The sequence below is a fragment of the uncultured Microbacterium sp. genome, assembly GCF_947489255.1.
In the GTDB taxonomy this organism is placed as follows: domain Bacteria; phylum Actinomycetota; class Actinomycetes; order Actinomycetales; family Microbacteriaceae; genus Microbacterium; species Microbacterium phycohabitans.
In genome coordinates this window covers 1-115343 of record NZ_CANLCY010000004.1, presented here as the reverse complement: position 1 = coordinate 115343, position 115343 = coordinate 1, and the positions used below count along the sequence as shown (strand labels likewise).

The 115343-nt window shown below is 70.7% G+C and carries 94 protein-coding genes and 1 riboswitch (1 of these 95 running past the window's edge); of the genes, 52 read left to right on the top strand and 42 right to left on the bottom strand.

The genetic code is table 11. The features are described 5' to 3' along the window. Positions 1-445, bottom strand: partial view of a UDP-galactopyranose mutase gene (gene glf / locus Q0818_RS10960; RefSeq protein WP_298874508.1) — the start only. The gene continues 692 nt to the left of window position 1, outside the view; the window shows 445 of its 1137 coding nt (coding positions 1-445); its start codon is at positions 443-445; its stop codon lies beyond the left edge, outside the window. Between the two features lie 148 nt (positions 446-593). Here glf and Q0818_RS10955 point away from each other — a divergent pair, with 148 nt between their 5' ends. From Q0818_RS10955 to Q0818_RS10925, 7 genes are read left to right on the top strand one after another with little or no spacing between them, the layout of a single operon-like run. Next, a complete protein-coding gene (locus tag Q0818_RS10955; protein WP_298874505.1) occupies positions 594-2519 on the top strand; it encodes a DUF6541 family protein in 1926 nt (641 codons plus the stop codon). Position 2520: 1 nt separating this feature from the next. Then, a complete protein-coding gene (locus Q0818_RS10950) occupies positions 2521-3717 on the top strand; it encodes a glycosyltransferase (protein WP_298874502.1) in 1197 nt (398 codons plus the stop codon). Continuing rightward, positions 3714-4910, top strand: coding sequence for a glycosyltransferase family 2 protein (locus Q0818_RS10945; protein ID WP_298874499.1), 1197 nt, complete (start codon positions 3714-3716; stop codon positions 4908-4910). Before Q0818_RS10950 ends, Q0818_RS10945 begins: the two co-directional genes overlap by 4 nt. A 5-nt stretch (positions 4911-4915) precedes the next feature. Further along, positions 4916-6049: a glycosyltransferase family 1 protein gene (locus Q0818_RS10940; protein WP_298874498.1), complete on the top strand. Its 1134-nt coding sequence runs from the start codon at positions 4916-4918 to the stop codon at positions 6047-6049. Beyond that, positions 6042-7280 (top strand): hypothetical protein, encoded by a 1239-nt coding sequence (locus Q0818_RS10935; protein WP_298874497.1) that lies wholly within the window; start codon positions 6042-6044, stop codon positions 7278-7280. Before Q0818_RS10940 ends, Q0818_RS10935 begins: the two co-directional genes overlap by 8 nt. Positions 7281-7311: 31 nt before the next feature. Next, complete coding sequence (locus Q0818_RS10930) at positions 7312-8286, top strand: glycosyltransferase family 2 protein (RefSeq protein ID WP_298874495.1); 975 nt, start codon at positions 7312-7314, stop codon at positions 8284-8286. Between the two features lie 52 nt (positions 8287-8338). Then, a complete protein-coding gene (locus Q0818_RS10925; protein ID WP_298874493.1) occupies positions 8339-10543 on the top strand; it encodes a hypothetical protein in 2205 nt (734 codons plus the stop codon). A 45-nt stretch (positions 10544-10588) separates the two neighbouring features. Here Q0818_RS10925 and Q0818_RS10920 read toward each other — a convergent pair whose 3' ends face one another. The 5 genes from Q0818_RS10920 to rfbA form a co-directional block, all read right to left on the bottom strand. Continuing rightward, positions 10589-11797, bottom strand: a complete 1209-nt coding sequence (locus Q0818_RS10920; RefSeq protein ID WP_298874491.1) for an ABC transporter ATP-binding protein — start codon at positions 11795-11797, stop codon at positions 10589-10591. 5 nt (positions 11798-11802) lie between these two features. Beyond that, complete coding sequence (locus Q0818_RS10915; RefSeq protein WP_298874488.1) at positions 11803-12669, bottom strand: ABC transporter permease; 867 nt, start codon at positions 12667-12669, stop codon at positions 11803-11805. 96 nt (positions 12670-12765) lie between these two features. Then, complete coding sequence (locus Q0818_RS10910) at positions 12766-14697, bottom strand: rhamnan synthesis F family protein (RefSeq protein ID WP_298874485.1); 1932 nt, start codon at positions 14695-14697, stop codon at positions 12766-12768. Further along, entirely contained in the window at positions 14694-16661 is a 1968-nt protein-coding gene (locus Q0818_RS10905) for a rhamnan synthesis F family protein (RefSeq protein ID WP_298874482.1), read from the bottom strand. Before Q0818_RS10905 ends, Q0818_RS10910 begins: the two co-directional genes overlap by 4 nt. After that, complete coding sequence (gene rfbA, locus Q0818_RS10900) at positions 16645-17520, bottom strand: glucose-1-phosphate thymidylyltransferase RfbA (protein WP_298874479.1); 876 nt, start codon at positions 17518-17520, stop codon at positions 16645-16647. Before rfbA ends, Q0818_RS10905 begins: the two co-directional genes overlap by 17 nt. Before the next feature lie 83 nt (positions 17521-17603). On the opposite strand from rfbA, the gene rfbB reads away from it, so the two are divergent. The 3 genes from rfbB to Q0818_RS10885 are packed head-to-tail and all read left to right on the top strand — an operon-like array spanning position 17604 to position 20483. Further along, positions 17604-18602 carry a dTDP-glucose 4,6-dehydratase gene (gene rfbB, locus Q0818_RS10895; protein ID WP_298874476.1) on the top strand — a complete coding sequence of 333 codons (999 nt, stop codon included), beginning with the start codon at positions 17604-17606 and terminating at the stop codon, positions 18600-18602. A 4-nt stretch (positions 18603-18606) separates the two neighbouring features. Beyond that, a complete protein-coding gene (locus Q0818_RS10890; RefSeq protein WP_298874474.1) occupies positions 18607-20028 on the top strand; it encodes a bifunctional dTDP-4-dehydrorhamnose 3,5-epimerase family protein/NAD(P)-dependent oxidoreductase in 1422 nt (473 codons plus the stop codon). Beyond that, positions 20025-20483: a GtrA family protein gene (locus tag Q0818_RS10885; protein WP_298874471.1), complete on the top strand. Its 459-nt coding sequence runs from the start codon at positions 20025-20027 to the stop codon at positions 20481-20483. The genes Q0818_RS10890 and Q0818_RS10885 overlap by 4 nt, the downstream gene beginning before the upstream one ends. Before the next feature lie 40 nt (positions 20484-20523). On the opposite strand, the gene Q0818_RS10880 is transcribed toward Q0818_RS10885, so the two are convergent. Beyond that, the gene (locus Q0818_RS10880) at positions 20524-20928 is read right to left on the bottom strand and encodes a DUF2304 domain-containing protein (RefSeq protein WP_298874468.1); all 405 of its coding nucleotides are present in this window, start codon (positions 20926-20928) and stop codon (positions 20524-20526) included. After that, entirely contained in the window at positions 20925-21656 is a 732-nt protein-coding gene (locus Q0818_RS10875) for a glycosyltransferase family 2 protein (RefSeq protein WP_298874466.1), read from the bottom strand. The genes Q0818_RS10880 and Q0818_RS10875 overlap by 4 nt, the downstream gene beginning before the upstream one ends. Positions 21657-21811: 155 nt before the next feature. Between Q0818_RS10875 and Q0818_RS10870 the strand changes: the two genes are divergently transcribed. Beyond that, entirely contained in the window at positions 21812-23320 is a 1509-nt protein-coding gene (locus Q0818_RS10870; RefSeq protein WP_298874464.1) for a DUF2142 domain-containing protein, read from the top strand. Positions 23321-23469: 149 nt separating this feature from the next. Here Q0818_RS10870 and Q0818_RS10865 read toward each other — a convergent pair whose 3' ends face one another. From Q0818_RS10865 to Q0818_RS10825, 9 genes are all read right to left on the bottom strand, one after another. Next, positions 23470-26184 (bottom strand): hypothetical protein, encoded by a 2715-nt coding sequence (locus Q0818_RS10865; RefSeq protein WP_298875740.1) that lies wholly within the window; start codon positions 26182-26184, stop codon positions 23470-23472. Further along, positions 26184-26720 carry a hypothetical protein gene (locus tag Q0818_RS10860; protein WP_298874462.1) on the bottom strand — a complete coding sequence of 179 codons (537 nt, stop codon included), beginning with the start codon at positions 26718-26720 and terminating at the stop codon, positions 26184-26186. The genes Q0818_RS10865 and Q0818_RS10860 overlap by 1 nt, the downstream gene beginning before the upstream one ends. Positions 26721-26781: 61 nt before the next feature. Further along, positions 26782-27732 (bottom strand): glycosyltransferase, encoded by a 951-nt coding sequence (locus Q0818_RS10855; RefSeq protein ID WP_298874461.1) that lies wholly within the window; start codon positions 27730-27732, stop codon positions 26782-26784. A gap of 60 nt (positions 27733-27792) precedes the next feature. Then, positions 27793-28896 (bottom strand): glycosyltransferase, encoded by a 1104-nt coding sequence (locus Q0818_RS10850; protein ID WP_298874459.1) that lies wholly within the window; start codon positions 28894-28896, stop codon positions 27793-27795. Beyond that, complete coding sequence (locus Q0818_RS10845; protein WP_298874456.1) at positions 28893-30359, bottom strand: LCP family protein; 1467 nt, start codon at positions 30357-30359, stop codon at positions 28893-28895. Before Q0818_RS10845 ends, Q0818_RS10850 begins: the two co-directional genes overlap by 4 nt. Beyond that, positions 30356-30823: a 5-(carboxyamino)imidazole ribonucleotide mutase gene (gene purE / locus Q0818_RS10840; RefSeq protein ID WP_298875737.1), complete on the bottom strand. Its 468-nt coding sequence runs from the start codon at positions 30821-30823 to the stop codon at positions 30356-30358. Before purE ends, Q0818_RS10845 begins: the two co-directional genes overlap by 4 nt. 119 nt (positions 30824-30942) lie before the next feature. Continuing rightward, the gene (locus tag Q0818_RS10835) at positions 30943-32076 is read right to left on the bottom strand and encodes a 5-(carboxyamino)imidazole ribonucleotide synthase (protein WP_298874454.1); all 1134 of its coding nucleotides are present in this window, start codon (positions 32074-32076) and stop codon (positions 30943-30945) included. Positions 32077-32366: 290 nt separating this feature from the next. Then, positions 32367-32921 (bottom strand): PH domain-containing protein, encoded by a 555-nt coding sequence (locus Q0818_RS10830; protein ID WP_298874451.1) that lies wholly within the window; start codon positions 32919-32921, stop codon positions 32367-32369. A gap of 81 nt (positions 32922-33002) precedes the next feature. Continuing rightward, on the bottom strand, positions 33003-33785 hold the full coding sequence (locus Q0818_RS10825; protein WP_298874448.1) for a biotin--[acetyl-CoA-carboxylase] ligase: 783 nt from the start codon (positions 33783-33785) through the stop codon (positions 33003-33005). Between the two features lie 140 nt (positions 33786-33925). Here Q0818_RS10825 and Q0818_RS10820 point away from each other — a divergent pair, with 140 nt between their 5' ends. Next, a complete protein-coding gene (locus Q0818_RS10820; RefSeq protein WP_298874446.1) occupies positions 33926-35524 on the top strand; it encodes an acyl-CoA carboxylase subunit beta in 1599 nt (532 codons plus the stop codon). Then, positions 35521-35757 carry an acyl-CoA carboxylase subunit epsilon gene (locus Q0818_RS10815; protein WP_298874445.1) on the top strand — a complete coding sequence of 79 codons (237 nt, stop codon included), beginning with the start codon at positions 35521-35523 and terminating at the stop codon, positions 35755-35757. The genes Q0818_RS10820 and Q0818_RS10815 overlap by 4 nt, the downstream gene beginning before the upstream one ends. Before the next feature lie 280 nt (positions 35758-36037). On the opposite strand, the gene Q0818_RS10810 is transcribed toward Q0818_RS10815, so the two are convergent. From Q0818_RS10810 to Q0818_RS10795, 4 genes are all read right to left on the bottom strand, one after another. After that, on the bottom strand, positions 36038-37075 hold the full coding sequence (locus Q0818_RS10810; RefSeq protein ID WP_298874444.1) for a hypothetical protein: 1038 nt from the start codon (positions 37073-37075) through the stop codon (positions 36038-36040). Next, entirely contained in the window at positions 37072-38340 is a 1269-nt protein-coding gene (locus tag Q0818_RS10805) for an ATP-binding protein (RefSeq protein WP_298874442.1), read from the bottom strand. The genes Q0818_RS10810 and Q0818_RS10805 overlap by 4 nt, the downstream gene beginning before the upstream one ends. Then, the gene (locus Q0818_RS10800; RefSeq protein ID WP_298874440.1) at positions 38321-38986 is read right to left on the bottom strand and encodes a response regulator transcription factor; all 666 of its coding nucleotides are present in this window, start codon (positions 38984-38986) and stop codon (positions 38321-38323) included. The genes Q0818_RS10805 and Q0818_RS10800 overlap by 20 nt, the downstream gene beginning before the upstream one ends. A gap of 90 nt (positions 38987-39076) precedes the next feature. Then, positions 39077-40339, bottom strand: coding sequence for a class I SAM-dependent RNA methyltransferase (locus Q0818_RS10795; protein ID WP_298874438.1), 1263 nt, complete (start codon positions 40337-40339; stop codon positions 39077-39079). 302 nt (positions 40340-40641) lie between these two features. Here Q0818_RS10795 and Q0818_RS10790 point away from each other — a divergent pair, with 302 nt between their 5' ends. Beyond that, positions 40642-41289, top strand: coding sequence for a nucleoside triphosphate pyrophosphatase (locus tag Q0818_RS10790; RefSeq protein ID WP_298874435.1), 648 nt, complete (start codon positions 40642-40644; stop codon positions 41287-41289). Positions 41290-41366: 77 nt separating this feature from the next. After that, a complete protein-coding gene (locus Q0818_RS10785; RefSeq protein WP_298874432.1) occupies positions 41367-43133 on the top strand; it encodes a biotin carboxylase N-terminal domain-containing protein in 1767 nt (588 codons plus the stop codon). Positions 43134-43744: 611 nt separating this feature from the next. Here Q0818_RS10785 and Q0818_RS10780 read toward each other — a convergent pair. Continuing rightward, a complete protein-coding gene (locus Q0818_RS10780; protein WP_298874429.1) occupies positions 43745-45205 on the bottom strand; it encodes an NAD(P)H-quinone dehydrogenase in 1461 nt (486 codons plus the stop codon). A 108-nt stretch (positions 45206-45313) separates the two neighbouring features. On the opposite strand from Q0818_RS10780, the gene Q0818_RS10775 reads away from it, so the two are divergent. The 3 genes from Q0818_RS10775 (at position 45314) to Q0818_RS10765 (ending at position 49088) form a co-directional block, all read left to right on the top strand. After that, on the top strand, positions 45314-46147 hold the full coding sequence (locus Q0818_RS10775; protein WP_298874426.1) for a purine-nucleoside phosphorylase: 834 nt from the start codon (positions 45314-45316) through the stop codon (positions 46145-46147). Next, positions 46144-47913 (top strand): phospho-sugar mutase, encoded by a 1770-nt coding sequence (locus Q0818_RS10770; RefSeq protein WP_298874424.1) that lies wholly within the window; start codon positions 46144-46146, stop codon positions 47911-47913. Before Q0818_RS10775 ends, Q0818_RS10770 begins: the two co-directional genes overlap by 4 nt. 224 nt (positions 47914-48137) lie before the next feature. Next, a complete protein-coding gene (locus Q0818_RS10765) occupies positions 48138-49088 on the top strand; it encodes a hypothetical protein (RefSeq protein WP_298874423.1) in 951 nt (316 codons plus the stop codon). Positions 49089-49452: 364 nt separating this feature from the next. Here the strand turns inward: Q0818_RS10765 and Q0818_RS10760 are convergent, their stop codons facing one another. After that, the gene (locus tag Q0818_RS10760) at positions 49453-51381 is read right to left on the bottom strand and encodes a PTS sugar transporter subunit IIA (protein ID WP_298874422.1); all 1929 of its coding nucleotides are present in this window, start codon (positions 51379-51381) and stop codon (positions 49453-49455) included. 292 nt (positions 51382-51673) lie between these two features. Here Q0818_RS10760 and Q0818_RS10755 point away from each other — a divergent pair, with 292 nt between their 5' ends. The 7 genes from Q0818_RS10755 (at position 51674) to Q0818_RS10725 (ending at position 58301) form a co-directional block, all read left to right on the top strand. Beyond that, positions 51674-52000, top strand: a complete 327-nt coding sequence (locus Q0818_RS10755) for a PTS sugar transporter (protein WP_298874421.1) — start codon at positions 51674-51676, stop codon at positions 51998-52000. Between the two features lie 16 nt (positions 52001-52016). Beyond that, positions 52017-52292: an HPr family phosphocarrier protein gene (locus tag Q0818_RS10750; RefSeq protein ID WP_150952419.1), complete on the top strand. Its 276-nt coding sequence runs from the start codon at positions 52017-52019 to the stop codon at positions 52290-52292. A 14-nt stretch (positions 52293-52306) separates the two neighbouring features. Further along, positions 52307-53992 carry a phosphoenolpyruvate--protein phosphotransferase gene (gene ptsP / locus Q0818_RS10745; RefSeq protein ID WP_298874416.1) on the top strand — a complete coding sequence of 562 codons (1686 nt, stop codon included), beginning with the start codon at positions 52307-52309 and terminating at the stop codon, positions 53990-53992. 52 nt (positions 53993-54044) lie between these two features. Beyond that, complete coding sequence (locus Q0818_RS10740) at positions 54045-55709, top strand: PTS mannitol transporter subunit IICB (RefSeq protein ID WP_298874414.1); 1665 nt, start codon at positions 54045-54047, stop codon at positions 55707-55709. A 104-nt stretch (positions 55710-55813) separates the two neighbouring features. Next, positions 55814-56251, top strand: coding sequence for a PTS sugar transporter subunit IIA (locus Q0818_RS10735; RefSeq protein ID WP_298874411.1), 438 nt, complete (start codon positions 55814-55816; stop codon positions 56249-56251). Further along, a complete protein-coding gene (locus Q0818_RS10730; RefSeq protein ID WP_298874408.1) occupies positions 56248-57399 on the top strand; it encodes a mannitol-1-phosphate 5-dehydrogenase in 1152 nt (383 codons plus the stop codon). Before Q0818_RS10735 ends, Q0818_RS10730 begins: the two co-directional genes overlap by 4 nt. 119 nt (positions 57400-57518) lie before the next feature. Beyond that, the gene (locus Q0818_RS10725; protein ID WP_298874405.1) at positions 57519-58301 is read left to right on the top strand and encodes an alpha/beta hydrolase; all 783 of its coding nucleotides are present in this window, start codon (positions 57519-57521) and stop codon (positions 58299-58301) included. An 83-nt stretch (positions 58302-58384) separates the two neighbouring features. Here the strand turns inward: Q0818_RS10725 and Q0818_RS10720 are convergent, their stop codons facing one another. From Q0818_RS10720 to Q0818_RS10710, 3 genes are read right to left on the bottom strand one after another with little or no spacing between them, the layout of a single operon-like run. Then, on the bottom strand, positions 58385-60046 hold the full coding sequence (locus tag Q0818_RS10720) for a tripartite tricarboxylate transporter permease (protein ID WP_298874402.1): 1662 nt from the start codon (positions 60044-60046) through the stop codon (positions 58385-58387). A gap of 12 nt (positions 60047-60058) precedes the next feature. After that, positions 60059-60610, bottom strand: coding sequence for a tripartite tricarboxylate transporter TctB family protein (locus tag Q0818_RS10715; protein WP_298874399.1), 552 nt, complete (start codon positions 60608-60610; stop codon positions 60059-60061). After that, a complete protein-coding gene (locus Q0818_RS10710) occupies positions 60607-61623 on the bottom strand; it encodes a tripartite tricarboxylate transporter substrate binding protein (protein WP_298874396.1) in 1017 nt (338 codons plus the stop codon). The genes Q0818_RS10715 and Q0818_RS10710 overlap by 4 nt, the downstream gene beginning before the upstream one ends. A gap of 170 nt (positions 61624-61793) precedes the next feature. On the opposite strand from Q0818_RS10710, the gene Q0818_RS10705 reads away from it, so the two are divergent. Continuing rightward, a complete protein-coding gene (locus Q0818_RS10705; RefSeq protein WP_298874393.1) occupies positions 61794-63380 on the top strand; it encodes an ATP-binding protein in 1587 nt (528 codons plus the stop codon). Continuing rightward, positions 63380-64060 carry a response regulator gene (locus tag Q0818_RS10700; RefSeq protein ID WP_298874390.1) on the top strand — a complete coding sequence of 227 codons (681 nt, stop codon included), beginning with the start codon at positions 63380-63382 and terminating at the stop codon, positions 64058-64060. Before Q0818_RS10705 ends, Q0818_RS10700 begins: the two co-directional genes overlap by 1 nt. A gap of 193 nt (positions 64061-64253) precedes the next feature. Here the strand turns inward: Q0818_RS10700 and Q0818_RS10695 are convergent, their stop codons facing one another. The 8 genes from Q0818_RS10695 to Q0818_RS10660 all read right to left on the bottom strand — a co-directional run bounded on the left by Q0818_RS10695 (position 64254) and on the right by Q0818_RS10660 (position 73890). Then, the gene (locus Q0818_RS10695) at positions 64254-65384 is read right to left on the bottom strand and encodes an adenosine deaminase (protein WP_298874387.1); all 1131 of its coding nucleotides are present in this window, start codon (positions 65382-65384) and stop codon (positions 64254-64256) included. Beyond that, entirely contained in the window at positions 65384-66694 is a 1311-nt protein-coding gene (locus Q0818_RS10690; protein WP_298874384.1) for a thymidine phosphorylase, read from the bottom strand. The genes Q0818_RS10695 and Q0818_RS10690 overlap by 1 nt, the downstream gene beginning before the upstream one ends. Further along, a complete protein-coding gene (locus Q0818_RS10685; RefSeq protein WP_298874382.1) occupies positions 66691-67092 on the bottom strand; it encodes a cytidine deaminase in 402 nt (133 codons plus the stop codon). The genes Q0818_RS10690 and Q0818_RS10685 overlap by 4 nt, the downstream gene beginning before the upstream one ends. Positions 67093-67134: 42 nt before the next feature. Next, the gene (locus tag Q0818_RS10680) at positions 67135-68430 is read right to left on the bottom strand and encodes an ABC transporter permease (RefSeq protein WP_298874379.1); all 1296 of its coding nucleotides are present in this window, start codon (positions 68428-68430) and stop codon (positions 67135-67137) included. Further along, on the bottom strand, positions 68427-69791 hold the full coding sequence (locus tag Q0818_RS10675; protein WP_298874377.1) for an ABC transporter permease: 1365 nt from the start codon (positions 69789-69791) through the stop codon (positions 68427-68429). Before Q0818_RS10675 ends, Q0818_RS10680 begins: the two co-directional genes overlap by 4 nt. Next, positions 69788-71308 (bottom strand): ABC transporter ATP-binding protein, encoded by a 1521-nt coding sequence (locus Q0818_RS10670; protein ID WP_298874374.1) that lies wholly within the window; start codon positions 71306-71308, stop codon positions 69788-69790. Before Q0818_RS10670 ends, Q0818_RS10675 begins: the two co-directional genes overlap by 4 nt. A 162-nt stretch (positions 71309-71470) precedes the next feature. Continuing rightward, on the bottom strand, positions 71471-72577 hold the full coding sequence (locus tag Q0818_RS10665) for a BMP family ABC transporter substrate-binding protein (protein ID WP_298874371.1): 1107 nt from the start codon (positions 72575-72577) through the stop codon (positions 71471-71473). 194 nt (positions 72578-72771) lie between these two features. Next, entirely contained in the window at positions 72772-73890 is a 1119-nt protein-coding gene (locus Q0818_RS10660; RefSeq protein WP_298874368.1) for a mannose-1-phosphate guanylyltransferase, read from the bottom strand. Positions 73891-74102: 212 nt separating this feature from the next. Here Q0818_RS10660 and sdhC point away from each other — a divergent pair, with 212 nt between their 5' ends. The 7 genes from sdhC (at position 74103) to trpS (ending at position 81224) form a co-directional block, all read left to right on the top strand. After that, on the top strand, positions 74103-74537 hold the full coding sequence (gene sdhC / locus Q0818_RS10655) for a succinate dehydrogenase, cytochrome b556 subunit (RefSeq protein ID WP_013583715.1): 435 nt from the start codon (positions 74103-74105) through the stop codon (positions 74535-74537). Continuing rightward, a complete protein-coding gene (locus Q0818_RS10650) occupies positions 74537-74995 on the top strand; it encodes a succinate dehydrogenase hydrophobic membrane anchor subunit (RefSeq protein ID WP_298874364.1) in 459 nt (152 codons plus the stop codon). The genes sdhC and Q0818_RS10650 overlap by 1 nt, the downstream gene beginning before the upstream one ends. Positions 74996-75041: 46 nt before the next feature. After that, the gene (sdhA, locus tag Q0818_RS10645) at positions 75042-76871 is read left to right on the top strand and encodes a succinate dehydrogenase flavoprotein subunit (RefSeq protein ID WP_298874361.1); all 1830 of its coding nucleotides are present in this window, start codon (positions 75042-75044) and stop codon (positions 76869-76871) included. A gap of 1 nt (position 76872) precedes the next feature. Further along, complete coding sequence (locus Q0818_RS10640) at positions 76873-77658, top strand: succinate dehydrogenase iron-sulfur subunit (protein ID WP_058623471.1); 786 nt, start codon at positions 76873-76875, stop codon at positions 77656-77658. A 247-nt stretch (positions 77659-77905) separates the two neighbouring features. Further along, complete coding sequence (locus tag Q0818_RS10635; RefSeq protein WP_298874356.1) at positions 77906-79105, top strand: YihY/virulence factor BrkB family protein; 1200 nt, start codon at positions 77906-77908, stop codon at positions 79103-79105. 46 nt (positions 79106-79151) lie between these two features. Beyond that, a complete protein-coding gene (locus Q0818_RS10630; RefSeq protein ID WP_298874354.1) occupies positions 79152-80000 on the top strand; it encodes an exodeoxyribonuclease III in 849 nt (282 codons plus the stop codon). 219 nt (positions 80001-80219) lie between these two features. Continuing rightward, on the top strand, positions 80220-81224 hold the full coding sequence (trpS, locus tag Q0818_RS10625; protein ID WP_298874353.1) for a tryptophan--tRNA ligase: 1005 nt from the start codon (positions 80220-80222) through the stop codon (positions 81222-81224). Between the two features lie 503 nt (positions 81225-81727). On the opposite strand, the gene Q0818_RS10620 is transcribed toward trpS, so the two are convergent. Further along, on the bottom strand, positions 81728-82000 hold the full coding sequence (locus tag Q0818_RS10620; RefSeq protein WP_298874351.1) for a DUF559 domain-containing protein: 273 nt from the start codon (positions 81998-82000) through the stop codon (positions 81728-81730). A gap of 726 nt (positions 82001-82726) precedes the next feature. On the opposite strand from Q0818_RS10620, the gene Q0818_RS10615 reads away from it, so the two are divergent. From Q0818_RS10615 to Q0818_RS10575, 9 genes are all read left to right on the top strand, one after another. Continuing rightward, positions 82727-83287, top strand: coding sequence for a GNAT family N-acetyltransferase (locus tag Q0818_RS10615; RefSeq protein ID WP_298874348.1), 561 nt, complete (start codon positions 82727-82729; stop codon positions 83285-83287). A 48-nt stretch (positions 83288-83335) separates the two neighbouring features. Continuing rightward, the gene (locus tag Q0818_RS10610; RefSeq protein ID WP_298874346.1) at positions 83336-84199 is read left to right on the top strand and encodes a DNA-formamidopyrimidine glycosylase family protein; all 864 of its coding nucleotides are present in this window, start codon (positions 83336-83338) and stop codon (positions 84197-84199) included. 428 nt (positions 84200-84627) lie between these two features. Next, positions 84628-85701, top strand: coding sequence for a bifunctional diaminohydroxyphosphoribosylaminopyrimidine deaminase/5-amino-6-(5-phosphoribosylamino)uracil reductase RibD (ribD, locus tag Q0818_RS10605; RefSeq protein ID WP_298874345.1), 1074 nt, complete (start codon positions 84628-84630; stop codon positions 85699-85701). Further along, positions 85701-86357, top strand: a complete 657-nt coding sequence (locus Q0818_RS10600; RefSeq protein WP_298874343.1) for a riboflavin synthase — start codon at positions 85701-85703, stop codon at positions 86355-86357. The genes ribD and Q0818_RS10600 overlap by 1 nt, the downstream gene beginning before the upstream one ends. Next, positions 86354-87622 (top strand): GTP cyclohydrolase II, encoded by a 1269-nt coding sequence (gene ribA, locus Q0818_RS10595; RefSeq protein WP_298874341.1) that lies wholly within the window; start codon positions 86354-86356, stop codon positions 87620-87622. The genes Q0818_RS10600 and ribA overlap by 4 nt, the downstream gene beginning before the upstream one ends. Then, positions 87622-88095 carry a 6,7-dimethyl-8-ribityllumazine synthase gene (gene ribH, locus Q0818_RS10590; RefSeq protein ID WP_298874338.1) on the top strand — a complete coding sequence of 158 codons (474 nt, stop codon included), beginning with the start codon at positions 87622-87624 and terminating at the stop codon, positions 88093-88095. Before ribA ends, ribH begins: the two co-directional genes overlap by 1 nt. Positions 88096-88414: 319 nt before the next feature. After that, positions 88415-88768, top strand: coding sequence for a Fe-S protein (locus Q0818_RS10585; protein ID WP_298874335.1), 354 nt, complete (start codon positions 88415-88417; stop codon positions 88766-88768). Between the two features lie 248 nt (positions 88769-89016). Then, positions 89017-90471: an MFS transporter gene (locus Q0818_RS10580; protein WP_298874332.1), complete on the top strand. Its 1455-nt coding sequence runs from the start codon at positions 89017-89019 to the stop codon at positions 90469-90471. A 193-nt stretch (positions 90472-90664) separates the two neighbouring features. Next, complete coding sequence (locus Q0818_RS10575; RefSeq protein ID WP_298874330.1) at positions 90665-92539, top strand: ABC transporter ATP-binding protein; 1875 nt, start codon at positions 90665-90667, stop codon at positions 92537-92539. A gap of 460 nt (positions 92540-92999) precedes the next feature. Here the strand turns inward: Q0818_RS10575 and Q0818_RS10570 are convergent, their stop codons facing one another. Beyond that, positions 93000-94889 carry a phosphoenolpyruvate carboxykinase (GTP) gene (locus tag Q0818_RS10570; protein WP_298874327.1) on the bottom strand — a complete coding sequence of 630 codons (1890 nt, stop codon included), beginning with the start codon at positions 94887-94889 and terminating at the stop codon, positions 93000-93002. 117 nt (positions 94890-95006) lie between these two features. Here Q0818_RS10570 and Q0818_RS10565 point away from each other — a divergent pair, with 117 nt between their 5' ends. Further along, on the top strand, positions 95007-96446 hold the full coding sequence (locus Q0818_RS10565; protein WP_298874325.1) for an XRE family transcriptional regulator: 1440 nt from the start codon (positions 95007-95009) through the stop codon (positions 96444-96446). A 309-nt stretch (positions 96447-96755) separates the two neighbouring features. Here the strand turns inward: Q0818_RS10565 and Q0818_RS10560 are convergent, their stop codons facing one another. Together Q0818_RS10560 and Q0818_RS10555 are read right to left on the bottom strand one after the other, a co-directional pair. After that, a complete protein-coding gene (locus tag Q0818_RS10560) occupies positions 96756-98228 on the bottom strand; it encodes an NAD-dependent succinate-semialdehyde dehydrogenase (RefSeq protein ID WP_298874319.1) in 1473 nt (490 codons plus the stop codon). Between the two features lie 315 nt (positions 98229-98543). Next, the gene (locus tag Q0818_RS10555) at positions 98544-100388 is read right to left on the bottom strand and encodes an FAD-dependent monooxygenase (RefSeq protein ID WP_298874316.1); all 1845 of its coding nucleotides are present in this window, start codon (positions 100386-100388) and stop codon (positions 98544-98546) included. 97 nt (positions 100389-100485) lie between these two features. On the opposite strand from Q0818_RS10555, the gene Q0818_RS10550 reads away from it, so the two are divergent. Together Q0818_RS10550 and Q0818_RS10545 are read left to right on the top strand one after the other, a co-directional pair. After that, positions 100486-101190 carry a helix-turn-helix domain-containing protein gene (locus tag Q0818_RS10550; protein ID WP_298874313.1) on the top strand — a complete coding sequence of 235 codons (705 nt, stop codon included), beginning with the start codon at positions 100486-100488 and terminating at the stop codon, positions 101188-101190. A 203-nt stretch (positions 101191-101393) separates the two neighbouring features. Further along, positions 101394-103052 (top strand): thiamine pyrophosphate-binding protein, encoded by a 1659-nt coding sequence (locus Q0818_RS10545; RefSeq protein WP_298874310.1) that lies wholly within the window; start codon positions 101394-101396, stop codon positions 103050-103052. 68 nt (positions 103053-103120) lie between these two features. Here Q0818_RS10545 and Q0818_RS10540 read toward each other — a convergent pair whose 3' ends face one another. Beyond that, the gene (locus Q0818_RS10540) at positions 103121-104503 is read right to left on the bottom strand and encodes an MFS transporter (protein WP_298874307.1); all 1383 of its coding nucleotides are present in this window, start codon (positions 104501-104503) and stop codon (positions 103121-103123) included. A gap of 117 nt (positions 104504-104620) precedes the next feature. On the opposite strand from Q0818_RS10540, the gene Q0818_RS10535 reads away from it, so the two are divergent. The 6 genes from Q0818_RS10535 (at position 104621) to Q0818_RS10510 (ending at position 111586) form a co-directional block, all read left to right on the top strand. After that, on the top strand, positions 104621-106147 hold the full coding sequence (locus Q0818_RS10535) for a fumarylacetoacetate hydrolase family protein (protein WP_298874304.1): 1527 nt from the start codon (positions 104621-104623) through the stop codon (positions 106145-106147). Continuing rightward, entirely contained in the window at positions 106147-106884 is a 738-nt protein-coding gene (locus tag Q0818_RS10530; protein ID WP_298874302.1) for a GntR family transcriptional regulator, read from the top strand. The genes Q0818_RS10535 and Q0818_RS10530 overlap by 1 nt, the downstream gene beginning before the upstream one ends. Before the next feature lie 83 nt (positions 106885-106967). Next, a complete protein-coding gene (gene hpaE, locus Q0818_RS10525; protein ID WP_298874297.1) occupies positions 106968-108488 on the top strand; it encodes a 5-carboxymethyl-2-hydroxymuconate semialdehyde dehydrogenase in 1521 nt (506 codons plus the stop codon). A gap of 257 nt (positions 108489-108745) precedes the next feature. Further along, positions 108746-109900, top strand: a complete 1155-nt coding sequence (gene hpaD, locus Q0818_RS10520) for a 3,4-dihydroxyphenylacetate 2,3-dioxygenase (protein ID WP_298874293.1) — start codon at positions 108746-108748, stop codon at positions 109898-109900. A gap of 115 nt (positions 109901-110015) precedes the next feature. Then, complete coding sequence (locus Q0818_RS10515) at positions 110016-110801, top strand: fumarylacetoacetate hydrolase family protein (RefSeq protein WP_298874290.1); 786 nt, start codon at positions 110016-110018, stop codon at positions 110799-110801. Next, positions 110786-111586 (top strand): HpcH/HpaI aldolase/citrate lyase family protein, encoded by an 801-nt coding sequence (locus Q0818_RS10510; protein WP_298874288.1) that lies wholly within the window; start codon positions 110786-110788, stop codon positions 111584-111586. Before Q0818_RS10515 ends, Q0818_RS10510 begins: the two co-directional genes overlap by 16 nt. Before the next feature lie 191 nt (positions 111587-111777). On the opposite strand, the gene Q0818_RS10505 is transcribed toward Q0818_RS10510, so the two are convergent. From Q0818_RS10505 to glyA, 3 genes are all read right to left on the bottom strand, one after another. After that, entirely contained in the window at positions 111778-112263 is a 486-nt protein-coding gene (locus Q0818_RS10505) for a cytochrome C5 (protein WP_298874284.1), read from the bottom strand. Between the two features lie 234 nt (positions 112264-112497). Beyond that, complete coding sequence (locus Q0818_RS10500) at positions 112498-113379, bottom strand: bifunctional methylenetetrahydrofolate dehydrogenase/methenyltetrahydrofolate cyclohydrolase (RefSeq protein ID WP_298874281.1); 882 nt, start codon at positions 113377-113379, stop codon at positions 112498-112500. Between the two features lie 343 nt (positions 113380-113722). Beyond that, on the bottom strand, positions 113723-114997 hold the full coding sequence (gene glyA / locus Q0818_RS10495) for a serine hydroxymethyltransferase (RefSeq protein ID WP_298874278.1): 1275 nt from the start codon (positions 114995-114997) through the stop codon (positions 113723-113725). Between the two features lie 57 nt (positions 114998-115054). Beyond that, positions 115055-115140: riboswitch (ZMP/ZTP riboswitch) on the bottom strand. Positions 115141-115343: the final 203 nt, after the last annotated feature.

Below are 115343 nucleotides of genomic sequence, written 5' to 3'. Positions count from 1 at the left end.
ACGCCTCGTACAGCGGGCGCCCGATGAGGGCGATGCCCTTCTCCTCCAGGTTCGCGGCATCCTTCGCGTCGAACTCGCCGGCGAGCTCCTGCACGAGCGCCTTCGCCTGGTCGGGCGTGTACGCGGCCTGGAAGAACTGGTTGATGGTGCCGAGGTTGATCGGCAGCGGGAACACCACGCCCTTGTGCGTCGTGTAGACGCGGTGGACGTAGGAGGTGAAGTCGGTGAAGCGGTTGACGTACTCCCACACCGTCGGGTTCGAGGTGTGGAACAGGTGCGCGCCGTACTGGTGCACCTCGATGCCCGTCTCGGGCTCGTTCGCGGAATAGGCGTTGCCGCCGATGTGGTGGCGACGATCGATGACCGTCACCTTGCGGCCCGCGGCGGCCGCGCGCTCGGCGATGGTCAGACCGAAGAAGCCGGAGCCGACGATGAGGAGATCCATGAAGAGGTGCGTCTTTCGTGTCGCGGACACGCGGAGAGCGATCCCGCGCCCCTTCAGTCTAAAGGGGCACCCCGCCGGGGCCTTCAGGGGCGGGTCAGCGACCGTCCGTTAGCATGGCTGACTGTCGTCCAGCGAGAAATGGGAGTGCATGAGCGATTCCTGGTGGGTGATCGTGATGCCGCTGATCATCTCGATCGTCGCTCTCGTCGTCCCCGGAATCGCCGTTCTCGCAGCCGGATGGGGCGTGCGGCGCCTGAGCATCCTGACCCTGGCACCCGTCGTCTCGATCGCGATCCTCGCCGTCGCCGCGATCGCCGCGCCCCTCGCGGGACTGTCGTGGTCGATCGTCCCCGTCGCGATCGTCACTGTCGTCGCCGCCGCGGCCGCCTTCGGGCTGCGCCGCTGGGTCGGTCGCGAGACGGAGGCGCCGACCTCCGCCCGGACGGCGCTGTGGGGCAGCCTGTCGCTGATCGGCGCGGGCGTCGTCATCGCCCTCCAACTCGCCTGGGTCTTCGGCGGTCCCGCGCACATCTCGCAGACCTTCGACGCGATCGTCCATCTGAACACGGTGGCGTTCGCCGTCGACACGGGCGACGCGTCGGCCTTCCACATCGGTCTCACCTCCGACATCGGGTTCTATCCCAACGGCTGGCACACGGTGGCCGCGCTCGCCGCCCAGGTGACGGGCGCGTCCGTGCCGGTCGCCGTCAACGCCGCCAACATCGCGCTCGCGGCGGTCGCCTGGCCGATCTCGGTGGTGGCCCTCAGCACCGTGCTGCTATCCGAGCGCACGGCCGTCGTCGTCAGCGCCGCGGCCCTGTCGACCGGGTTCGGCGCATTCCCGCTGCTGCTGATGTTCTTCGGCGTCCTCTACCCGAACGCCATGGGCTACGCGGTGCTCCCGGGTGGCGTCGCCGTGGTGGTGCACCTCCTGCGAGCGACCGGGTCGGCCGCTCGGGTGCGCGCCGCCGTTCTGTTGCTCGTGGCGGCCGCGGGCGTGGGCCTGGCCCATCCGAACGCGTTCCTGTCGATGGCGGCCCTGGGCGCGGGCATCGCCGTCGTCGAGCTGGTCGGCCGTGCGGTGCGGCATCCTTCCCGCCGTCGGTGGATGTCGACCACGGCGATCCTGCTGGCGCTGCTCGTCGTGCTCGGCGTGCTGTGGCGGGTCATGCGCACCAACGCCGAGATGTCGATCTGGGCGCCGTGGCAGACCACGGCCCGCGCGGTCGGAGAGGCACTGCTCCTCTCGCCGGGCGGCTACACGATCACCCTCACGGTCTCGGTGATGATCGCGGTGGGCGTCTTCGCCATCGTGCGCCGACCGCGCCTCCTCGTCGTCGCGGCGCCGATGGCGGTCGCGACGGTGCTCTTCGTCGTGGCTTCGGGCACCGCCGGCGGCAATGCGCTCCGCGAGTTCCTGACGAACCCCTGGTACAACGACTCCTACCGCCTCGCGGCGCTCCTGCCGGCCGCCGGCATCCCGGTCGCCGTCCTCGGTGCGGTCACGATCGCCGACGCCGTCGCTCGCGTCCTCGCGCGCGCCCGCGCCGGGCGCGTGCTGCGTGCGGCGGTCGCCGGGGTCGGTGTTCTCGCTGTGTTCTCCGTCGGGGTCAGCCCGAACATCCTCCGCACGGCGGCCGACGCGCGCGGCGCGTACGCGCTCGATGCCACCTCACCGCTGCTCACGAGCAACGAGGAGGCGCTGCTGGAGCGTCTGCCCGAGACCACCCCCGCCGACGCGGTGATCGCCGGCAGCCCCTGGACAGGGGCGTCCCTGGCGTACGCGATCGGCGACCGCGAGGTGCTCCGTAAGCACGTCTTCGGCGCGATCGGGACTGACGAGGAGTACCTCGACAACCGCCTGAGCGCCATCGACTCCGACCCGCGCGTGTGCGAGGTCGTCGACCGTCTGGGCGTCGATTACGTGCTCGACTTCGGCGCGCAGAACGTCTGGAACAACCCCGGCGTCGGCCTCGAGCGCCAGGGTCTGTACAACCTCTCACCGTCGGAGCATCTCGTGCTGGTCGACTCCGAGGGGCCCTCGGCGCGCCTGTTCAAGATCGAGGGGTGCTGACGTGTCGCGCGAGAGCACCGTCGCCGTCGCCTACGACTGCCTCTTCCCCTATTCCACCGGAGGGGGCGAGCGGCAGTACCGCGCGCAAGCCGTCGAGCTCGGTCTGAAGGGTCTCGAGGTCGACTACATCACCGCGACACAGTGGGACGGTCCCGTGCCGGTCGAGGACGGGTTCCGCATCGTCCCCGTCACCGGGCGACTCTCGCTCTATTCGGATGACGGGGTGCGGCGCATCCCCGCGGCTCTCCGCTACGCCACGTCGCTGTTCGCCGCTCTCGTCCGCCGTCGTCGCCGCTACGGCGCGGTCATCGTCAGCGCTCTGCCGATCTTCAACGTCTTCGCCGCCCGACTCGCGCTCGTGGGCTCCGGCACGAAGCTCGTCGTCGACTATCTCGAGGTCTGGCATCGTCGGCAGTGGGTCGAGTACTCCGGCGCGGTGACCGGCACGATCGCGTGGATCCTGCAACGCGCCGCCATCGCGATCACGCCGCTCGCGACGTGCCACTCCCAGCTCTCGGCCACCCGCCTGCGCCGGGAGGGCCTGCGCACAGCCCCCCTGGTCAGTCCCGGACTCATCGACGGAGCCGTCGAGGTCCCGCAGCCGGGTCCGGCAGCCGCCCCGCCGTACGTGCTCTACGTCGGTCGCCACATCCCCGACAAGCGCGTCGAGGTCCTGCCCGCCGCCGTGGCCGCGGCCCGCGAGAGCATCCCCGACCTGCGGCTTGTCGTGTTGGGCACCGGCCCGAGTACGGATGCCGTGCGCGCCGAAGTCCGCCGCGTGGGCGGCGAGGCCTGGACGCGCTTCCCCGGCTTCGTCTCGGATGCCGAACTGAACGACCTGCTCCATGGCGCAGCCTGCCTGGCGAACCCCTCGCGCCGCGAGGGCTACGGACTCGTCGTCGTCGAGGCCAACGCCCACGGCGTTCCCGTCGTGCTCGTCGCCGACGAGGGCAACGCCTCCACCGAACTCATCGACGACGGCGTCAACGGCGTCGTCTCCCCGACCACCTCGCCCGCCGACCTCGCCCGGGCCATCCGGGTCGCCGTCGACGGCGGCGACGACCTGCGCCGCTCTTCGCGCGCCTGGTACGACGCCGCCGTCGGCACCCGCACCATCCGCCGCACCGTGGAAGGGATCCTGTCGGCACTGCCGCTGCCGACACCCTCCTCGGTGAAGACGAAAGAAGACAGCCCGTGACCACTCCCGCTTCCACGGACGTCGAACTGACGATCCTCATGCCCTGCCTCAACGAGGCCGAGACCCTCGAGGTCTGCATCCGCAAGGCGCAGGGCTTCCTGCAGCGCAGCGGAATCCGCGGTGAGGTCCTCATCTCCGACAACGGCAGCACCGACGGCTCCCAGGCGATCGCCGAGGGACTCGGCGCCCGGGTGTCGCACGCCCCGCGCCGAGGCTACGGCGCGGCCCTCATCAACGGCATCGAACAGGCGCGCGGAACCTACGTCATCATGGCTGACGCCGACGACAGCTACGACTTCGAGAACCTCGAGCCGTTCGTGGACCGTCTGCGCGCCGGAGCCGACCTCGTCATGGGCAACCGTTTCCGCGGCGGCATCGCCCCGGGCGCCATGCCCCCGCTGCACAAGTACCTCGGCAACCCTGTCCTGTCGTTCATCGGCGAATTGTTCTTCCGTCCCGGCATCCGCGACTTCCACTGCGGCCTGCGCGGCTTCAACCGGGCGCGCATCCGTCAGCTCGACCTGCAGACCACGGGCATGGAGTTCGCCTCCGAGATGGTCGTCCGCGCCTCCCTCAAGCGCTACCGCATCGAAGAGGTCCCGACGACCCTGAAGAAGGACGGGCGGTCGCGTCCGCCGCACCTGCGCAGCTGGCACGACGGGTGGCGCCACCTGCGCTTCCTGCTCCTGTTCGCCCCGCGGTGGCTGTTCGTCTACCCGGGCCTGGTGGCGTTCTTCCTCGGCGCGATCGCGGTGGGGGTCCTCGCCTTCGGCGGGATCAACGTCGGCGGCGTCGGGTTCGATGTGACCACGATGGTCTACGCGAGCGCCCTGTGCGTGATCGGATTCCAATCGCTGCTGTTCTTCTGGCTGACCAAGCTCTATGCCACCCAGGAGGGGTTCCTGCCGACCAGTGAGCGCTATCGCCGCATCGTGGCGAAGTGGTCGGCCGAACGCGGACTTCTGATCGGTGTGGGCCTGTTCCTGCTCGGCATCGTCATCGGCATCGTCCAGGTCGTCCTGTGGGGCAGTCTCGACTTCGGCCAGCAGAACGCCGCTCAAGCGGTGCGCATCGCGGTTCCGAGCGCGCTGCTGATCATCCTCGGATTCCAGACCGCGATGATGAGCTTCTTCTCGGGCGTGCTCACGACGCCCCGGCGCGAGCAGCGCCCCGAAGCCGTCATCGAGAGCTGATCGCCGTGCGGATCCTCGTCGATCTGCTGGGCTACACCGGCGGTCGCGGCGGCACCGAGACGTACGTGCGCGAGCTCCTGCCGCGCCTCGCCGAAGAGATGCCGGACGCCGACTTCGTGGCCCTCACGGGGGCGTCCGGCGCCGCCGGCGTGCGGAAGTTCTTCCCGGGTGAGGTGCGCGTCGTCGAGTGGGTGGGCGACGGCCGGGCGTCGTGGGCGGCGGGTGAGATCGTCGCGGTCGAGCGAACGGCGAAGGCGATGGATGCCGACCTGGTGTGGAGCCCCGCGAACTTCGGCCCTCTGAGCGAAGGTGTCGTCCCCCGCGTGGTCTCGGTGCACGACGTCATCTATCACGAGGTGCCCGGGGAGGGCCTCGAACGCCTCGCGCGTGCGGTGACCGCGTGGCTCATGACCCGCACGGCGCGGACGGCGCGGGCGGTCGTCACCGTCTCCGCCACCGCGGCGAGCGCGATCCACGAGCATCTCGGCGTCCCGCGCGAGCGCATCACGGTCGTGCACAACGGCGGGTCCGACATCCGCGGGGTCGACGATCCCTGGCGCCTGCTCGCCCCGCTCGGCATCCTTCCCGGCAGGCCGGTGCTCCTGTCGACGGGCAACCGGATGCCGCACAAGAACTTCGCGGGTCTTCTCGCCGCCGTGGCTCGGATCCCCGCCGATCAGCGGCCCCTCACGGTCATCGGGGGAGGCGGAGCCGACGATCCACTGCGCCAGACGGTCGAGCGGCTCGGTCTCGCGGCCGACGTCGTCCTCCCGGGATGGGTGAGCGACGACCAGCTGCGCGCGCTCTACCAGGTCGCCGACGTCTACGCCTGCCCGTCCCTCACCGAGGGGTTCGGCCTGCCCGTCGTCGACGCCCTCGGCGCGGGAGTACCGGTCGTGGCCCACGACACCGCGGTGCTGCGTGAAGTCGGCGGCGAGTGGGCGCGCTACGCCGACGCGACCGACCCCGCCGTGTTCGCCCGGGCGATCCTCGCCGTCATGTCCCTCGACGACGGCGAGCGCGCGGCGCTGCGCACGGGCGGGCGAGAGTGGGCGGGTCGCTTCAGCTGGTCGGCTGCCGCCATCGCCCTCTCGGTCGTGTTGCGTCGCACCGCCGCGCGGAGGAATAGCCGTGGCTGAACCGGCGTCCCTGCGGTCGCGCCTGTTCGGCTTCACGCTCATCCCCGCGGTCGCGGCGGTATCGCCCCTCGTGGTCCTGCCGGCTGTCTCCCGCGCGGCTCCCGACGGTTGGTCCAGCGCGATCGCGGGCGAGTCGATCGGCACGTTCGCCGCCATCGCCGTGGCCTACGGCTGGACGACGGTGGGACCGGCCCTCGTGTCGATCGCGGCCGACGACGTCCGCCGCGGTCGCCTGTACCGCGACGCGCTCGTCGTGCGGCTGGCGACCTCGATCGTCGCCCTCCCCGCCCTCGTCGTGGTCTGCGCCCTCGTCGCCAGTCCCGGCTACGGCCTGCTCGCCGCCCTCATGGGACTGCAGGGGGCCATGATCGCCCTGTCGTTCACGTGGTTCTCGGTGGGCGTGGGCGACCCGCGCTCGATCCTCTTCTACGACGCGATCCCGCGGCTCGTGGTCGCCGTGGGATCCATGCTCGCCATCGTCAACGGCGCGCCCGTCGAGGTCTATCCCCTCGCCGGCATCGCCGTGACGGTCGTCGGGACGACGCTCTTCTCGCTGCGCCTGCTCCGCCGCTACCCGTCGGCGTGGCCGCCCGCCCGCGAGATCCCGGGACTCTTCCGTGTCGGGGCGCCGGTCGCTCTGAACGACGCCGCCCTGGGGGCGTACTCCGCGGTACCCACGCCCCTCGTGAACGTGCTGTCGGCGGGGACGGCCGCCTCCGGCTTCGCCTCGGCCGACAAGATGGCCAAGCTCGGCCAGTTCCTTCCGCTCACCCTCGCCAACGCCCTGCAGTCGTGGTCCGCCGAGGTCACGGGTCCCGCGCGACGGTCGCGGCTGCGCCTGGCGCTGCTGATGCACGGCGGCTTCGGTGTCCTCGGCATGCTCGTGCTCGGCTTCGCCGGTCCCCCCGTCAGCGCCCTCATGTTCGGCGAGCCGGCGGCGGCGCCGTTCGCGGTCTGCCTCGCGCTCGGTGTCGCCTTCGCCCTGTTCTCGCTCCGCACGTCGATGACGCGTCATGTCCTGTTCCCGGCGGGCGAGCAGCACGCGGTGATGCGCGCCACCGTGACGGCGACCGTCATCGGCATCCCTCTCATGATCGGTGCGGGGCTGCTTCTGGGCCCCGTCGGCGTCGCGGCGGGACTGGCCGTCACCGAGGCGATCTCCACGCTCATCCTGATCGGTCGCACGCGCCGCCACGTCGACCTCGTCGCCGCCGAAGCACCCACCCCGTGATCGCACCGACCGCACGAAGGACAGGTCTCGCATGACCGGCTCACCCGACATCGACATCGTCATCCCCGTGTACGGCGGGTGGGATTTCGTGCGCACCTGCCTGCAGGCGGCCACCCAGCAGAGCGTCGCCGCTCGGGTGATCGTGGTCGACGACCGCTCGCCCGACGATACGGCCGACCGCGTCGCAGCGGAATTCCCCGACGTCACCCTCATCCGCAACGAACGCAACCTCGGTTTCGCGCGCGCCTGCAACGCCGGTCTCGCCGCGGGCACGGCGCGTCTGGTGATGCTGGTGAACAGCGACGTCGTCCTCGAACCGGATGCCGTGGAGCGGGTGCTCACGGCGATGCCCGACGAGGCATCGCGTCGGGTCGGCAGCGGAGCGACCCTGCTCCTCGCCCCCGACGGCACCGTCGACTCCTACGGCATCGTCGCCGACGTCACCGGCGCCGGTTTCGTGCGGTTCCACGGGGCCGCGCTGCCGGCCGCCGACCCCGTTGACCCTCCCGTCCTCGGGCCCTACGGAGCCGTCGCCGTCTACGTCCGAGCCGCCCTGGACGAGGTGGGCCTGTTCGACACCAACATCTTCATGTACGGCGAAGAGCTCGACCTCGCGTTCCGCCTGCGTGCGGCGACGTGGACGTGCGTCGCGATCGAAGGGCCCCTCGGCACGCACCTCGGCGGGGCCAGCGCCGGCCGGGAGTCGGCTCGACAACGCCGCCTCTCGGGCTTCGCGCGCGGATACCTCCTGCGCAAGTACGGCGTGCTGCGCTCGCGCTGGGCGCTGCGGGCCCTCGCCGTCGAGATCGTGGTCAGCGGCGCGCGACTCGTCCTGCGGCGCGACGTCCTGTCGCTCCGCGGTCGATGGGAGGGCTGGCGCCGCGGCGCCGACGCGCCCCGCACCGCACTCCCCCTCGATGCCGTCGACGAGAGCATCGATCTGCGACAGTCCATGCGCATGCGCGGCGACCGCTACTGGGCGGAGCGTCCCGCCGCATCGCGCTGACGGCATCCGGATGCCGTCGAGACGGGCTCGACGCCCTGCCTATAGTCGAAGAGTGCTGACCGCCCTCCGCTCGCGCGTGCGCGCCGCGCGCGATCTCCCTCTCCTGCGCCCGCTCGTCGCCCGCGCCGACCGGCTGTGGTGGGCGCGCGTCATCCGTCGCGCGGGCATCGTCGACCTCGATTACGTGCGCGCTCAGGTGGGACGCCCCCTGAGCGAGGCGGCCGCCGTCCGCCGCTACGTGAACGGGGGCTTCCGCGAGGGGCTGCGCCTGTCGCCCCTCTTCGTCGACACGGCGGTCGGCGACCATCTGCCCGAAGCATGGCGCGTCCCGGCCCTCTACGCCTACCTGGTGGCCGATCCGCGCGGGCTCCAGGTGAGCCCGCTCTGGGATGCGGTGGCCTACGGCGAGCGCCACCCGGACGCCTGGGACACTCCCGGCGGCCCCCTCGGCCACGCCTGGCGCCATCGTGGGACGCACTCGATCCCCCTCGGTCCGCGATCGGAACCCGCGGCGGCATCCTGGCCCGACGTATCGCGGGTGATCGTCGAGGCCGCGCGTCGCGCTCGCGTGGGAGGAGAGGTGAGCCCGGCACCGGGGAACGAGCCCCTCGGTCGCGAATTGATCCTCGCGATCGGCCCCGAGGAGTGGGACTTCGACGAATCGTTCGCCGAGGCGGTCGCCTTCTCGGACGCGCCCGGCCAGGGCGTCGCGATCGCCGTGCTCGACGACCGCGCCGAGGACTGGACGCTGGCGTCGATGCTGGCGGCAGGACGCCCCCGCGTCCGCGTCAGTCGCCGTCGTCACGACGACGCGACGCTCGCGCTCGACGAACTCCTCACCTCCTCGCGCGCCGAAGTCGTCGTCGTACGCGGTCCCAATCAGACCCTCACCGCCGCCGACGCCATGCGTCTGGCGGAGCGGGTCGAGGAGCGTCCCGTCGGCACGTTGCTCGCCCCCGTGTGGAGGGACGGCGACGGCACGATCGCCGCGGTGGGAGCGACCGCCGACGGACGCTTCCTCGCCGGCCACCCCATCGAGGATCTCGATTCCCTCGCTCCCGTGACCGACCTCGAGGTCCCCGCCCTGGCCGGGAGCACGTTCGCCGCCCGCCGCGCGGACGTCAGCGTCGCCCTCCAGGGTCCCGACGCCGCTGCCCGCCTGGACGGCCGTGCGATCGTCGCCCTGGACGTCGAGACGCGCACGCGCTCGCGTGCCGCGTCGGCAGACCTGCCCGCTGAGCTGCCCGGCGGCGATGCCCTGCTGCTCCGCGCCGGCTGGGAGCGTCACGATGACGGCCCGCTCCCCCGTGTGCGGCGCCCGCAGCGCCTCATCGAGCTGCCCGACGGCGAGCGGGTGCCCGCCCTGCGATGGGCACTGCGGACGGCTGCTCCCGTGGGTCCCCGCGCGGAGGGGTGGGGCGACACCCACTTCGCGCGCGCCCTGGCCGACGCCCTCCGGCGTCTCGGGCAAGAGGTGGTCATCGACTCCTACCCCGCCCGCACCCGCCCCACACGTCATCTCGACGACGTGACCGTGGCCCTGCGCGGCCCCGAACCGCTCGAGGCCTCCCCCACCGGCATCTCCCTGCTGTGGGTCATCAGCCATCCCGACCAGGTCGGTCACCGCGACGTGGCGGGATTCCACGAGGTCTTCGCCGCCTCCGCGCCGTGGGCTCAGGCGACCGGCCGCGAACTCGGCGTGTCCATCACCGCTCTGCTGCAGTGCACCGATGCCACGCGCTTCCACCCCGCAGGACGCCCGCGGGGCTCCGACATCCTCTTCGTCGGAACGGCGCGCGGCATCCTCCGCCCATCCGTCGTCGAGCCCATCCGAGCGGGCATCCCCGTCACCGTGATCGGCCCGGACTGGCGCGGATGGATCCCCGCCGAGCGCATCGCCGCCACGGGAGTGCGCAACGACGAGCTCCCCGCGCTCTACGAGAGCGCCGGCGTGGTGCTGAACGATCACTGGCCCGCGATGCAGGAGCGGGGGTTCATCGGCAACCGCCTCTTCGACGTCGTCGCCGCGGGTGGTCGCGCCATCAGCGATCAGGTCGAGGGGATCGAAGAGCTCTTCGGCGGCGCCGTGCACATCTGGGAGAACGTTCCCGAACTGATCGAGCTGCTCTCCGGCGATCTGGAGGACGTCTTCCCCTCTTCCGCGGACTTGGATGCCGTCTCGGCACGCATCCGCATCGAGCACTCCTTCGATGCCCGTGCGCGGACCCTGCTCGACGCAGCGTTACGGCACCGCTGACGCGTTCGCGCCGCCGGCGGTCCGCTGAGTACGGTCATCCCGCTCTCAGCGGAAACGCACCTCGGCGGGGACGGACCCGAGCGAGTCGGAACGCCCGTGCACGGTGAATTCCGCGCCCTGCATGAGCGCGTGCGAGGTGGACTCGCTGATGCCGTGCAGGTTGGCATTGATCCAATAGCTGCCGGGGTTGAAGTGGGCGCCGTCGACGTCGATCTCGATCGTCACCGTCTCGCCCGCGCTCAGAGCGGGGACCGACGCACCCAGCATGCTCGTGTTGGAGGCGAGAGCGAGCACGCCCGAGGACGTGTCGATGCTGAACCCGAGGGCCCATTCCGCGAGCGGCCTCAGGCCGCGCACGGCGATCGCCACGCGGAACGATTCGCCGCTCTGGAAGTCGTTCGAACGACGCCCGTCGGCGGCGCGGACGTCGACCGAGACGATCTCCGCGGCGCGGGTGATCTGGTCCGGGCGGGCCGAGACCTTGCCGGAGCCCTCCTCGAGCAGTTCGCGGAACCGTTCGACGGCGGCGTCGGCGAGTCCGTCGAACGCGACGCGACCCTTGTCCATCAGGATGACACGGTCGCAGAGTTCCTCGATCTGATCCAGCGCGTGCGAGACGATGATGATCGTCCGTCCCTCGCGCTGGAACTCCTTGATCTTGTCGAGACACTTTCGCTGGAACTGCTCGTCGCCGACAGCCAGAACCTCGTCGACGAGGAGGATGTCGGGATCCGTGTGCACCGCGATCGCGAATGCGAGGCGCACGAACATCCCCGAGGAGTAGAACTTCACCTGGGTGTCGATGAAGTCGCCGACGCCGGAGAAGTCCAGGATGTCGTCGAAGCTCGCCCGCGTCTCTTCACGGCTGAGCCCCAGCACGGAGGCGTTCAAGTAGACGTTCTCGCGACCGGTGAGATCGGGGTGGAAACCGGCGCCGAGCTCGATGAGCGCCGCCACGCGGCCGCGCTGACGCACATCTCCCGAAGTGGGCTGGATGATGCCGCCGATGACCTTCAGGAGCGTGCTCTTCCCGGAGCCGTTGTGCCCGATGAGGCCGATGGTGTTGCCCGCTCGGATGTCGAGGCTCACATCGCTCAGCGCCCAGAAGTTCTGGCGATGGCGACGCCCGGCGCGACCGAGCGTGACGATGCGCTCCTTGATCGAGGTGTCGCGGCGCACGACGAATCGCTTGGACACGTCGGTGAGCACCACGACCTCGGGGCGCACCGCAGGGACATTCACGTCGAACGACATATCGATCACAGTTCCTGAGCGAAGTTGCCCTGCAGGCGCACGAAGACCCGGTGGCTCAGGACGAGCAGGGCGAGACCGATGAGCAGAGCGACCGCCATGCGCAACACGAGGTGCGCAGGCCCCTCCAGACCGTAGCCTCCGAGCCAGAACGCCCGTTGGAAGCCGAGCACGGCGAGGGTGAGGGGGTTGTTGGTGTAGACCTCGAGCAGCGTGGGGCTCGTGATGATCTGCTTCGCGAGGTGCCAGGCGTAGAGCACGGGCGAAAGCCACATCAGCAGCATCGTGACGACCTCCACGAGGTACTGCACGTCGCGCAGGTACACGTTCACGGCCGCGAAGAACAGCGCGAAGGCCAGGCCGTACACGAGGATCAGAAGAAGCGAGGGGATCGCGTACACGATCTGCCAGTGCAGCGGCGGCTTGCCCGCGATCACGGTCGCCACCAGCAGCACGCCCAGCTGGATCATGAAGTTGAACAGGGCGGACCCCGTCGCGGCGAGCGGGAAGATCTCACGGGGCATGTAGACCTTCTTCACCACCCCGCCGTTGGCGATGATGGATCCCGTCCCACCGACCGCGATCTCCTGGAAGAGACTCATCGCAGTCAGGCCGGTGAAGATGAAGATCGCGAAGTCCGGGATGCCGCGCGCAGCGCCCAGGAACTGCCCGAGCACGACGAAATAGATGCCGAGGAGGATGAGCGGGCGGATGAGCGCCCAGACGAAACCGAGAGCCGAGTCCTTGTAGCGCGCCTTGATGTCGCGCTTGACGAGGAGGTCGAGCATCTCCCGCCGGGCGAAAATGTCTCGGAGAGTCGTCCACAACGAGGCGAACCCGAGCCCCGGGGTGACGCCGACCGTACGCATCGGCATCTCCGCGAGCCGAGCGAAGCGCGCGTTATCCCCGGAGGGTGAAGGACTAGGCATGGGGTCCGATTCTAGTGGGCTGTTCCTGCGGGACGTCTGTGCTCAGCGGCGGCGCAGCCGTTGACGTGCGCGCCACAGACGACCGCGCATGCCCTCGCTGCGCGCGAACAGCCGATCGATGCGCACTGCGGAATCGGGGCGATGCAGGCGCACCCACATGTCGATGAAATCGCGGAAGGTGCCCCACCCGATGTATCCCGCTCGACGCAGGAACTCGATCTGATGCTGGGTGTCTTCCGGCATGGTCGCCGACATCTGATCGAGGTTGTAGTCGAAGGCCGTGTAGCTCTTGGCCAGATAGTCGGGCGTCGCGATGGTCATCGAGTGGAAACCGAGCTCCCCCGCGGCGTACACCGGCATGCGTTCGAGAACGTGTGCAAGACCGCCGTCGACGTAGGCTTCCGCTCCCCCGAATTCGTCGTACGTCCATTCCCGTTCCACCAGGAGACGCAGGGCCTGCGGCCGTGCGAAGAACATCGAACCGAAAGGAGCGAGCGGCGAGACCTCGTCCAGGGGCACGCGGATGCCGAGTTCGCCACAGAGCTTCTCCACCCCCGGGCGGTTCGCCCACCACGCGTGACCCATCGTGGGGTGACCGAGGTGGACAGTCGGCGGGAAGGCGAGCCCGAGGCCGGGCTGCTGCTGGAACAGCGCGACGACGTTGGCCGCCTCGTGCGGACCGTGGAGCAGATTCTCGAACTGATGCCGGCGGAAGTGCCGGCCGACGTTCGCCCCGTCCTGCGGCGTCTTCTTCGAGTGGATCTTGACAACGAGGTCGTACTCGTCCGACAGCAGGATGTCGCGGCACCCGATCAGGAACGCGGCCTGATCGCGACCGTTGTTGGAGGCCACGACGCGCACCTCGGTCCGACCCTGCAGGTTGCGGGCGGCGATGATGTCCTCGATGGCGCGCGCGCGGTCGGCGTCCGGCGTGGTGACGATGAGATCGGTCACGCCGGGCAGGTACCCCGCTCGGTCGAGGATCTCGTCCGTCATCTCGACGTAGAAGATGTGCGCGAAGACCGCCGTCCGCAACGGTGCCGCTGGGTCGTAGTCGTCATCGGTCGACGAGAGGACGCGCAGCAGCGCGGCATCCGCGTTCAGCACGCGCGGTTCCACGTTGCGCGCGAGGTCGTCGAAGATGAGCTCCACCGGGTAGCCGCTGCGCTCCACCGCCTCGAGCGTCCACTTGCCGACGACGGCGACACGGTCGAGGAAGACCGGCCATTGGAAGAACGGGCGGCGCTTCAGGGTCGGGCATCCGGCGTCGATGAGCTGCTCGGCGTAGAGCACCGCGTGGTTCTCGATCTTGTCCGTCAAGGTGGGGAACGCCACCTCCCCGGAGAATCCCTGACGCGTGAAGTGCTGCGTGAAGATCCCCTCGTGCTTCGTGACGGCGTCCGAGTACGTCGTCATCGCCGGGAGGTCGCGCCAATAGGCCTGCCACTCGGGCGACGTGAACATGTGCCGACGCACCGCCACCCAGTACGACTGCAGGTGGTACGGGAGGTAGTCCTCATCGGCCGTGAAGGGATGCGGTTCCACTCGCAGATGGTCGGTCATCCCCCAGAAGTGCAGGGGATGGGCGTTCATCCGCTCGAAGATCGGCTCGAAGGGGCGGATGGGGCCGAACCACGTGTCGTTCACGAGCAGGAGCTCGTCGAACTCCTGCACGCGCTCCCCGACGGCGTCCAGGCCGTGCTTGTAGCCCCAGATGTCGTACCCCTCGTTCGGGCGCTCGAGGACCAGGTCGCCGACCGTCTCGAGCCGCTCGCGGCCCTGCGCGGTGAGGGGACCGTTGGAGACCACGACGATTTCGTCGCAGGAGGCGCGCAGGTGCTCGAGCGCGTACAGCACGAAATCCCCCACCTCGCCCCGTCGGTCGAAGACGACGTAGATGAGCAGGCGCTTCCCGTCCTCGGGGAAGGTGTCGGCGGGACGCGTCCAGTCACCGATCAACTCTGCGGTCTTCACGACGACACCTCTCGCTCGCTCTCGCCGCGCTCGCTGCGCAACCGTGACGCCACACGGCGCCCGGCCGACAGCACACGGTGCCCCCGCAGGGCGATCCGGTACACGGGGCGGAACGCGTCGGCCACGCGGGGATGGTTCGTGCGGACGTACATGCGCACCAGTGCAACGGTCCCGCCGTACCCGGTGTAGCCCGCCCTGTGCAGGAATCCGATCTGCTCGACGGGCCATCCGCGCGTCGTCGAGAACATCTGGTCGACCTTGTACTCCAGTGCCGTGTAGGCGATCTCGGCGTGGGCGTGGGTGAGGACCGTGCGGCAGTAGTAGCCGGACTCCCCCGCCGACGCGCTCACGAGCCGCTCCTGCAGGTGGGCGAGGTGACCGTAGCGACGCTCGCCCTTCCAGCCGTAGTCGGCGAAGGTCCACCGGCGTCGCGTGAGCGCACGGAACGCCGCGGGGCGTCCGACCCACATGCCGCCGTACGGGGCCAGCGGCGACACCGTGTCGAGCGGAACGCGGATTCCGAGCCGCGTCGCCAGGCGCTGCGCGTGCGGTTCGAGCAGCGCCCATCCCCGGCCCATGGTCGCGTAACCCACGTGGATCATCGGCGGGAAGACCACGCCCAGCCGCTCCTCCTTCTCGAAGAGGGAGAGCAGGTTGCGCACGTATCCGGGGCTGTCGAGCAGGTTGTCGAACTGGTAGCGACGGAAGTACCGCAACCGGTTCATCGTCTTCCACGGCGCCCGCCGCATGTGGAGCTTGAAGATGAGGTCGAACTGGTCGGACTGGATGACGTCTCGGCATCCGACGAAGTAGTCCGCCATGTCGCGACCCGGGCTCTGCGGAGTCACGCGCAGTTCGTAGGTGTGCGCATTCGTCGACGCCCAGGTCTCCAGCAGGCGTTCCAAGCGCGCCGCGGTGACGCCCTCCGTCGTGGTCACGAACACGGAGGCCCCCGGCGGGAGGAACTGCAGTCGTCGCAGCACCTCATCGATCTCGTCGAGGTCGCTGATGTGCACCACCGCTGCCAGCTTCAGCGACGACCCCGCCTCCGGATCGACCGCGCGACCCGACAGGACCGAGAGCAGCCCGAGGGTGGTGTTGAGAGCCTTCGGCGGCACGCAGCTCGCCAGGCTCGAGCGCAGGACGTCGACGGGGTAACCGGCCTCGCCCATCATCTGCTCGATCTCGCTGCCGATGATCGCGAAGCGATCCAGGAACGGGGGGTAGCTCGTGAACACCGCGCGATCGACGAACGGCACGCCCATGTCGAGCAGGTCCTCCGGGGCGAACAGCCCCGGATCGTGCGCGTGCAGATGAGCGGTGTCGTAGGCGCGCGCATGCCGGAAGCCCGCGCGCTCGATCACGCCGGTCAGGGCGCGCTCGCGCTCGCCGGCGGCGACGCCGTGCCCCCACCAGCGGTCCCATGCCGAGCTGTCGAGCACCGCGCGACGGACCACGGTCAGGAACCACGGTCGATCGGTCACGGCGGGGAAACCCTCGCCCGGGAACGCCTCTCTCGGAGCGGCGGGTGGCAACACCTCCCAGACGTCGGCCTCGACCGACGCCATCCGTTCGAACAGGGCGGCCACGTCGCCGACAGGGCCGAACCACGAGTCGCCGGTGAGCACGATCTCGTCGACCGTCGCGACACGCCGGCGCACACGATCGATCGCGACGGTGTAGTCGTCGGAGGAGAACTCTTCGGAGTCCGTCTCGATCACGTCGTCGACGAGCGCCGCGACGCGACCACGGACATCGGATGACAGAGCCCCGGGGTGCACGAGGACGATCGTCGACGCGACGCGACGCAGGGCACGAAGGGCGTGGACCGTCGTGTCCTCGACGCGCCCCGAGGCCCGGACCGCGAACACCACGGCACGCTCGATGGAGCCGCTGGCCGCAGGAGCGTCGGTCCGACCGGAGCTCAGGTGCGTCTCGGCGCCCGCCTCAGCGCTCGGCGCCATGCTCGAGGGCACTCAGGAGGTAGCGGCCGTAACCGCTCTTGACCAGGGGCTCGGCGCGCTCCCGGAGCTCGTCGTCGCTCAGGAAGCCCATGCGCCACGCGACCTCTTCGGGGCATCCGATCGACAGACCCTGACGCTTCTCGACGGTACGGATGAACTCGGTCGCCTCGCTGAGCGAGTCGAACGTCCCGGTGTCGAGCCACGCCGTGCCGCGCGGCAGCAACTCGACCCGCAGGCGTCCCTGTTCGAGGTACGCGCGGTTGACGTCGGTGATCTCGAGTTCCCCGCGCGGCGACGGGGTGAGCCCGCGGGCGATCTCGATCACGTCGTTGTCGTAGAAGTACAGACCGGGGACCGCGTAGTTGCTCTTCGGATGCTCGGGCTTCTCCTCCAGCGAGACCACGCGACCCGCGGCGTCGAACTCGACGACCCCGTATGCCGTCGGGTCGGCGACCCGGTAACCGAACACGACGCCGCCGTCGAGCTCGCTGTACTGGCGCAGACGCGTGCCCATGCCCTGGCCGTAGAAGATGTTGTCGCCGAGCACGAGAGCCGCCGAGTCGGATCCGATGTGCTCCTCGCCCAGCAGGAAGGCCTGCGCGAGACCGTCCGGCGAGGGCTGCACCTTGTACGTGAGCGAGATTCCGAAGCGGGAGCCGTCGCCGAGCAGCCGCTGGAACTGCTCGGAGTCCTGAGGCGTCGTGATGATCAGGATGTCGCGGATGCCCGCCAGGATCAGCGTCGACAGCGGGTAGTAGATCATCGGCTTGTCGTAGACGGGGACGAGCTGCTTCGAGATGCCCTGAGTGATGGGGTGCAACCGGGAGCCCGTGCCGCCCGCCAGAATGATTCCGCGCATGAGGACCAGTTTCCCCCATTCGCGGGCGGTGGCCAATCCAGCCCGCTCGGTGAGGCCTCCGACGCCCCGCTACCCTTGAGGCCATGAGTCGTCTTCTCGTGACCGGTGGTGCCGGTTTCATCGGTTCCAACTTCGTGCACCACGTCATCGCGCACACCGACCACACGGTTACCGTTCTCGACAAGCTCACCTACGCGGGCAACGAGGCGTCGCTGGCGGGTCTGCCGGAAGACCGCGTGCGTCTGGTCGTCGGCGACATCGCCGACGCCGCGGTCGTCGACCCCCTCGTCGCCGAGGCCGACGCGGTCGTGCACTACGCAGCGGAGTCGCACAACGACAACTCCCTGCACGACCCCCGCCCGTTCCTGGACACGAACATCATCGGCACGTACACGCTGCTCGAAGCCGCCCGCCGCTACGACGTGCGTTTCCATCACATCTCCACCGACGAGGTCTACGGCGACCTCGAGCTGGACGACCCGGCCCGCTTCACCGAGAGCACGCCCTACAACCCCTCTTCGCCCTACTCCTCGACCAAGGCCGGATCCGACCTGCTCGTCCGCGCCTGGGTGCGCTCGTTCGGCGTCCGCGCCACGATCAGCAACTGCTCGAACAACTACGGGCCGTACCAGCACGTCGAGAAGTTCATCCCCCGCCAGATCACCAACGTCCTCCGCGGTATTCGCCCGAAGCTCTACGGCACCGGCGAGAACGTGCGCGACTGGATCCACGCCGACGACCACTCCTCCGCCGTCCTGACGATCCTCGACAAGGGCGAGATCGGCGAGACATACCTCATCGGCGCCGACGGGGAGAAGGACAACAAGAGCGTCGTCGAGCTGATCCTGCAGATCACCGGGAACCCCACCGACGCGTACGACCTCGTCACCGACCGTCCCGGTCACGATCTCCGGTACGCCATCGACTCGACGAAGCTGCGCACCGAGCTCGGGTGGAAGCCGACCTATGGCGACTTCGAATCGGGCCTCGCCGCGACGATCGACTGGTACCGCGAGAACGAGGCCTGGTGGGCTCCCACCAAGGACGGCGTCGAGGCGTTCTACGCCAGCAAGGGGCAGTGAGCCGGTGTCGATCGACTTCGGGAAGGCGCTCTCCGCTCGAGAGACCAACATCCCCGGCCTGATCCTGCTCGACCTGCCCGTCCACGGCGACTCCCGCGGCTGGTTCAAGGAGAACTGGCAGCGCGAGAAGATGACGGCGTCGGCCGTCGATCTGCCCGATTTCGGGCCCGTGCAGAACAACATCTCCTTCAACGACGCCGTGGGCACCACCCGCGGCATCCACGCGGAACCGTGGGACAAGTACGTCTCCGTCGCCACGGGCCGCATCTTCGGAGCCTGGGTCGACCTGCGCGAGGGGGATTCCTTCGGTGCCGTCTTCACCGCCGAACTCGACCCCTCGACCGCCATCTTCGTGCCGCGCGGCGTCGGCAACTCCTATCAGACGCTCGAGGCGGATACCGCGTACACCTATTTGGTCAACGACCACTGGTCCCCCGACGCCACCTACACCTTCCTCAACCTCGCCGACGAGACCGCCGCGATCGAGTGGCCGATCCCCCTCGCGCAGGTCGAGATCAGCGCCAAAGACAAGGACCACCCGCGACTCGCCGACGTGGTCCCGATGCCGCCCAAGAAGATCCTCGTCACGGGCGCGAACGGCCAACTCGGCCGCGCACTGCGGGAGGAGTTCGGCGAGCACCCGTGGATCGAGTACACCACCCGCTCCGAGCTCGACCTCACCTCCCCGGACCTGGACACCGCGCGCCGCTGGCGCGATTACGGCGCCATCGTGAACGCCGCCGCCTACACCAAGGTCGACGCGGCCGAGACGCCCGAGGGCCGCACCGAGGCGTGGGCCGCGAACGTCACGGCGGTCGCCGCCCTGGCCCGCATCGCGACCGCCAACGGCCTGACCCTCGTCCACGTCTCGAGCGACTACGTCTTCGACGGTACGAAGAGCGAGGCCTACGGCACCGATGACGCCCTCTCGCCGCTGGGCGTCTACGGACAGACGAAGGCCGCGGGCGACGCGATCGTGCGGACGGTGCCGCGCCACTTCGTGCTGCGCACGAGCTGGGTCATCGGCGACGGCAACAACTTCGTGCGCACGATGGCATCGCTCGCCGGTCGCGGGATCGATCCGAGGGTGGTGGACGATCAGGTCGGTCGTCTGACGTTCACCTCCGATATCGCCCGCGCCATCCGCGTCGTCCTCGACGAAGACGTGCCCGTCGGCGTCTACAACGTCACCGGACAAGGCGAGCCCGCCTCGTGGTTCGACATCGCGCGTCGTGTCTTCGAACTGTCCGGCCACGACCCCGCACGCGTCACGGGCGTCAGCACTGACGAATACTTCGCCGGTGCCACTGCTCCCGTCGCTCCTCGTCCGCGCAACAGCGTGCTCGATCCCACGGGCACGATCGCCGTCGGCATCCCCCTCGGAGACGCCGACGCGCGGCTGCGCGACTACCTCGACCACGCGTGAGCGGCGACGAGCGCCGGGCGACGCAGCGCCCCGGCTTCGTCGCCCGGGCGGCACGTCGCGTGTGGTCGCACAGCGCGGTGCGCTACCTGATCGTGGGCGGCGGCGCGTTCCTCATCGACGTCGCTCTGCTCGCCCTACTCCATGACCTCATCGGCGTCCCGCTGGTCATCGCGACCCCGACGGCGTTCCTCCTGAGCTTCGCCGTCACCTATCTGCTGCAGCGCACTTTCACGTTCTCCTCCGACACCGGCGTGGCCTCGAGCGCGATCAAGTACACCGCGCTGGTGGCCTTCAATACCGTGGCGACCACCGGAATCGTCTCCGGTGTCGCTGCGCTGGGGCTCCCGTGGGTGGTCGGGAAGGTCGTCGCGGTCGGCTCGACGACCGTGTGGAACTACTTCGCCTACCGGTACTGGATCTTCCCCGCCCGCCGGTCCGACACAGACGCGTCCTGACCGCCTCGGGCGCGGCATCCTGTCGTCCGAGCGAGGGCGGTCAGGGGAGATCGGACTCGATGTGCGGGGAGTCGTCGGCGGCGCGCGCTGATTCGAGATGCGCGATCCGACGGGTCAGAGCCTCGAGGTCGGCGCGGTTGATGGCGGACTCCTCGGCCAGGCTGCGGATCTCCTCCTCCGCGCGCGAGAGCTCCCATGACAGGTGGAGGGCGACGCCGACGAGAAGGGCGATGGAGATCGCGAAGATGAGGTTGGCGGGCACCTCGACCCCGAGCAGATGCGTCAGCTGCACCAGGAGCCCGGGGAAGATCGAGATCACGAGCAGGGCCAGGCCGATGACGAGCCACAGCGTCGCGTACTTCTCGCGCAGCTGACGGCGGAGAAGCAGGACGACGATCAACCCCAGCACCACGACGGCGAAGGTGATCCCGGCGACGACGATCACGCGCGCACTCCCGTCTTCGAGGCCGCACCGCGCATGATCGCCAAGGACAGGGCGAACACCGAGCGCAGCAGATAGAGCGAGGCGCCCAGCGGATTCTGGCTGGGGCGCCCCGCGGCGCGCGGGCGCATCGCGACCGGCACCTGAACCACCGTCAGTCCCGCGTGCACGGCGTTCACGAGCGAGTCGACGGTGTCGCCGAGGTACTCGGCGGGGTAGTAGTCGACGTACTGATCGATTGCGCGAACGTTGGCCGCGCGGAATCCACTGGTCACATCGGTCAACCGGGTACCGGAGATGCGAGTGAGGACACCCGCCAGCATGCGCATCGCCCACCGCCTCGGCCCCCGCGCAGAGTAGTCGCCGACCTCCGCGAAGCGAGCGCCGATCGAGATGTCAGCCCTCTGCAGTCCGTCGAGCACCGCTGCGATGTCGCGCGGGTTGTGCTGACCGTCGGCGTCGACCTGGATCGCCCGGGTGTACCCGTGGCGCTGGGCGTAACGGAATCCCGCACGCATCGCCCCGCCGACACCGAGATTGAACGGGAGCGACAGGATCGTGGCCCCGGCCTCGCGAGCTCTGACGGCCGTATCGTCCTGGGAACCGTCGTCCACGACGAGGATGTCCCAGGCTTCGGGCTGGGCCAGGATCTCCCGGATCGTGGGGCCGACGCTCTCGCCCTCGTTCCAAGCCGGAACGATGACCAGAGTGCTCGATCGTGCCGCAGACATCGCCCTCATCGTAGCAGCGCCCTTCGCTCCGCCAGCAGGACTCCGCCGCACTCCGAGCGGGCCGGCCGGGTGGTGAAAGCGGCTGCTTGTAGGATCGCACGGGCCGTCACCGCCTCCACCACGTCGGCGGAGGGATGCCCAGAAGGAATCACCTCATGCCCGCACTCCTCGCCCGCCTCGCCCTCCCCCGGCGTCCCCTGGCGGACGTCGCCGTCGTCTTCGTCGCCCTGCTGGCGATCCTGCTCTCGGGCGCCGTGTTCCTCCCCATCGCCTCCGGCGCCGACGAGGCGGCTCACTACGTGTATGCGGCGGCCGTCGTACGCGGCCAGGCGGGGACGCTGGAGCCCACGCTGCCGGCCCGGTTCTCGAACATGGACGTGTTCGCCGGCTGCATCGCCTTCCACCCCGACGTGACGGCCGCCTGCCAGGGACCGCTCCGCATCAGCTCCACCGCCGAGGTGCTCTCGCAGACGAACGCCGGGCTGTACAACCCCGTCTTCTACCTGTGGACGGGTCTCGGCACCCTGGCCGTGCCCACCGAGTACGGGCTCTACCTCTCCCGCGCCCTCGCGGCCGTGGTGACGGCGCTCTTCCTGGCCTGGGGGCTCTCGCTGCTGCGGCGGTCCTCGCGATCCCCCCTACCCGTGATCGCGGCGACGCTGTTCCTGACGCCGATGACGCTCTATGTCGGGATGGTGCTCAACCCCAGCGCGTGGGAGATCGCCACGCTGTTCGCCGCCACGGTCGCCGGTTTCGCCGTCGCGTGCCGTCCTGCGACGACCGGATGGCGCGAGGAGCACTCACTGCTGCTCGCCGCCTCCTGCGTGCTCGTGGTCACACGCGGACTGTCGCCGATGTTCCTCGCGTTGACCGCTGTCGCGCTGCTCGTCGTGGCCGGATTCGAACGCACACGGCGCCTGCTGGCCGACCGTCGGGCGTGGATCCTGGCCGGCGGCATCGGCGCGGTCACCGCCTTCAGCGTCCTGTGGGTGCTCGTGCACGGGACGAACTACGTCGGGGTCGAGAAGCCGGCCTCACTCGCGGACGGGCTGACGGGCATCTCGGTGTTCTATTCGAACTACCACGAGCAGGTCACGCAGATGTACGGGAACCTCGGCTGGCTCGACCTGCGCAGCCCGAACATCTTGTCGACCTCGTGGGTGCTGCTTCTCGGCGGCGCCCTCGTGTTCTGCTTCGGTCTCGCGACGCGGCGCGCCCGCTGGGCCATCCTGCTCGCGTTCGGCTCCGCCACGCTCATCCCGGGGGTTCTGTCGGGCCTGCAGTGGTCGGGCTACGGCTGGCAGGGGCGCTACACCATGCCGCTCGTCGCCGCCCTCATCGTCATCGCCGCCCTGGCCGCGGATGCGGGCCCGGGCACGACACCGATGGATGCCGGAACCCGACGCGTCGTGGGGATGTTGCGCTGGCTGTTGCCGGCGTTCCTCGTCGTGGGGGTGACGATCACGGCGGTGCGCACCGGCCACCGTTACCTGGCCGGCGACACGAGCGCTCTGACGGCCGCCTGGCAGTGGACCCCTCCCCTCGCCGTCCCCGTGCTCGCCGTGGCGTTCTTCGGGGGACTGCTCGTGCTCACCGGCACCCTCGTGCGGCGCGGGGGCGCGGCCGTCGACCCGGCTCCCGCCTCGAGGATCGCCGCTCGGTGACCGACCGGCGCGACCCACCGAGGTGACGCACCGAGGTGACCCACCGAGGTGACCCATCGGCGTGAAAGGCCGGCGCCACCCGTGAGACGCCGTCCTGCGGGGGTGCCGCCTCACGAAGCGCGGGCGCCCCGGCTCGACGATCGGGCGACTCAGCGCACGGTGACAGAGAGACAGCCGAGCGACACCGTGAAGCCGCCCTTGTCGTCCACCACGCTCGCGCAGACCTGACGCGTGCCCTTCGTCGCGGTGTACCGCTGCTCGAAACCGTGTGCCGAACCCGCCGCGGGGAAGGCCGCGCCCACGTCAGGACGCGACCCGTCGGCACGCACCGTCCGGACCGACCCGTCGATCGATACGCGCACCGTCACCGGTCCCGAGACGTCGGGGTCGAAGGCCCATCCGCGCACCGTGAGCGCTCCGGTCGCGGCGCTGACCGCGTCGAGGCGCCCGATGGGTGCCCCGGCGACGCCGGTCACCGTGCGGCAGCCGAGCAGCGGATTCGCCCCCGAGGTGTTGATCGCGTAGATGCACAGGCGGGAGGTGCCCACCGGGATCGACACCGACGACTGATACCCGTGCGCGGAACCGTAGAGCGGATAGGCCGCGCCCACGTCGGGACGGCTGGTGTTCGCGGTGAGTACTGACGCCGATGCGCCCACGTAGACGTGCACGTCGATCGGTTTGGCCGTGTCGGGGTCGATCGCCCACCCCCGGACGCTCGCGGTCGTTCCGGACACGGTCACCTCGTCGACCGCGCCGATGGGCGTCTTGCCCTCGTCGGGCGTCGTGATCGATCGGCAGCCGAGATCGGTGTCGGGCCCACTCGTGTTGACGGCCGTCACGCACACCGTGGACGGGCCGATGGGAATGTCGACGGCGCGGGAGTAGCCGTGCGTCGCGCCGTACACCGGGTACGCGGCGGCTACGTCCGGCCGCGAGGTCTGCGCGGTGACGCGCGTGGACTTCCCGTCGACCGAGATGCGCACGGCGATGGGGCGGATCGTGTCCGGATCGATGGCCCAGCCCGTGACGGTCGCGCTGCGCCCGGAGACGCTGACCGACTCGAAGTTGCCGATGGGCGCGCGGCCCTGATCCCCTCCGGTGACCGAGCGGCAGCCCAGGGTGGTGTTGTCGCCCGAGGTGTTGATCGCGTAGACGCAGACGGTCGAGTTGCCCGCGGGGAGGTCGACGACCTCCGAGAAACCGTGACCGCTGCCGTACGCCGGATAGGCCTCACCGACGTCGCTCCGCTTGTCGTCCGCGGTGAAGGCGCGGCCGACGCCGCCGACGTAGATGTGCACTGGGATCGACTTCTTGGTGTCGGGATCGATCGCCCACCCGCTCACCCGAGCGGTCGTACCCGCGACGTCGATCCCGTCGATGTAGCCGAGGGGCGCCCGGCCGATGTCGCGCGCGGCGGGGGTCATGATGCTGCGGCATCCGAGGGTCGTGTTGTCGCCGCCCCCGGTGTCGATGCCGTAGACGCAGACCTGTCGAGCGTCCAGTGGCACCTTGAGGGTCGTGCTGTAACCGTGCGCCGTGCCGTGGGCGGGGTACGGCGTCGCAAGGTCGGCACGGCTCCGGTTGGCGGTGACGGCCGTGCCGACACCGTCCACGTAGACGTGCACGGGGATCGAGGCGGCGGTGTCCGGATCGATGGCCCAGCCCGTCACCGTGATCGACCCCGACGACACCGCGACGGAATCGACGGACCCGACGGGCGAACCGGTGTAGAACGGCATGTCGCGGCATCCGAGACCGACGTCGCTCCCCGAGCCGGTGTTCACCGCGGTCAGACACACTTGACCGCTGCCGCCCGACGTGACCGGGATGCGCGTGTCGAACCCGTGGCTGCTGCCGCTCCCGGGATAGGCGGCACCCACGTCGGGACGATCGGCGTCGGCCGTGAGGGTCGTGACGGCCCCCGCGAGCGAGACCCGCACCTGGATGGAGCCGGACGTGTCGGGGTCGATCGCCCACCCCCGCACGCGAATGCCACCCGGGTAGGCCTCGATCGCATCAACGGAGCCGAAGGGGCGTCCGCCGGCCTTGGTCGAGCCGAACCAGTCGGTGAAGGTGCGCCAGAAGTTGCGGTTGCCGTAGGCGCTGCATCCGTCGCCCTCGCCGTAGAGGTTGCGCAGCGCTGCCTGGTTGGGCACGTACGGGGTGTAGATGTACAGGCCCGCCGTCGCCTGATTCTCGATGTAGACGCGCTGCGTGCCGCAGCTGGCAGACGGGTTGTAGAGGATGTTGTTCCACCGGCCGGCCTGGTACCCCCACCAGCTCGGATTGAGGCGGTACACCTCGAACTGACGGGCACCGTAGTAGACCTGGTAGAAGAACCCCTGGGTCGAAGGATCGCACGGAGCGGTGTCGGGACAGCCCTGGCCCGTTGCCGCGGAGTAGTTCCATGCCGACGGAGCGGTCGAGGTGACCAGGCCCTGCTCCTTCTGGAGGAGCACGAGAAGGGCTTTCTGGCTGATGCCGCAGGAGAGGGCCACCTTGGCGATGATGGTGGCGGCGCTCTCGTTCGCTGCACCCGCGTAGCCGTTGCAGTACTTGTCGGCCGGGCGGTCATCGGTGCTCTGCCGATAGTCCTTCAGGCAGGTGTAGCCCGACCGACAGGAACGGACCTTCCCATCGAGGAAGGTCTGGATCTCCCCCGCCGACATCGCGGCGCCGTCGTAGAACACCGCATCGTCGATGATGCTGCCGGGGTTCCAATCCGAGGCATCCGCAGCCGCCGCGGCCGGTGCGGGCGCGACCGTGGCCGGGAGCGCGAGCGGCGCGGCGGCGAGCAGAGCGATGGCGCACGCCCAGGAGGCGATGACCGCCGCGACGCTGCGGCGGCGAGGATGACGCATCACGGCGCCGTCTCAATGGTGGTGATGGACGATTGCGCCCGGAGGTTCGCGGAGGTGTAGGAAACGGTGAAGGCGGCGTCCTCGCCGTCGGGCACCGGGATGGACATGAGACCGCAGTAGGTGACCTCTTTGCCCTCGTTGCCGGACACCGACACCGACCGCTGCGACTCCTCGAGGGTCAGGGTGCAGGTGCCCCCGGACTCGGACACCCCGGGCACCATCGCCGTGACCTCGAGCGACCCGTCGCGCACTTCGGAGGTGATCACGAGGATCTCGCCGTTGTAGGGCGAGTCGGCGGTCGCGCTCTCGCTCGGCGCAGGAGAGGGATCGGCGGTGATCGCCGGAGAAGCGGAAGCCGTGGCAGGCGCGGAGGGGGACGGGCTCGATGACGCCGCGTCGGACGAGATGGGCGCGGCCCCGGGGGTCGGTGTCGCGCACGCGGACAACGAGACCAGCGCGAGGACCAGGAGTGAGGTCGACGCGACACGCGCGCGCCTCGAGGGAGACGGGATGACGGTGCCGAGAAGGTGCTTCACGCGTTCATTATGCGTTGCGCAAGTGACGGATGGGAATATTGGGAAGGAAGGGACGCCGATGTCAGCGCCCCGGAAGACGCCGCCGCAGCCGCCGCAAACGCGACATCACCGGCTGATGCGCGTCGATCTCGCGCCGAACGTCGTCGCGGACGTCGGTGCGCAGTCGCTCCACGATCCGTTCCACGGCGCGGTCGATGGAGCGATCGACGTGTGCCGCCAGTTCGGCCTGCGACGCGGCGACGAACAGCGGAAGTCCGGCGCCCTCGCGACGCACCCATTCGGCGAGAGCCCGGTCGCGGACGACGGCGTCGTCGCGCGCGTGCTCGGCGGCGAGGCCGAACATGCTGTTGGCGTCGAGGCCCTCGGCACCCGGTCGCTGGGTCCAGTAGGCGAGAGCCTCGCCCGGGAGGAAGCCGATGTCGCCGTGCCGCAGGATGCGCAGGTAGAGGTCCCAGTCCTCGACGGCGTCGAGGGTCTCGTCGTACCACCCCACTTCGGCGTGCACGGCGCGGCGATAGAGGACCGCGATCGGCACCATCCGATTGATGCTCATCATCTCGGTGAGCGAGACCCGCTGCATCCCCGCCCAGAAAGGCGCACGACCGACTTCGACCCAGGCGCCGTCGCGATTCTCCTCGTAGACGATCTCGGTCGGGACCGCCACCGCCGCATCGTCGGGATGGGCGTCGAGCCAGGCGACGGTGCGGGAGAGGAACTCCGGATGCCACCGGTCGTCGTCGTCGTGCAGCACGACGTGATCGGTGTCGAGGGTGCGCACCCCGGTGTTCGCGGCGACGCAGCGACCGCCCTCGCCATCGGCGATGTGGACGACGTCCACGTCCGTCAGTCCCGACTCCGCGACGACGCGGTCGACCTCGGCGGCGTCTCCCCCGTCGTCGACGACCACGACCCGGCGGTCGGAGAAGGTCTGCGCGGCGATGTCGGCGAGCGCCCCCCGGAGGAATCCGGGGCGGTGGCGGGTGCGGACGACGATCCCGACGCGAGCAGGCATGCGTCGAAGCTTAGGGTCGACGCCTCGGCGTCCGTGGGAGCCTCGCGGGAGGTCCGCCGATCACAGCTCGGCGTGCAGAGCCCACACCCGCTCGGCCGCAGCACCCCAGGCGAAGCCTTTGGCCCGGTCGCCCGCGAGCACGCGCAGACGCTCGGCCTCGGCGCCCAGGGCGCGGGCCAGGGCCTCGCCGAGCGCCTCTGCCTGCGCGTACGCCGCCGCGTCGGCGAGCACCTCGCGGTGCGCGACGGTGTCGACGGCCACGACGGGGACGGCGAGTGCGAGGGCGTCGACCGCGCGCCAGGGCCAATCGGTGCGGGCGCACGGGGCGATGAACGCCGCGGCGTGCGAGAGCACGGCGGCACGGTCCCAGCGGTCGAGAGACCCGCGCGCGTGCACGCGCGTCTCGGAGAGACCCGCCGCCGCCGCGATGTCGGCCACGCCGGGCTCCTCCCCCTCGGGCACGTCGAGCACGACCACGTCGCCGTCCCAGCCCGCCGCGACGACGGCCGCGAACGCGCCGGCCAGATCGTCGGATGCCGCGACGCCTCCGGCCGTGGCGACGAACGTCGCGGGCAGGTCGAGGGCGCGCAGGCGTCCGACGGCGTCGGAGGGTACGCGCAGACCGGCGGCGGGAGCCCCGCCGATCACGCGGACCTTCTTCACGAGCTTCGCCTTGGCCGTCTCGGCCAGACGATCGGCCATCGCGTGGGTCGGGACGATCACCGCGTCGGCGTGCTTGGCCACGCGCGAGAGCAGGGCGCGCGCCGCGAGGCTCTCGGTCTTCGGCAGCTCGTCGGGGGTCTCGAAGGCCCTCAGATCCCACAGCGTCACGACGATCTGGTGCGTCTCGTTGACGCGGTCGTGCCGCACGAGCGGGGCCAGCGCCGTCGGCGAGTGGATCAGCCCCTTGCCGATGCCCGGCGCCACCCCGAGCTGCCAGGAGGCCGCGAGTTCGCGACGGCGCACCGCCAGACGCGTCTCGGAGCTCAGGCCCTTGATCGCCTGATCGTCGGCGAGGCCGGGAGCGGGCACGATCGCACCGACGTCGCAGCCTCGCGGAGCGGTCGCGATCAGGGCTTCGGTGAGGGATGCCGAGGCCTCGGCGAGGTCGCGGGTGGTCGGGGCGACGAGCTGGTCGAGCACGACGCGGAGGGTGACGGTCACGGCGCGGGGCTCTCCGTTCCGGTCGGCGGGTGCAGGGCGTCCTTCACCATCTGCTGCACCTGGGCGTAGTCGGGGTCGAACTCGTCGACGCCGCCCTCGGGAGTGAGCTCGAGGGTGTTGACGGGCTGGTCCTTCGCCTCGAGGGCGAGGTCGACGAGAGTGGGCGCGATGAGACCCTGGGGCAGGTCGGTCTGGATGATGTTCGTGGTGCTGCTCGCGACGTCCTGGAAGTGCGTGAGCACGTTCTGCGGGGTGAACTGGGCGAGGATCGCCTCCTGCAGCTCGCGCTGGCGGCGCATGCGGTCGAAATCGCTCGTGGTGTAGCGCGAACGGGCGTACCACTGGGCGGTGTCGCCGTCCATGTGCTGCTGACCGGGCTCGATCCAGCCGAAGGCCCAGTCGTCCACCGGCTGGCCGTCGTAGGCGGGTCCGCCCTTGGGCAGGCGCTCCTGCACGTTGATGTCGACGCCGCCGAGCGCGTCGATGACGTCGGCGAATCCCTTCATGTCGATGAGCACGTAGTAGGGGATCTGGATGCCCATGATCCCCTCGGCGGCATCCTTCGTCGCTTCGATCCCGGGTTCGGTGCCGCGCTCCTTGGTGTTGGGGTAGAGCAGGTTGCCGTCCTGGCAGATCTCCACCTCGGTGCGCAGCTGATTGATGCCGCTCCCCCACCCGCAGGTCGCGTTGGCGTAACCGGTGTGACCGTCGGGATACTCGTCCTGCATCGGCCCCGGGGCGAAGGGGAAGTGCGGCATGTCGCGCGGGATGCCGGTGATCGTCGTCGCGCCCGTGTCGGCGTTGATGGAGACCACCGAGATGCTGTCGAAGCGCATGGAGTCGCGGCCCTCGCCGGAGTCGGCGCCGAGCAGCAGGATGTTGTAATACCCGTCCGAGGGCGGGACGACCGCCGCCGACTGGGCGAACAGCTCCGAGAAGGCGTCACGGGTGGTACCCGCGGCCTGGGCTGCCCATGCGGCACCCGACCCCGAGAGCACGAGCAGTCCGACCGACACGATCGTCATGCCGAAGCGCGCGACGGGTCCGACCTTGACCAATCGCACGAGCCGGAGGGTGTCGATCGTCAGGACCACCCACAGCACGGCGTAGGCGACGAGCACGATCTGCACGAGCGTGAGCGGCAGGGGCCGGAACCACGACAGGAAGTCGGGGATGAACGAGCCGGTCGCGACGGCGAACAGCACACTCGGCGACAGCAGCGCGAACAGCCCGCTCAGCACGAGCACGGTCCACATCACGAGGGTGGCGCCGAGCCCGAACCGACCGAGTCGGCGGTTGCCGGCGAGCACCTGGGCGGATCCGGGGAGGAGGAAATTCAGCACGACGAGCCACCAGCCGCGGCGGGTCATGACCTCGACCGACGACGCGTCGGGGTTGCGCAGCGGCCGCGCCTCGATCATCGGCGCGTGCGCGCGTGTCCGGGCGGGCGCCGCGAGGGTCACAGCGAGTCCTTCAGACGCCGGTTCTTCTCCTCGACCTGCGACTCGAGATCGCGGGCGTAGGCTTCCACGCGCTCCGCGAGCTCGACGTCGGCGCTGCCCAGGATGCGGGCGGCCAGGAGACCGGCGTTCTTGGCACCGTTGATCGAGACGGTCGCGACGGGGATGCCGGCGGGCATCTGCACGATGCTGAGCAGCGAGTCCAGCCCGTCGAGGGTGGCCAGCTGCACCGGCACGCCGATCACGGGGAGGGCGGTGACGGACGCGAGCATGCCAGGCAGGTGCGCCGCTCCCCCGGCCCCGGCGATGATGGCGCGCAGTCCGCGACCGCGGGCCTCTCGGCCGTACCGGAGGAGTTTGTCGGGCGTGCGGTGCGCGGAGACGACCTCGACCTCGTGCGGGATGCCGAACTCCGTCAGCACCGCGGAGGCGGCATCCATCACCCGCCAGTCGGAGTCGGAGCCCATGACGACGCCGACCACGGGCGTCTCGGAAGAATGCAGCGGCCGGGTCACCGGTCCAGGCTAGGGCGGCTCGCTGGAAGATCGCGGAACGGCGCGCTCAGGCGTGCCGGTCCATCGTGCGTTCAGTCGAAGAAGGCCGCGGCGGCGCGCCCCTCGTACACGACGTCGTCGAGGTCGTCGCCGATGACGTTGACGTGTCCGACCTTCCGCCCCGGGCGGGGCGCCTTGCCGTACGTGTGGATCTTGGCCGCGGGGTGGGCGGCCATGGCGGCGGGGAAGCGCTCCTCGAGCGTGCCCTCGGCCGGCCCGCCGAGCACGTTGATCATCACGGTCCACGGGGCGACGGCATCCGTCGATCCGAGGGGCAGGTCGAGGACCGCGCGCACGTGCTGCTCGAACTGGCTGGTGACGGCGCCGTCCTGCGTCCAGTGCCCGCTGTTGTGCGGGCGCATGGCGAGCTCGTTGATGAGGATGCGCTCGTCGGTGGTCTCGAACAGCTCGACGGCGAGCATGCCGGTCACCCCCAGACCCTCGGCGACCGCGACGCCGATCTCGGCGGCCACGCGCTGCACGCGCTGATCGGCGCGCGGGGCGGGGGCGACGACCTCGGCGCACACGCCGTCGCGCTGCACGGTCTCGACGACCGGGTACGCCCGCACCTCGCCGGAGGGCCGGCGCGCCACCTGCTGCGCGAGCTCGCGCGTGAAGTCGACGAGCTCCTCGACGAGCAGCGACCCGCCGTTGCCGTCCTCCGCGAGGGCGGCGAACCAGTCATCGGCCTCCGTCGCGGCCGACACGACGCGGACGCCCTTGCCGTCGTAGCCCCCGCGGGGCGTCTTCACGACCGCGCGGCCGCCGTGGGCGTCGAGGAACTCCTGCAGCCCCGAGGAATCGGAGACGGCGGCCCAGTCGGGCTGCGGCAGACCCAGCTCGGCCATGCGGGCGCGCATGACGAGCTTGTCCTGGGCGACCCCGAGCGGTGCGGGGCCGGGGTGCACGGCGACGCCCGCGTCGACGAGGGCGGCGAGGACATCCTGGGGAACGTGCTCGTGATCGAAGGTGATGACGTCGACGTCGCGGGCGAAGGCCAGCACGGTCTCGGCATCGCGGTAGTCGCCGACGGCGGTCGCGGCGAGCGCGGCCGACATGCCCTCGTCTTCCGCGAGCACGCGGATCTCGACGCCCAGCTCGATCGCCGGGGCGATCATCATCCGCGCCAGCTGTCCGCCACCGACCACTCCGACTCGCAGCGCCATGCCGCTCCTTCCGTCGGCATCCATTCTGTCGGGACGTCCGCGCGGGCGCGAGCCGGGCGCCGGGGCGGCATCATCCTCGGAACCGTCAGCGCCGGGGCCCGGTGGCTTCGACGGGCTCAGCCACCTCCGTTCGCGCGGGAGCCCGGTGGCTTCGACGGGCTCAGCCACCTCCGTTCGCGTGGGAGCCCGGGGGCTTCGACGGGCTCAGCCACCTCCGTTCGCGCCCGCAGGTCTTCGCCGGCCGCAGCCGAGGTCCCTGAGCCTGTCGAAGGGACCGGGACGTCGCGACGTCAGAGCCCGACGGAGCCCGACCCGAAGGTCTGCGCGTCGCGGTGGGCCAGGATCTGATTGACCTCGACCTGGTCGACCAGCGTCTCGTGCACGAGCACGGCGTGCGGGATGTTCTTCATGCGCAGCGGCGGCTCGACGCCGTTCGACAGCGACAGCGTGCCCGCACCCCACAGGCGCTGGAGGATGCCGCGACGCATCTGGATCGAGTACCCCCGCACGTGGGAGATCTCGCGCTGGGTCGATCCGAAGGCGCCCGACCGCTCGATGACGCGCCGTGTCGTGATCGTCCACGTGTGCGAGAGCCACGCGAGGAACGGGACGACGACCAGCAGGAGGACGACGACCGCCGCAGCCGTCACGAGCATCCAGTTCTCGAAGGGCGCGGGGAGGTTGTCGTAGAAGTACGCGGTTGCTCCCGCGACGGCGATGAGCACGAGGGCCGACCAGAACAGCCCGCGCGCGTGCGCGTGCAACCGGGCGATGCGCAGTTCGGGCGCGTTCGTCCCCGGCGCCGGCATCCGCGGGCGACCGATCGAACTCGACGGCTGGGTCACCCTCTCATTGTGCGACCCCGCGGGCGGCGAGGGCGGCGCACACGCGGGCGGCGGTCGCTGCGGGGGCGGCGCAGTGCCGCGTCAGCGCACGTGGACGACGTCGCCCGCGGCCACGACCGTCTCGATCGTGCCGGCCGTGACGACGAGGCGACCGTCGTCGTCGAGGCGCTCGGCGCGCCCCGCGAGCGTCGTGCCGTCGGGCAACGACACCGTGACCTCGCGACCGAGTGTCGCGCACAGCTTCTCGACGTCGCGGTGCACGCCCGCGGCGTCGCCGGAGGCGAGGGCGGCGAGGGTGTCGCGCAGGTGACCGAGGTAGTCGACCAGCAGGCGGTCGTCGTCGCACTCCGCCCCGATCGCCTGGAATGACGTCGCGGTCGTCACGGGAAGATCTGCGCGGCTCATGCGCGTGTTGACGCCGGCTCCGACCACCACGGTGTCGAAGGTGCCCGGCACCGCCTCGGCCAGGATGCCGCAGATCTTGGCGCCGTCGACGAGGACGTCGTTCGGCCACTTGAGCTCGGCGCTGCCGCCGTGGCCCGTCAACTGCGCCCCGACCGCGCGGGTCATGGCCGCCCCCGCGGCGAGCGGGATCCACCCCCGCGACGACATCGGGATGCCGGACGCGTCGACCACGACCGACACGGCGAGCGCGGTGCCCGCCGGCGCCGTCCAGGTGCGGTCGAGGCGTCCGCGGCCCGCACGCTGGTCGTCGGTGACGAGCAGCGAGAGGTGGGGCCATCCGGCGGGATCGGCGGTGACCGCGGCGACCACGTCGGCGTTGGTCGAATCGGTGGTCTCCACCACCTGGACGCGGGGACTGATGTCGGCGGTGCGGGGGTATCCGGATTCGGGGATCGGCATGTCCACACCTTAGGGAACCGGCGGCCCAACGGCATCCGGTTGCGCGTGATGTCCGGAACCCCTGGATGGCCGGATGCCACATCGCGCGGACGATTCGCTTGTGCGCACCCTCCAACGCCGGTGCCGGTGCGGTCGCTAGGGTGGAAAGCGTGACCGACCAGCCCGATCTCTTCACCACCGCCGGCAAGATCGCGGACCTGCGCAGCAGGTTCCAGGAGGCGGTCGTCGATGCCGAAGCCGCCGCGCGCCAGAAGCAGCACGCGAAGGGCAAGCTCACCGCCCGCGAGCGCCTCGAGATGCTGGTGGACCCCGGCTCCTTCGTCGAGCTCGACGAGTACGTGCGCCACCGCACCACGGCCTTCGGCATGGACAAGTCCCGCCCCTACGGCGACTCGGTCGTCACGGGCACCGGCACCATCCACGGTCGCACGGTCGCGGTGTACGCGCAGGACTTCTCCACCTTCGGCGGATCGCTCGGCGAGGTCGCCGGCGACAAGATCATCAAGGTGATGGAGCTGGCGCTGCGCAGCGGCATCCCGATCATCGGCATCCTGGACTCCGGCGGCGCCCGCATCCAGGAGGGTGTCGTCGCCCTCGGCAAGTACGGCGAGATCTTCCGCCTGAACACCGCGGCCTCGGGCGTCATCCCGCAGATCTCGATCATCATGGGACCCGCCGCCGGTGGCGCGGTGTACTCCCCCGCCCTCACCGACTTCGTCATCATGGTCGACAAGACCAGTCAGATGTTCGTCACCGGCCCCGACGTGATCAAGACCGTCACCGGCGAAGACGTGGGCATGGAGGAGCTCGGCGGAGCCCACACCCACAACACCCGCTCGGGCGTCGCGCACTACCTCGCCGACGACGAGGACGACGCGATCGACTACGCCCGCGGGCTGATCGGGTACCTCCCCGACAACAACCTCGCCGAGATCCCCGTCTACGACACCCCCTTCGAATTCGAGACGACGGATGCCGACCGCTCGCTGAACACGGTCATCCCCGACTCCCCCAACCAGCCGTACGACATCCACACCGTCATCGACGGGATCGTGGACGCCGGCGAGTTCCTTGAGGTGCAGCCGCTGTTCGCGCCGAACATCGTGATCGGCTTCGGACGCATCGAGGGGCGGACCGTCGGCGTCATCGCCAACCAGCCCTCGCAGATGGCCGGCACGCTCAACATCGACGCCGGTGAGAAGGCGTCGCGGTTCGTGCGGTTCTGCGACGCCTTCTCGGTGCCGATCGTGACCCTCGTCGACGTGCCCGGGTACCTCCCCGGCACCGACCAGGAGTGGACCGGCGTCATCCGCCGCGGTGCGAAGCTGCTGTACGCCTACGCCGAGGCCACCGTGCCCCTGGTGACCGTGATCCTGCGCAAGGCCTACGGCGGCGCCTACATCGTCATGGGCTCCAAGCAGCTGGGCGCCGACATCAACCTCGCCTGGCCCACCGCCGAGATCGCCGTCATGGGCGGTCAGGGCGCGGTCAACATCCTCTACCGCGGTGAGATCAAGCGGGCCGAGGAGGCCGGCGAAGACGTCGCCGCCGTGCGCACGCGCCTCGCGAACGAGTACACCTACAACGTGGCATCCCCGTTCCTCGCGGCCGAGCGCGGCGAGCTCGACGGGATCATCGAGCCGGCGCAGACCCGCGTCTCGATCGCCAAGGCCCTGCGGGCGCTGCGCAACAAGCGTGCGAGCCTGCCGGCCAAGAAGCACGGGAACATCCCGCTGTGAGCGCCGACCCCTCCGACGCCGGCCGGCCGCCCGTGGTGGCGGAGGTCGTGCGGGGAACACCCACCGAAGAGGAGCTGGCCGCGGCGATCGTCGTGGTCAGCGAGGCGTACGTGCGCGAGGTCGCCGAGGCCACGGCTCCCGACGACGCCCCGCGTTCCCGGTGGGAGCTGTCGGCTCGCGGCTTGAGGACGCCTCTGAACCGCGCCGCGGGATGGAACGGCTTCACCGGCTGACCGTTCGGCCGGAAAGTGTCCCCCGAAATACCTACAGACGCCGCGGGACGGGTCGCGAATACTGGAGGAGCTGGAACGCATCACGCGTTCGGTCGGACCGCTCCTTCGAGCCGGATCCGGCCGCACGAACGGTTTTCGGGTAACCGTTCGTCCGGGTGGGGGGCAGGCGATATCGCCGCCCCTCACCCCTCACTCTCGGCAGCGTCGACGAATCCCCCCTTTGCGTCGGTCCGACCGACGGGTGAGGGGTGAGCCCGGAAGAGCCCCGAGGCGGATCCGCTCAGCGCGGTCGCCGGATCTCCCGCCACAGGTCGACCTCGTCGTCGTCACCGCCGGCGCCCTCGCCCCGCGAGCGGCCGACGATGGTCACCGCGATCTCGTGGTGCGGCGACGTGCGGATGATGAGACGCTGCGAGACGGACTCGCGCAGGACGGATGCCAGCTCGGCGCGGATGACGTCGAGGTCGGCGGGCCGCAACCCCTCCAGTCCCCCCTCGTCGAACAGGCTGACCGCTGCGCCCCGGCACCGGGCCGCCTCGATCTCGACGCGCACACCGTCGTCGAGGAGGCGGTTGCCGCGGAGTTCGTCGCGCAGGCTCGCCTCGGCCCGGCGGGCGGCGTCCTTGTCGGCGGCGCGGAGATTGCCGCCGTTCTCGATGGTGCGGGCGAGGATCGGCCCCGCGGCCTGCAGGGCACGCTGGACGTGGAGTCGGCGCTCGCGCTGACGTCCGCTCTGCGACGCCTGCCACGCGGAGGCGGCCTGCTGCAGCTCGGCGAGGCGCTCGGCGTCGCGCGCGGCACGGTCGAGCGCGATGGTCACCAGTTGCGCCGCGGTGACCCACATGAGCGACCCGACCAGGCCGAGGCTCAGGGCCTGCAGCGGTCCGAGCCAGAACGACGTCGACAGGGTGAGCAGCGCCATCCCCGTCCACGCGACGATCGCACGGCGGCGCACCATGACGATGGTCATGAGAGCGCCGATCGCCCCGATCACCCAGGTCACGAAGGGCTCGGAACGTCCCGCCTCGGTGACCGCGAGGAACGGCGCGTTGGGCACGATGACGGCGGCCATCAGCGCCAGCGCGACGCCCCAGCCGGGAAGGCGGGCGGGCGAGGTGACGGGCGACGACGAGTCGGTGCGCTCGCGCGCGCCGATGGCGAAGATCCAGAGCCAGGTGACGGGGAGGTAGAAGACCAGGGCCGCCACGATCAGCCACCCGCGCTCGACGGTCTCGGGCGAGGTCCAGATGAGTCCGCGCGCGGCGAGGTAGGCGGTGAAGGCCAGTCCGATGATGGACAGGACCGAACGCACGGTCACCAGCGGTCACCCGCTTCCCACTCGAGGGTCACCGTCGTGCCGGCGGAGGTCGAATCGATGTCGCTGCGCCCGCCGACGGCGGCCAGGCGGGCGTTGATCGACCCGCGGATGCCGAGACGGTCGTCGGGGATGGCCGCCACGTCGAACCCCGGCCCCGTGTCGCGAACGCGCACGGCGACGCCGCCCGGCGCACTGTCTCCCGTGAGCTCGACCGAGAGACCCTGCGCATCGGCGTGCTGCACCGCGTTGGCGACGGCCTGCATGGCGGCGAGGACGAGGGCACGGGCCACGCGGCCGGGGACACGCGGCGTGCCCTCCTCCACCGTGCGGGTGACGACGAGGTCGACGCCGAGCTCACGGGCGGCCACCTCGATGTCGTCGGCGAGACGCAGGGCGGGCACGGGCTCGTCGCTGCCCTCGAGGGAGTCCTTCTCGGCGTTGGCGAGCCGTGTCAACGCCTCGCGAGCCATGCTCACGGCGAGCGTGCGTTCACGCGGGCTGGAGGCGCGCTCCGCGGCGAGCAGGGCGCCGAGGACGCTGTCGTGCATCAGGGCGGCGACCGCGACGCGTTCGTGCTCGGTGGCCGCGGTGGCCGCCGCCGAGGCGTAGCTCGACACGGCGACCGCGCGCGCCTGGTCGACGTTGGCGGCGATCGAGCGGTACATCCACCCGAGCGTCAGCAGCACGCTGCCGAGGATGAGGGCGAACGTCACGTCGAGGATGACCGGCACCACGAACTCCGGCTGCCCGCCCGCCTGGAGCAGGCGCACGACGCCGAACAGGAGGGGCGTCGCGATCGTCCACACGACCTGCAGCGCGAGGGGGAACGCGACGATCGTCGACACGGTGGCCACGTTGACGAGGTAGAAGATCCAGGGGTTCTCGGTCGGCGCCGGCGACGGACCGCCGGCGGTCGCGAGCGGCCAGACCGCCAGCGCCAGCACGAACACCACGGCGAAGATGCCCGAGAACACCCGCGCGAAGCGCCCGACGCTGCAGGCGATGATCATGGCGACGAGGGGGACGAACACCGCCAGCACCAGCGGCGTGTGCCACCCCTCGGCCTCGTCGCCGGGGCCGAAGGCGGCGACGAACGCCTGCGCACCGAGCACGAGCGAGCCCGGGCCCACGATGAGGGTGATGACGCGTTCGATGCGTGTCTGGGTGAACGTCCCCTGGTCGGCCTGACTCTCGCGCGTGTGCGGGATGCGACCCCACGCCTCGTCGAGCACCGACCGGTCCGATTCAGCCACGGCCGGCGTCATCTGGCGCATCCTGCAGGATGCCGTCTTCCATGGCTCGACGCAGCAGATCGACCTTGGTGGGTGCGGGCCGCCCCACCTCGACGTACTTCACCCGCACGCGGGTGATGTTCTCTTTCGCCGTGGAGTACGCCACCCCGAGCCGCTCGGCCACGGCCTTCAGCGGAAGCCCCGCCGCGTACAGACGCAGCACCTCGCGCTCGCGTGCCGACAACTGGGCGTCGGCGAAGTCGCGGTCGCCCTCGACGGCGCTGGCCCACTCGACGTTGTCGAGCAGCTCACCGCGCGCGACGGTGCTGATCGCGCCCAGCACCTCGTGCGTGGGCGACGACTTGCTGACGATCCCGGCGGCTCCGGCGGCGAGGGCTTCGCGCACCGCTCCGGCGCGGTCGGCGACGCTGTGGATGATCACGCTCGAGCCGTCGCGGACGACACGGTCGACGTTCTCCGACACGGTCGTGCCGTCGCCGAGGGTGAGATCGAGCACGACGACATCAGCCGGCGTCTCGGCCGCGCTCTGGCGCCACGTGAGGTAGGCGGCCACGTTCGCGCCGGAGAAGACGACCTTCGTGGCCTCCGTGCGCGCGAGGGCGGCCTCCAACCCGAGCCGGACCGACTCGTGGTCATCGATGAGGGCGACGCGCGTCATCCCGTCATCGTATCGGCGCTGCCCTCCGCCGCGCAGGAGGACCTTCGCGGTACGGCGCGTCATCGCGACGGGCGCACGCTCGCCAGAGGCTCAGCGACGCAGGACGGCGACCGCTTCGACGTGGTGCGAGTTCGGGAACAGATCGACTCCCCGGATGCCGCGGTCGGCCCGATAGCCGAGCTCGGCGAAGGTCGCGAGATCGCGCGAGAGGGCGACCGGGTCGCAGGCGACGTACACGACCGCCGTCGGGGCCAGAGCCGCGATGCCCTCGACCACGGCGCGACCGGCGCCGGCGCGCGGCGGGTCCAGCAGCACGACACCGCGCGAGAGGCGCTCGCGTTCCCGCGCGGAGGCGTCAGCGCCGAGCGTGGCCACGAACCGGTCGACACGCGCCGTCTCGGCACGCGCGCCGATCCACTCCGCGAGGTTCTCGCCCGCGTGCTCGGTGGCGCGAGGGTCGCTCTCGACGCTCACCACGCGCGTTCCGCGCCCGCCCATCTCGCCGAGCGTCGCAGCGAACAGGCCCACCCCGCCGTAGAGGTCGAGGTGCGTGGCCTCGGGATCGAGTCCGCCGAGGGATGCCGTGAGCTCCGCCGTGACGAGCGAGGTCAGCGTGCGCGCCGCCAGACGGTGCACCTGCCAGAATCCGCCCGCGTCGACGCGGAACACGCGATCGCCGACGCGCTCCTCGACCACCTCGGACTCCACGGGCGCGCGCTCGCCGTCGGGACGCGGAAGGATGCGCACACGACCGTCGGAGGGCTGGACCAGATCGATGCGTCCGGGCAGGGCGCGGCCCGCCCGCACCTCGGATGCCGCGCGGGCGATGGCGTCGGTGGCCAGCGGGAGGTCGGCGGTCTCGACGACGTGATGCGAGCGGGCGGCGAAAGCCCCGACACGCCCGGCCTCGTCGACGTGCAGGCTCACACGGGTGCGCCACCCGGTGCCGTCGGACGACTCGCGCTGCTCGTCGTCGCCCGCGGCCGCGACCTCGACGGGGAGCTCGAGCCGACCGACCCGCTCGACCGCCTCGCGGATGACGCGCTCCTTCAACGCGCGTTGGTGGTCGAGGTGGATGTGACCGAACTCGGCACCGCCGACCCTCTCCGACGGATCGACGTCGATCGCCGCCGCCGCCCACACGTGCGGCTGCCGTTCGGGGGCGGCCTCCAGCACCTCGATCGCCTCCGCTCGCCAGAACGCCTTCTTGCGGGTGTCCGTGAGCCGAGCGCGGATGCGCTCGCCCGGCAGGGTGTCGGGGACGAAGACGACGCGCCCCTCGTGCCGCCCGACGAACACCCCGCCGTGGGCGATGCCGGTGATGTCGAGTTCGATGAGGTCGCCGTCGTGCATCCCCCGAGCCTGTCACACGCGGCCGGGAGGCAGCCGGGGGGGGGCGTGGCCGGGCCCGGTGGCTTCGACAGGCTCAGCCACCTCACCACCGGCGGACCCTGAGCCCGTCGAAGGGTGGGGACCCGCACGACCCGTGGCTTCGACAGGCTCAGCCACCTCGCCACCGGAGGACCCTGAGCCTGTCGAAGGGTCCGCAACCCCGCACGACCCGGCGAATCCGACACGCTCGACCCCCTCGCGAACCGAGGACCCTGAGCCCGTCGAAGGGTCCGGAGCCCCCGGCGCGTGGGTAGCGTGGGCGCATGCGCGTGTGCCTGGCATCCACTTCTCCCGCCCGTCTGATGCTGCTGCGCCAGGCGGGGATCGAACCCGAGGCGCGAGCACCTCGGGTCGACGAAGAGGCCGTGGTCGCCGAGGTCGAGGCCGCCGAGGGGCGGCGCCTGCCCGCTGCGGAGCACGTCCTGCTGCTCGCGCGCCGCAAGGCGGCCGACGTCGCGCAGCGCCTGCGGGCGGACCAACCCGCGTTCGACGGTTTCGTCATCGGCGGCGACTCGATGTTCGCCCTCGGCGACGAGATCCTCGGCAAGCCCTACACGGCGGAGGTCGCCACGCAGCGCTGGCGCGACATGCGCGGACGCACCGGCGTGCTGCACTCCGGGCACAGCGTGTTCCGGCTCTCCCCCGGCGCCGAGCCACGGGAGGCGTTCGCCGTGGCGGAGGCCTCGGTGAGCTTCGCCGCCGACGTCGACGACGACGAGATCGCGGACTACGTCGCCAGTGGCGAGCCGCTGCTGGTCGCGGGCGCGTTCACCGTCGACAGCCTCGGCGGGGCGTTCATCGAGCGTGTCGAGGGCGACCCCTCCACCGTGGTCGGGATGTCGGTGTCGACCGTGCGGCGTCTCGTCCGCGAGCTCGGCGGCTCGTGGACGTCGCTGTGGAACCGTTCGTAGACACTCGCACACGTTCTTCGGCGTTTCTTGTCGAGGAGTGTCAAAAGAGCGGCGGGCCCCCTCGATAGGCTGGGAGGATGCCGAAGATCGCCAAGGTCCTTGTCGCCAACCGCGGCGAGATCGCCGTCCGTGTCATCCGCGCCGCCCGCGACTCGGGCAAGGCCTCCGTCGCCGTCTACGCCGACCAGGACCGTGACGCGCTGCACGCCCGCCTCGCCGACGAGGCGTACGCCCTGGACGGGTCGACCAGCGCCGACACCTACCTCTCGATCGAGAAGATCCTCTCGGTCGCCCGCCGTTCCGGCGCCGACGCGGTGCACCCCGGATACGGATTCCTCGCGGAGAACGCCGACTTCGCCCGCGCCGTCATCGGTGCCGGGCTGATCTGGATCGGTCCCTCGCCCGACGCCATCGAGGCGCTCGGCGACAAGGTCACCGCGCGTCACGTCGCCGAGAAGGTCGGCGCGCCCCTGGCTCCCGGTACCCCCGGCCCCGTCTCGGGGGCCGATGAGGTGATCGCCTTCGCGGAGCAGGTGGGACTGCCCATCGCGATCAAGGCCGCGTACGGCGGCGGCGGGCGCGGCCTCAAGGTCGCCCGCGAACTCGACGAGGTCGCCGAGATGTTCGAATCGGCCACCCGCGAGGCCGTCGCCGCCTTCGGCCGCGGCGAGTGCTTCGTCGAGAAGTACCTCGACAAGCCGCGCCACGTCGAGACGCAGTGCCTGGCCGACGTCGCCGGCAATGTCGTCGTCGTCTCCACGCGCGACTGCTCGCTGCAGCGCCGCCACCAGAAGCTCGTCGAAGAAGCCCCCGCGCCGTTCCTCACCGACGAGCAGAACGCGATCCTCTACTCGGCATCCAAGGCCATCCTCCAGGAGGTCGGCTACGTCGGCGCCGGAACGTGCGAGTTCCTCATCGGAGCGGACGGCACCATCTCGTTCCTCGAGGTCAACACGCGCCTGCAGGTGGAGCACCCCGTGTCGGAGGAGGTCACCGGCATCGACCTCGTGCGCGAGCAGTTCCGCGTCGCCGAGGGCGAGGAGCTCGGGTACGACGACCCCGCCCCCACCGGGCACTCGATCGAGTTCCGCATCAACGGCGAGGACCCCGGCCGCGGCTTCCTCCCCCAGCCCGGCCCCATCCACGTCTTCAAGACCTTCGGCGGTCCCGGCCTGCGCCTGGACTCCGGCGTCACGGCGGGCGACACCGTCTCGGGCGCCTTCGACTCCCTGCTCGCGAAGATCATCGTCACCGGCCGCGACCGCGCCGAGGCGCTGGAGCGCGCCCGCCGTGCGCTCGACGAGTTCGAAGTCGCCGGCATGCCCACCGTGCTGCCCTTCCACCGCAAGGTCGTGCGCGACCCCGCGTTCACGGCCGAGGACGGCGCCTTCGGCGTCTTCACCCGCTGGATCGAGACGGAGTTCGTCAACGACATCCCGGCGTGGGACGGCGAGCTCGACGCCCCCGCGGCCGCCCCGGGCCGGCACACCGTGGTCGTCGAGGTCGGCGGCAAGCGTCTCGAGGTGAGCCTGCCCGACCGCATCACCGCCGCCGCCCCGCAGGTCGGCCGTCCCGCCGCCGCCCCGCCGTCCCGCCGCTCGCACGCGGCCTCCCCCGCCGCCGGAGCGACCGGCGACGCGGTGAAGTCGCCGATGCAGGCCACGATCGTCAAGGTCGCGGTCGAGGAGGGCCAGCAGGTCGTCAAGGGCGACCTGGTCGTCGTGCTCGAGGCGATGAAGATGGAGCAGCCCATCCAGGCTCACAAGGACGGAACGGTCGCCTCCATCGACGCGAACCCCGGTACCACCGTCTCGGCGGGCCACCAGCTGCTGCTGATCAGCTGACCCCGGCTCGTTCGTCCGGCGCCGCGCTCCTTCGGGGGTGCGGCGCCGTCGTTCGTGCGGCGCCCGCTGCACCCCCTCGTCCCACTTATGGTCAGTCCTACCGCCGGACGCGAACTCCCTCGTCCCACTTATGGTCAGTCCTACCGCCGGGCGCCGACTCCCTCGTCCCACTTGTGGCCGGTCCCATCGCCCACAACCCCCCAGAAGTGGGACATGCACCGACATAAGTGGGACACACGCGCGCACCCCGCGCACACACCCCGCCGCGCGCACCCCGCCGCGCGCACCCCACCGCACACACCCTTCGTCCCACTTCTGGCCGGTCCAACCGCGCATAACCCGCCACAAACGGGACGTGCACCGCCATAAGTGGGACGCACAGAGAGAGGCGATGCCGCGAGGCTGCGGCATCCGGGATGGTCAGTCCTCACAAGGCGGCCGGAACGCGGCGGGGTGTGCCCCGCCGGCGCAGCCCACCCCGCGACAAACGCGCGCTGCATGGACAAACGCGTTCCGGAAGCGTTTCTCCGTGCAGGGAGCGTTCATCGGCGCGGGGACCCGCGGGGCGCCGAACGGCGACGGATGCCGCGAGGCCGCGGCATCCGGTGTGCTCAGTCCTCGCCGGGGTCGTCGCGGTCGACGATGTGCATCGCGCGCGCGGCGTCGGTGATGCTCGAGGTCAACGACGGGTAGACCGCGAAGACGCGGGCCACCTGGTCGACGGTGAGGCGGCGCTCCACGGCGATCGCGATCGGGTAGATGAGCTCGGAGGCCTTCGGTCCGACGATCACGCCGCCCATGACCGTTCCGCTTCCCTCGCGGGCGATGAGCTTGACGAAGCCGTCGGTGATGCCCTGCATCTTGGCGCGCGGATTGGCCGAGAGAGGGAGCTTGCGCACCTTGCCGGCGATGCGCCCCTCGATGACGTCCTGCTCGCTGAAGCCGACGGTGGCGATCTCGGGCGCGGTGAAGATGTTGGCCGTGATGCGGCGGGTCTCGAGCGGGATGACGATGTCGCCGAGCGCGTGGAAGATGGCCTGGCGCCCCTGCATCGATGCGACCGAGGCTAGGGGGTAGAAGTTGGTGCAGTCGCCGGCGGCGTAGATGTTCGGCACGGAGGTGCGCGCGACGCGGTTCACGCGGATGTGGCCGGATGCCGTCATCTGCACGCCCGCCTGCTCGAGGCCGAGTCCCGCGGTGTTCGGGATCGAGCCCACGGCCATGAGGCAGTGGCTGCCCTCGATCGTGCGCCCGTCGGACAGGGTCACGGTCACGCCGTCGCCGGTGTTGACGACCGAGTCGGCTCGGGCCTTCGCCAGCAGCGTCATGCCGCCGCGCTGGAAGACGCGCTCGAGCACGGCCGCGGCATCCTGGTCCTCCCCGGGGAGCACCTGGTCGCGGCTGGAGACGAGCGTGACCTTCGCCCCGAGGTTCATGTACGCCGAGGCGAACTCGGCGCCGGTGACACCCGAGCCCACCACGATGAGGTGCGTGGGGACCGACTTCATGTTGTAGAGCTGGGTCCACGTGAGGATGCGCTGGCCGTCGGGCTTGGCCGAGGGCAGCTCGCGCGGCGACGCCCCCACCGAGACGACGAGGGTCTCGGCTTCGACTCGGTCGAAGTCGGTGCCGCCGGCCTCGGTCGAGACCACCACGGCTCCGTTGCCGTCGAGTCGACCGTGACCGGAGATGATGCGCACGCCGGCGTCGAGCAGCGAGGCGCGCATGTCGTCGGACTGCTGGCGCGCCAGGGAGAGCAGACGCTGGTTGACCGCCGCGAGGTTGATGGCGACCTCGGGGGTCAGCGGCTTGCCGCGGTCGTCCTTCGCGAAGAGCTGCACACCCAGGTCGCTGGCGTTGCGGATGGCGACGGCCGCGTCGGCCGTGGCGATGAGCGTCTTGGAGGGGACGACGTCGGTGATGACCGCCGATCCCCCGACGCCGGCGCGCTCGACGAGGGTGACGTCGGCGCCGAGCTGGGCCGCGGAGAGGGCCGCCTCGTATCCGCCGGGGCCTCCGCCGACGATCGCGACGGACTGCTTGCGCTCGAAGCTCTGCACCATGGCATCCATTCTGTCAGCGCTGGGCGGATGCCGATGCGCCACCCAGGTCGGTCCGACACGCTGGGGGCATCCGTGTGCCGTCTGGCCCGCGGGCCCCGCACTTTCTAGAGTGGGGGAATGTCCAACAGCACTTCTCACCCGCTCGACGACCCGGCGGTCGACCCGTTCGAGGTCGCCACGGCCGCAGCGGCCGACATCGCCCGACTCTCCGGGGTCGAGCACCACGACATCGCCGTGACCCTCGGGTCGGGCTGGGGGCGCGCCGCCGAACTCATCGGCGAGGAGACGGCGTCGTTCCCCGCCACCGAGGTCACCGGCTTCAGCAAGCCCGCTCTCGAGGGGCACGTCGGCACCCTCCGCAGCGTCCGCACGACCGGGGGCAAGAACGTCCTCGTGATCGGTGCGCGCACCCACTACTACGAGGGCCACGGCGTCCGCCGCGTCGTGCACAGCGTGCGCACGGCCGCGGCGACCGGCGCGACCACGATGATCCTCACCAACGGCGCCGGGGGCATCCGCGAGACGTGGAAGCCCGGTCAGCCCGTGCTGATCAGCGATCACATCAACCTCACCGCCGACTCGCCCCTCGAGGGCGCGACCTTCATCGACCTGACCGATCTCTACTCCGCGCGCCTGCGCGAGGTGGCGCGCTCGATCGACCCCTCGCTCGACGAGGGCGTCTACACGCAGTTCCGCGGGCCCCACTACGAGACCCCCGCCGAGGTGCAGATGGCCAAGACCATCGGCGGTCACATCGTCGGCATGTCCACGGCCCTCGAGGCGATCGCGGCCCGCCAGGCGGGCATGGAGATCCTGGGCTTCTCGCTCATCACGAACCTGGCCGCCGGCATCCAGAAGACCCCGCTCAGCCACGAGGAGGTCCTCGAAGCCGGTCGCGAAGCCGAGCCGGTGATCTCGGCCCTGCTGGCCCGCGTGATCGGCGCGCTGTGAGCGACCACGTCGACGCCGCCCGCGCGTGGATCGCGCAGGATCCGGATCCCGTGACCCGTGAGGAGCTCACCGCTCTCGTCGCGCGCGTCGAAGACGGGGATGCCGAAGCCGCGGCCGATCTGGAGGACCGCTTCTCCACCCGCCTGGCGTTCGGCACGGCGGGTCTGCGCGGAACCCTCGGCGCCGGCCCCAACCGCATGAACCGCGTGCTCGTGGCGCAGGCGGCGGCGGGCTTCGCCGCGTACCTGAGCGAGCGTGCCGGCTCGGAGACCCCGACGGTCGTGGTCGGCTACGACGGTCGGCGCAACTCCGACGTGTTCGCGCGCGATTCGGTCGAGATCTTCGCCGGGGCGGGGCTGAACGCCGTGCTGCTGCCGCGCCTGCTGCCCACGCCGGTGCTCGCGTTCGCCGTACGCCACCTGGGCGCCGACGCGGGCGTCATGGTCACCGCGAGCCACAACCCGCCCGACGACAACGGGTACAAGGTCTACCTCGGCGGCGACGACGAGGGCGCGCAGATCGTCTCGCCCGCCGACGCCGAGATCGCCGCCCACATCCAGCGGATCGCCGACACGGGCACCGTGAGCACGCTCCCCCGCTCGGTCGGCTACGCCAACGCCCCCGAATCGGTCGTCGAGGCCTACGTCGCCGCGACGGCGGCCGTGGCCCCCGCGCCCGCGGGTGCCGAGGGACTGCGCTGGGTCTACACCGCGATGCACGGCGTCGGGTGGGAGACTGTGTCGAGCGTGCTCTCCGCCGCGGGCTACCCCGCGCCGGTGCTCGTAGAGGCGCAGATCCACCCCGACGGACGCTTCCCCACGGTCGCGTTCCCCAACCCGGAGGAGCCGGGCGCGATGGACCTCGCGTTCGAGACCGCGCGCGCGGCCCACGCCGAGCTCGTCATCGCGAACGACCCGGATGCCGACCGCCTCGCGGTGGCCATCCCCGACGCCGACGCCGAGGGCTGCTGGCGCCGGCTCACCGGCAACGAGATCGGGCTGCTGCTCGGGTGGCGCGCGGCGCGGGCCGCGGCGTCGGGGCGGGATGCCGACGCCTCGACGCGGGACGGCGCTTCCGACGGCGCAGCGGGATCGACGGCCGACGCCGCCGAGCCGGCCTCCGCGTCGGTGCAGGACGCCGGGGCACCGGCATCCCTCGCCTGCTCGCTCGTGTCGTCACCGGGACTGCAGGCGGTGGCCGAGCACTACGGTCTCGCCTTCCACTCGACCCTCACGGGTTTCAAGTGGATCTCGCGCGCGCCCGGGATCGTCTTCGGCTTCGAGGAGGCCTTGGGCTACCTCGTGAACCCCGGCACCGTCCGGGACAAGGACGGGATCTCCGCCGCGGTCGCGCTGCTCGAGATGGCGTCCGAAGCGCGCGGGCAGGGACGCACCGTGGCCGACCTGCTGCAGGAGTTCCGCGAGACGTTCGGCGCGTTCGCGAGCGACCAGATCTCGGTGCGCGTGAGCGACGTGAGCGAGATCGCCGGGATCATGGCATCCCTCCGCGCCCAGCCTCCGTCCGCCGTCGGCGAGGTCGCGGTGGCGAAGGTCGACGACCTGCTGCTCGGCGTCGACGGGCTGCCGCCGGGCGACGTGCTGCGCGTGTGGCTCGAGGACGGTTCGCGCCTCATCGTGCGCCCGAGCGGAACCGAACCGAAGCTCAAGCTGTACCTCGACGTGCGCGGCTCGTCAGCCAAGAAGGCCGCGCGGCGCCTCTCCGCGCTTCGCGCCGGGGCCGAGGCGCTGCTGGCGTCGGTGCGCTGAGGGGACGCGCGCCGGGTTTGGGGCGGTCGCTGCGCTGACGCGGCGGCTGCCGGGTTTGGGGCGTATTCCTCTCGTCGGGGCGTGATTCCTGCGCCCCGACGGGAGAGATCCGCCCCAAACCCCTTCTTGCGGGGGTCCTCCACAGGGGACCTCTCCGAGGCGTTCTCTCCAGCGGACGCGGCGATGGCGGATGCCGTGACCGCCGGGCCGCGAAACTGTCGGTCATGTCCGGCCTCGCTCTGCTCTCGCGCGACGATCTCGCGGCAGACGGCGTGGGCTCGTCGGCGCTCACGCGGCTCCTCGGCACGGGTGCGGTCGTTCGCCTACGGCCCGGCGTATACGTCCGACCGGAACCGGGCTCCGCACCCACACCCGAGGAGGCGATCGTCCTTCGCGCGCGAGCGCTCGAGATGGTCAGCCGCGAACCGCCCGTCTTCTCCCACCTCACTGCGGCCGCGTTGCACGGTCTTCCCGTTTACGCCCCTTCATCGCCCAAGGTGCACGTGATCCTGGGACCGGATCGCCCGGGAGCCGCAACCGGCGTCGTGAGACACCGCGGGGAGGTCCCCGCCGAGCAGATCGTTCAGCGTCACGGCCTCCGATGCACCGGCCTCGAGCGCACTCTCGCCGACATCGCGCGCACCATGCCGTTCGAGACGGCGGTGTGCGCCCTGGACGCGGGGCTCCGCCCGGTGGCCGTTCCCGAGCCCGGCGTGTTCCTGCCACACGCGGCGGACGAACGGCGCGAACACATCCGCGACATCGCGCTGCGGTCCGCACACGGTCGGACCCGTGCGTTGCGCTCGCTGGCATTCGCGGACGGTCGTGCCCAGCTACCCGGCGAGAGCATCAGTCGCATCCGACTCGCCGAACTCGGGTTCGCGCCGCCCGACCTGCAAGTCGCCGTTCCCGGCCCCTCGGGCCGCCCCTACTACGTCGACTTCGGTCTCGACGACGTGCGCGCCTGGGGCGAGTTCGATGGCGAGTCGAAGTACCGGGACGAAGCCCTGCGTTCCGGTCTGTCGCTGGACGAGGTGCTTCTGCGCGAGAAACAGCGCGAGGACTGGATCCGCGGGCGCACGCAACGGCCGATGGCGAGGTGGCAGTGGGCGCACTTGCGCACCCGCGACGCCCTCGGCCGCAGACTCCCGACCTTCGGCATCTGCCCCCGCTGAGGCTCGCGCGCCCGACACGCGGCGCCTGGGGTTCGGGGCGAGCGGTGGCGTGCCGCCGGAGCCCGGGCTGCACTGTACGGGCACGCGCACCGAGGTTTGGGGCGCGTTTCTCCGTTCGGGGCGGAGGAATCACGCCCCGAAGCGAGAAGTACGCCCCGAACCGGCTAGACGCACGGCGTTCCCCGTCCGCGGGCCACCGCCGAGCGCCGTACCGCGAGCTCCGCGCGGGCACGCGCACCGACGTTTGGGGCGCATTTCTTGGTTCGGGGCGGAGGAATCACGCCCCGAAACGAGAACAGCGCCCCGAACCCGGGAGACGCGCGGCATCCTCGAACCCCGGAGCCGCGACGCGTCGCCCGCGGCGTCAGCCGTCGATCACCGCGACCAGCTCGTCGAGGAAGGCCGGGAAGTCGGTCGCGCGGCGGACGATGCGCTGCACGCTGTCCCGCTCGCTGAAGACCTCGACGAACTGCTCGAACACCGTCTGGAAGGCCTCGCGGTCGGTCTCGCTGAACGCCACGAGCGCCACCACCTGCACGCGTCCCTCGCCCCAGGCGATCGAGGGGTCGGCGATGCCGATGGCGATGCGGGTCTGCGTCGCGGTCATCCCCATCGCGTGCGGCACGGCGAGGGCGTCGGTGAACGCCGTCGACGAGATCGCCTCGCGCTCCACCGCGCGGTCCACGTAGGCCTCGTCGATGACCCCCTGCTCCACGAGCAGTCCACCCAGGCGACGGATGACGCCGGCCTCGCCGTCGGCGGCATCCAGGCCCCGCACGAACGCGCCGGGCGCGAAGTAGCGCTCGAGCTCGTCGCGCAGTCGCGCCAGGCGTCGTCCGCGACGGATGCGTCCGGCGGCGGCCTGCACCCGCTCGACGTCGGCGTCGGTGAGGAACGGCTGGATGCGCACGAACCGGTCGCCGGGCCGCGGCGGGTCGATCGTGGTGAGCACCAGGTCGGTCTCGATCGCGTCCCACGCGGGGTCGATGCGCGTCTCGACGCCGACGACCTCGATCGCCTGGCCGAGGGAGCGGTCGACGCTCGAGCGCAGCAGCTCGTGCAGTTCGTAGTACCCCGGGCACACGATGGTCGCGGTCAGCAGCTGGTCGGCACGGCGGCTGCGCTCGAGGCGCCCGCCGACGTGCATGGCGATGTAGGCGATCTCGTCGTCGAGGATCGGGATGCCGAGACCGTCCTGCAGGCCCTTCGCGATGTACACGGCGACCTCGAAGATCATCGGGTAGGTCGACTTCAGCGACCGCGTGAGCGGGTTGCGCGACCACGCCTGCTCGCGGGATCGGGCGAGGAGGTTCTGCACGTGCAGCGCCAGGCGCAGGATGAAGTCGTCGTGCGCGATGTCGACGAGGAACTCGGATGCCGCGTTGTCGACCACCAGCCGCACGGCGGCCTCCACCGCGGGGTCGAGGCGCGCGCGCACGTCGTCGGTGCCCGGCGAGCCCGGGGCGACGATGCGCGTCAGCACGAGGGTGGCGAGGTGCCGCAGGTCGCCGGAGCCGAGCTGCACGCCGATGTGCTTGACGGTGAGGCGGTCGAGCAGGTCGACCACCGCCGCGGCGGCGTCGGAGGAGTCGCCGCCGGGCGACCCGAGGGCGCGGTCGCGGGTGGTGCGATCGGCGGCGATGGCGATGTGCATCACGACGTCGCCGATGCCGATCTCGTTCACGTAGTAGCCCAGGGCCCCGAGCTCGGCCACGAGCTCGGCCTTGAACGGACCGAACGCCCGCGCCCCGACGGAGCGCTCGCCCAATGTGCGCCGCAGGGCATCGAGGTCGAACAGGCCGGCATCCATCTCGTCGTGCGCGAGCTTGGACAGCAGGCGCCGCTGAGCCACCTCGGTTCCGCGCAGGCGAGCGGTGGATGCCGAGCGCTCGAGGGTCAACTCGGTCCCCCCGAGCAGACCCCGCACGCGCGACAGGTCGGCCTCGAGAGTGGCCGTGCTCACGTGGAGCGCGTCGGCGGTCTCGAACACGTCGATACCGTCGGCGGAATCGAGCAGGCGACGCACGAGGGTGTGCAGGCGATCGCGCGGGGTGCCGGCATCCGAACCGGAGAGGGAACGCAGCGCCGCGGCGGCGTCGCCGCCCGCGCGGTAGCCGAGCGGCCCCGACTCGATCGCCGCTCCCGACGGCACCCGGGCGTTGATCGTCGTGACATAGGAGCGGATGCTGCGCGGCGTGACGCCGAGCGCGTCCGCCAGCGATGCGGCGGTCGACCATTCCCCATCCCGCAGCAACAGGGCCAGCAGGCGGTCTTGGCGAGCCTTCGTCGTCACGATCCGTCCTCCGCGCCGCCCCGGTGGGCAGCGATCCGTCCATCCTTTCACGCCCATCCCCACCGGGCGCGGGAGCGCACGCGCGTGCGCACGAGCGGGCTCGGTCACGGGAGCACGCGCTCGCGCCGGGCACGGGGCGCACGCGTGCCCGGACGCGGGGAGCACGCGTTCCGGGCATGGGAATTGCGCGAGCGGGAGGGGCCGTGGCATCCACGTTCCGGGGGGTGGGAAACGAACCTGGTTGTCCCCTGTGAAGCGGGTGCGGACAATCGAGAGGAAGAAAGGCCGGTCGATGAAGATCCTCGTGGTGTGCGGAGCGGGTGCGTCGAGCACGTTCGTGGCGCAACGCGTTCGTCGTGCTGCGCAAGATCGCGGTCTCGACTGCACCGTGTCGGCCGGAACCGCGCGTTCCGTGCCCGACGACCTCGACGCCGCCGACATCGTCCTCGTCGGTCCGCACCTGGCCGCCGACCTCGAGCACATCCGCCGCGAGGCCGAGCCGCGCGGTGCGACCGTCATCCTGCTTCCCGCCGACGTCTTCGCCGACCTCGGCGGAACCCGAACCCTCGCCCTCGTCGAGGACTCCCTGCGCTCCCGCCAGCCGGCGGACACGATCTGAGTCGACGGAGACACCCATGCCCCACTTGACCCGCACCGTCCGCATCGGATCGTCGCACGGTCTGCACGCGCGCCCCGCGAAGCTCTTCGCGCAGGCGGCGAAGGACTCCGGCATCCCCGTGACCCTGGCCAAGGACGCCGGCAAGCCCGTCAACGCCGCCAGCATCCTGGGCATCATCGCGCTGGGACTGGAACAGGGCGACTACGTGACCCTCACCGCCGACGGCGACAACGCCGAGGCCACGCTCGAGCGCCTCGCCGAGCTGCTGACCACCGACCACGACGCCGAGTAAGGAAGACAAGCACCATGACGGAACTCCGTGGAGTCGGAATCGGCCTGGGCGTCGCCCAGGGACCCATCGCGCGCATGGCCGAGCCCCTGCCCGCCCCGAAGGATGCCAAGAGCGAGCTGACGGTCGAGGAGGAGACGGCGCGCGTGCGCGAAGCCGTCGCCGCCGTCGCCCGCGAGCTCGAGGCCCGCGGGGCCCAGGCGGGCGGCGCCGCCCGCGACGTGCTCGAGGCGCAGGCGATGATCGCCGAGGACCCCACCCTCGAGGCCGAGGTCGACTCCCGGCTGGCGGCGGGCAAGAACGGCGAGTTCGCCGTGCACGACGCCTTCGCCTCGTTCCGCGAGCAGCTCGTCGCCCTCGGCGGCTACCTCGGTGAGCGCGCGGCCGACCTCGACGACGTCGCCCAGCGCGTGATCGCGCGTCTGCGGGGCGTCGCCGCCCCCGGCATCCCCGATCCCGGTCACCCGTTCGTGCTCGTGGCGAAAGACCTCGCCCCCGCCGACACCGCCCTGCTCGATCTCGACAAGGTGCTCGCGCTCGTCACGACCGAGGGCGGCCCCACCTCGCACACCGCGATCCTCGCCCGCGAGAAGTCGATCGTCGCCGTCGTCGGCGCCGCGGGCGCGAAGGACCTCGTCAACGGTCAGCCCGTGATCGTCGACGCCGCCGCCGGGGTCGTCACCGTCGACCCGTCGGAGGACGAGAAGGCGCGCGCGCTCACGCGTGCCGCCTCCCGGGCCGCCGCGGCATCCGCCCCGATCACCGACGGCGCCCTCGCCGACGGCACGAAGGTGCCCCTGCTGGCCAACCTCGGCAAGCCCGGCGGTGCCGCCGAGGCCGTCGAGCTCGGCGCCGAGGGCGTGGGCCTGTTCCGCACCGAGTTCCTCTTCCTCAGCTCCAGCTCCGCCCCCACGGTCGAGGAGCAGCGCGCCGCCTATATCGAGCTGCTCAGCACCTTCCCCGGCAAGAAGGTCGTCGTGCGCGTGCTCGACGCCGGAGCCGACAAGCCGCTGCCCTTCCTCAACGACGCGCACGAGGAGAACCCGGCGCTGGGCCTGCGGGGCCTGCGCGCCCTGCGCGCGAGCGAGGACATCCTGCGCGAGCAGCTCACGGCCCTCGCCGAAGCGGATGCCGCGACGCGCAAGACCGAGGCCGGCCCCGCCGACCTGTGGGTGATGGCCCCGATGGTCTCGACCGTCGAGGAGACGCGGTACTTCACCGCCCTCGCCAAGGACTACGGCCTGAAGACGACGGGCGTCATGGTGGAGGTGCCGTCCTCGGCCCTGCTCGCGGACCGCATCCTCGACATCGCGGACTTCGCCTCGATCGGCACCAACGACCTGACGCAGTACACGCTCGCCGCCGACCGCCTGCTCGGCTCGGTCGCGTCGTTCCAGGACCCGTGGCATCCGGCCGTGCTCCGCCTCATCCGCGAGGTCGGCGCCGCGGGACGCACCCACGGCAAGCCCGTCGGCATCTGCGGCGAGGCGGCGGCCGACCCGCTGCTGGCCGTCGTGCTCGTGGGCCTCGGCGCCACCACCCTGTCGATGGCCCCGACGGCCCTCGCCGACGTGCGCGCCTCCCTGCTCACCCACACTCTCGACGATGCCCGCCGCATCGCCGAGGCCGCCCTGGCCGCCGATGACGCGGCCTCCGCCCGGGAGGCCGCTCAGGCAGCCTCCGCGAACACCGTCGCGGCGTGAGCCGCACCCCCCACCCGGCTTCGGCCGCAACGCTAGTCAAGGAGACACAGCAATGACGACGACGTCACCCGCCAAGAAGCCGGGAGGAGCGCGGATCGCGGTACAGCGATTCGGTACGTTCCTCTCCGGCATGATCATGCCGAACATCGCGGCATTCATCGCATGGGGCTTCATCACCATGCTCTTCATCCCCGCCGGGTTCTTCGGTGCGAACAGCCCCTTCGGCTGGCACTGGGCCCCGGTCGCCGAGATCCTCGGCGGCGGTGGTGACGCCGCCACCATCGGATGGCCGGGAGCGGCGACCGCGCTGACCGCGAACGCCGACGGCAGCACCTACCAGGGCTACGTCGGTCTGGTGAGCGTCATGATCACCTACCTGCTGCCCCTTCTCATCGCCAACACCGGTGGACGCATCGTCTACGGCGCGCGCGGTGGCGTGGTCGCGACCATCGCCGTCATGGGCGTGATCGTGGGCACCAACATCCCGATGTTCCTCGGCGCGATGATCATGGGCCCGCTCGCGGCCTGGATCACCAAGCAGATGGACAAGCTGTGGGACGGCAAGATCCGCCCCGGCTTCGAGATGCTCGTGAACAACTTCTCCGCCGGCATCCTCGGCATGATCCTCGCGATCGTCGGCTTCTTCGCCTTCGGTCCCGTCTTCCTCGGCATCAGCGCGGTCCTCGGCAGCATCGTCGCGTTCCTCGTGCAGTTCAACCTGCTCCCGGTGCTGTCGATCATCGTCGAGCCCGCCAAGGTGCTGTTCCTCAACAACGCCATCAACCACGGCGTGTTCACCCCGCTCGGCATCGAGCAGGCGGCGGAGAGCGGCAAGTCGATCCTCTTCCTCATCGAGGCGAACCCCGGCCCCGGCCTGGGTCTGCTGCTGGCGTTCACGTTCTTCGGTGTCGGCGCCGCCAAGGCTTCAGCTCCGGGCGCGATCGTCATCCAGTTCCTCGGTGGCATCCACGAGATCTACTTCCCGTACGCCCTCGCCAAGCCCGCGACCATCCTCGCGCTCATCGCCGGTGGCGCCTCGGGCGTCGCGACCAACATGATCTTCGGCGGTGGCCTGGTGTTCCCGGCAGCCCCCGGCAGCATCATCGCCGTGACGGCCGCCGCGGCCGGTGGCGGAGTGGGCAATGTGCTCGTGGTCTACCTCTCGGTGGTCGTCGCCGCCGTGGTGACCTTCCTCATCGCGGGCATCATCCTCCGCGCCTCGCGCAAGCGCGACGCCGAGGCGGAGGGCGACAGCTTCGCCGCCGCGATCGACCAGACCGCCGCCAACAAGGGCAAGGAGTCGTCCACCCTGGGCGCCCTCCGCACCCGCGCCGCCGGCACCACCGGTTCGGGCACCACCGAGACGGCCGACCGCGATGTCGACGCCGCGCTCGGCGGTCTCGAGGGCGGGGTCGCCACGAAGCAGCTGAACAACATCGTGTTCGCCTGCGACGCCGGCATGGGCTCCTCCGCGATGGGCGCGAGCGTCCTGCGCAACAAAATCAAGAAGGCCGGCATCGAGGGCGTCACGGTCACCAACCAGGCCATCGCGAACCTCGACGGCTCGGCCGACCTGGTCATCACGCAGAACCAGCTCACCGACCGCGCGAAGGCGCAGTCGCCCGACTCGGTTCACGTGTCGGTGGACAACTTCATGAACTCGCCGCGGTACGACGAGGTCGTGGAGATGGTCCGCGCTCAGCACGAAGCCAAGTAATCCCCTACCACGCCAGGGGCCGGAGCGTCAGCCCGGCCCCTGGCGTCTTCCCGTCCGGCCCGCGTTTTGCCAGGCTGGACAGCACGACGAGAAAGGCGAGAACCATGTCGAACGTCCTCCGCATCGAATCCGTCCGCATCCACCCCGGGAGCGCCACCCGCGAGGAGGCGATGAAAGAGGCGGCCGACCTGCTCCAGGCCACCGGGTCCGTGACCGAGGCGTACTTCGCCGCCATGCAGCAGCGCGAGGAGACGGTCTCGACCTACATGGGCAACGAGCTCGCCATCCCGCACGGCACCAACGAGACCAAGCAGGCCATCCTCGCCTCCGGTCTGTCGGTCGTGCGCTACGACGGCGGCGTCGACTGGGGCGGAGAGCCCGTGACCTTCGTCATCGGCATCGCCGGCAAGGGCGACGAGCACCTCGAGATCCTGTCGCAGATCGCCATCCTCTTCTCCGAGGAGGACGACGTCGCGCGCCTGAAGGCCGCCTCCTCCCCCGAGGAGCTCTACGAGGCCCTCGCGGGTTCCGTCAACGCATGAAGGCCGTCCACTTCGGCGCCGGCAACATCGGCCGCGGCTTCGTCGGGCTCCTGCTGCACGAGGGCGGGTACGACCTCGTCTTCTCCGACGTCTCCGCAGCTCTCGTCTCCGCGATCAACGACGCCTCGTCGTACACGGTCCACGAGGTGGGCGAGGGCGGCGTCGACAAGCAGGTGACGAACTTCCGCGCCATCGACAGCTCGGTGGATGCCGAGGCCCTGGTCGACGAGATCGCCACCGCCGACGTGGTCACGACCGCCGTCGGTCCCACCATCTTGAAATTCGTGGCTCCGCACATCGTCGCCGGTCTCGCGCTGCGCGATCCGTCGCTGCCGGCGCTGCAGGTCATGGCGTGCGAGAACGCCATCGGCGCGACCGACCAGCTGCGCGACCACGTCGTCGAGCTCGCCGGTGAGGCGTGGGATGCTCTGGCATCCCGTGCCGTCTTCGCCAACACCGCGGTCGATCGCATCGTCCCGGCGCAGGCCCAGGGCGGCGTCGACGTCACCGTCGAGCCGTTCTACGAGTGGGCGATCGAGCGGGCGCCGTTCGGCGACACCCCGCCGCACATCCCCGGCGCGCACTTCGTCGACGACCTCGAGCCCTATATCGAGCGCAAGCTCTTCACGGTCAACACCGGCCACGCCACCACCGCGTACTTCGGGGCGCAGGCGGGCATCGAGCGCATCTCCGACGCCCTCGCCGACCCCGCGATCGCGGCCAAGGTCGAGGCGGCGCTCGAGGAGACCAGCGCACTGCTCGTGCAGAAGCACGAGCTCGACGCCCAGGTGCAGGGCGAGTACCGCGCGACGATCCTGCGCCGTTTCCGCAACGCCGCCCTCCCCGACACCGTGTGGCGCGTCGGTCGCCAGCCGCTGCGCAAGCTCTCTCGACACGAACGTTTCGTGGGTCCTGCGGCCGAGGCGATCGAGCGGGGTCTGCCCGTCGACGCGCTCGTGGCCGCGATGGCCGCGGCCCTGGAGTTCGTGGATGCCGAGGACACTCAGGCCGTCGAGCTGCAGCGTCTGCTGCGCGAGCTCGACGCCGAGGCGTTCACCGCCCAGGTGACCGGCCTCGACCGCGCGCACCCGCTGTTCGGGCGGGTCGTGGAGGTCGTCTCCGCACGACAGGCGGCCCTGGCCTCCTGAACCTCCGACACCGCCGACGCGGCCGCAGCGAGCGGCGCGTCGGCGGTGTCGTGTTCGCGCTCGACGCCGTTCAGCGCCGCGCCGCGCGGCGCGGCGAGCCCGGGGATACGCTCGGGGACGTGACCGACAGCACGCGCCCCACCGATCCGTCCGCCGCCCCCGCGCCGCGCCGCCGACGCCGATGGCTGCGCTGGACCCTCGGCGGCCTCGGTGCGATCGTCGTGCTGCTGGTCGGCGGCATCCTGATCTACAGCCAGGTCGGCGTCATGGGGGCCGAGGCGGGCCCCCTCGCCGAGGCCGAGGCGAACCCCGGTCTGGCGATCAGCGACGACGGCGCGGGCATCGTGCTCTCCCCCACCGCCGGCGCGACCGGACAGGGACTGGTGTTCATCCCGGGGGCCAAGGTGGAGGCCGAGGGGTACATCGCGACCCTCGCCGACACGGTCGTCGACGACGGTGTCACCGTCGTGATCACCAAGCCCTGGCTGAACCTGGCGTTCTTCGATCCCCGTCCCCTGTCGACGTTCACCGACCTCGCGCCCGATGTCTCGACGTGGGCGGTGGGCGGTCACTCGCTCGGCGGAGTGCGCGCGTGCCAGCTCGCGACCGACGCCGATGCGCTCGTGCTCTTCGCCTCGTACTGCGCGAACGACCTGTCGGCATCCGGACTGCCCGTGCTGAGCCTGTCGGGATCGGAGGACGGCCTGTCCACCCCGCAGAAGATCGCGGATGCCGCGGGCGAACTGCCCGCCGACGCGACCTTCGTCGAGATCCCCGGCGCCTCGCACGCGTCGTTCGGCGCCTACGGCCCGCAGCCGGGCGACGGCACCCCCACCGCCGATCCGGCCGAGGTCGACCGGATCATCGCCGAACAGTTCGCTGGTTTCCTGCCGCGCCCCTGACCCCGGCCGTCGCGCGACGTCGAGCGTCCAGGACACGCCGCACCCCGCGGCCGGGATACGGCGTGTCCTGGACACTCGAGGCGTCAGGGCTGCGGTGGCTCGCCCCGCGCGGCCCGGGCCCTCTCGGCCGCGAGCTCCGCTCGGATCGTGTCGGTGCGCACGTCGGTCGGACGCTCCCCCGGCTCCCACAGGTGGTCGACGCCGGCCTGCGGGTGCCCCTCGGTCGCGGCGAGCGAGGCCTCCAGGGCCCGCTCGTAGCGGCTCTGACGGCGCTTGAGCCACAGCCCCACCACGAGGAACACCGCCAGCAGCACGTACGCCGACGCGGCGAAGGGGTGCAGCACGAGGTCGGCGACGTTGCCCTGGCTCAGTTGCAGCGCCTTGCGCAGCTGCTGCTCGCCCATGGGGCCCAGGATCAGCCCCACGATGAGCGGCGCGATCGGGAAGCCGAAGCGCCGCATGAAGTACCCGAGCGCCCCCACGATCAGCAGGATCACGATGTCGAGCGTCGAGAAGCTCACCGCGTACGCGCCCAGCACCGCGAAGGTGAGGATGCCGGCGTACAGGTACGGACGCGGGATCTGCAGCACCTTCACCCACAGCCCCGCCAGCGGCAGGTTCAGCACGATCAGCAGCACGTTGCCGATGTACAGGCTCGCGATCAGCGCCCACACCAGATCGCCCTGGTTCTGGAAGAGCTGAGGACCGGGCTGGATGCCGTAGGACTGGAACGCCGTGATGATGATGGCCGCCGTCGCCGTCGTCGGGAGCCCCAGGGTCAGCAGCGGCACGAGCACGCCGGCCGCGGCGGCGTTGTTGGCCGCCTCGGGTCCGGCGACGCCCTCGATGGCCCCGCGGCCGAACTGCTCCCGGTTCTTCGACAGCTTCTTCTCGCTCGCGTACGACAGGAAGGTCGCGACGTCCGCACCGCCGGCGGGGATCGTTCCGATCGGGAAGCCGATGAAGGTCCCGCGCAGCCACGGCTTCCACGAACGACGCCAGTCCTCCTTGGTCATCCAATTGCGCCATCCGCGTGTGACCGGGATGACGGGGATGGGTCCGTGGCGCAGACGAGCGGCGACGTACAGGGTCTCCCCCACCGCGAACAGGCCGACGGCCACGAGCACGACGCTCACGCCGTCCGACAGCGCCAGGACGCCCATCGTGTACCGCGCCTGACCGGTGGTCGCCTCGGTCCCGATGAGCCCGACCAGCAGACCGATGCCGAGCGAGGCGAGACCTCGAGCCGGCGATGACCCGAGCAGCGCCCCGACGGTGACGAAGGCCACCACGATGAGGGCCACGAAGTCGGCGGGCGACAGGTTCACGGCGACGCGCGCGAGCAGCGGGGCGAACAGGGTCAGCAGCACCGTGGCGATCGTCCCGGCGACGAAGGACCCGATCGCCGCCGTCGCCAGAGCCGCCGCGCCGCGGCCGAGCTTGGCCATCTTGTTGCCCTCGATGGCGGTGATGACGGATGCCGACTCACCCGGCGTGTTCAGCAGGATGCTGGTGGTCGAGCCCCCGTACATCCCGCCGTAGTAGATCCCCGCGAAGGTGATGATGGCCGCTGTCGGCGACAGCGAGTAGGTCAGGGGCAGCAGGAGGGCGACGGTCATGGCCGGCCCGATGCCCGGGAGCACGCCGACGGCGGTTCCGATGATGACGCCGAGGAGCGCGAACAGCAGGTATTCCGGCTGCAACGCGGTGGCGAAGCCCTCCATGAGGGAGTTGACAGCATCCATGTCGACGGTCTCCTAGCCGAACAGGGGTCCGGGGCCGTACCACCAGTCGAAGGCGGCCCCGCGGGGAAGGAAGAGGCCCAGGCCCTCACCGAAGAGGAGCTGGGTGCCGATGCCGATGACGAGACCGACGAGGAAGGCGACCCACGGGCGCTTGGCGCCGAGGCTCCATGCCACGCCGCCGAACAGCAACGCGGCGACCATCCACCAGCCGAGCAGTTCGAGAAGCAGCAGCACGGCGACCAGCAGGGCGACGAGCTTCAGGATCGTGAACCAGTCCGTCTTGGCATCCGGGTCGATGTCCTCGCCCTCTTCGCGCGGTGCCACCTGGCCGCGCAACGCGGCGATGACGAGCGCGGCGCCGGAGCCGAGCAGGATGACCGCGACGGCGAAGGGGAACACCTGAGGGCCGATCGCCGCCCCCGCCGGGACGCGGATGGCGAAGGCCCCGACGAGGGCGAAGACGCCGAGACCGAAGACGACGCCCGCGAAGATCGCGTTGCCGATCCGGTCGGCGCCCCACCGGGGGCGAACGGTCGCCGCCCCCGGTGCGTCGGTGGTCGTCACGACACCAGCCCGATGTTCTTCAGGGTGCCCGAGACGTCGACGATGTTCTCCTCGACGAAGGAGGTGAACTCGTCTCCCGTCAGGAAGGCGTCGGTCCAGCCCCGCTCCTCGAGCACGCTCTTCCAGGCGTCGGAGGAGTGCATGTCGGTGACGAGCCGGGTCAGGCCCTCGGCATCCGCCTCGCTGATCCCCCCGGGGGCGAGCAGCCCGCGCCAGTTCGTGTAGACGACGTCGTAGCCCTCGCTCGTCATGGTCGGCACGTCGGGCAGAAGCGCCGCGGGCTCTTCGCTCGAGACGGCGAGGGCGCGCAGGTCACCCGACTCGACGTACTCGGCGAACTCGCCGACTCCCGAGATCCCTGCTGCCGCGTTGTTCCCCAGCAGCAGCGACACCGCCTCTCCGCCGCCGGCGTTGGGCACGTAGTTGAGCTTCGAGGTGATGTCGGCGCCCGAGAGCCCCGCCTCCTCGAGCAGGAGCCCCGCCAGGATGTGGTCGGCGCCGCCGGCCGAGCCGCCCGTGATGGTGACGCCCTGACCGTCGGCGACGACCGCGTCGACGAGATCCTTCAGCGTCTGGTACTCGCTCGCAGCGGGGACCACGACCACGAGGGGCTCCTCGGTGAGGCGGGCGATCGGGGTGGTGTCCTCGATGCGGTTCTCGGCGGCGTTGGTCTCGACGGCTCCGACCATCACCAGGCCCGTGACCATGAGCGTGTAGGGGTCGCGTTCGTTGGCGAGCGAGGCGAGACCGACCGTGCCGCCGGCGCCGCCGACGTTGCTCACGGCCGCGGTGCCGACGAGCTCGTCGCCGGTGAGCACGTCGGAGACGGCGCGGCCGGTCTGGTCCCAGCCGCCGCCGGGGTCGGCGGGGACGACGATGTTCACGGAGTCGATCGCCGCGGCGTCCTGAGAGGCGGCGGCTCCGCCGGCGCCCGCGCCCTGCGGGTTGCAGCCGGTGAGGGCCGCGAGCGACAGCGCGGCCAGGGGGACGAGGGCGATGGTGGTGCGACGCATGCGCGGTACTCCTCTTCGAGTTCGGGTGAGGCGCCGTCGCCTCCCCGTTGATCGCTCACGGTAGGCAGAGCACCCGGATGCCGTCGCGCTTGCGCAACTAAGAACGAGTTCGGCAACTATTGGTCGCGATCCGCACTCGGCGCCGGTCGGCGGCCGGGTGAGAATGGAGCGTGGTCCGAGCACTGTCGCTGAGACTGCAGCTGTTGCTGCTGCAGGCGTCGATCGTGTGCGTCGTGACCCTCGGGGCGGGGCTCGTCGCCGTGTGGATCCAGGAGAGCGCGATCCGCGACTCCTACCGCGAACGCATGGTCGGTGTCGCTCTGTCGATCGCGCGCCTGCCCGTCATCGTCGAAGCGTTCGACGACCCCGACCCCGCAGCGGTCATCCAACCGGTCGCCGAGGTCATCCGGGAGGCGTCGTCGCTCACCTACGTGGTGGTCACCGACGTCGACGGCATCCGCTTCTCGCACCCGAACCCCGACCGCATCGGCGAGGGCGTGTCGACCGACCCGTCGATCCCGCTGTCGGGGCAGGTGTGGTCGGGCACCGAGACGGGCACGCTCGGCGAGTCGTACCGGGTGAAGGTGCCCGTCTACGCCGACGGCGACACCGGCGAGGACGACGCGGGTGCCGAGATCATCGGGTCGGTGTCGGTGGGCGTGCTGGAGTCGGAGCTGGCGGCCGATCTGCAGGCGAGGCTGCCGGGGCTGCTGCTCGCGTTCGGCGGAGCAGCCGTGGCGGGAGTGTTCGGCGCGGCCTGGGTGGCGGCTCTCATCCGCCGACGGATCTTCGGACTCGAACCCGATGAGATCGCCGAGATGGTCGGTGAGCGCGAGACCATGCTGCACCGCCTGAGCGAGGGAGTGATCCGCGTCGATCATCGCGGCGTCGTCACGAGCGCGAACGACGCCGCCGAGCGCATCATCGACCGCGGTCCCCTGCAGGGCCGCCGTGCCGACGAGACGCTCGACGGCCCGCTCCTGCAGGTGATGGAGGACGGCGAGCCCGGCGGCCGTCTGGTGCTCGCCGGGGAGCGTCCCGTGATCGCCCGTTCGACGGGCCTGCGCGACGACCGGGGGCGCCTGGTCGGTGCGACCCTGCTGCTGCGCGACCACAGCGAACTGCACGAGGCGTTGCGGCAGATGGACGGCCAGCAGTCGCTGACCGAGGGCCTGCGCGCCCAGGCGCACGAGTTCGCGAATTCCCTGCACGTGGTTTCGGGATTGCTCGAACTCGGCGCGTACGACGAGGCCCGGGACTTCATCGCGCGCGTGCGTCCGGGCGGGTCGCTGGATCTGGGGCCGGATGCCGCGGGCCTCGGCAGCGAACTGACCGCGCTGTTGGCGGTGAAGCTGGCGCGATCGCGCGAGCTCGACGTCGCGCTCGAGATCGTCGCCGACGGCACGCCGCCGGCCGATGCGGTCGGCGACATCGTGACCGTGGTGGGCAACCTGTTCGACAACGCGTTGGAGGCCTGTCGCCCGGGCGATCGTCTGAGGGTGACGGTGGACGCCACGACCGCCGCCGTGCGGATCATCGTCGACGACAGCGGCGCGGGGGTGCCCGAGGCGCTCCACGACCGCGTGTTCGAGGAGGGAGTCAGCACCAAGGACACCCGGCACCGCGCGCGTGGCATCGGCCTCGCCCTGGTGCGGCGCGTCGCGCGTCGTCGCGGCGGCCACGCGCGTGTCTCGCGTTCGCCCCTGGGCGGCGCCCGCTTCGAGGTCCTGCTCCCCGAACCCGAGCGGGTCTCGTGATGGTGCTGCGCGTCCTCGTCGTCGACGACCAGCCCGCGGTCGCCTCGCTGCACGGCCTGTTCGTCGCCGCCCACGCCGCGTGCGAGGTGGTGGGGACGGCCGGAACCGGACCGGATGCCGTGGCGGCGGTGAAGGAACTCCGACCCGATCTCGTGCTGCTCGACGTGCACCTGCCGGGTTTCTCCGGTCTGGACGCCCTCCGCGCCGTGCGCGGGGATGCCGGGCTCGACCAACCCGAGGTCATCGCCGTGACCGCCGCGCGCGACGTCGACACCGTGCGCACAGCGCGGTTGATGGGGGTGCAGCACTATCTGGTCAAGCCGTTCACCGCGGGCGAGCTGCACGCCCGCATCGACGATGTGCTGGCGGAGCGCCGCTCGTCCGCGGCGATGGCGGGATCGCTCAATCAGCGGGGCGTGGATGCGGTCATGCGACCGGCGACACGGCGGCCCTTGCCGAAGGGGCTGTCGCAACCCACGCTCGACCTGGTGCGCACCGCCATCGGCGATCTCCGCTCGGCGAGCGCGGCCGAGGTCGCCGACCATCTCGGTCTGTCGCGGGTGAGCTGTCGGCGATACCTGGAGCACCTCGCCGACGACGGCGAGTGCGTCCGCAGCCTCGACTACTCCACCGCCGGCCGGCCGAGCACCCGCTACACGGTCGCCACCCCGCCGGCATAGCCCGACGCGGAGCCTCGCGCGCCGCGCAGCTGGCCGCCCCGGCACGCATCCTCCTCGAGTGTCCAGAACACCCGGACGACCCCGCACGCCATCCCGGGTGTCGGGGACACTCGACCATCGTCCACGGGCGGAAGGCGTGCCCGCGAACGGCGAAGGGGCGCGCACCGGCAGGTACGCGCCCCCTCGACGAGACTCAGCGCTGGAAGCCCTCGCTGATGATCTCGATGAGCTCCTCGCGCTCCTCGACCGGGAGGAAGGCCCCCGCGGCGGCGTTCAGCTGGAAGGCCTCGAGGTCATCGAGGTCGTACTCGAACGCCTCCGCCAGCAGCCCCAGCTCGCGGGTGAGCGTCGTGGCGCTCATCAGGCGGTTGTCGACGTTCACGGTGACCGAGAAGTCGAGCTGGTAGAGCAGGTCGAACGGGTGGGCGTCCATGGTGTCGCCCCACGCCGTGACGGCGCCGGACTGCAGGTTCGACGTCGGCGAGAGCTCGAGCGTGATCTCGCGGTCGCGCACCCAGCGCGCCAGGTCGCCGAAGGTGACCTGCACGTCTTCGCCCTCGCGGGAGACCACGTCGAGGTCGTTCGCGATGCGCACGCCGTGACCGAGGCGGAGGGCGCGTCCGTCGATCAGCGCGGAGCGGATGGATGCCAGACCGGCACCCTCACCCGCATGCACGGTCGTCGGGAAGAACTGCTCGGCGAGGTAGTCGAACGCCGCGCGGTGACGGCTGGGGAGGAACCCGTCCTCGGCCCCGGCGAGGTCGAACCCGACCACGCCGCGCCCGCGCCACGCGACGGCGAGCTCGGCGATCTCGCGGGAGGTGTCGGTGTGGCGCATGGCGGTGAGCAGCTGACCGACGCGGATGTCGTGACCGCGGGCGTCCGCGGCATCCTCACCCTCCTCGATGCCCTCCTGGACGGCGTCCACGACCTCGTCCAAGCTCAGGCCGCGCGTGAGGTGCTGCTCCGGCGCCCAGCGGACCTCGCCGTAGACGACGCCGTCGGCGGCGAGGTCTTCGACGAACTCCCGGGCCACCCGCACGAGACCCTCGCGCGTCTGCATCACGCCGACGGTCGCGTCGAATTTCTCGAGGTAGTCCTCGAGCGAACCGCCGTCGATGTGGTCGGAGAACCACGCCTCCAGGCTCTTCGCGTCGTCGGCGGGCAGGTCGAGACCGACCTCGTCGGCCAGTTCGAGCACCGTCTGCGGCCGAAGACCGCCGTCGAGGTGGTCGTGCAGCGAGACCTTGGGCAGATCGGCGATCTTCGTGCGACCGATACGGAAGTCGTCGGATGCCACGGTGTCCTTCTTTCCGGATGCCATCAGGCGGTGATCCGCTCCCGCACGATCGGCGTCGCCGCCGGGGCGGTGTCGCCGATCTGCCACGCACCCTCGACGGCGTCGAGCGCGCGCGCGAAGCGCGTCTCATCGTCGGCCGACAGGGTGAACAGCGGCTGACCGGCGGTGATGGACTGGCCGACGGTCACGTGCAGGTCGATGCCCGCGGCGTGCACGACGGCGTCCTCCGCCCGCGCGCGCCCGGCACCGAGGCGCCATGCGCCGATGCCGAACGGCAGCGCGTCGATGCGAGAGACGACGCCCGACCGCTCGGCGACGACCGTGTGGGTCGCGCGCGGCGTGGGGAGGGCGGCATCCGGGTCGCCGTCCTGGGCGCGGATCATGCGCTTCCAGACGTCCATCGCGCGACCGTCCTTCAGCGCCGCCTCGACGTCGGCATCCGGCTGACCGGCGAGCGTGAGCATCTCGCGGGCCAGGGCGACGGTCAGCTCGACGACGTCGGCGGGTCCGCCCCCGGCGAGCACCTCGACCGACTCGCGCACCTCGTTGGCGTTGCCGATGGCGAGACCGAGCGGGGTGTTCATGTCGGTGAGCAGGGCCGTGGTGTTCACGCCCGAGTCGGTGCCCAGCGCAACCATCGTCTCGGCGAGCTCGCGCGCGCGCTCGATGTCCTGCATGAAGGCACCCGAACCGAACTTCACGTCGAGCACGAGCGAATCGGTGCCCTCCGCGATCTTCTTCGACATGATGCTCGAGGCGATCAGCGGAATGGCCTCGACCGTGCCCGTGACGTCGCGCAGCGCGTACAGCTTCTTGTCGGCGGGGGCGAGGCCCGTGCCCGCGGCGCAGATGACCGCGCCCACGTCGCGCAGCTGCGCCATGATCTCGTCGTTGGACAGCGCCGCGCGCCAGCCCGGGATCGACTCGAGTTTGTCGAGCGTGCCACCGGTGTGGCCGAGACCGCGGCCCGAGAGCTGCGGCACCGCGACGCCGAAAGCGGCGACGAGGGGTGCGAGCGGCAACGTGATCTTGTCGCCGACACCACCCGTGGAGTGCTTGTCGACGGTGACCTTGCCGAGGGATCCGAAATCCATGCGCTCGCCCGAGGCGATCATCGCGTCGGTCAGCACGCGGATCTGATCGCGTCCGAGGCCGTTGAGCAGCACCGCCATCGTGAACGCCGACATCTGGGCGTCCATGACGTAGCCGCGCGTGTAGGCGTCGACGAGCCAGCGGATCTCGCCCTCGGTGATGGCCTTGCCGTCGCGCTGGGAGCGGATGATGTCGACGGCGTCATACGACTCCACCGGTCCCTGAGCCTGTCGAAGGGTCATCGGGCCGCCTCCTCGAGGTCGCGCGGGCCGAAGGCGTCGGGCAGCACTTCGTCGATGGTGCGGATGCCGCTGACGGTCTCGAGCAGCATCCCCGGGATGGCGTGCTCGAACAGCAGCTGTCGGCAGCGGCCGCACGGCATGAGCGTGCGCCCCTCGCCGTCGACGCACACGAAGGCGACGAGCTGGCCGCCTCCGGACATGTGCAGCTCGGACACCAGGCCGCACTCGGCGCACAGGGTCACGCCGTAGGACGCGTTCTCGACGTTGCACCCCGAGACGATGCGCCCGTCGGCGACGAGCGCCGCGGCGCCCACCTTGAAGCGGGAGTAGGGCGCGTACGCGCGATGCATGGCGTCCGTCGCCGCGGCGCGGAGTTCATCCCAGTCGATGTCGGTCATCGTGGTGCAGAGGGTCCTCTCGTGAAGGGGAAGCGGGCTGGGTCAGCCCTTGATATATGGTTTGCCGGCGGCCGCGGGGCCGCGGACCTTTCCGACGAGACCGGCGACGGCGAAGATCGTCACCACGTACGGCAGCATGAGCATGAACTCGCTGGGCACGGGCGATCCGATCACGCCGAGGGTGTTCTGCAGGTTCGACGCGAACCCGAACAGCAGGGCCGCGAGGGTGGCGCGGATGGGGTCCCACTGGCCGAAGATGACCGCCGCGAGGGCGATGTATCCGGCGCCGGCCGTCATCTCCTTGTTGAACGCACCGACGGAGCCCAGCGTGAAGAACGCGCCGCCGAGGCCCGCGATGGCGCCGCCGAGCGAGACGTTCCAGAACCGGGTCTTCGCGATGTTGATGCCGACCGTGTCGGCGGCCTGCGGGTGCTCCCCCACCGCGCGCAGACGCAGCCCCCAGCGCGTGTGGAACAGCCCGACGTACACCAGCGCGACCGTGACGTACATCAGGTAGACGATGATCGTCTGGTTGAACAGCATCGGTCCGATGATGGGGATATCGGCCAGGAACGGGATCGGCAGACGCGGGAAGCGGGGCGGCGAGTTCAACGTCGCGGCGTTGGGCGCCAGCACCTGCGAGAACAGGAAGCTCGTCAGACCCACCACGAGCACGTTGAGCACGACACCGACGATCACCTGGTCGACGAAGTACTTGATCGCGAAAGCGGCCAGGACGAACGACACGAGCACACCGGAGACGCCCGCGGCGAGGAGGCCGATGAACGGGTTGCCCGTCGCGGTGGCGACGATCGCGGACGTGAAGGCTCCTGCCAGCAGCTGGCCCTCGATGGCGATGTTCACCACGCCGACGCGCTCGCTGAGCACGCCCGCCATGGCGCCGAAGATCAGCGGGACCGACAGGCTGAGCCCACCGGCGAGCAGACCGGTCAGCGGGATCACCGAGGTGGTCGCCCCTGCGGCCGCCCACGTGAGGAAGCCGACCATGAACACCAGGGCGAAGATCACGGCGAGCCAGATCGGCGGACGCCGGCGCGCGCGCACCATGAGCACGCTCGCGAGCGTGACCAGCGCGAGCAGCACCGTGCAGACGATGCCGGTGACGACGCCGCCGAGGACGACCTCGGGCAACTGCAGGAACTCGCCGGGGCTCGAGATGCGGAAGACCGCGTCTCCGTCCTGACGGGCGACGACGAACAGCACGGCGGCCAGCACCGTGATGACGCCGTAGACGATGGGCGCCTTCCAGCTGACGACGACGGCGGTGTCGAGCGCCTCGGAGGACGCGGCCTCCGGGTGTGCGGCGGTGGTGCTCACCGGGCCGCCTCCTTCTTCTTGGCGGCGCGCACCTTGGGCTGGCGCGCCCCGGGGGCCGGCAGGCGGAAGATCGCGCGCACCAGCGGCGGCGCCGCGATGAAGAGCACGATGAGCGACTGCACGACCAGGACGATGTCGACCGGAACGCCGTTGGCGGCCTGCATGGCGAAGCCGCCGGCCTTGAACGCACCGAACAGGATGCCGGCGACCAGCACGCCGACGGGGGTGGAGCGACCGAGTAGAGCCACCGTGATGGCATCGAAGCCGATGCCTGCGTCGATGCCGCTGGAGAACCCGGTGGTCACCGTGCCGAGCACCTGGTCGACGCCAGCGAGGCCGACGAGCCCTCCCGAGATGAGCATGGCGTACACGTACATCGACTTGACGTTGATGCCGGCCACGCGCGCGGCGTTGGGGTTGAGGCCGACGGCCCGGAAGCGGAAACCGAGCGACGAGCGCTCGAGGATCCACCACACCACCACGACGGCGACGAGCGAGAGCACGAAACCGAAGTGCAGGTTGTACCCGGAGCCGAAGAGATCGGGGAACACCGCGGTGTCCTTCATCGGCGGCGTCGTCGGGTTATTCGACCCCGGCGCCTGCAGCAGCCCGGGGGTGCGCAGCAGGTAGTAGACGATGTAGAAAGCGACGTAGTTCAGCATGATCGTCACGATCACCTCGTGCGCGCCGGTGCGCGCCTTGAGCACACCGGCGATGCCGGCCCAGACGGCTCCCGCGACGACACCCGCGACGAGGGCGACGATCATGTGGATACCCCACGGCAGGTCGAACGCGAAGGCGACCCACCCGCCGGCCGCGGCGGCGACGAGCATCTGCCCTCGACCACCGATGTTGAACATCCCGACGCGGAACGCCAGCGCGACACCGAGACCGGCCGCGATGAGCGGCGTGGCGAAGGTGAGTGTCTCGGTCAACGGGCGGATGCCGGTGGCGAACTCCGGACGACGGAAGTTGTAGATCGCGCCTTGGAAGAACGACGAGTACGCACCCGAGACCGACTGCCAGATGGCGGAGAGCGTGTCGCCCGGTCGCGCGAAGAAGTACCCCGCGGCGGCCTGCACGGTCTCGTCGGTGGCGGCGATCATGATGGCGCCCACGATGAGCGCCAGGATGACGGCCAGCACGGAGATGATCGCGTTTCCGGTGGCGATCTCGCGGAACGCCCGCCGCCAGCGGTTCTCGTCGCCGGCCGGCTCGGGGGCGACCACGCGGGCGCCGGCGGCGGCGTCGACCTTCGACTCGCCCTCGAGGGCGACGTCGGCCTGACCGGCCTCGGCGACCTCCGCGGCGCGATCGGCGCGCGCAGCGGTCGGGTCGTGCGGGCTGTGCGGATCGCTCACGCCGCGACTCCTTCGTTCTGGGGCGCTTCGCCGGCCATCATGAGGCCCAGCACGTCGCGCGAGGTGTCGCCGGGGACGATGCCCACGACGCGACCGCGGTACATCACCATGATGCGATCGGCGAGGGCGGTCACCTCGTCGAGCTCGGTGGAGACCACGATCACGGGGACCCCGGCGTCGCGCGTCTCGATGACGCGCTTATGGATGAACTCGATGGAACCGACGTCGACGCCGCGCGTCGGCTGCGCTGCGACGAAGAGACGCAGCTCGCGGCTCAGCTCGCGCGCCAGCACGACTTTCTGCTGGTTGCCGCCCGAGAGCCGACCGACGGCGGTCTCGATCGAGGGCGTGCGCACGTCGAACTCGGCGACCTTCTCGCGCGCGAAGTCGGCGAGGGTCGACAGCTGGATCGCGCCGCCCTTGACGAAGGGCGCGCCGTCGGCCCGGTCCAGCATGAGGTTCTCGGCGATCGAGAACTCCCCCACCAGGCCGTCTTCCTTGCGGTCTTCGGGGACGAAACCGACACCCGCGTCGAGGACGGCGCGAACGCTCTGCCCGTTCAACTCTGTGCCGTCGAGCACGACGGACCCCTCGACGCGCTCCTGGAGCCCCAGCAGGGCCTCGGTGAGCTCCGTCTGGCCGTTGCCCTGCACACCCGCGATCGCGAGGACCTCTCCGCGCCGCACCTCGAAACTGACGTCGTTGACGACGAGCTGGCCGATGGGGTCGACGACCGTCAGGTTCGACACCGACAGACCGACCTCGCCGAGCTTCGGCTCCTCCTTCTGCACGGTGAGCTCGACCGCACGGCCGACCATGAGCGAAGCCAGCTCGGCGTTCGACGCGCGCGGGTCGGCCTCGCCGACCACCTTGCCCAGGCGGATGACCGTGATGCGGTCGGCGACCTCGCGCACCTCGCGGAGCTTGTGGGTGATGAAGACGATCGAGGTCCCTGAGGCCTTGAGCTGGCGCATGATCGCCATGAGCTCGTCGGTCTCCTGAGGGGTGAGCACGGCCGTGGGCTCGTCGAACACGAGCACCTTCGCGTCGCGCGAGAGGGCCTTGATGATCTCGACGCGCTGCTGCACGCCGACGGGGAGGTCGTCGACGAGGGCATCGGGATCGACGTCGAACCCGAACCGGTCGGAGATCTCGCGCACCTTCGCGCGGGCGGCGGCGAGGTCGAGACGACCGCCCACCTTGGTGGGCTCATGGCCGAGCATGACGTTCTCGGCCACCGTGAAAACGGGGATGAGCATGAAGTGCTGGTGCACCATGCCGATTCCGGCGCGCATCGCATCGCCGGGGCCGGAGAAATGCTGGACGGCGTCGTCGAGCAGGATCTCTCCTCCGTCTGCCTGGTAGAGGCCGTAGAGGACGTTCATCAGGGTGGACTTGCCGGCACCGTTCTCGCCGAGCAGGCAGTGGATCTCTCCGGCCTCGACGGTGAGGTCGATGTGATCGTTCGCCACCAGGGACCCGAAGGTTTTCGTGATCCCGCGGAGTTCGAGCTTCATGTTCCCGATCCTAAGTTCTGTGGCATCGGACGCGGGAGGCGTCCGACGAGACCGACCCGCCTCGTGAGCGGATCGGCGTCTGGGGAGGAGGGGCGGCGGGCGCCCGTTCCATGAGGAGGGGAGGCCGGCATCACGCCAGCCTCCCCTAGGAGTGGAGGTCTCTCAGCCGGCCAGGTAGGACTCGACCTTGATCTTTCCGCTGATGATGTCGGCCTTCAGGGCGTCCACCTTCGACGACAGGTCGGCCGGGACGCGGTCGGACCAGTCGTGGAACGGGGCCAGGCCCACGCCGTCGTTCTCGAGGGTGCCGATGAACGGAGCGGTGTCGAACGAGCCCTCGCCCGCGGCGACGATCGCGTCCTTCGTGCCCACGTCGATGCCCTTGAGGATCGAGGTCAGCAGCAGGTCGCCGATGGACGGGTCGGTCTCGTACACGTCGGCGTCGACGCCGACGAGCGCGATCTCACGACCGGAGTCCTGGATGGCCACGGCGGCCGACTGGTAGATCGGGCCGCCGACGGGCAGCAGAACGTCGACGTTCTGGTCGATGATCGCCTGCGCGGTCTGACGCGCGGTGTCGTTGGCCTCAAAGCCACCGGTGAACGAGCCGTCCTTGGCGGTGCGGTCCCACCCGACGACGCGCACGGAGGCGTTGTTGTCGGTGTTGTACTTCTCGACGCCCTGGGCGAAGCCGTCCATGAAGATCGTCACGGTCGGGATGTTCATGCCGCCGAAGGTGCCGACGACGCCGGTCTTCGAGGTGCCTGCGGCGAGGTAGCCCGCGAGGTACGCCGCCTGGGCGGTGTCGAAGATGATCGGCTTGATGTTCGGGGCGTCGGTGGTGCCGTCGAAGTTCTGGTCGACGGTGTCGTCGATCGAGACGTACTGCAGGTCCGGGTTCGCCGTGGCGGACTCCAGCGCCGCGGGGGCGAGAAGGAAGCCGACGGTGATGATGGTGTTGCAGCCCTGGTCGACCAGGTTCTGCAGGTTCGACGCGAAGTCGGTCTCGGACTGCGACTGCACCTCGATGGGCTTCTTCGAGCCGAGCTCGGAAGCGGCGGCGTCGAGGCCCTCCTTGCCGAGCTGGTTGAACGACTTGTCATCGAATCCACCCGAGTCGGACACCATGCAGGGCAGGTAGTCGCTGGCGCCGGCGGCGGCACCACCGGATGCGCCGTTGCTCTCGGGTGCGGCGCCGCAACCGGCGAGCAGCGCCGCGGCGCCGATCATGGCGAGGCCGCTGACGACGGCCTTCTTCGTGGTCTTCACGAATGGTCCTCCAAGACGGATGCCCCCAACGGGTTCGGGGGACGATCCCGTCACGTTACCTACTGTGTCGGCGCGCTTGCGTCCCCGAGAGGCTCGCGCGCAGCAATGGTTACAAAGACGCAATCTCGCGTCACGCGACCGCCACACGCGACGGGGAGGCAGACACTGGATGCCACGCGGAGCGGCATCCGGTGTCAGAGGACGTCGCCGCGACCGGTGAGCTTGAGCGCGTCGACGACGCCCTTCACCCGCTGGGCGTTCTCACTCGTGGTCACCAGGAGCGCGTCGGGGGTGTCGACCACGACGATGTCGCGCACGCCGATGAGGCTGATCACGCGCTTGGTCTGCGAGACGACGATGCCGCTGGACGCGTCGGAGAGCACGCGGGCGTCCTCGCCGAGGATCGCCAGCTCGTTGCGGCCGCCCGAGGAGTTGAGCTTCGACAGGCTCGCGAAGTCGCCCACGTCGTCCCAGTCGAAGTGGCCGGGGATGACCGCCAGGCGCCCCTTCTCGGCGGCGGGCTCGGCGACCGAGTAGTCGATGGCGATCTTCTTCAGCCCGGGCCAGATGCGGTCGACGGCGGGCCCGCGACGGTCGCGGTCGTCCCACGCCTCGGCGAGCTCGAGCAGGCCCGCGTGCAGCTCGGGCTCGTTCACCGCGAGCTCCGCCAGCAGCACGTCGGCACGAGTGATGAACATGCCGGCGTTCCACAGGTAGGCGCGGTCGGAGAAGTACGCCTTCGCGGTGTCGAGGTCGGGCTTCTCGACGAAGCGCTCGACCATGTACGCCTCGGGGGCGTCGTCGACGATGAGCTCGTCGGACTGCTTGATGTACCCGAATCCGACGGAGGGTTCGCTGGGCTGAATGCCGATGGTGCAGATGTACCCGGCCCGCGCGACCGCCACGGCCTGGCGCACGGCGAAGTCGAATTGACGCGTCTGACGGATGACGTGGTCGGCGGCGAAGGAGCCGATGATGACGTCGGGTTCGCGGCGCACGAGGATCGCGGCGGCGAGGCCGATCGCGGCGGAGGAGTCGCGCGGCTCGGACTCGAGGAAGACGTTGTGGTCGGGCACGCCCGGGAGCTCCCGCTCGACGGCGGCGCGGTGGGCGCGGCCGGTCACGACCGCGATGCGGTCGGCGCCCGACAGCGGAGCGAGACGGTCCCACGTGTCGCGGAGCAGCGTCTGCCCCGATCCGGTGAGATCGTGCAGGAACTTCGGGGCGTCGGCCCGCGAGAGGGGCCACAGGCGGCTGCCGATCCCTCCGGCGGGGATCACGGCGTAGAAGTCGTCGATAGCGAGGTCGGCCATGGCTCCGACCCTAGTGGTCGCGGGCGCGCGGACCCACGGCGGCGGTCCAGGTGAAGCGTGGGGTGTCGGCATCCGGAACTATCTCGATGTCGAGAGAGTCTTAGGCGGGCCTAATCCCCGCCGTTCATAGGCCGGACGTAGTATTTGATGGCGCCCGTGTGACGCTCGGACCCGCGTGGGTCTCACACCGTGTTCGATCAGGGAGGACGACCGTGTCAGCACCAGCACGTGCCACGCCGTCGGTGAAAGAGACCACTTCGAAGAGGCCTCGCGGCACTCTCTACCGCGGCCGTGAAGGCATGTGGTCGTGGGTCCTTCACCGCATCACCGGTGTGGCGATCTTCTTCTTCCTGCTCGTGCACATCCTCGACACGGCGCTGATCCGCGTGTCGCCCGAGGCCTACGACGCCGTCATCGGCACCTACAAGAACCCGATCATGGGTCTCGGCGAGGTGGCACTGGTCGGCGCGATCGCGTACCACGCGTTCAACGGGCTGCGCATCATCCTGGTCGACTTCTGGCCGTGGGCCACGCGTCATCAGCGCCAGCTGTGGTGGGGCGTGCTCGGCCTCTGGGTCGTCACCATGCTCGGGTTCACCCCGCGCCACCTCATCAACGTCTTCAGCGCCGTCACCGGGAGCCACTGATGTCCGTCGCCCAAGAAGCCGCCACGATCCCCGCCCCCCGCACGCCCTCCGTGCGCAAGAAGGGCACCAACCTCGAGAAGTGGGGCTGGATCTACATGCGCGCCTCCGGCGTGCTGCTGATCGTCCTGATCTTCGGCCACCTGTTCGTCAACCTCATGACGGGCGACGGCATCCACCAGATCGACTTCGCGTTCGTCGCGGGCAAGCTCGCCTCGCCGTTCTGGCAGTGGTGGGACGTGCTGATGCTGTGGCTGGCCCTCATCCACGGCGCCAACGGCATGCGCACGATCGTCAACGACTACGTCACGAACGCCCGCATCCGCAGCATCCTGGTCGGGTCGCTGTGGGTGTCGGCCGGGTTCCTCATCCTGCTCGGCACGCTCGTCGTCTTCACCTTCGACCCCTGCCTCGGCGTGACCGAGAGCAGCTCCCTGTGGGACGTGTGCCAGGCGGCGTGAGCCTGTGGCATCCCTTCTTTCCCCTGACAGCAGAGGTATCGCACACGTGAGCACTCAGACTTCTTCGGACTCCGTCGTCAAGGACGGCGTCCACTACCACCAGTTCGACGTCGTCATCGTCGGAGCCGGCGGCGCCGGCATGCGCGCGGCCATCGAGGCCGGCCCCGGCGCGAAGACCGCGGTCATCTCCAAGCTCTACCCCACCCGCTCGCACACCGGTGCGGCGCAGGGCGGCATGGCCGCGGCACTGGCCAACGTCGAAGAGGACTCCTGGGAGTGGCACACCTTCGACACCATCAAGGGCGGCGACTACCTCGTCGACCAGGATGCCGCGGAGATCCTCGCCAAAGAGGCCATCGACGCCGTCATCGACCTCGAGAACATGGGCCTGCCGTTCAATCGCACGCCCGAGGGCAAGATCGACCAGCGCCGCTTCGGCGGTCACACGGCCGACCACGGCAAGACCCCCGTGCGCCGCGCGTGCTACGCCGCGGACCGTACCGGTCACATGATCCTGCAGACGCTGTTCCAGAACTGCGTCAAGCTCGGCATCAACTTCTTCAACGAGTTCTACGTGCTCGACCTCATCACGGTGAAGGATGCCGCGGGCAAGACGCAGGTCGCGGGCGTGGTCGCCTACGACCTCGCCACGGGCGAGCTGCACGTGTTCCAGTCCAAGGCCGTGGTCTTCGCGACCGGCGGCTTCGGCAAGATCTTCAAGACCACCTCCAACGCCCACACCCTCACCGGTGACGGCGTCGGCATCGTGTGGCGCAAGGGCCTGCCGCTGGAGGACATGGAGTTCTTCCAATTCCACCCGACCGGTCTCGCCGGTCTCGGCATCCTGCTCACCGAGGGTGCGCGCGGCGAGGGCGCGATCCTGCGCAACGCGAGCGGTGAGCGCTTCATGGAGCGCTACGCCCCCACCATCAAAGACCTGGCACCCCGCGACATCGTCGCCCGTTGCATGGTGCAGGAGGTCGCCGAGGGTCGCGGCGCGGGACCCCACCGCGACTACGTGCTGCTGGACTGCACGCACCTGGGTGCCGAGGTGCTCGAGACGAAGCTCCCCGACATCACCGAGTTCGCCCGCACCTACCTCGGCGTCGACCCGGTGGTCGAGCCCGTGCCGGTCATGCCGACCGCGCACTACGCGATGGGCGGAATCCCCACCAACATCAAGGCCGAGGTGCTCGCCGACAACGACACGGTCGTGCCGGGTCTGTACGCCGCCGGCGAGTGCGCGTGCGTCTCGGTGCACGGCTCGAACCGCCTGGGCACCAACTCGCTGCTCGACATCAACGTCTTCGGCAAGCGCGCCGGCCGCAACGCCGTCGAGTACGTCAAGACCGCCGACTTCGTGCCGCTGCCCGAAGACCCGGCCGCCGAGGTGCGCGGGCTCATCGAGGGCCTGCGCAACAACAGCGGTACCGAGCGCATCGCGGTGCTGCGCAAGACGCTGCAGGACGAGATGGACAAGGGCGCGCAGGTGTTCCGCACGCACGAGTCGCTGGCTCACGTCATGGACGTGATCGCCGACCTGCGCGAGCGCTACAAGAACATCCACGTCGACGACAAGGGCAAGCGCTTCAACACCGACCTGCTCGAGGCGGTCGAGCTGGGCTTCCTGCTCGACCTCGCCGAGGTGGTCGTCTACTCGGCGCAGAACCGCGAGGAGAGCCGCGGCGGTCACATGCGCGACGACTTCCCGACGCGCGACGACGAGAACTACATGCAGCACACCATGGCGTACCTGTCGGGCGACCCCCACTCGTCGCACCCCGCCGATCACATCGAACTCGGCTGGAAGCCCGTGGTCTTCACCAAGAACGAGGCCGGGGAGCTGCGCTACCCGCCGCTGGAGAGGAAGTACTGAGATGGCATCCACCGTCATCGAGCAGGTCGACACCTCGGACGAGGTCGAGCAGACTCCTGAGGACACCGGCATCCAGTCGTTCCTCGTCACCTTCAACATCCGCCGCTTCGACCCCGAGGTCGACGACGAGCCGCGCTGGGTCGACTACGACGTGGAGCTGTACTCCACCGACCGCGTGCTCGACGCCCTGCACAAGATCAAGTGGGAGGTCGACGGGTCGCTGTCGTTCCGCCGCTCGTGTGCGCACGGCATCTGCGGCTCGGACGCGATGCGCATCAACGGTCGCAACCGCCTGGCTTGCAAGACGCTGATCAAGGATCTCGACATCTCGCAGCCCATCTACGTCGAGGCGATCAAGGGTCTGCCCCTCGAGAAGGACCTCATCGTCGACATGGAGCCGTTCTTCGCCTCCTACCGCGAGGTGCAGCCGTTCCTGATCTCGAACTCGAAGCCCGAGCCCGGCAAGGAGCGCGTCCAGTCGATCGTCGACCGCGAGGTCTTCGACGACACGACCAAGTGCATCCTCTGCGCCGCGTGCACCTCGTCGTGCCCCGTGTTCTGGACCGACGGGCAGTACTTCGGCCCCGCCGCGATCGTCAACGCGCACCGCTTCATCTTCGACTCGCGCGACGACGCGGGCGATGTGCGCCTCGACATCCTCAACGACAAGGAAGGCGTATGGCGCTGCCGCACGACCTTCAACTGCACCGAGGCGTGCCCCCGCGGCATCGAGGTCACCAAGGCCATCGCCGAGGTCAAGCAGGCCGTGCTGCGCGGCGGTCGCTGACCTCTCCCCTCTCGAACGGCGGGTGCGCTCCGGCGCCCCGCCGTTCGGCGTTCCCGGCATCGCGTGTGCGGGAGCACAGGGTCGCGGGAGCGGCGACGCGGCCGGGGCCGGATCTCGCAGATCGCAGCGAAGGCGGATGCAGCGCGCCCAGCGCTGCGAGAACGATGCGCTTTCGCGAGCGCGGGGGCGGATGCCGCGAAGCACCGCGGTCCGCGGAGGAGCGGCATCCATTCATTAGGCTCGACGGGTGACCGAGACGCACGCCGACCCACGACCGCTGCCCGCGGTGCGTGACGACGACACGTCGCTGCGCGACCGCCTCGAAGCCGCGCAGAGCGCCGTGCTCGAGCGTCTGGATCAGCCCATCGCCCGGGCCGCGAGGATCGCGCGATGGTTCCCCATCCGGGTCTGGCGGCATTTCCTGCGCCACAACGGGTTCCTGCTCGCCGCGGGGATGAGCTACCAGGGGCTCTTCGCGGTGTTCTCCGCCCTGTACCTCGCATTCGCGGGGGTGGGGATCTGGCTGGGCGGAAGCACGGCCGCGATCGACGGTCTCATCCGCATCATCAACAGCTACGTCCCGGGGCTCATCAGCGAGAACGGCCTCGTCGATCGCGATCAGGTCGAGGCCGTCGCTCAGGACAGCGGACGTCTGCTGACCATCACGGGCATCGTGGCCGTCGTCGTGGTCGTGTGGACGGCGATCGGCTTCGTCACCTTCACCCGGCGGGCCGTCCGCGACACCTTCGGGCTGCCGTTCGACCTGCGCAACTACGTCATGCTCAAGGCGCGCGACTTCCTGGCATCCATCCTGTTCGGGATCTCGCTGCTCGTCGGAGCCCTCCTCGGCTCGATCACCACCGGCGCGGTCGATCTCGTGTTCGGGCTGATCGGGTGGGACCGGGAGACCCTCGGCTGGTCGATCGGAGCGCGGCTGGTGTCGCTGATCGTCGCGTTCGGGATCAACACCGTCGCGCTCGCCTCGCTGTTCCGCTTCCTCACCGGGACGACGTTGACGTGGCGTCGCGCCTGGCCGGGAGCGCTCGTCGGCGCGACGGGGATCGTCGTGCTGCAGGTCGGTGCGGGTTTCCTGTTCGTCTACACGCCGTCGAACCCGCTGCTGGCGACGTTCACGGTGCTCATCGGCTTCTTGCTGTGGTTCCGCTTCATCGGCATCGTCATCCTCGTGGCCGCCGCCTGGATCGCGGTGGCCGCGGGCGATCGCGACGTTCCGCTGCGCTCCCCCGAGGACCGCCGGGCCATGGAGCAGGCCGCGCTGGTCATCGCCGCGCAGGTGGGCGTGCGCGAAGCCGAACGCGCTGTCGCCCTGGCGCGGTGGCCGTGGCGATGGCGGGCTCGGCGGCGTCTCGTCGCCGCGCGGAAGACGCTGGCCCGTGCCGAGGCCGACGTGCCCGCGCCGCGGCGGGTGTCGCTCCTGCCCGACTGACCGCGGGCGATGAGCCGATGTCGGAGGTCGCGATTAGGCTCGTCGGGTGGCTCGTTCCGTGCGTATCGTCTCCGTCAACGTCAATGGCATCCGTGCCGCCGTCCGCAAGGGCATGACCGAGTGGCTCGACGCCTCGGGCGCCGACATCGTCGCCCTCCAAGAGGTCCGGGCGACCGCCGACCAGCTCGCCGAGGCGCTTCCCGGGTGGGAGATCGTCAACGACGAGGCCCTGCAGAAGGGCCGCGCCGGCGTCGCGATCATCAGCCGCCTCCCGGGCGTCGAGACGCGCACGCACCTCGGACCCGAGCCGCTCGACGCCTCGGGCCGGTGGATCGAGACCGACTTCGACATCGACGGCGAGACCGTCACGATCGTCAGCGCCTACGTGCACAGCGGCGAGGTCGACACCCCCAAGCAAGATGCCAAGTGGCTGTTCCTGGATGCCATGGAGCGTCGTCTCGCCGAATTGGGCACCGAGCGCGAGCTGGCCCTCGTCGCCGGCGACCTGAACGTGGGACACCGCGAGCTCGACATCAAGAACTGGCGCGGAAACCGTAAGAACGCCGGCTTCCTGCCGCGCGAGCGCGCGTACTTCGATCGCTTCTTCGGCCCCGCCGGCGACGAGGTCGAGGGCGTCGACGGGTCGACCGGCACGGGACTGGGCTGGATCGACGTCGGCCGTCGCGCGATGGGCGAGGTCGACGGACCGTACACGTTCTGGTCGATGCGCGGGAAGGCGTTCGACACCGACAGCGGCTGGCGCATCGACTACCACGTCGCGACCCCGGCCCTGGCCGAGCGGGTCACCTCCTACCGCGTCGACCGCGCGCCCTCGTACGACACGCGCTGGAGCGACCACTCCCCCGTCATCGTCGACTACACGCTCGGGACCTGACCGTCGCCTAGCGACCGCCGCAGAGCGCCGTCGGGCCGTGCGGACCCCCTCGCCCGCAGCCCGGTGCCCGAATCCGTCGTGGTCGTCCGGGGCCTGTTGCCGCCCCGAGGTGGAGCCCGAGCTGCGGTCGGCTTCGATCGATCTCACCCCGGGGCACCGGCATCCGCCCGCCCCTCGCCTCGGCGGGTGCGCCCAGCCGACGACGCCTAGGATCGTACGGTGACCACCGAGCGCCTCTACTCCGGAATGCAGCCCTCCGCCGACAGCCTTCAGATCGGCAACTACATCGGGGCTCTGCTGCAGTGGCGCGACCTCCAGGACCAGTACGACGCCTTCTTCTCGGTCGTCGACCTGCACGCCCTGACGCAGCCCGGCGACCCCGCCGAGCGCCGCGAGAAGACCCGCCGCACCGCCGCCCAATACATCGCCGCGGGCATCGAGCCGTCGCGCTCGACGCTGTACGTGCAGTCGCACGTGCCCGCGCACGCGGAGCTGCAATGGGTGCTGTCGACGCTCACGGGCTTCGGCGAGGCCGGGCGCATGACCCAGTTCAAGGACAAGTCGGCCCGCTACGGCACGGATGCCACGAACGTCGGACTCTTCACCTACCCGGTGCTGATGGCCGCCGACATCCTGCTTTACCAGACCGACGTCGTGCCGGTCGGTGACGACCAGAAGCAGCACATCGAACTGACCCGCGATCTCGCGGAGCGCTTCAACCAGCGCTACGGCCAGACCTTCACGGTCCCCAAGCCCGTCATCCAGCGGGAGACCGCGCGCATCTACGACCTCCAGAACCCGACGTCGAAGATGTCGAAGTCGGCGGAATCCGATGCGGGTGTGCTGTGGCTGCTCGACGACCCGAAGGTCAGCGCCAAGAAGATCATGCGCGCGATGACCGATTCGGAGGGCTCCGTGCGCTTCGACCGCGAGGCCAAGCCGGGCGTGTCCAACCTGCTGGTGATCTACTCGGCCCTCACCGGTCGCGAGATCACCTCGATCGAAGACGAGTACGCCGGCCGCGGGTACGGCGACTTCAAGAAGGGCCTCGCCGAGGTCGTCGTGAACGAGTTCGAGCCGGTGCGCGAGCGCGCCCTCGAGCTGCTCGACGACCCGGCGGAGCTCGACCGCGTGCTCGCCGTGAACGCGGGGAAGGCGGCATCCGTCGCCGAGAAGACCCTCTCCGACGTCTACGACCGCATCGGACTGCTGCGCCGCGGCTGATCCGATCCGTTCGACGCCCGCCCCGCTCCCCCGAGCGGCGGCGGGCGTCGGCGTTCCGCCGACCATGCTGGACACGAGCTGCGTGCGCTGTGCCGCGTGTCGCGCGCACAACTCCTGCAATTCGGCGCATCGCGCACGCCACCGCCCGCCTCCTGCACCGGACTGCAGGAGTTCTGCGCATCGAACGACCTGCGCTCGGGGGGCCCGCCCGACGTCGCTCGCGCGCGGCCGAGCGTCCGCCGGTCGTCCCGGCTTCAGCACAACTCCTGCAGATCGGCCCGCAACGCAGGCTCCCAACCACGCCGGCCCCGAATTGCAGGAATTGTGCGGGCAGCGCGACCTCGCGCATGCCTCGTCCGTGTGCCCTTTCGCGCGCTCGGCCCGAAGACCGCGGACGCCGGACCACCTCGGATCCCGCCGACGCGGAGTACGTCGAGACCTGAGCCCGCGATGCGGGAATCGCGTGGGGACGGAGCAGGGCCGCGCGGTCCGCGGCCGCGGCGTCAGCGTCGGAGTCGCGGCTTGAGCCCCGCGATCGCCGCGCGAACAGCCTCCGGCTTGTACAGGATCTCCTCCGCGATGAGGCGGAGGGTGACGTAACCCGCCGCTGCGGCGGCGCGATCGCGACGACGGTCCTCACGCTGAGCCTCCCAGGACGCGTGATGGGCCTTGCTGTCGCACTCGATGATGAGCCACCCCTCCACGACGAAGTCGACTCGACCCACGTGCGGAATCTGCACCTGCGCTCTCCACCGCAACCCGAGACCGCGGAGCATGAGCCGCACCAGCGTCTCGGGTCCCGACTCTGCCGATGGATCCACGAGGTGCCGCAGGCGCCGGAAGCGGCGCGGGAGCGCACGGAAGATCTCCCCCAGATCCGCCTCGTCGATGAGTCCACGGTTCCAGGCGCTGTCCAGCGACGCGACCAGGCTCCGCGGTGGTTGACACGCTGCCGACTGGACGAGAGCCTCGATGATCGGTGTATGCGTGGCTCGAGGAAGTGCGGTGCTCGACCGCCAGTGGCCCCGTACGTCACTCCCCCGCACCGGCAGGCGACTCGCGACACGATCGAATTGCACGTGCAGGCACCTGACATCGTGCGCGAACACGCCGCGTTCGTGGAGCAGGGACAGGCAATCCAAACGGCCCCCGTGCTGTACCGCGCGCAGCACGGGGGCCGATACCCCGGCCGGCAGATACGTGTCCCGTCGTGCGCGCAGCAGATGACCCGCTCGGACCGCCCGTTCGATCTCGCCACGGGTCATTCCTTCGGCACGGAGGTCGCGGAAAGAAGCCGAGGCGGAGGACACGGATCGAGGGTCCTCCACCTGGAGCGGCCACCGTGGGCTCACGACGACATCTGGGGATAACTTCCCTCCGGGGCACGAGCGGCACAACTCCTGCAGAACCCGCCGATGGGGCCCGCATTCCTCCTCGACGTACCGAATCGCAGGAGTCGTGCTCGTCGACAGCACCGCCCGGCGGGCGGGTAGCGTGGCCGGATGGAACCCCCGGTCCTGCGCACCGCCCGCCTCGAGCTGTCGGCACCGGGCGACGACGACGTCGCCGCGATCCATGCCGAATGCCAGGATGCCGCGATCCAGCGACTCACGACGGTCCCCTCGCCCTACCTCCCGGCCGACGCCCAGACGTTCGTCGACCTCACGCGCGGCTGGTGGGCGGAAGGGTCGGAGGCGACCTGGGCGATCCGCCTCGAGAGACGACTCGTCGGCATGGTGGGACTCGCGAAGCTGCCGAGCGGCGGGCCGGAGATCGGCTACTGGGTGTCGTCTCGCGTGCGCGGTCATGGCATCGCGACCGAGGCGGCGCGTGCCGTCGTCGACTGGGGCTTGGCGCCCGAGCGTCCCGCGATCGAACGGATCGAGTGGCGAGCCGTGGTGGGCAACACGGGCTCGGCGCGTGTCGCCCGCTCGCTGGGGTTCCGCTACGAGGGATTGCTGCGGCGAGCGCACGTCAACTCGCTGGGGCGCTCCGACCTGTGGATCGGCGGGCTGCTGCGCGACGACGACCGCGCACCGGTGCCGTGGGCGGTGCTCGGCTAGAACGCAAGGCCCGGCCCCGATGTCGGAGGGGCGTGGCAGCATGGGCACATGCCGGAGATGCCAGAGGTCGAGGGGCTCGTCGAGTTCCTGCGCGGGCGGATCACGGGGCTGCGCGTCGACAAGGCGACCGTGTCGGCGATCAACGCCCTCAAGACGTTCGACCCGCCACTGTCGGCCCTCGTGGGCGCCGCGGTGACCGACGCCCGGCGGCACGGCAAGTTCGTCGACCTCACGACGGATGCCGGCATCCATCTCGTCTTCCATCTCGCCAAGGCGGGGTGGCTCCGGTGGTACGACGCGCTGCCGTCGACGATCATCAAACCGGGTAAGACCCCCATCGCCCTGCGCGTCGGCTTCGACGACGGGTCAGGATTCGACCTCACCGAGGCGGGCACCAAGAAGTCGTTGGCCGTGTACGCGGTCCGCTCGCCCGATGACGTGCCCGGCATCGCGCGCCTCGGGCCCGATCCGCTCGACGACGACTTCGGCCGCGAGCGATTCGGAGCGCTTCTGGCCGGCCGCCGCACGCAGATCAAAGGCGTGCTGCGCGACCAGTCGATCATCGCGGGCGTCGGCAACGCCTACTCCGACGAGATCCTGCACGCGGCGAAGATGTCGCCCTACGCCCTCGCGGCGAACCTGTCCGAGACCGAGGTCGATCAGCTCTTCGAAGCCATGACGACGACGCTCACCGAAGCGATCGAGGCCGCGCGCGGCAAGCCCCCGGCCGAGCTGAAGGATGCCAAGCGGCGGGGGATGCGCGTGCACGGGCGGCGCGGCGAGGCGTGCCCGGTGTGTGGCGACGAGGTGCGCAGCGTCTTCTTCGCCGACAACTCCCTCGAGTACTGCCCCACGTGCCAGACGGGCGGGAAGCTGCTCGCCGACCGGCGGTTGTCGCGCCTGCTGAAGTGAGGTCGTCCGCGGCCGTCGCCGGGATGCCGGGCCGCGGCGCTCTCCGACCCCGGCGGCGCGCGAGGTCGGGGAGGCCCGTCCACGGTTCTGCGGAAGAGGGAAGACGCAATGGAGCCTCGCCCGACTGCGGGCGTCTCCGCCGTCGTCCGTACCGCAGAACGTCGCCGGATGACGGGGAATGAAACCGCGAACCCCGCGTTGACTACACTTCGAAGAGCAAACAACGTGCTCCGGGGTCGGTGAGAATCCGAACCGGCGGTGACAGTCCGCGAACCCCTCCGCATCACGCGGTGGGGCCGATCCGGTGGAATTCCGGGACCGACGGTGATGCGGGGGTCTCCCCTCGCTAGTCCGGATAGGAGGCAGCACGGACGGCGCGACGCGCCTTCCCGCTGGCCCTGCCCCGACGCCGCGGGAAGGACAGGGAAATGGCATCCGCCGTCGAGATCGACGCCATGCGGCGAGCGCTGCAGCTCGCCCGGCGCGGCCCGCGCGGGCTCAATCCGCAGGTCGGTGCCGTCATCCTCTCCCCCGCCGGCCAGATTCTCGCCGAGGGACACCACCGCGGCGCCGGGACCCCTCACGCCGAGGTCGACGCGCTTTCTCAGCTGTCCCCCGGAGCGGCGCGCGGAGCCACCGCCGTCGTGACCCTCGAGCCCTGCAATCACACCGGTCGCACCGGCCCCTGCGCCGTCGCCCTGATCGAGGCCGGGGTCGCGCGCGTCGTGTACGCGCTCGACGATCCCACCGACGCCGCGGCCGGAGGGGCCGATCGCCTCCGCGCAGCCGGGGTCGACGTCGAGACCCGGATCGAGACGGATGCCGCGCGCTCGCTCATCGCGGACTGGATCCACCTGCAGCGCACCGGTCGACCGCACGTCACGGTCAAGTGGGCGCAGAGCCTCGACGGTCGTGCGGCGGCGGACGACGGCACGAGCCAGTGGATCACCGGCCCCGAGGCCCGTCGCGACGTGCACGCGCGACGCGCGCAGGCGGACGCGATCGTGGCCGGCACGGGCACCGTGCGCGCCGACGACCCGGCGCTCACCGCGCGAGCCGCCGACGGCACGTTGCTCGAGGATCAGCCCCGGCCCGTCGTGATCGGCGAGAGCGAAACGGCTCCGGATGCCGCGGTGCGCCGCCACCCGCGCGAACCGCTGTTCTACGCCACCCACGACCTTCCCGCCGTGCTGGCCGATCTCGCCGAGCAGGGCGTCCAGCGCGTGTTCGTCGAGGGCGGCCCGACGCTGGCGAGCGCCTTCGTGCGCGAGGGGCTCGCCGACGAGTTGCTCGTCTACGTCGCCCCCGTGCTGCTCGGCGGATCCCGTCTCGCCCTGGGAGATGTCGGTGTGCCGAGCATCGATGCGGCGAGACGGCTGACGGTGGCATCCGTTCAGCCCCTCGGCGACGACCTGCTGTTCGTCGCCCGCCCGGCCGAGACCGGGACCCGAAGCCCCGAGACTGTGCCCGCCGCCGCGGGCGAGAACGAAGGAGACGCCTGATGTTCACCGGAATCGTCGAAGAGATCGGCGCCGTCACCGCCGTCGAGCCGTCGGGAGACGGCGTGCGGCTGACGCTGCGCGCCCCGCTGTCGGTGTCGGACGCCGCGCACGGCGACTCGATCTCGGTCAGCGGCGTGTGCTTGACGGTCATCGACCAGGGGGATGACTGGTTCACCGCCGACGTGATGAAGCAGACCCTCGACATGTCGACACTCTCCGATGTGGCGCCCGGTCGCGCCGTCAACCTGGAGCGGGCCACCGCCGCGCACGGGCGTCTCGGCGGCCACATCGTGCAGGGGCACATCGACGGCACGGGCACCGTGCGCGAGGTGCGTCCGGGAGCGCAGTGGAGCGTCGTGCGCGTCGGCATCCCGGTCGACCTCGCGCCGCTCGTCGTCGACAAGGGCTCGATCGCGATCGACGGCGTCTCGCTCACCGTCAGCGCCGTCAGCCCCGCCGCCGAGGCGGAGCCCTGGCTCGAGGTCTCGCTCATCCCCGAGACGCTCGCGGCCACCACTCTGGGCCGCGCCGAGGCCGGCACGCCCGTCAACCTCGAGACCGACATCCTCGCGCGCCACGTGCAGCGCATGCTCGCCTTCCCTACGACAGAGAACCCCGCGGCCACCGCCGCATCGACCGAGAGGGGCTCCGCATGAGCCTGTCCACCATCCCCGAGGCCCTCGAGGCCCTGCGTCAGGGGCGCCCGATCCTGGTCGCCGACGACGAGAACCGCGAGAACGAGGGCGACGTCATCATCTCGGCCCAGCTCGCGACCCCCGAGTGGCTCGCCTGGACCGTGCGCTGGTCGAGCGGCTACGTCTGCGCCCCCATGCCCGGCGAGTGGGCGGACCGCCTCGACCTGCCGCCCATGGTCGAGGTCAACCAGGACGCTCGGGGCACCGCCTACACGGTGAGCGTGGATGCCGCGTCCGGCGTCACCACCGGCATCAGCGCCGCCGACCGCGCGCGCACCCTCAACGTGCTGGCTGATGCGGCATCGGTCCCGACGAGCCTCATCCGCCCCGGTCACGTGCTGCCCCTTCGCGCCGTCGACGGCGGTGTGCGCGAGCGCGCCGGTCACACCGAGGCGGCCGTCGACCTCATGCGTCTCGCGGGTCTCGAGCCCGTGGGCGCGATCGCCGAGGTCGTCGCCGAGGACGGCAGCATGATGCGCCTGCCCGGACTCTTCGAGCTCGGCGAGCGCGACGGTATCCCGGTCATCACCATCGAGCAGCTCATCGCCCACCTGAACGAGACCGACCCGCTGCCGGAGACCGCCGCGCCGAAGCGTCGCGTGAGCCTGCGCGCCGAGTCGAACGTGCCCACCTCGCACGGCACCTTCCGCTTCCTCGCCTACAAGGACCGCATCACCGGCACCGATCACCTGGCGGTCATCTCCGGCGACCTCACCGAGAGCGCGCCCCTCGTGCGCGTGCACTCCGAGTGCCTGACCGGCGAGGCCTTCGGTTCGCTCAAGTGCGAGTGCGGCCCGCAGCTCGAGGCCGCGCTCGACACGATCGACCGCGACGGCGGCATCGTCATCTACATGCGCGGTCACGAGGGTCGCGGCATCGGCCTCATCAACAAGCTGCGCGCCTACAACCTGCAGGAGCGCGGCATGGACACGGTGGATGCCAACCTGGCCCTGGGACTCCCCGCCGACGCTCGCGATTACGCCGCGGCCGCCGGCATCCTGACCGATCTCGGTGTCGACAAGGTGCGCCTGCTCACCAACAACACCGACAAGGTCGCGCAGCTGCGCGGTTTCGGTCTCGACGTCGTCGAGCAGGTGCCGCTCCTCGTGGGCGTCGGCCCCAACAACCACCAGTACCTCGAGACGAAGCGCGACCGGATGGGTCACATCATCGCCGAGGACGACCTGCGCGACGCCCTCGCGCACATGAAGGAAGAGAGCGTCTGATGGCCGGTAGTGGAGCACCCGAGACCGGCGGTATCGACGCCTCCGGACTGAACGTCGTCGTCATCGCCGGCACCTGGCACGAGGTCATCACCGACGGCCTCATCGCCGGGGCGAAGCGCGTGCTGGATGCCACCGGGGCGACCTATCGCGTCGTGCGCGTGCCGGGTTCGTTCGAGCTGCCCGTGGCGGCCAAGGCCGCGCTCGACGCCGGGGCGGATGCCGTGGTCGCGCTGGGCGTGATCATCCGGGGTGGGACGCCGCACTTCGACTTCGTGTCGTCGGCCGCGACCGACGGCCTGACCCGCGTCGCCCTCGACACCGGCAAGCCGGTCGGCTTCGGCGTTCTCACCCTCGACGACGAGCAGCAGGGTCTGGATCGCGCGGGGCTTCCGGGCTCGAAGGAGGACAAGGGCGAGGAGGCCGCGGATGCCGCGATCCGCACCGCCCTCGTGCTGCGGGAGCTGCGCGGCTGACCTGGGGTGTGCTGTGGGCCCGGCGATCGCGAAGGTCGCCGGGCCCGTTCTCGTCTGCGGCCGGGGTCGGAGGGGGCTGAGCCGGTCGTCATCGGCGGGACGCAGCGGAGGGGGCTGAGCCTGTCGAAGCCACCGGGACCCGCGGGCCGGGGCGGACCCTTCGACAAGCTCAGGGACCTCCGGGGGCTCAGGGGCCTCCGCGGGGCCCACAGACCTCGCGCGGGGGTCGGCGGCCGATCGCGGCGCTCGGGGGCCGGGGCCGCGCGCGGTGAGGGCCTCCTTGCTGGCGACGCGGGCGCGGCATCCTTACCCTGACCGTATGGAGATCCTGCGCAGCGTCGTCGTCCTCGTGCACCTGATCGGCTTCGCGGTGCTGTTCGGCGCGTGGGTCGTCGAGGCGGTGGCCCGGCGCGCGCGCGTGACGCCGCTGATGAACTACGCCCTCGTGATCTCCCTGGTCACCGGTCTCGCGCTGTCGGCACCCTGGGGACTCGACCACGACCTCAACTACGCCAAGATCGGCATCAAGCTCGTCGTTCTGCTCGTGATCGGCGCTCTGCTGGGCATCGGTTCGGCACGCCAGAAGCGCGCCGGCTCGCTCTCCCCCGCGATCTTCTGGCCGATCGGCATCCTGGCTCTGCTCAACGCGGGCCTCGCGGTCATCTGGCACTGACCGCGCGGGAGACGGTCGCCAAGACACGGCGACGGTGCACGGCGCCCACGCACGGCACACGACGGTCGGTGCGCGGGGACGGACCGCGCTCAGCGCGCGCATAGACTGGAGGGTCTAGACGCCCCTCACTCGGGGACGTCGCCGGTGCCTCCGCCCGTGCGCTCTCTCACCACCACCCCCGTGACCGCTGCGCGCCACCGCTGCGCCCCATCCCGGACGCGATTGAAGACTCTTCCCGTCAGGCCCTCATGACCACGTCATCCCCCTCCACCCGCTCGACCCCCGCCGCACCGGCGAACCCCCGCTCGCGTGTCATCACCGCGAGCCTCATCGGCACCACGATCGAGTTCTACGACTTCTACGCGTACGCCACGGCGGCCGTGCTCGTGTTCCCGATCCTCTTCTTCCCGACCGGCAACGAGACCACCTCGTTGCTGCTGTCGTTCAGCGTCTTCGGCGCCGCCATGGTCGCGCGCCCCCTCGGCGCCGTCGTCTTCGGCCACTTCGGCGACCGCTTCGGTCGCAAGGCGACCCTCGTGGCATCCCTGTTGACGATGGGTGTCGCGACCTTCCTGATCGGACTGCTGCCGACCTTCAACGAGATCGGCGTCTGGGCGGCGATCCTGCTGCTGATCATGCGTCTCGCCCAGGGCTTCGCGCTCGGCGGCGAATGGTCGGGCGCGGCGCTGGTGGCCACCGAGAACGCCCCGAAGGGCAAGCGCGCCCTGTTCGGCACGTTCCCGCAGCTAGGCGCCCCCATCGGCTTCATCATCGCCAACGGCATCTTCCTCATCATCAACTTCGCCCTGCCGCACCCCGACGGCACTGCGCAGCGCTCCGCGGAATTCCTCGCGTGGGGCTGGCGCGTGCCGTTCCTCTTCTCGGCCGTGATGGTCATCGTCGGCCTCTGGGTGCGTCTCAAGCTCGTCGAGAGCGAGTCGTTCGCGAAGGCGGAGAAGAGCGGCGTGATCCGCAAGTTCCCGCTCGGCGAGGTGATCCGCCGCAACTGGAAGCAGCTGATCCTCGGCACGTTCATCATGCTGGCGACCTACGTGCTCTTCTACCTCATGACGAGCTTCACGCTCTCGTACGGCACCAAGCCCACCGCCGAGACCGCGGCCGCTGCGGCCGAGAAGGCCGGTACGGCATTCGACGCGGCCGCGTACGTTCCGGGCCTGGGCTTCGGCTACACCGACTTCGTCATCATGCAGATCATCGGCGTGGTGTTCTTCGGTGTCTTCACGATGCTGTCGGGCCCGCTCGCGGACCGTTTCGGCCGCAAGCGCCTGCTCATCGGCGTGACCCTCGCGATCATCGTGTTCGGGCTGACGTTCGCCTTCTTCCTTCTCCCCCAGGCCGACGCGACGCTCACCCACGTCTACGTGCAGGCGTTCCTGATCATCGGATTCCTGCTCATGGGCTCGACCTTCGGTCCCATGGGTGCCGTGCTGCCGGAGCTGTTCCCCACGAACACGCGCTACACGGGCTCGGCCATTTCGTACAACGTCTCGTCGATCCTGGGCGCGGCCCTCGCGCCGATCGTCGCCGTCGCGCTGTGGGCCGCCGGTGACGGCAACCCCTGGCTGGTCGGTGTCTACCTGTCGGCGATGGGCGTGCTGACCCTCATCGCGCTCGTGCTCTCGCCCGAGACGAAGGACGTCGACTACGACGACAACATCGCCGCGGGAGCGACCGCGCCGTAACGCGGTCCGCTTCGCGACGACGGATGCCACGGGGCCTCGGCCTCGTGGCATCCGTCGTCTCCGCGGGCGCACGCACGGCTCCTCCCCACGGGCGCTTCGGCGCGGGTTCTCCCCCCTTCCGCCGCGCGAGGGCGAAGCGCATAGCGACGGAAGGTACGGTCGAAGTACCCCGATCCCTTTCCCGAGGATGAGCATGTCTTCACCCGCTCCCGCGCGCGGTCGGCGCGGCCGCCGCGCCCCCGAAGGTCCGCGCGCGTCGTTCCGTCAGCTGCTGCCCTTCCTGCTCGAGCACAAGCGCACGCTCGCCGTGGTGGCGGTGCTCAGCGTCCTCGGTGCGGCGGCGACGCTCGCCCAGCCGCTGCTGGTCGGCCAGGTCATCACGCGCGTGCAGAACAGCGTCCCGCTCGGCGCCCTCGTCTGGCTGCTGGTCGCGTTCGTCGTGCTCTCGTCGGTGATCTCCGGCTTCCAGCACTACCTGCTCCAGCGCACCGGCACCGCGGTCGTCTACTCGTCGCGGCGGCGCCTGATCGCCCGCATCCTGCGCCTGCCCATCAGCGAGTTCGACGCGCGCCGCACCGGCGACCTCGTCTCGCGCGTGGGCACCGACACGACGCTCCTGTACGCCGTGCTCACGCAGGGGTTCGCGGATGCCGTGGGCAATGCGCTCATCCTGCTCGGCGCCGTGATCGCGATGGCGTTCATCGATCCCCTCCTGCTCGTGCTCATCGTGGTGGTCGTCGGAGCATCGCTCGGTGTCGTGGTGCTGCTCAGCACGCGCATTCGCGCGGCATCCGCGGTGCAGCAGGAGAAGGTCGGCGAGCTGTCGTCGGGTGTCGAGCGCGCGGTGGGGTCGATCCGCACCATCCGCGCGTCCGGCGCGACCGAGCGCGAGACCGACGCCGTGACCGAGAACGCCACCGCCGCGTACGAGGCGGGAGTCCGTATCGCCCGCGTGTCGGCGCTGATCGTGCCGATCGCCTTCGTCGCCCTGCAGGTGTCTCTGCTCGTCGTGCTGGGCGTCGGCGGGTACCGCGTGGCATCCGGGGCCATCGACGTCGCCTCTCTGGTCACGTTCGTGATCTTCCTGTTCCTGCTCGTGCAGCCGCTCGCCTCGGCCATCGGCGCGATCACCTCGGTCAACCAGGCCCTGGGTGCTCTCGGGCGCATCCAGGAGGTGCTCGACCTCCCGCTCGAGCAGGACGGCGACCGAGCGGGCACCGTGCACCCCGAGCCCGATGCGGCCGCGATCGAATTCCGCGGCGTGCGGTTCCGCTACCCCGACCACGTCGTCAGAGCCCGCGAGGCGGCGGCGAAAGAGGCGCAGTCCGTGCTCGCCGAGGTGCACCTCGACGCCGCGGCGCCCGACGCCCCGACCGACGAGGCCGACCGCGAGGTGCTGCGCGGGGTGTCGTTCACGGTGCCGCACGGCGCGCGGGTGGCATTGGTGGGCCCTTCGGGGGCGGGGAAGAGCACGATCCTCTCCCTCGTCGAGCGCTTCTACGACCCCACCTCGGGGGCGATCCTCGTCGACGGCGTCGATGCCCGCGACCTCGCGCGCGACGATCTCCGCGCGCGCTTCGGCTACGTCGAGCAGGACGCCCCGACCCTGGCCGGCACGATCGCCGACAACCTGCGCCTGGCTTCGCCCGAGGCGTCGGACGCCGAGTGCGAGCGCGTGCTGCGCGCCGTGAACCTCGGTGACGTGCTGGAGCGCAACCCGCTCGGCGTCGACGCCCCCGTCGGCGAAGACGGTGTGATGCTCTCCGGCGGGGAACGCCAGCGCCTCGCGATCGCGCGTGCCCTGCTGGCCGCTCCCCCGGTGCTGCTGCTCGACGAATCGACCTCGTCGCTCGACGGTGTGAACGAACAGCGCATGCGCGAGGCGATCGACGCCGTGGCCGCCGACCGGACGCTGCTGGTGATCGCGCATCGCCTCTCGACCGTCGTCGACAGCGACCTGATCGTGGTGCTCGAGAACGGCCGCGTCGTCGGCCAGGGCACGCACAGCGAGCTCGTGGCATCCACTCCCCTGTACCGCGACCTGGCGAAGCACCAGTTGTTGGTGTGACGTGTGGCGCGGTTCCCGTGCGGACGGGGGCGCCCGGGGGCTCACGCAGGCGTGCCGCGCGGTGCTGTGGCGCACGGAGCCGCGCCGCAGGGAGCCGCGCCTCGGGAAGCTGCGCCGCACGGAGCCGCGCCGCAGGGAGCCGCGCCGCACAGAGCCGCGGTGTGCGGTGTCGCAGCGCACCGGAGCTGCGCCGCACGGACCCGCGGTGTGCGGTGTCGCAGCGCACGGGGCCGCGCGCAGGAGGGGGTCCCCGGTCCTTCGAAAAACGCTCGCTGTGCTGAGAAACGCGCACTGCGGGCGTTTCTCGCTAGAGCGGGCGTTTATCGGCGTGGGGGCGCGGGCGGACCCGCCCCACTCCGGGAGCGGACACACCGACGCCCCTCCCGCGCGCCAAGAACGGGAGGGGCGTCGATTCCGGGGCTCGCCCGCTGCGCGAAACGGCGCGCGAGGCGAGCCGGTCTCAGGGGCGCTGCAGGCGGTAGCGCAGCGACGCCAACTCGGCGCGCAGGGCGGCCGGGAGGTGCGAGCCGAAGGTGTCGTAGAACTCCTCGGTGAGGTCGGCCTCGGCCAGCCACGACTCGCGGTCGATCGCGAAGAGCTCCTCGAGGTCGGCGGCGGGCAGGTCGAGGCCCGTCAGGTCGAGGTCCTCGGTGCGCGGTAGGCGTCCGATCGGGCTGTCCACGGCATCCACCTGTCCGTCGACGCGGCGGATGATCCAGTCGATGACGCGGGCGTTGTCGCCGAAACCGGGCCAGAGGAAACGACCGTCGTCGCCCTTGCGGAACCAGTTGACCTGGAAGATGCGCGGCGCGCGGTCGAACCGCAGCTTCTGGCCCACCTTGAGCCAGTGGCCGAAGTAGTCGCCCATGTTGTATCCGCAGAACGGGAGCATCGCGAAGGGATCGCGGCGGAGTTCGCCGACGGTGCCCTCCTGGGCGGCCGTCTTCTCGCTCGAGACGGTCGAGCCGAGGAACACCCCGTGCGACCAGTCGGTGGCCTCGAGCACGAGGGGGACGTTGGTGGCACGGCGTCCGCCGAACAGGATGACGTCGAGGGGAACGCCCTCGGGGGCCTCCCAGTCCTCGGCGATCTGGGGGCACTGCGCGGCACCGACGGTGAAGCGCGAGTTGGGGTGCGCGGCGGGGCGGCCCGACGCGGGCGTCCAGGGCTTTCCCTCCCAGTCGGTGAGGTGCGGGGGCGCCTCGTCGGTCAGCCCCTCCCACCACACGTCGCCGTCGGGACGCAGCGCCACGTTGGTGAAGATCGTGTTGCCCCACAGCGTTTCGATCGCCGTGACGTTGGTGGATTCGCCGGTGCCGGGGGCGACGCCGAAGAAGCCGGCCTCCGGGTTGATGGCCCAGAGGCGCCCGTCGTCGCCGGGGCGGATCCAGGTGATGTCGTCGCCGAGGGTCTCGACGCGCCAGCCGGGGATCGTCGGGCGGAGCATCGCGAGGTTCGTCTTGCCGCACGCCGAGGGGAACGCGGCGGCCACGTGGTACGCCTTGCCCTTCGGGTCGATGACGCGGATGAGCAGCATGTGCTCGGCGAGCCAGCCTTCGTCGCGACCGATGACCGACGCGATGCGCAGGGCGAAGCACTTCTTCGCCAGGATCGCGTTGCCGCCGTATCCCGAGCCGAACGACCAGACCTCGAGCGTGTCGGGGAAGTGGACGATGTACTTCTCGTCGTTGCAGGGCCACTCGACGTCGGCCTGGCCCGGCGCCAGCGGCGCGCCCACCGAGTGGACGGTCTTGACCCACGGCGCACCCTGCGCGATCTGCTCGGTGACGGCCGTGCCGACGCGCGTCATCACACCGATGGATGCCACCGCGTAGGCGCTGTCGGTGATCTGCACGCCGATGTGGCTGAGGGGGCCGCCGACGGCGCCCATCGAGAACGGCACGACGTACATCGTGCGACCGCGCATCGAGCCGTCGAAGACGCCGTCGAGCGTCGCGCGGATCTCGGCCGGAGCGATCCAGTTGTTGGTGGGCCCGGCGTCCTCTTCGCGCTCCGAGGCGATGTAGGTGCGCGATTCCAGGCGCGCGACGTCGCCGGGGTGGGAGCGGGCCAGGTACGAGCCCGGGCGCCACTCGGGGTTGAGCTTGATGAGCTTGCCCTCGTCGACCATCTCGCGCAGCAGCGCGTCGTTCTCGGCCGCGGAACCGTCGACCCAGTGGATGCGGTCGGGCTTCGTCAGGGCGGCGACCTGGTCGACCCAGGCGGTGAGAGCGGCGAGGCCGGGACCGTCGACGGCCGGCTTCACGCCGTGACCGGGGCGGGCGGGGGCGGGGGCGACCGCGGCGGCGCGGCCGGTGGAGCGGGAAGCGAAGATGTCGGCGAGAGCCATGTCGTTCTCCTCGGTTGAGAGCGAATTCGGTGTTCTCCCCCATCATGAGCGCCTCCACCCCGGTCTTTCGGAGGATATTGCGTGTAAGAAATCCCCTTCTTTCGATATGGTCAAGGAATGGCCTCGTCCTTCGAACTCACCACGCTCGGTCATCGCATCCGGCATCATCGGCTCGCTCGGGGATACACCCTCGACGAACTGGGCGCCCTCGTCGGCGTGGCCGGGAGCCAGCTGAGCCTCATCGAGAACGGCAAGCGCGAGCCCAAGCTCTCCCTCCTGCAGGAGATCGCGCGCGCGACCGAGACCGAGGTCACCGAGCTGCTCTCCCGAGAACCCCCGAACCGGCGCGCGGCGCTGGAGATCGAGCTCGAACGGGCGCAGACCAGCCCGTTCTTCCGCCAGCTCGGCATCCCGCCCGTCAAGGTGACCAAAGGGACCAGCGACGAGACCATCGAGGCCGTGCTCGGCCTCCATCGCGAACTGCTCAGGCGCGAGCGCGCGACGATCGCGAGCCCGGAGGAGGCGCGTCGCGCCAACACCGAGCTGCGCCTGCGCATGCGGGAGACCGCGAACCACCTCCCCGAGATCGAGCGCCTCGCCGAGAAGCAGCTCAAGGCCGCGGGCCACTCGACGGGAGCCCTGACCCACCGCACGGTCAGCATCATGGCCGAGCAACTGGGCTTCGAGCTGATCTACGTCGCCGACCTGCCGCACTCGGCGCGTTCGGTCACCGACCTGGAGCACGGGCGCATCTACCTGCCGCCCGCCTCGATCCCCGGCGGCCACGGCCTGCGGTCGATGGCACTGCAGGCGATGGCCCACCGCCTGCTCGGACACCGCCCGCCCACCGACTACGCCGACTTCCTGCAGCAGCGCCTCGAGATCAACTACTACGCCGCGTGCTGCCTGATGCCCGAGACCAGCTCCGTGGCGTTCCTCACGCAGGCGAAGAAGGACCGCAACCTCGCCGTCGAGGACTTCCGCGACGCGTTCGGCGTCACCCATGAAGCGGCCGCGATGCGCATGACCAACCTCATGACGACGCACCTCGGCATCCGTCTGCACTTCCTGCGCGTCGACGGCGACGGCGCGATCTCGCGCGTGTACGAGAACGACGGGCTTCCCCTGCCCACCGACGTCACCGGCAGCGTCGAGGGGCAGGTGGTGTGCAAGAAGTTCTCGGCGCGCTCCGCCTTCGCCGAGCACAACCGCACCACCGAGCACTACCAGTACACCGACACTCCCGCCGGCACCTTCTGGTGCTCGACCCAGACGGGCACGACCAGCGACGGCGATTTCTCGATCACCGTGGGGGTTCCCTTCGACGACGCCCGGTGGTTCCGCGGACGCGAGACCGCCAAGCGCGGCATCTCGCACTGCCCCGACGAATCGTGCTGCCGTCGTCCCGACACGGAGGCCGCCGAGCGCTGGCAGGGCAAGGCCTGGCCGAGCGCGCGGGTGCACCGCCACATGTTCTCGCCGCTGCCGCGGGGCATGTTCCCCGGCGTCGACGACGCCGAGGTCTTCGCCTTCCTCGACCGGCACGCGGACGGCTGAGCGTCCGCGGAGCCGGCGCAACTCCTGCAGGATCCGTGGATCGCAGCTGAGAGAGGCGCAAACGGACGGCATTGCAGGAGTTGTGCACGGATGACCGCCGAGAAGCCCCCCTGATGTCGGCACCCCGGCGAACCCGAACACGCGGCGAACCTGCAGCACAACTCCTGCAGGGCTGACGGGATGGAGCCGAACGGGAGCCGAACCGTCGGATCTGCAGGAGTTGTGCACAGACGACCGCACCGGATGCCACGACCCCGGGCCCTCGTGGGGCGCCGGGGTCGTGGCATCCGGTGTCTTCGGCTCAGTCGGTCAGGCGTAGGGGTTCGCCGTCAGCGTGTACTTCGTCTGCAGGTACTCGTGGATGCCCTCGTCGCCGCCCTCGCGGCCGAGTCCCGACTGCTTCCAGCCGCCGAAGGGGGCGGCGGCGTTGGAGACGACGCCGACGTTGAGGCCCATCATCCCGGTCTCGAGCTTGTCGATCATGCGCTGGCCGCGCGCGAGCGACTCGGTGAAGACGTAGGAGACGAGGCCGTACTCGGTGTCGTTCGCCAGGCGCACGGCGTCGTCTTCGTCGTCGAAGGGGATGATCGCGAGCACGGGTCCGAAGATCTCCTCGCGGAGGATGTCACTGCCGGGCTTCACGTCGGACACGACGGTCGGCTCGAAGAACGTGCCGGGGCCGTCGATGGGCGATCCGCCCGTGGTGACGGTGGCGCCGCGCTCCACGGCATCCCCCACCAGGGTCTTGGCCTTGTCGACGGCGCGGTCGTCGATGAGGGGGCCGATCTGCACGCCGTCCTCGGTGCCGCGGCCGATCTTCATGCCCTGCACGCGCTCGGTGACACGTCGGGTGAACTCCTCGACGACGCTGCGCTGCACGATGAAGCGGTTGGCCGCGGTGCACGCCTGGCCGATGTTGCGGAACTTCGCGAGCATCGCGCCCTCGACCGCCTTGTCGAGATCGGCGTCGTCGAACACGACGAAGGGGGCGTTGCCGCCAAGCTCCATCGAGGTGCGCAGCACGCCGGGGGCGGCCTGCTGCAGCAGCTTCACGCCGACCGGGGTGGACCCGGTGAACGAGAGCTTGCGCAGGCGCGGGTCGGAGATGATGCGCTCCGAGACCGGGCCGGTGTTGGTGGTCGTCACGACGTTGACGACGCCGGCGGGGAGCCCGGCATCCTGCAGGATCTGAGCGAAGAACAGCGTCGTCAGCGGCGTGAGGGTGGCCGGCTTGATGACCACGGTGCAGCCCGCGGCGAGCGCCGGGGCGATCTTGCGGGTGGCCATGGCGAGGGGGAAGTTCCACGGGGTGATGAGGTAGCAGGGCCCCACGGGGTGCTGCGAGACGATCATGCGGCCGGTGCCCTCGGGGTTGGCGCCGTAGCGGCCCTGGGTGTGAGCGGTGACCTCGCTGAACCAGCGGAGGAACTCCCCGCCGTAGCCGACCTCGCCGCGGGCCTCGGCGAGGGGCTTGCCCATCTCGAGGGTCATCAGCAGCGCGATGTCTTCCTTGCGCTCCTGGAGCAGGTCGAACGCGCGGCGGAGGATCTCGGCGCGCTCACGCGACGGCGTGGCCGCCCACGACGGGAACGCGTCGGCCGCGGCATCCATCGCCGCCACGCCGTCGTCGATCGACGCATCGGCGATCTCGAGCAGGACGTCACCGGTGGCGGGGTCGTTCACGGCGACGGTCTTGCCGCCCTCGGCCGAGCGCCATTCCCCGTTGATCAGCAGACCGGTGGGTACGGATGCCAGCAGCTCGCTCTCGCGCGGATCGGTCATGTGTCCTCCTGGATCGGGGCGGGGTGTCCCGCCCATTCTCGTCAGCACGCGAAGCGGTGCCGATATACGTCGTGTACAAAGCAGATGCAGGGATTGCCATGGTGGACACCGAGGGACGTCGCACGGCTGCCGGCGTCCCCCGCCGCGCCGTCATGAGGCCCCGCTGCCCCGCCCGGCGCCGCGCCGCCCCGCGCGGCTCCGCACTGCCCGGCGATAAACGCCATCCCTGTGCGGAAACGCGGCAACGCTGCGTGTCTCGCGAGGATCGGCGTTTATCGCGAGGTTCGGCGACCGCGCGGAGCAGCACCGGGCGCGTCAGTTCGCCTCAGCCACCGCGGGCACCGCCGTCACCCCGGACAGGAAGCGCTCCAGGCCGGCGGGGTCGCGGAGCGGCAGCACGTGCGCCACGTACTGGTCGGGGCGCACGAGCACCACCGCCCCCTCGGCGCCGATGCCGCGCTCGGCGAAGATGTCGGCGCTCGTCCACGCCGAGGGCGCGGCGGCGAACACCTTCTCGAGGTCGGTCAGCCCCAGTGGCCCCGACTGCGGACGGAAGAGCGCGGGCACGTCGACGACGTCCTCCCAGCGTCCGGGGAAGATCGCCTTCACGTCGAACACCGCGTCGAGGTCCGCCCCGGCGGGGGTGAAGCGCTCGACGATCGGCAGCGCGGCGTCGGCCCACTCCCGCAGCGCCGAGCCCTCGGCATCCGCGAAGGCGTAGATCCTCCAACGCCCGTCGGCCTTCGCGTGATGACCGAGGTGCACGGCGTTGCCGTCGCACACCCGCACGACCTCGACGCTGTGGAAGCGTCTCCCGACGGGGAAACCGGATGCCAGCTCCTGCGCGGGCGCGTCGGAGACCAGGGCCGAGGGCGCGTACCGCGTGCCGAAGCCGGAGGGGAACTCCGCGGTGGCGAGGTAATAGGTCGCGAGCTCGTCGGGGTCGGTGATCTCGCCGGGCTTGCGCGCCATGAGCGACGACCACTCGCGATCGAAGTCGATGAGCTGCTGCGCGACCGGGCGGCGCTCGTCGTCGTAGGTGCGCAGGAGCGACGCGGGCGCGAGCCCGGTGAGCACGTGGCCGAGCTTCCAACCGAGGTTGAAGCCGTCCTGCATCGAGACATTCATGCCCTGGCCCGCCTTGGCGCTGTGGGTGTGGCACGCGTCGCCGGTGAGGAAGACCCGCGGGCTGTCGAGGTCGTCGACGAACTGGTCGGTCACCCGGTGCCCCACCTCGTAGACGCTGGACCACGCGACCTGCTTCACGTCGATCGAGTAGGGGTGCAGGATCTCGTTCGCCCGGCGGATGACCTCCTCGATCGGCGTCTGCCGCACGCGATGGTCGTCATCCTCCGCCACCTCGCCGAGGTCGATGTACATGCGGCTGAGGTATCCGCCCTCGCGAGGGATGTGCAGGATGTTCCCCGCCGCCGCGTTGATCGCGCACTTGATGCGCCAGTCGGGGAAGTCGGTCTCGACCAGCACGTCCATCACGCCCCACGCGTGGCGGGCGGCGGCGCCGACGTGCGTGCGGCCGATAGCTTGGCGCACGCCGCTGCGGGCGCCGTCGCATCCCACGACGTACCGCGCGACGATCGTGCGCTCCCCCTCCGCGGTGCGCACGCGCACCTCGACGTCGTCGGCGCGCACCGTCAGTCCCAGGAACTCCACGCCGTAGTCGGGGGCGATGCGGGCGGGTCCGTGGGCGGCCGCCTCGGCGAAGTAGTCGAGCACGCGCGCTTGGTTGACGATGAGGTGCGGGAACTCGCTGATCTTCAGGCCGTAGTCCTCCGTGCGGGTCGTGCGCACGATCCGATCGGGGTTCTCGGGGTCGGGTGCCCAGAAGTTCATCCAGCCGATGTTGTACGCCTCGGCCGTGATGCGGTCGGCGAAACCGAAGGCCTGGAACGTCTCGACGCTGCGGGGTTGGATGCCGTCCGCCTGACCGAGCGCGAGCCGCCCGTCGCGCTTCTCGATGAGGCGCGTCGTGAGCTGCGGGAACTGCGACATCTGCGCGGCGAGCAGCATGCCGGCCGGGCCGGAGCCGACGATGAGCACGTCGACCTCGTCGGGCAGTTCGGCGGGCCGATCGAGACCCGTGCCCGCGGCGTTCTGCACGCGCGGGTCGCCCGAGACGTAGCCGTGGTGGTGGAACTGCATCGTTTCTCCTGACGTCGATGTCGGGGTTGCCTCGGCAGTCGCCGTGTTCTATATTCGAACACAGCGTTCTGCTATCGAACGAGAGGCTAGCCGCTCCATGCCCGCACGGCAAGACTCCTCCCCCGCCTCGCAGACGCTTAGCCGTGGCATCCGCCTGCTCGAACACCTCGCCGACGCCCGCACGCCGCTCACGATCGACGAGCTCGCGCAGCGGGTCGACCTGCACCGCTCCGTCGCCTACCGGCTGCTCCGCACCCTCGAGGACCACGGGCTGGTGACGAGGGATGCCGCGGGCGCGGTGCGCCTGGGAACGGGACTCGCAGCTCTCGCCGCCGGCGTCGCCGCCGACCTGCAGGCCGAGGCGCTGCCTGAACTGACGGCCGCCGCGAACGATCTCGGCATGACGTGCTTCCTCGTCGTGCTCGACCACGACGAATGCGTGACACTCACGAGCGTCGAGCCCCGCCACGCGGTCACCGCGGTCGCGCAACGACCCGGGGCGCGGCATCCGGTCACCCGGGGAGCCCCGGGGCGCGCGATCCTCGCGCAACTGCCGCCGCGGCGATGGCCCGACGATGTCGACGCGCGCCTCGCGGCGGAGGTGGCGGATGCCGCGGAGCGCGGGTGGGCGACGAGCCACGACGAAGTCGTCCCCTCGCTGCGCGCGGTCGCGGTGTCGCTGTCGGTGCAGGGTCGCGAGCCCGCGGCGGTGGCGGCGGTCCACGTAAGCAGCGATCTGGACGACGCCGCGATCGCGGCGCGGCTTGCGGCTGCGGCGGAGGCGATTCGCGGGACGCTCTGACCACCGCCTCCCCCGCGCGAGTCGCCACGATCTGTCGCCTCCCCACCCGCTGAAGCGACGAATGTTGGCGACTCGCGCCCCTATACTCGATCCCGTCAGGCGCACGAGGTCGTGGGTCGCTGCTCGAAAAAAGGGCACGTAGCGGAGTCCCCGCGAGACACATACGGCATCCATCCCGTTCGTCTCGAAAGGCCTCCTTCGTCATGCCCACCGTCTCCGCGCACGTCGCGCACACCCTCGCCCGCCACATCGACACCGTCTTCGGCGTCATGGGCAACGGCAACGCCTACTTCCTCGACGCGCTCGGGCGCGACACCGGCTCGGGCTTCGTCGCCGTGCGGCACGAAGCGGCCGGAGTGGTCGCCGCCGACGCGCACTATCGCGCCTGCGGACGCCTCGCCGCCGCCACCGCGACCTACGGCGCGGGCTTCACCAACACCCTCACCGCGCTGGCGGAGGCCGTGCAGGCGCGCACGCCGCTCGTGCTGATCGTGGGCGACGAGCCGACCTCGGGCCCCCGGCCGTGGGGCGTCGATCAGATCGCCCTCGCCGCGGCGGTCGGCGCGCGGACCTACACGGTCGGCCACCGCGACGCGGCGGCGACGATCGTCATCGCGATCGAGCACGCCCTCACCTATCGCCTTCCCGTGGTCATCGGCATCCCGTACGACGTCGCGACCCGTGAGGCCGGACCGATCCCGGATGCCACGGCCCCCGGCGCCGAGCCCCAGGTGACGCCCGAGCACCCCCCTCTCGGCGCCTACGCCGACGCGGTCATCGACCAGATCGCCGACGCCTTGGCCACCGCGGAGCGGCCGCTGCTGCTCGGCGGACGCGGTGCGTGGCTCGCCGGGGCGGGCGCCGCCCTCGACGACATCGCCGCTCTGACCGGCGCCCTCACCACCACCAGCGCCCTGGGCCGCGGTCTGTTCTCCGACCCCGCGCGCGACCTCGGCGTGGCGGGCGGCTTCGGCGCGCCCGGCGCGATGGAGCTCGTGCGTCGGGCCGATGTCGCCGTCGTCTTCGGCGCGGGACTGAACCAGTTCACGATGCGATTCGGCGAGCTCTTCGCCCCCGGCACGCGCGTCTTCCAGGTCGACCTCGCGCCGACCGCGACGCACCCGCACATCGGCGGGTACGTGCGAGGGGATGCCGCCGACGTCGCCGCCGAGATCGGGCGCCGTCTGCGCGATCGCGGGGCGACCCCGTCGTCGTGGGGACGCGGTCTCGACCTCGTCGCGGCAAGGCGCCAGCCCGAGGGACACGGCCACGGCCCCGACGGACGCCTCGATCCGCGCACCGCGGCCGCGCGCATCGCAGAGCTGCTGCCCGAGGACCGGGTGGTCGTCTCCGACGGCGGGCACTTCCTCGGCTGGTCGAACATGTACTGGCCGGTGGCCTCGCCCGACCGCATGATCATGGTCGGAACGGCCTACCAGTCGATCGGCCTCGGTTTCCCGAGCGTCCCGGGGGCCGCGGTCGCCCGCCCCGACTCGACCATCGTGCTGACGACGGGCGACGGCGGCGGACTCATGGCCCTCGCCGACCTCGAGACGGCGATCCGGGTCGCCGGGGGCCGTGGCATCGCCGTGGTCTGGAACGACGCGCAGTACGGCGCCGAGGTGCTCAACTACGGCGTGAAGGGTCTGCACCCCGACCCCATGCTCATCCCCCAGGTCGACTTCGCCGCCGTCGCGCGCGGATTCGGCGCCGAGGGCGTGGTGGTCGAGTCCGTCGACGACCTCGAGGGCCTGGCATCCTGGGTCGCCCGCGGGGTCGAGGACCGGCGGTTCCTCATGCTCGACCTGCGCGTCAGCGCGGCCGTGGTGGCGCCGTTCTGGGAAGAGATCGCCGCCCGCTGAGCGCGCGGGGATGCGCAGACGAACGACCCCGCTGCACCGGAGCGCGACGGGGCCGTTCGACCCGCGACTCAGACCTTCGACAGTCCCCGCACCGGGCTGACCGCCTGCTCGGCCTCGTGGTCGGGACCGAGCGGGATGCCGCTGCGGTCGCGCAGCAGCAGAGTGGCGATCGCGCCGAGCACGACCATGCCCGCGAGGTACCAGGTGACCGAGGTCGTCGACCCGGTCGCCTTGACCAGTGCCTCGGCGATCGTCGGGGCGAACGCGCCGCCCAGGATCGCGCCGAGCGCGTACGAGATCGACACCCCCGAGAAGCGGATGGATGCCGGGAACAGCTCGGCGTACAGCGCGGCCTGGGGTCCGTAGGTGAGACCGAGGCCCACCGTCAGTACGACGAGGCCGAGGGTGAGCAGGGCGATGTTCGCGGTGTTCACGAGCGGGAACAGCAGGAACACGCCCACCAGCAGCGCCGCCCAGCCGACGAGGTAGGTGGTGCGCCGGCCGATGACGTCGCCGATCCACCCGCCGATCCACGTGAAGACGAGCCACGACACCGCCGAGATCGTCACGGCGCCGAGCACGTCGGCGGTCGCCAGGCCCACCGGGCCGTCGGGGTTGGTCGCGTAGCGCTGGATGTACCCGCCGGTGGTCATGTACCCCACCGCGTTGTTGCCGGCGAACACGAACGCGGCGATGATCACGAGCAGAGCGTGCGTACGGAACAGCTGCACGATCGGCATCCGCGTCTTCTCCTTGCGCTCGGCGAGCTCGACGAACACCGGGCTCTCCTCGACCTTCCGCCGCACGTAGAAGCCGATGAGGATCAGCACGAACGACAGCAGGAACGGCACGCGCCAGCCCCACGCGAGGAACGCGTCACCGGGGGCGACCACGGCCATGAGACCGAGCATGCCGCTCGCGAGCAGCAGGCCGAGGGGGACACCGAGCTGCGGCGAGGCCCCGAAGAGGCTGCGCTTGGTCTTGGGGGCGTGCTCGACGGCCATGAGCACCGCACCACCCCACTCGCCGCCCGCCGAGATGCCCTGCAGCACGCGCAGCAGGATCAGCAGCACGGGAGCAGCGACCCCGATCACCTCGTAGGTCGGCAGCACGCCGATCAGGGTCGTCGAGGCGCCCATGAGGATCAGCGTGATCATCAGCACGACGCGGCGGCCGTACTTGTCGCCGAGGTGCCCGGCCAGGAACGCACCGAGGGGCCGGAACAGGAAGCTCAGACCCACCGTCAGGAACGACAGGATCTGCGCGATACCGGGGCCGGCGGGGGCGAAGAACAGCTGGCCGAAGACGAGACCCGCGGCCGAGGCGTAGAGGAAGAAGTCGTACCACTCGACGGTGGTGCCGACCACCGTGGCGAAGACCACGCGGCGGCGATCGGCGGAGGTCGAGATGGTGCCGGTCGGCGTGAAACCCGGCGGCTGGGAACGGGACATGGGGGCTCCTTCGAGACGTCATCGTCGTGGCCCCGGACGTCGTCGTCGGTGACGAAGCACGTGTTGCTGGGGCGTTCGTCATCGTATACGATTTCAAATACGACGCAAGGGAGCTTCATGAACGACACCACCGACCCCCGGTTCACCGTCCTCGGCGGGCGCCCGGGCAAGATCGTGGCCGTCCATCTCTCGTACGGCTCGCGCGCCGATCAGCGCGGACGCCGCCCGGCGTCCCCGTCGTACTTCTTCAAGCCGTCGAGCTCGCTCGCCCCCTCGGGCGCCGAGATCGTGCGCCCCGCCGGCACCGAACTCCTGGCGTTCGAGGGAGAGATCGCGCTCGTCATCGGCGAGCCCGCCCGATGGGTGGCCCCGGATGCCGCGTGGTCGCACGTGGCATCCGTCACCGCCGCGAACGACTTCGGCCTCTACGACCTTCGCGCGAACGACAAGGGCTCGAACGTGCGCTCCAAGGGCGGCGACGGCTACACGCCCCTCGGCCCCGCGCTCATCGACGCCCGCGAGGTCGATCCGACCGCGCTGCGCCTGCGCACGTGGGTCGACGGCGCGCTCGTGCAGGACGACACCACGGCTGGGCTCATCTTCTCGCTCGCCCAGATCGTCGCCGACCTCTCGCAGCACTTCACCCTCGAGACCGGAGACGTCATCCTCACGGGCACGCCCGCGGGCTCCTCGGTCGTCATGCCCGGCCAGGTCGTCGAGGTGCAGGTGGATGCCGGAGACCACTCGACCGGACGCCTGCGCACCACGGTGGTCGAGGGCGGGCGATCCTTCGACGCCGCGGTCGGCTCGCTCCCCGCGGTCGACGACACCCAGCGCACCGAGGCGTGGGGCTCGGCCGAGGCGGCGGCCGCCGGGGCCCTCGCCGCAGCACGCGATCACGCGGAAACAGCGCCGCGCGCCGCCGAACAGCCTGTTCCCGCCGACGCCTCCCCCCTCTCCCCCACCCTGCGCGACAAGCTCTCGCGCGTCCCGGTCGCCGCCCTCAGCGGACAGCTGCGCAAGCGCGGCCTGAACGACGTCACGATCGACGGCGTGCACGCCCTCACCCCGGGCAGCCGCTTCGTCGGCACCGCCCGCACGCTCCGCTTCCTCCCCCACCGCGAAGACCTCTTCGCGGCGCGCGGCGGCGGTCAGAACGCCCAGAAGCGCGCGTTCGACGCGGTGGAGGAGGGCGAGGTCCTGGTCATCGAGGCCCGCGGCGAGCGCGGCTCGGGCACGCTCGGCGACATCCTCGCGATCCGCGCCCACGCGCGGGGCGCCGCGGCGATCGTCACCGACGGCGGAGTGCGCGATGCCGAGGCCGTGGCCGCGGTCGGCATCCCGGTGTTCACGGCCGGTCCGCACCCGGCGGTCCTGGGTCGGCGGCACGTGCCGTGGGAGACCGACGTGGCCGTCGGCTGCGGCGGCACGACCGTCGAGCCCGGCGACATCCTCGTCGGCGACGGCGACGGCGTGATCGTCATCCCGCCCGCGATGGCCGAGGAGGTGGTCGACGCCGCCCTCGCCCAAGAGGAGGAAGACGCGTGGATCGCCCGGCAGGTGGCATCCGGTCACCCCGTCGAGGGACTGTTCCCGATGAACGCGGAGTGGCGCGCCCGCTTCGAGAACGAGAGGCAGAACTGATGGATGCCGCCACCCCCGCGACGCCGATCGGCTCGCGCGCCGCGCAGCCCACGTCAGCCCCCGCGAGCGCGCAGAGCAAGTCGCAGCAGGCGTATCGCTGGATCAAAGACCGCATCGCCTCGCAGGAGTTCACCCCCGGCTACCGCCTGGTGCTCGGCACCATCGCCGGCGAGCTCGACATGAGCGTCGTGCCCGTGCGCGAGGCGATCCGCCAGCTCGAGGCCGAGGGCCTGGTGATGTTCGAGCGCAACGTCGGCGCGCGCGTCTCGATGGTCGACGACACCGCCTACCGCTTCAGCATGCAGGCGCTGAGCCTGCTCGAAGGCGCCGCGACCGCTCTGTCGGCGCGGGCGCTCACCGTCGACGACGTGCGCCGCGCCCGTCAGGTGAACGAGCTGATGGTCGAGACGCTCGAGCACTTCGACCCGCGCGCCTTCACGGCGCTCAACCAGGAGTTCCACGCGATCCTCTTCGAGAGATGCGCCAACCCGCGCATGCTCGAACTCGTCCGAGCCGAGTGGGCGCGCCTCGGACACCTGCGCGACTCGACGTTCAGCTTCGTCCCCGGCCGCGCCGCCGAGTCGGTGCGCGAGCACGAGAACATCCTCGTGCTCATCGAGACGGGCGCCCCGCTCGCCGAGATCGAGAAGGTCTCGCGACGCCACCGCTCCGCCACCCTCGACGCCTACATGATCCACGAGCACCCCGACGAGGTGCTCGGCCTGCCCGCTTTCTGACCCCGGATGCCGCCCACCCCCGCGACGTCGCCGTCACGGAGCCGAGGTCCCGGCATCCACCCCTCTTCACCGAAGGAGCACTCATGACCACTCCGCTGACCACCGCCCGCCGGATCCCGGCCGATCTGCCCGAGCGCATCCGGCACTACATCGGCGGACGCTTCGTCGACTCGGTCGACGGCGACACGTTCGACGTGCTCGACCCCGTGACCAACGAGACCTACGTCACGGCCGCGGCCGGCAAGAAGGCCGACGTCGACCTGGCCGTCGCCGCGGCGCGGACGGCGTTCACCGAGGGGCCGTGGCCGCGCATGCTCCCCCGCGAACGCTCGCGCGTGCTGCACCGCATCGCCGACATCGTCGAGTCGCGCGACGAGCGCTTGGCCGAGCTCGAGTCCTTCGACTCGGGGCTGCCGATCACCCAGGCGCTCGGCCAGGCCCGCCGCGCCGCGGAGAACTTCCGCTTCTTCGCCGACCTGATCGTCGCCCAGACCGACGACGCGTTCAAGGTGCCCGGACGCCAGCTCAACTACGTCAACCGCAAGCCGATCGGCGTCGCGGGCCTCATCACGCCGTGGAACACGCCCTTCATGCTCGAGTCGTGGAAGCTGGGGCCGGCCCTGGCGACCGGCAACACCGTGGTGCTCAAGCCCGCCGAGTTCACTCCGCTGTCGGCGTCGCTGTGGGCCGGGATCTTCGAGGAGGCGGGCCTTCCCGAGGGCGTGTTCAACCTCGTCAACGGTCTCGGCGAAGACGCCGGCGACGCGCTCGTGAAGCACCCCGACGTGCCGCTCATCTCCTTCACCGGCGAGAGCAGCACCGGGCAGCTCATCTTCGCGAATGCCGCGCCCTTCTTGAAGGGCCTCTCCATGGAGCTCGGCGGCAAGAGCCCCGCGATCGTGTTCGCGGATGCCGACCTGGATGCCGCGATCGACGCGACGATCTTCGGAGTGTTCTCGCTCAACGGCGAGCGTTGCACCGCGGGCAGCCGCATCCTGGTCGAGCGTTCGGTGTACGACGCGTTCGTCGAGCGCTACGCCGCGCAGGCCGATCGCGTGAAGGTCGGCTACCCCGACGACCCGGCGACCGAGGTCGGTGCCCTCGTGCACCCCGAGCACTACGCCAAGGTCATGTCGTATGTCGAGCTCGGCAAGACCGAGGGGCGCCTGGTCGCCGGCGGCGGCCGACCCGACGAGTTCCCCGAGGGCAACTTCGTGCGCCCCACCGTCTTCGCCGACGTCGCCCCCGACACCCGCATCTTCCAGGAGGAGATCTTCGGCCCGGTCGTGGCGATCACCCCCTTCGACACGGATGCCGAGGCGCTCACCCTCGCGAACGACACCCGGTACGGCCTCGCCGCCTACGTCTGGACCAACGACCTGAAGCGCGCGCACCTCTTCGCGCAGAACGTCGAGGCCGGCATGGTGTGGCTGAACTCCAACAACGTCCGCGACCTGCGCACCCCGTTCGGCGGGGTGAAGGCCTCGGGGCTCGGCCACGAGGGCGGCTACCGCTCGATCGACTTCTACACCGACCAGCAGGCCGTGCACATCACGCTCGGCGGCGCCCACAATCCCACCTTCGGCAAGGCGCCGGCGCACTGACGCCGGCGGGCGCGGCTGAGCCCGTCCCGTGGCGGCCGAGCCCGGCCCGCGGCGGCCGAGCCCGGCCCGCGGTGGCCGAGCCCGGCCCGCGGTGGCTGAGCCTGGCCCGCGGTGGCTGAGCCTGTCGAAGCCCCCCCACCCCCGACCCGCACGACGCCCGGTCCCTTCGACAGGCTCAGGGACCTCCGCCCCACGGTGGCTAAGCCCGTCGAAGCCACCCCGACCCGCAGACGAAGAATCACGCAAGGACGCGAACCATGGCAAAGCACACCGAAGAGCAGAAGACCTCCTCCGGATTCTGGGTGACCCAGGAGGCCCCCATCGTCTCCGACGACCCCATCCCCACCCCCTCCTCCCCCGCGCCCGACATCCTGCGCTGCGCGTACATGGAGCTCGTGGTCACCGACCTCGCGGCATCCCGGGTCTTCTACGTCGACGTGCTGGGCCTGCACGTCACCGAGGAGGACGACGAGGCGATCTACCTCCGCTCGACCGAGGAGTTCATCCACCACAACCTGGTGCTGCGCCGAGGCGATGTCGCCGCCGTCGCCGCGTTCTCGTACCGCGTGCGCTCGGCCGACGACCTCGACAAGGCCGTCGCGTTCTACACCGAGCTCGGCTGCGACGTGCGCCGAGAGCCGAACGGCTTCACCAAGGGCATCGGCGACTCCGTGCGCGTGGTCGACCCGCTCGGCTTCCCGTACGAGTTCTTCTTCGACACCGAGCACCAGGAGCGTCTGTCGTGGCGCTACGACCTGCACTCCCCCGGTGAGCTCGTGCGTCTCGACCACTTCAACCAGATCACCCCCGACGTGCCCCGCGCGGTGAACTTCATGCAGTCGCTGGGCTTCCGCGTCACCGAGGACATCCAGGACGAAGAGGGCACGGTCTACGCCGCCTGGATGCGCCGCAAGCCCACCGTGCACGACACCGCCATGACCGGCGGTGACGGCCCGCGCATGCATCACGTGTGCTTCGCCACGCACGAGAAGCACAACATCCTCGCGATCTGCGACAAGCTCGGCGCCCTCCGCCGATCGGATGCCATCGAGCGCGGCCCCGGCCGCCACGGCGTCTCGAACGCGTTCTACCTGTATCTGCGCGACCCCGACGGCCACCGCGTCGAGATCTACACGCAGGACTACTACACCGGCGACCCCGACAACCCCGTCATCACCTGGGACGTCCACGACAACCAGCGCCGCGACTGGTGGGGCAACCCCGTCGTGCCCTCCTGGTACACCGACGGCTCCCTCGTGCTCGACCTCGACGGCAACCCCCAGCCCGTTCGCGCCCGCGAGGACTCCAGCGAGATGGCCGTGACCATCGGCGCCGACGGCTTCAGCTACACCCGCGCCCCCGAGCCCGCGGCATCCGCCCCCGCCGAGTTCAAGCTCGGCAACCAGCTCTGACCCCCCCCTCCGACCGGACGATGTCCCACTTATGGCTGGTTGAGCCCCTCTCAACCGACCACGATCGGGACACGCACCGCCATAAGTGGGACGGTCGTCATGTGGAGAGGAACACATGCTCACCGAACAGCAGATCGACGCCATCGCCGCCGAACTCGCCGAGGCCGACCGGGCGCACGCGGTCATCCCGCGCATCACCGCGCGGTATCCGGATGCCACGGTCGACGACTCGTACCGCGTCCAGGGCCGTTGGCGCGATACGCAGCTCGCCGCCGGTCGCACCCTGGTGGGGCGCAAGATCGGCCTGACCTCCAAGGCGATGCAGCAGGCCACCGGCATCACCGAGCCCGACTACGGCGTCATGTTCGACGACACCGTGTACCGCTCGGGAGATGAGATCCCCGTCGCGCTGTTCTCCAACGTGCGCATCGAGGTCGAGCTGGCCTTCGTGCTGAAGACCCCGCTCGAGGGACCCGACTGCACGCTGGATGACGCCCTCGCCGCGATCGACTACGCCGTCCCCGCCCTCGAGGTGCTCAACTCGCACATCGAGCTCGAGGGGCGCACGATCGTCGACACCATCAGCGACAACGCCGCCTACGGCGCGATGGTGCTCGGCGACGTGCACAAGCGGCCCGACGAGATTGACCTGCGGTGGGTGCCCGGCGTGCTGAGCCGTAACGGCGAGATCGAGGAGACCGGCGTCGCCGCGGGCGTTCTCGGCCACCCCGCGACGGGCGTCGCGTGGCTGGCGAACAAGTTCCACCAGCACGGCGCGCGGCTGGAGGCGGGCGAGATCATCCTGGCAGGATCGTTCACACGCCCGATGTGGGTGGCGCAGGGCGACGACGTGCTGTGCGACTACGGACCGATGGGAACGATCTCGTGCCGCTTCGTCTGAGCCCCACCTTCCGGGCCGCCCTCGCGGCATCCGGTCGTCCTCTGGCCGGCATGTGGGTGTGCTCGGGCAGCGCGACGGTGACCGAGATCGCGGCGGGCTCGGGCCTGGACTGGCTGCTCATCGACATGGAGCATTCCGCGCTCTCGATCGAGACGGTCCTGGTGCAGCTGCAGGTGGCCGCCGCCTACCCCGTGACCCCGGTCGTGCGCGTGCCGTGGAACGACCCCGTGCTCATCAAGCAGGTGCTCGACGCGGGTGCGCAGAATCTCATCGTGCCGATGGTCTCCTCCGCCGCTGAAGCCCGCGCCGCCGTCGCCGCCACGCGCTACCCGCCCGTCGGTGTCCGCGGGGTCGGCAGCGCCCTCGCCCGCAGTGCCCGCTGGAACCGCGTCGACGGCTACCTCGCCGACGCGTCCGAGCATGTGTCGCTGACCGTGCAGATCGAGACGACCGCCGGCGTTGCGGACGCCGCCGAGATCGCGGCCGTCGAGGGGGTGGATGCCGTCTTCGTCGGCCCCAGCGACCTGTCGGCCTCGATGGGGCTCCTCGGACAGCAGTCGCACCCCGACGTGGTCGCCGCCGTGCACGCCGTCTTCGCCGCCTGCCGGGATGCCGGGACCCCGGTCGGCGTGAACGCCTTCGACCCCGCGGTGGCCGAGGCGTATCTCGACGCCGGGGCGGACTTCGTGGCGGTCGGCGCCGACGTCGCGCTGCTGGCTCGCGCCTCCGAGGCACTCGCCGCGCGCTTCGTCACCGCGCGCGGGGAGCAGCGCGACAGTTACTGACGCAGCCCCGGCAACGCGACCGCGTACCGAACTCCGGTGGTCCAGACGCCGATCGCGCGCTTTTGCCGCCCGGGCCCGGTGCGGCGCCCCATTCTCCGGAGTTCGGCACGCGCCACTCACGCGGCGGGCGACCATCCGGGAAACGCCGACGGGCCGGACGATCTCTCGCCCGGCCCGTCGTCGTGTCGAGGTCAGTCCTCGTCGTCGTCTTCCTCGTCGTCGTCATCGCCGATGATCTCGATGTCCTCGACCTCGAGCTCGGGCGTGAGCTGCACGTGCACCAGGGCGTCGGGGAACGAGGTCTGTCCGGCGAAAACCACGATGATCGCGTCGGCGAACACGCCCACGCCGATGGCCTCGAGGTCGGTGCGCAGGTCGACGTCGGCGTCGAGCTCTCCGTCGTCGAGGGCGTCTTCGATGTCGCTCGCGACCTCTTCGACGATCGCACGCCAACGCTCCTCGCCGACCGAGAGGATGTCCTTCAGGCCGGTCATGATCGCGTCGAGGTCGGGCTCGTCTTCCTCATCGATCTCGGGGTCGAGGTCGACCTCGACCTCGACGCCGGCGGCATCGAGGTGGCCCGCACCGATGACGCTGTCTTCGTCGATCTGGGCGTCGTCGAGAAGGCCGCTCTCGGTGACGCGGCGGAGGAGGTCGTTCAGCACGGACTCAGTCATGTACAAACTCTGACACGTCCGGAGGGCTCTCGCCTCCCCCATTGCGGGCGACGCTCCGTGTGTTCAGCCGGCGGCAGGTCGTGGTTCACCGATCGACGGTGGCGCGGGGGCGGATCGCGCACGGCCTCGGTCCGGCGTGCGCCGTATCCGAGTGGGGTGCGATCCGAGGCATCACCGCACGGGCGGGCGCCCCGCGTTCGTTCCCGCGGCGGGACCGCCGGGTCGGCGGCCGTGTCAGGCCGACGCGCGCTCCGCCGCCTCCACCACGTTCGTCATCAGCAGCGCCACGGTCATCGGGCCCACGCCCCCCGGGTTGGGCGAGAGGAAACCGGCGACCTCGGCCACGTCGGGGTGCACGTCGCCGTACACGCGCGACTTCCCCGTCTCGGGGTCGGTCTCGCGCGTGACGCCGACGTCGAGGACGGCGGCGCCGGGCTTGACGTCTTCCGCGCGGACGATGTGCTTGACGCCCGCGGCCGCGACGATCACGTCGGCCTGGCGCAGGTGCGTCGCGAGGTCGGCCGTACCGGTGTGGGTCAGCGTGACGGTCGCGTTGATCTCGCGACGGGTCAGCAAGAGGCCGATGGAGCGGCCGATCGTGACGCCCCGGCCCACGACCACGACCTCCTTGCCTGTGAGGTCGTAGTCGTTGCGGAGCAGCAGCTCGATCACGCCGCGCGGCGTGCAGGGCAGCGGGGTGTGGATGGGCGCGTTGACGTTGAGCACGAGGCGGCCGAGGTTGGTGGGGTGCAGGCCGTCGGCATCCTTCGCCGGATCGATGCGCTCGAGGATCGCGTCCGTGTCGATGTGCTTCGGCAGCGGCAGCTGCACGATGTAGCCGTGACACGCGGGGTCGGCGTTGAGGCCGTCGATGACCGCCTCGACCTCCTCCTGCGTCGCTTCGGCGGGCAGCTCGACCTGGATCGAGTTCATGCCGATCGCCTCGGACTGCTTGTGCTTCATGCCGACGTAGAGCTGCGAGGCGGGATCGGCTCCCACGAGCACCGTCGCGATGCCCGGGACGATGCCGCGCTCGCGCAGAGCGGCCACGCGCTCGGTGAGCTCGGCCTTGATCGCCGCCGATGCGGCCTTACCGTCGAGAATCGTCGCCGTCATGGCATCCCTCGTTCTGTGTCTGTCGTTGGTGTCGTGTCCGTGCCGCCGCCGCGCTGTATCGCAGCCGCGCTGTGCCGCCGCCGCGCTGTGCCGCTGCCGCGCTGTGCCGCCGCCGGCCCCGCGATAAACGCCGATCCTGTCGAGACACGCGGCGTCGCACCGTGTCTCGGCAGAATGAGCGTTTATCGCGGCTCTCTGCCACGCACATGCCGGGCCGCGGACCCGCGCGGCGGAAGCCGGGAACCGGATGCCGGGGCGGATGCCGCGACCCCGGCGCCGCGCGACGCCGGATGCTGGATGCCGGGACGGGACCGCCGTGGAGCGACCCCGCCCCGGCCGGGGCTCACTGCTTCAGGTCGGGGTACAGCGGGAACGCGTCGGCCAGCTTCGCGACGCGGGCGCGCAGGGCCTCGACGTCGGCGCCGGGGATCAGCGCGAGGGCGATGATGTCGGCCACCTCGGTGAACTCGGCGTCGCCGAAGCCGCGGGTCGCGAGCGCCGGGGTGCCGATGCGCAGACCCGAGGTCACCATCGGCGGGCGCGGGTCGTTCGGCACCGCGTTGCGGTTGACCGTGATGTGGATGTCGTGCAGGAGGTCTTCGGCCTGCTTGCCGTCGATCTCGGCCTCGCGCAGGTCGACGAGCACGAGGTGCACGTCGGTACCGCCCGAGCGCACGGCGATGCCGGCGTTCTTGACGTCGTCCTGGGTGAGGCGGTCGGCGAGGATCGAGGCGCCCCGCAGGGTGCGCTCCTGGCGTTCCTTGAACTCCGGGGTCATCGCGAGCTTGAAGGCCGTGGCCTTCGCGGCGATGACGTGCATGAGCGGGCCGCCCTGCTGTCCGGGGAAGACCGCGGTGTTGATCTTCTTGGCCAGGTCGGCGTCGTTGGTGAGGATGAGGCCCGAGCGGGGGCCGCCGATCGTCTTGTGCACGGTGGTCGAGACGACGTGCGCGTGAGGGATGGGCGAGGGGTGCACGCCCGCCGCCACGAGACCGGCGAAGTGCGCCATGTCGACCCAGAGCAGAGCGCCCACCTCGTCGGCGATCGCGCGGAAGGCGGCGAAGTCGAGCTGACGGGGGTACGCCGACCAGCCGGCGATGATGACCTTCGGCTTGTGCTCGACGGCGAGGCGACGCACCTCGTCCATGTCGATGACGCTGGTCTCGGGGTCGACGCCGTAGGCGACGATGTCGTAGAGGCGGCCGGAGAAGTTGATCTTCATGCCGTGGGTGAGGTGGCCGCCCTGGTCGAGGGCGAGGCCGAGCAGCGTGTCGCCGGGGCGGGCGATCGCGTGCAGCACGGCGGCGTTCGCCGAGGCGCCGGAGTGCGGCTGGACGTTGGCGAACCCGGCACCGAAGAGCTCCTTGGCGCGCTCGATCGCCAGCGACTCGGCGACGTCGACCTCTTCGCATCCGCCGTAGTAGCGGCGACCCGGGTAGCCCTCGGCGTACTTGTTGGTGAGCACCGAGCCCTGCGACTGCAGCACCGAGACGGGCACGAAGTTCTCGGAGGCGATCATCTCGAGATAGCCGCGCTGGCGGTCGAGCTCGCGCTCGAGCACCTGGGCGATCTCGGGGTCGACCTCCGAGAGCGGGGCGTTGAAGTACGGATCGGTCATGCGATCTCCTTGACGATGGTTCCGGATGCCGCAGACTCGGCGAGTCCGCGGAGATACCGCATCGACCCAGGCGTGCGGTCGAATACCGTCAAGCGGTCGCTCCCCGGTGGTGTCCCACCTCAACGCCAGTCGCGACGGTGCCACTTTAGCGGGTAAAGGTGGCCGCTTTCCGCGCATTCCGGCATCCACCGTTCCTGCACAGGTTCCGCGCGACGCGGAGGCGGCTGCAGTCGTCGGAGCCGCCGGGGTCCGCGCGGGTGCGGTCCCTTCGACAGGCTCAGGGACCTCCGACAGGCTCAGGGACCTCCGACAGGCTCAGGGACCTCCGACAGGCTCAGGGACCTCC

Bases quoted from the DNA above. Each gene is read 5' to 3' on its own strand.
- Q0818_RS10955 (WP_298874505.1), top strand. From the start codon at position 594: ATGAGCGATTCCTGGTGGGTGATCGTGATGCCGCTGATCATCTCGATC.
- Q0818_RS10930 (WP_298874495.1), top strand. From the start codon at position 7,312: ATGACCGGCTCACCCGACATCGACATCGTCATCCCCGTGTACGGCGGG.
- Q0818_RS10920 (WP_298874491.1), bottom strand. From the start codon at position 11,797: ATGTCGTTCGACGTGAATGTCCCTGCGGTGCGCCCCGAGGTCGTGGTG.
- Q0818_RS10915 (WP_298874488.1), bottom strand. From the start codon at position 12,669: ATGCCGATGCGTACGGTCGGCGTCACCCCGGGGCTCGGGTTCGCCTCG.
- Q0818_RS10905 (WP_298874482.1), bottom strand. From the start codon at position 16,661: ATGGCGCCGAGCGCTGAGGCGGGCGCCGAGACGCACCTGAGCTCCGGT.
- rfbA (WP_298874479.1), bottom strand. From the start codon at position 17,520: ATGCGCGGAATCATTCTGGCGGGCGGCACGGGCTCCCGGTTGCACCCC.
- rfbB (WP_298874476.1), top strand. From the start codon at position 17,604: ATGAGTCGTCTTCTCGTGACCGGTGGTGCCGGTTTCATCGGTTCCAAC.
- Q0818_RS10875 (WP_298874466.1), bottom strand. From the start codon at position 21,656: ATGTCTGCGGCACGATCGAGCACTCTGGTCATCGTTCCGGCTTGGAAC.
- Q0818_RS10870 (WP_298874464.1), top strand. From the start codon at position 21,812: ATGCCCGCACTCCTCGCCCGCCTCGCCCTCCCCCGGCGTCCCCTGGCG.
- Q0818_RS10865 (WP_298875740.1), bottom strand. From the start codon at position 26,184: ATGCGTCATCCTCGCCGCCGCAGCGTCGCGGCGGTCATCGCCTCCTGG.
- Q0818_RS10855 (WP_298874461.1), bottom strand. From the start codon at position 27,732: ATGCCTGCTCGCGTCGGGATCGTCGTCCGCACCCGCCACCGCCCCGGA.
- purE (WP_298875737.1), bottom strand. From the start codon at position 30,823: ATGGGCTCCGACTCCGACTGGCGGGTGATGGATGCCGCCTCCGCGGTG.
- Q0818_RS10835 (WP_298874454.1), bottom strand. From the start codon at position 32,076: ATGGCGCTGCGAGTCGGAGTGGTCGGTGGCGGACAGCTGGCGCGGATG.
- Q0818_RS10825 (WP_298874448.1), bottom strand. From the start codon at position 33,785: ATGCCGATCCCCGAATCCGGATACCCCCGCACCGCCGACATCAGTCCC.
- Q0818_RS10805 (WP_298874442.1), bottom strand. From the start codon at position 38,340: ATGACGCCGGCCGTGGCTGAATCGGACCGGTCGGTGCTCGACGAGGCG.
- Q0818_RS10800 (WP_298874440.1), bottom strand. From the start codon at position 38,986: ATGACGCGCGTCGCCCTCATCGATGACCACGAGTCGGTCCGGCTCGGG.
- Q0818_RS10795 (WP_298874438.1), bottom strand. From the start codon at position 40,339: ATGCACGACGGCGACCTCATCGAACTCGACATCACCGGCATCGCCCAC.
- Q0818_RS10790 (WP_298874435.1), top strand. From the start codon at position 40,642: ATGCGCGTGTGCCTGGCATCCACTTCTCCCGCCCGTCTGATGCTGCTG.
- Q0818_RS10785 (WP_298874432.1), top strand. From the start codon at position 41,367: ATGCCGAAGATCGCCAAGGTCCTTGTCGCCAACCGCGGCGAGATCGCC.
- Q0818_RS10780 (WP_298874429.1), bottom strand. From the start codon at position 45,205: ATGGATGCCATGGTGCAGAGCTTCGAGCGCAAGCAGTCCGTCGCGATC.
- Q0818_RS10775 (WP_298874426.1), top strand. From the start codon at position 45,314: ATGTCCAACAGCACTTCTCACCCGCTCGACGACCCGGCGGTCGACCCG.
- Q0818_RS10765 (WP_298874423.1), top strand. From the start codon at position 48,138: ATGTCCGGCCTCGCTCTGCTCTCGCGCGACGATCTCGCGGCAGACGGC.
- Q0818_RS10755 (WP_298874421.1), top strand. From the start codon at position 51,674: ATGAAGATCCTCGTGGTGTGCGGAGCGGGTGCGTCGAGCACGTTCGTG.
- Q0818_RS10750 (WP_150952419.1), top strand. From the start codon at position 52,017: ATGCCCCACTTGACCCGCACCGTCCGCATCGGATCGTCGCACGGTCTG.
- ptsP (WP_298874416.1), top strand. From the start codon at position 52,307: ATGACGGAACTCCGTGGAGTCGGAATCGGCCTGGGCGTCGCCCAGGGA.
- Q0818_RS10740 (WP_298874414.1), top strand. From the start codon at position 54,045: ATGACGACGACGTCACCCGCCAAGAAGCCGGGAGGAGCGCGGATCGCG.
- Q0818_RS10735 (WP_298874411.1), top strand. From the start codon at position 55,814: ATGTCGAACGTCCTCCGCATCGAATCCGTCCGCATCCACCCCGGGAGC.
- Q0818_RS10730 (WP_298874408.1), top strand. From the start codon at position 56,248: ATGAAGGCCGTCCACTTCGGCGCCGGCAACATCGGCCGCGGCTTCGTC.
- Q0818_RS10720 (WP_298874402.1), bottom strand. From the start codon at position 60,046: ATGGATGCTGTCAACTCCCTCATGGAGGGCTTCGCCACCGCGTTGCAG.
- Q0818_RS10710 (WP_298874396.1), bottom strand. From the start codon at position 61,623: ATGCGTCGCACCACCATCGCCCTCGTCCCCCTGGCCGCGCTGTCGCTC.
- Q0818_RS10700 (WP_298874390.1), top strand. From the start codon at position 63,380: ATGGTGCTGCGCGTCCTCGTCGTCGACGACCAGCCCGCGGTCGCCTCG.
- Q0818_RS10695 (WP_298874387.1), bottom strand. From the start codon at position 65,384: ATGGCATCCGGAAAGAAGGACACCGTGGCATCCGACGACTTCCGTATC.
- Q0818_RS10690 (WP_298874384.1), bottom strand. From the start codon at position 66,694: ATGACCCTTCGACAGGCTCAGGGACCGGTGGAGTCGTATGACGCCGTC.
- Q0818_RS10685 (WP_298874382.1), bottom strand. From the start codon at position 67,092: ATGACCGACATCGACTGGGATGAACTCCGCGCCGCGGCGACGGACGCC.
- Q0818_RS10670 (WP_298874374.1), bottom strand. From the start codon at position 71,308: ATGAAGCTCGAACTCCGCGGGATCACGAAAACCTTCGGGTCCCTGGTG.
- Q0818_RS10660 (WP_298874368.1), bottom strand. From the start codon at position 73,890: ATGGCCGACCTCGCTATCGACGACTTCTACGCCGTGATCCCCGCCGGA.
- Q0818_RS10650 (WP_298874364.1), top strand. From the start codon at position 74,537: ATGTCCGTCGCCCAAGAAGCCGCCACGATCCCCGCCCCCCGCACGCCC.
- Q0818_RS10640 (WP_058623471.1), top strand. From the start codon at position 76,873: ATGGCATCCACCGTCATCGAGCAGGTCGACACCTCGGACGAGGTCGAG.
- Q0818_RS10620 (WP_298874351.1), bottom strand. From the start codon at position 82,000: ATGCTCCGCGGTCTCGGGTTGCGGTGGAGAGCGCAGGTGCAGATTCCG.
- Q0818_RS10615 (WP_298874348.1), top strand. From the start codon at position 82,727: ATGGAACCCCCGGTCCTGCGCACCGCCCGCCTCGAGCTGTCGGCACCG.
- Q0818_RS10610 (WP_298874346.1), top strand. From the start codon at position 83,336: ATGCCGGAGATGCCAGAGGTCGAGGGGCTCGTCGAGTTCCTGCGCGGG.
- ribD (WP_298874345.1), top strand. From the start codon at position 84,628: ATGGCATCCGCCGTCGAGATCGACGCCATGCGGCGAGCGCTGCAGCTC.
- Q0818_RS10600 (WP_298874343.1), top strand. From the start codon at position 85,701: ATGTTCACCGGAATCGTCGAAGAGATCGGCGCCGTCACCGCCGTCGAG.
- ribA (WP_298874341.1), top strand. From the start codon at position 86,354: ATGAGCCTGTCCACCATCCCCGAGGCCCTCGAGGCCCTGCGTCAGGGG.
- ribH (WP_298874338.1), top strand. From the start codon at position 87,622: ATGGCCGGTAGTGGAGCACCCGAGACCGGCGGTATCGACGCCTCCGGA.
- Q0818_RS10585 (WP_298874335.1), top strand. From the start codon at position 88,415: ATGGAGATCCTGCGCAGCGTCGTCGTCCTCGTGCACCTGATCGGCTTC.
- Q0818_RS10580 (WP_298874332.1), top strand. From the start codon at position 89,017: ATGACCACGTCATCCCCCTCCACCCGCTCGACCCCCGCCGCACCGGCG.
- Q0818_RS10575 (WP_298874330.1), top strand. From the start codon at position 90,665: ATGTCTTCACCCGCTCCCGCGCGCGGTCGGCGCGGCCGCCGCGCCCCC.
- Q0818_RS10570 (WP_298874327.1), bottom strand. From the start codon at position 94,889: ATGGCTCTCGCCGACATCTTCGCTTCCCGCTCCACCGGCCGCGCCGCC.
- Q0818_RS10565 (WP_298874325.1), top strand. From the start codon at position 95,007: ATGGCCTCGTCCTTCGAACTCACCACGCTCGGTCATCGCATCCGGCAT.
- Q0818_RS10560 (WP_298874319.1), bottom strand. From the start codon at position 98,228: ATGACCGATCCGCGCGAGAGCGAGCTGCTGGCATCCGTACCCACCGGT.
- Q0818_RS10555 (WP_298874316.1), bottom strand. From the start codon at position 100,388: ATGCAGTTCCACCACCACGGCTACGTCTCGGGCGACCCGCGCGTGCAG.
- Q0818_RS10550 (WP_298874313.1), top strand. From the start codon at position 100,486: ATGCCCGCACGGCAAGACTCCTCCCCCGCCTCGCAGACGCTTAGCCGT.
- Q0818_RS10545 (WP_298874310.1), top strand. From the start codon at position 101,394: ATGCCCACCGTCTCCGCGCACGTCGCGCACACCCTCGCCCGCCACATC.
- Q0818_RS10540 (WP_298874307.1), bottom strand. From the start codon at position 104,503: ATGTCCCGTTCCCAGCCGCCGGGTTTCACGCCGACCGGCACCATCTCG.
- Q0818_RS10535 (WP_298874304.1), top strand. From the start codon at position 104,621: ATGAACGACACCACCGACCCCCGGTTCACCGTCCTCGGCGGGCGCCCG.
- Q0818_RS10530 (WP_298874302.1), top strand. From the start codon at position 106,147: ATGGATGCCGCCACCCCCGCGACGCCGATCGGCTCGCGCGCCGCGCAG.
- hpaE (WP_298874297.1), top strand. From the start codon at position 106,968: ATGACCACTCCGCTGACCACCGCCCGCCGGATCCCGGCCGATCTGCCC.
- hpaD (WP_298874293.1), top strand. From the start codon at position 108,746: ATGGCAAAGCACACCGAAGAGCAGAAGACCTCCTCCGGATTCTGGGTG.
- Q0818_RS10515 (WP_298874290.1), top strand. From the start codon at position 110,016: ATGCTCACCGAACAGCAGATCGACGCCATCGCCGCCGAACTCGCCGAG.
- Q0818_RS10505 (WP_298874284.1), bottom strand. From the start codon at position 112,263: ATGACTGAGTCCGTGCTGAACGACCTCCTCCGCCGCGTCACCGAGAGC.
- Q0818_RS10500 (WP_298874281.1), bottom strand. From the start codon at position 113,379: ATGACGGCGACGATTCTCGACGGTAAGGCCGCATCGGCGGCGATCAAG.
- glyA (WP_298874278.1), bottom strand. From the start codon at position 114,997: ATGACCGATCCGTACTTCAACGCCCCGCTCTCGGAGGTCGACCCCGAG.